This is a genomic window from Lactobacillus kalixensis DSM 16043, from assembly GCF_001434335.1.
In the GTDB taxonomy this organism is placed as follows: domain Bacteria; phylum Bacillota; class Bacilli; order Lactobacillales; family Lactobacillaceae; genus Lactobacillus; species Lactobacillus kalixensis.
Genome location: NZ_AZFM01000002.1, coordinates 1 through 110,602 on the forward strand (window position 1 = coordinate 1; position 110,602 = coordinate 110,602).

112 protein-coding genes, 2 tRNA genes and 1 other RNA gene are annotated in these 110,602 nt (G+C 35.5%); 21 read left to right on the forward strand and 94 right to left on the reverse strand.

The features are described 5' to 3' along the window. The first annotated feature begins 54 nt into the window (after window positions 1-54). Genes FC46_RS00750 through FC46_RS00760 form a run of 3 tightly spaced genes read left to right on the forward strand, consistent with a single transcriptional unit; the run spans window position 55 to window position 2,719 of the window. The gene (locus tag FC46_RS00750; protein ID WP_057797136.1) at window positions 55-786 is read left to right on the forward strand and encodes a GntR family transcriptional regulator; all 732 of its coding nucleotides are present in this window, start codon (window positions 55-57) and stop codon (window positions 784-786) included. Between the two features lie 9 nt (window positions 787-795). Next, window positions 796-2,283: a glycoside hydrolase family 1 protein gene (locus FC46_RS00755; protein ID WP_057797137.1), complete on the forward strand. Its 1,488-nt coding sequence runs from the start codon at window positions 796-798 to the stop codon at window positions 2,281-2,283. Window positions 2,284-2,341: 58 nt separating this feature from the next. Continuing rightward, window positions 2,342-2,719, forward strand: a complete 378-nt coding sequence (locus FC46_RS00760) for a DUF3284 domain-containing protein (protein WP_412362922.1) — start codon at window positions 2,342-2,344, stop codon at window positions 2,717-2,719. Between the two features lie 108 nt (window positions 2,720-2,827). Here FC46_RS00760 and FC46_RS00765 read toward each other — a convergent pair whose 3' ends face one another. After that, window positions 2,828-3,202 (reverse strand): PTS lactose/cellobiose transporter subunit IIA, encoded by a 375-nt coding sequence (locus tag FC46_RS00765; protein ID WP_057797138.1) that lies wholly within the window; start codon window positions 3,200-3,202, stop codon window positions 2,828-2,830. Between the two features lie 24 nt (window positions 3,203-3,226). Continuing rightward, window positions 3,227-3,562, reverse strand: a complete 336-nt coding sequence (locus FC46_RS00770) for a PTS sugar transporter subunit IIB (RefSeq protein WP_057797139.1) — start codon at window positions 3,560-3,562, stop codon at window positions 3,227-3,229. 201 nt (window positions 3,563-3,763) lie between these two features. Between FC46_RS00770 and FC46_RS00775 the strand changes: the two genes are divergently transcribed. Continuing rightward, complete coding sequence (locus FC46_RS00775; RefSeq protein ID WP_057797140.1) at window positions 3,764-4,699, forward strand: nucleoside hydrolase; 936 nt, start codon at window positions 3,764-3,766, stop codon at window positions 4,697-4,699. Between the two features lie 73 nt (window positions 4,700-4,772). Beyond that, window positions 4,773-4,919 (forward strand): SPJ_0845 family protein, encoded by a 147-nt coding sequence (locus tag FC46_RS10230; RefSeq protein WP_169787529.1) that lies wholly within the window; start codon window positions 4,773-4,775, stop codon window positions 4,917-4,919. A 39-nt stretch (window positions 4,920-4,958) separates the two neighbouring features. On the opposite strand, the gene FC46_RS00780 is transcribed toward FC46_RS10230, so the two are convergent. Next, window positions 4,959-6,581, reverse strand: a complete 1,623-nt coding sequence (locus FC46_RS00780) for an ABC-F family ATP-binding cassette domain-containing protein (protein WP_057797141.1) — start codon at window positions 6,579-6,581, stop codon at window positions 4,959-4,961. A gap of 374 nt (window positions 6,582-6,955) precedes the next feature. On the opposite strand from FC46_RS00780, the gene FC46_RS00785 reads away from it, so the two are divergent. After that, entirely contained in the window at window positions 6,956-8,566 is a 1,611-nt protein-coding gene (locus FC46_RS00785) for an Mbeg1-like protein (protein WP_057797142.1), read from the forward strand. 35 nt (window positions 8,567-8,601) lie between these two features. On the opposite strand, the gene yihA is transcribed toward FC46_RS00785, so the two are convergent. The 7 genes from yihA to rpsO all read right to left on the reverse strand — a co-directional run bounded on the left by yihA (window position 8,602) and on the right by rpsO (window position 16,526). After that, on the reverse strand, window positions 8,602-9,189 hold the full coding sequence (gene yihA, locus FC46_RS00790; protein WP_057797143.1) for a ribosome biogenesis GTP-binding protein YihA/YsxC: 588 nt from the start codon (window positions 9,187-9,189) through the stop codon (window positions 8,602-8,604). Next, the gene (clpX, locus tag FC46_RS00795; protein WP_057797144.1) at window positions 9,179-10,444 is read right to left on the reverse strand and encodes an ATP-dependent Clp protease ATP-binding subunit ClpX; all 1,266 of its coding nucleotides are present in this window, start codon (window positions 10,442-10,444) and stop codon (window positions 9,179-9,181) included. The genes yihA and clpX overlap by 11 nt, the downstream gene beginning before the upstream one ends. A 140-nt stretch (window positions 10,445-10,584) precedes the next feature. Beyond that, complete coding sequence (gene tig / locus FC46_RS00800) at window positions 10,585-11,904, reverse strand: trigger factor (RefSeq protein ID WP_057797145.1); 1,320 nt, start codon at window positions 11,902-11,904, stop codon at window positions 10,585-10,587. 147 nt (window positions 11,905-12,051) lie between these two features. Beyond that, window positions 12,052-13,242 (reverse strand): elongation factor Tu, encoded by a 1,191-nt coding sequence (gene tuf, locus FC46_RS00805; RefSeq protein ID WP_057797146.1) that lies wholly within the window; start codon window positions 13,240-13,242, stop codon window positions 12,052-12,054. A gap of 185 nt (window positions 13,243-13,427) precedes the next feature. After that, window positions 13,428-14,261: a tetratricopeptide repeat protein gene (locus FC46_RS00810; protein ID WP_057797147.1), complete on the reverse strand. Its 834-nt coding sequence runs from the start codon at window positions 14,259-14,261 to the stop codon at window positions 13,428-13,430. A 2-nt stretch (window positions 14,262-14,263) separates the two neighbouring features. Continuing rightward, window positions 14,264-16,093: a ribonuclease J gene (locus FC46_RS00815; protein WP_057797148.1), complete on the reverse strand. Its 1,830-nt coding sequence runs from the start codon at window positions 16,091-16,093 to the stop codon at window positions 14,264-14,266. Window positions 16,094-16,256: 163 nt separating this feature from the next. Beyond that, window positions 16,257-16,526 carry a 30S ribosomal protein S15 gene (rpsO, locus tag FC46_RS00820; protein WP_057797149.1) on the reverse strand — a complete coding sequence of 90 codons (270 nt, stop codon included), beginning with the start codon at window positions 16,524-16,526 and terminating at the stop codon, window positions 16,257-16,259. A 205-nt stretch (window positions 16,527-16,731) separates the two neighbouring features. Here rpsO and rpsT point away from each other — a divergent pair, with 205 nt between their 5' ends. Continuing rightward, window positions 16,732-16,983, forward strand: coding sequence for a 30S ribosomal protein S20 (gene rpsT, locus FC46_RS00825; protein WP_057797150.1), 252 nt, complete (start codon window positions 16,732-16,734; stop codon window positions 16,981-16,983). Between the two features lie 54 nt (window positions 16,984-17,037). Here rpsT and holA read toward each other — a convergent pair whose 3' ends face one another. The 9 genes from holA to typA all read right to left on the reverse strand — a co-directional run bounded on the left by holA (window position 17,038) and on the right by typA (window position 26,566). Next, complete coding sequence (gene holA / locus FC46_RS00830; RefSeq protein ID WP_057797151.1) at window positions 17,038-18,021, reverse strand: DNA polymerase III subunit delta; 984 nt, start codon at window positions 18,019-18,021, stop codon at window positions 17,038-17,040. Continuing rightward, entirely contained in the window at window positions 18,018-20,300 is a 2,283-nt protein-coding gene (locus FC46_RS00835) for a DNA internalization-related competence protein ComEC/Rec2 (protein WP_057797152.1), read from the reverse strand. The genes holA and FC46_RS00835 overlap by 4 nt, the downstream gene beginning before the upstream one ends. Beyond that, entirely contained in the window at window positions 20,269-20,952 is a 684-nt protein-coding gene (locus FC46_RS00840; RefSeq protein WP_057797153.1) for a ComEA family DNA-binding protein, read from the reverse strand. The genes FC46_RS00835 and FC46_RS00840 overlap by 32 nt, the downstream gene beginning before the upstream one ends. Window positions 20,953-21,029: 77 nt before the next feature. Further along, complete coding sequence (locus FC46_RS00845) at window positions 21,030-22,076, reverse strand: SepM family pheromone-processing serine protease (RefSeq protein ID WP_057797154.1); 1,047 nt, start codon at window positions 22,074-22,076, stop codon at window positions 21,030-21,032. Further along, window positions 22,069-22,560, reverse strand: coding sequence for a pantetheine-phosphate adenylyltransferase (gene coaD / locus FC46_RS00850; RefSeq protein WP_057797155.1), 492 nt, complete (start codon window positions 22,558-22,560; stop codon window positions 22,069-22,071). Before coaD ends, FC46_RS00845 begins: the two co-directional genes overlap by 8 nt. Window positions 22,561-22,563: 3 nt before the next feature. After that, a complete protein-coding gene (gene rsmD, locus FC46_RS00855; RefSeq protein ID WP_057797156.1) occupies window positions 22,564-23,112 on the reverse strand; it encodes a 16S rRNA (guanine(966)-N(2))-methyltransferase RsmD in 549 nt (182 codons plus the stop codon). After that, window positions 23,109-23,450 (reverse strand): DUF2129 domain-containing protein, encoded by a 342-nt coding sequence (locus FC46_RS00860; RefSeq protein ID WP_057797157.1) that lies wholly within the window; start codon window positions 23,448-23,450, stop codon window positions 23,109-23,111. Before FC46_RS00860 ends, rsmD begins: the two co-directional genes overlap by 4 nt. After that, window positions 23,447-24,631 carry an FtsW/RodA/SpoVE family cell cycle protein gene (locus FC46_RS00865; protein WP_057797158.1) on the reverse strand — a complete coding sequence of 395 codons (1,185 nt, stop codon included), beginning with the start codon at window positions 24,629-24,631 and terminating at the stop codon, window positions 23,447-23,449. Before FC46_RS00865 ends, FC46_RS00860 begins: the two co-directional genes overlap by 4 nt. Window positions 24,632-24,724: 93 nt before the next feature. Then, window positions 24,725-26,566 carry a translational GTPase TypA gene (gene typA, locus FC46_RS00870; protein WP_057797159.1) on the reverse strand — a complete coding sequence of 614 codons (1,842 nt, stop codon included), beginning with the start codon at window positions 26,564-26,566 and terminating at the stop codon, window positions 24,725-24,727. A gap of 260 nt (window positions 26,567-26,826) precedes the next feature. On the opposite strand from typA, the gene def reads away from it, so the two are divergent. The 4 genes from def (at window position 26,827) to FC46_RS00890 (ending at window position 30,671) form a co-directional block, all read left to right on the forward strand. Further along, the gene (gene def, locus FC46_RS00875; protein WP_057797160.1) at window positions 26,827-27,381 is read left to right on the forward strand and encodes a peptide deformylase; all 555 of its coding nucleotides are present in this window, start codon (window positions 26,827-26,829) and stop codon (window positions 27,379-27,381) included. A 384-nt stretch (window positions 27,382-27,765) separates the two neighbouring features. Continuing rightward, the gene (locus FC46_RS00880) at window positions 27,766-27,990 is read left to right on the forward strand and encodes a DNA-dependent RNA polymerase subunit epsilon (protein WP_057797161.1); all 225 of its coding nucleotides are present in this window, start codon (window positions 27,766-27,768) and stop codon (window positions 27,988-27,990) included. 2 nt (window positions 27,991-27,992) lie between these two features. Further along, window positions 27,993-29,672 (forward strand): ribonuclease J1, encoded by a 1,680-nt coding sequence (rnjA, locus tag FC46_RS00885; protein WP_057797162.1) that lies wholly within the window; start codon window positions 27,993-27,995, stop codon window positions 29,670-29,672. 48 nt (window positions 29,673-29,720) lie between these two features. Continuing rightward, entirely contained in the window at window positions 29,721-30,671 is a 951-nt protein-coding gene (locus tag FC46_RS00890; RefSeq protein ID WP_057797163.1) for a diacylglycerol/lipid kinase family protein, read from the forward strand. 42 nt (window positions 30,672-30,713) lie between these two features. Here FC46_RS00890 and FC46_RS00895 read toward each other — a convergent pair whose 3' ends face one another. The 28 genes from FC46_RS00895 to FC46_RS01030 form a co-directional block, all read right to left on the reverse strand. Then, on the reverse strand, window positions 30,714-31,097 hold the full coding sequence (locus FC46_RS00895) for a DUF1828 domain-containing protein (RefSeq protein ID WP_057797164.1): 384 nt from the start codon (window positions 31,095-31,097) through the stop codon (window positions 30,714-30,716). A gap of 406 nt (window positions 31,098-31,503) precedes the next feature. Beyond that, window positions 31,504-33,879: an SF1B family DNA helicase RecD2 gene (gene recD2, locus FC46_RS00900; RefSeq protein ID WP_057797165.1), complete on the reverse strand. Its 2,376-nt coding sequence runs from the start codon at window positions 33,877-33,879 to the stop codon at window positions 31,504-31,506. Next, window positions 33,872-34,519 carry a tetratricopeptide repeat protein gene (locus FC46_RS00905; RefSeq protein ID WP_057797166.1) on the reverse strand — a complete coding sequence of 216 codons (648 nt, stop codon included), beginning with the start codon at window positions 34,517-34,519 and terminating at the stop codon, window positions 33,872-33,874. Before FC46_RS00905 ends, recD2 begins: the two co-directional genes overlap by 8 nt. Then, entirely contained in the window at window positions 34,519-35,178 is a 660-nt protein-coding gene (locus FC46_RS00910; RefSeq protein WP_057797167.1) for a histidine phosphatase family protein, read from the reverse strand. Before FC46_RS00910 ends, FC46_RS00905 begins: the two co-directional genes overlap by 1 nt. A gap of 49 nt (window positions 35,179-35,227) precedes the next feature. Beyond that, window positions 35,228-36,043 (reverse strand): Cof-type HAD-IIB family hydrolase, encoded by an 816-nt coding sequence (locus FC46_RS00915; RefSeq protein WP_057797168.1) that lies wholly within the window; start codon window positions 36,041-36,043, stop codon window positions 35,228-35,230. A gap of 88 nt (window positions 36,044-36,131) precedes the next feature. Next, window positions 36,132-37,259: a tRNA 2-thiouridine(34) synthase MnmA gene (gene mnmA, locus FC46_RS00920; protein ID WP_057797169.1), complete on the reverse strand. Its 1,128-nt coding sequence runs from the start codon at window positions 37,257-37,259 to the stop codon at window positions 36,132-36,134. Window positions 37,260-37,263: 4 nt separating this feature from the next. Continuing rightward, the gene (locus FC46_RS00925; protein ID WP_057797170.1) at window positions 37,264-37,608 is read right to left on the reverse strand and encodes a DUF1831 domain-containing protein; all 345 of its coding nucleotides are present in this window, start codon (window positions 37,606-37,608) and stop codon (window positions 37,264-37,266) included. A 52-nt stretch (window positions 37,609-37,660) separates the two neighbouring features. Next, the gene (locus FC46_RS00930; RefSeq protein ID WP_057797171.1) at window positions 37,661-38,812 is read right to left on the reverse strand and encodes a cysteine desulfurase family protein; all 1,152 of its coding nucleotides are present in this window, start codon (window positions 38,810-38,812) and stop codon (window positions 37,661-37,663) included. A gap of 1 nt (window position 38,813) precedes the next feature. Continuing rightward, entirely contained in the window at window positions 38,814-39,509 is a 696-nt protein-coding gene (locus FC46_RS00935) for a 5'-methylthioadenosine/adenosylhomocysteine nucleosidase (protein WP_057797172.1), read from the reverse strand. A 23-nt stretch (window positions 39,510-39,532) separates the two neighbouring features. After that, on the reverse strand, window positions 39,533-39,838 hold the full coding sequence (locus tag FC46_RS00940) for a hypothetical protein (RefSeq protein WP_057797173.1): 306 nt from the start codon (window positions 39,836-39,838) through the stop codon (window positions 39,533-39,535). Then, the gene (locus tag FC46_RS00945) at window positions 39,831-40,406 is read right to left on the reverse strand and encodes an NUDIX hydrolase (protein WP_057797174.1); all 576 of its coding nucleotides are present in this window, start codon (window positions 40,404-40,406) and stop codon (window positions 39,831-39,833) included. The genes FC46_RS00940 and FC46_RS00945 overlap by 8 nt, the downstream gene beginning before the upstream one ends. After that, a complete protein-coding gene (locus FC46_RS00950; RefSeq protein ID WP_057797175.1) occupies window positions 40,407-40,631 on the reverse strand; it encodes a cold-shock protein in 225 nt (74 codons plus the stop codon). Next, a complete protein-coding gene (ileS, locus tag FC46_RS00955) occupies window positions 40,631-43,417 on the reverse strand; it encodes an isoleucine--tRNA ligase (protein ID WP_057797176.1) in 2,787 nt (928 codons plus the stop codon). Before ileS ends, FC46_RS00950 begins: the two co-directional genes overlap by 1 nt. 218 nt (window positions 43,418-43,635) lie before the next feature. Then, complete coding sequence (locus FC46_RS00960; protein WP_057797177.1) at window positions 43,636-44,469, reverse strand: DivIVA domain-containing protein; 834 nt, start codon at window positions 44,467-44,469, stop codon at window positions 43,636-43,638. After that, entirely contained in the window at window positions 44,445-45,245 is an 801-nt protein-coding gene (locus FC46_RS00965; RefSeq protein WP_057797178.1) for a YlmH family RNA-binding protein, read from the reverse strand. The genes FC46_RS00960 and FC46_RS00965 overlap by 25 nt, the downstream gene beginning before the upstream one ends. Before the next feature lie 2 nt (window positions 45,246-45,247). After that, entirely contained in the window at window positions 45,248-45,544 is a 297-nt protein-coding gene (locus FC46_RS00970) for a YggT family protein (RefSeq protein ID WP_057797179.1), read from the reverse strand. Further along, on the reverse strand, window positions 45,545-45,982 hold the full coding sequence (locus FC46_RS00975) for a cell division protein SepF (protein ID WP_057797180.1): 438 nt from the start codon (window positions 45,980-45,982) through the stop codon (window positions 45,545-45,547). A 14-nt stretch (window positions 45,983-45,996) separates the two neighbouring features. After that, window positions 45,997-47,346, reverse strand: a complete 1,350-nt coding sequence (gene ftsZ, locus FC46_RS00980) for a cell division protein FtsZ (protein ID WP_057797181.1) — start codon at window positions 47,344-47,346, stop codon at window positions 45,997-45,999. Window positions 47,347-47,361: 15 nt separating this feature from the next. Further along, window positions 47,362-48,714 (reverse strand): cell division protein FtsA, encoded by a 1,353-nt coding sequence (gene ftsA, locus FC46_RS00985; protein WP_057797182.1) that lies wholly within the window; start codon window positions 48,712-48,714, stop codon window positions 47,362-47,364. Window positions 48,715-48,776: 62 nt separating this feature from the next. Continuing rightward, entirely contained in the window at window positions 48,777-49,637 is an 861-nt protein-coding gene (locus FC46_RS00990) for a cell division protein FtsQ/DivIB (protein ID WP_057797183.1), read from the reverse strand. Window positions 49,638-49,653: 16 nt separating this feature from the next. Continuing rightward, window positions 49,654-50,760, reverse strand: a complete 1,107-nt coding sequence (gene murG / locus FC46_RS00995; RefSeq protein WP_057797184.1) for an undecaprenyldiphospho-muramoylpentapeptide beta-N-acetylglucosaminyltransferase — start codon at window positions 50,758-50,760, stop codon at window positions 49,654-49,656. A gap of 1 nt (window position 50,761) precedes the next feature. Further along, a complete protein-coding gene (murD, locus tag FC46_RS01000; protein ID WP_057797185.1) occupies window positions 50,762-52,141 on the reverse strand; it encodes a UDP-N-acetylmuramoyl-L-alanine--D-glutamate ligase in 1,380 nt (459 codons plus the stop codon). Between the two features lie 8 nt (window positions 52,142-52,149). After that, window positions 52,150-53,118, reverse strand: coding sequence for a phospho-N-acetylmuramoyl-pentapeptide-transferase (gene mraY / locus FC46_RS01005; protein ID WP_057797186.1), 969 nt, complete (start codon window positions 53,116-53,118; stop codon window positions 52,150-52,152). Window positions 53,119-53,122: 4 nt separating this feature from the next. Next, window positions 53,123-55,285, reverse strand: coding sequence for a penicillin-binding protein (locus FC46_RS01010; protein WP_057797187.1), 2,163 nt, complete (start codon window positions 55,283-55,285; stop codon window positions 53,123-53,125). Beyond that, window positions 55,285-55,647, reverse strand: coding sequence for a cell division protein FtsL (gene ftsL / locus FC46_RS01015; protein WP_057797188.1), 363 nt, complete (start codon window positions 55,645-55,647; stop codon window positions 55,285-55,287). The genes FC46_RS01010 and ftsL overlap by 1 nt, the downstream gene beginning before the upstream one ends. A gap of 13 nt (window positions 55,648-55,660) precedes the next feature. Beyond that, complete coding sequence (rsmH, locus tag FC46_RS01020; RefSeq protein ID WP_057797189.1) at window positions 55,661-56,608, reverse strand: 16S rRNA (cytosine(1402)-N(4))-methyltransferase RsmH; 948 nt, start codon at window positions 56,606-56,608, stop codon at window positions 55,661-55,663. A gap of 3 nt (window positions 56,609-56,611) precedes the next feature. After that, complete coding sequence (gene mraZ, locus FC46_RS01025) at window positions 56,612-57,043, reverse strand: division/cell wall cluster transcriptional repressor MraZ (RefSeq protein ID WP_057797190.1); 432 nt, start codon at window positions 57,041-57,043, stop codon at window positions 56,612-56,614. 176 nt (window positions 57,044-57,219) lie between these two features. Then, window positions 57,220-57,549: a DUF3397 family protein gene (locus tag FC46_RS01030; RefSeq protein WP_057797191.1), complete on the reverse strand. Its 330-nt coding sequence runs from the start codon at window positions 57,547-57,549 to the stop codon at window positions 57,220-57,222. A 93-nt stretch (window positions 57,550-57,642) separates the two neighbouring features. On the opposite strand from FC46_RS01030, the gene FC46_RS09985 reads away from it, so the two are divergent. Next, window positions 57,643-57,768, forward strand: coding sequence for a DUF4044 domain-containing protein (locus FC46_RS09985; RefSeq protein WP_083477996.1), 126 nt, complete (start codon window positions 57,643-57,645; stop codon window positions 57,766-57,768). A gap of 31 nt (window positions 57,769-57,799) precedes the next feature. On the opposite strand, the gene mreD is transcribed toward FC46_RS09985, so the two are convergent. The 12 genes from mreD to ezrA form a co-directional block, all read right to left on the reverse strand. Further along, complete coding sequence (mreD, locus tag FC46_RS01035; protein WP_057797192.1) at window positions 57,800-58,339, reverse strand: rod shape-determining protein MreD; 540 nt, start codon at window positions 58,337-58,339, stop codon at window positions 57,800-57,802. Beyond that, window positions 58,339-59,190 (reverse strand): rod shape-determining protein MreC, encoded by an 852-nt coding sequence (gene mreC / locus FC46_RS01040; RefSeq protein ID WP_057797193.1) that lies wholly within the window; start codon window positions 59,188-59,190, stop codon window positions 58,339-58,341. Before mreC ends, mreD begins: the two co-directional genes overlap by 1 nt. Window positions 59,191-59,235: 45 nt before the next feature. Further along, a complete protein-coding gene (locus FC46_RS01045; RefSeq protein ID WP_057797194.1) occupies window positions 59,236-60,240 on the reverse strand; it encodes a rod shape-determining protein in 1,005 nt (334 codons plus the stop codon). Between the two features lie 92 nt (window positions 60,241-60,332). Beyond that, entirely contained in the window at window positions 60,333-60,956 is a 624-nt protein-coding gene (locus FC46_RS01050; protein WP_057797195.1) for a JAB domain-containing protein, read from the reverse strand. A gap of 39 nt (window positions 60,957-60,995) precedes the next feature. After that, window positions 60,996-61,673: an HAD family hydrolase gene (locus FC46_RS01055; RefSeq protein ID WP_057797196.1), complete on the reverse strand. Its 678-nt coding sequence runs from the start codon at window positions 61,671-61,673 to the stop codon at window positions 60,996-60,998. A gap of 3 nt (window positions 61,674-61,676) precedes the next feature. Next, the gene (locus FC46_RS01060) at window positions 61,677-62,933 is read right to left on the reverse strand and encodes a bifunctional folylpolyglutamate synthase/dihydrofolate synthase (RefSeq protein WP_057797197.1); all 1,257 of its coding nucleotides are present in this window, start codon (window positions 62,931-62,933) and stop codon (window positions 61,677-61,679) included. Window position 62,934: 1 nt separating this feature from the next. After that, the gene (locus FC46_RS01065) at window positions 62,935-65,574 is read right to left on the reverse strand and encodes a valine--tRNA ligase (protein ID WP_057797198.1); all 2,640 of its coding nucleotides are present in this window, start codon (window positions 65,572-65,574) and stop codon (window positions 62,935-62,937) included. 302 nt (window positions 65,575-65,876) lie between these two features. Then, window positions 65,877-66,299, reverse strand: coding sequence for a GtrA family protein (locus FC46_RS01070; protein ID WP_057797199.1), 423 nt, complete (start codon window positions 66,297-66,299; stop codon window positions 65,877-65,879). 39 nt (window positions 66,300-66,338) lie between these two features. Continuing rightward, on the reverse strand, window positions 66,339-67,046 hold the full coding sequence (locus FC46_RS01075; protein WP_057797200.1) for a pseudouridine synthase: 708 nt from the start codon (window positions 67,044-67,046) through the stop codon (window positions 66,339-66,341). Window positions 67,047-67,135: 89 nt separating this feature from the next. Beyond that, window positions 67,136-68,353, reverse strand: a complete 1,218-nt coding sequence (gene thiI, locus FC46_RS01080) for a tRNA uracil 4-sulfurtransferase ThiI (RefSeq protein ID WP_057797242.1) — start codon at window positions 68,351-68,353, stop codon at window positions 67,136-67,138. A gap of 2 nt (window positions 68,354-68,355) precedes the next feature. Then, entirely contained in the window at window positions 68,356-69,516 is a 1,161-nt protein-coding gene (locus tag FC46_RS01085; RefSeq protein ID WP_057797201.1) for a cysteine desulfurase family protein, read from the reverse strand. Between the two features lie 84 nt (window positions 69,517-69,600). After that, a complete protein-coding gene (ezrA, locus tag FC46_RS01090; protein WP_057797202.1) occupies window positions 69,601-71,316 on the reverse strand; it encodes a septation ring formation regulator EzrA in 1,716 nt (571 codons plus the stop codon). A 284-nt stretch (window positions 71,317-71,600) separates the two neighbouring features. Here ezrA and rpsD point away from each other — a divergent pair, with 284 nt between their 5' ends. The 6 genes from rpsD to FC46_RS01120 all read left to right on the forward strand — a co-directional run bounded on the left by rpsD (window position 71,601) and on the right by FC46_RS01120 (window position 76,410). Continuing rightward, the gene (gene rpsD, locus FC46_RS01095) at window positions 71,601-72,212 is read left to right on the forward strand and encodes a 30S ribosomal protein S4 (RefSeq protein ID WP_057797203.1); all 612 of its coding nucleotides are present in this window, start codon (window positions 71,601-71,603) and stop codon (window positions 72,210-72,212) included. An 84-nt stretch (window positions 72,213-72,296) separates the two neighbouring features. Then, window positions 72,297-72,770, forward strand: coding sequence for a YueI family protein (locus FC46_RS01100; RefSeq protein WP_057797204.1), 474 nt, complete (start codon window positions 72,297-72,299; stop codon window positions 72,768-72,770). Further along, entirely contained in the window at window positions 72,770-74,074 is a 1,305-nt protein-coding gene (locus FC46_RS01105) for a replication-associated recombination protein A (protein WP_057797205.1), read from the forward strand. Before FC46_RS01100 ends, FC46_RS01105 begins: the two co-directional genes overlap by 1 nt. Window positions 74,075-74,395: 321 nt before the next feature. Beyond that, window positions 74,396-74,677, forward strand: coding sequence for a hypothetical protein (locus FC46_RS01110; protein ID WP_057797206.1), 282 nt, complete (start codon window positions 74,396-74,398; stop codon window positions 74,675-74,677). 47 nt (window positions 74,678-74,724) lie between these two features. After that, window positions 74,725-75,189: a universal stress protein gene (locus FC46_RS01115; RefSeq protein WP_057797207.1), complete on the forward strand. Its 465-nt coding sequence runs from the start codon at window positions 74,725-74,727 to the stop codon at window positions 75,187-75,189. A 234-nt stretch (window positions 75,190-75,423) separates the two neighbouring features. Then, window positions 75,424-76,410: a YeiH family protein gene (locus FC46_RS01120; RefSeq protein WP_236702284.1), complete on the forward strand. Its 987-nt coding sequence runs from the start codon at window positions 75,424-75,426 to the stop codon at window positions 76,408-76,410. Between the two features lie 75 nt (window positions 76,411-76,485). On the opposite strand, the gene FC46_RS01125 is transcribed toward FC46_RS01120, so the two are convergent. The 18 genes from FC46_RS01125 to FC46_RS01205 form a co-directional block, all read right to left on the reverse strand. Further along, window positions 76,486-77,679, reverse strand: a complete 1,194-nt coding sequence (locus FC46_RS01125) for an FtsW/RodA/SpoVE family cell cycle protein (RefSeq protein WP_057797209.1) — start codon at window positions 77,677-77,679, stop codon at window positions 76,486-76,488. 18 nt (window positions 77,680-77,697) lie between these two features. Next, window positions 77,698-77,925 (reverse strand): DUF2969 domain-containing protein, encoded by a 228-nt coding sequence (locus FC46_RS01130; RefSeq protein WP_057797210.1) that lies wholly within the window; start codon window positions 77,923-77,925, stop codon window positions 77,698-77,700. A gap of 12 nt (window positions 77,926-77,937) precedes the next feature. Then, a complete protein-coding gene (yidD, locus tag FC46_RS09990; RefSeq protein WP_083477998.1) occupies window positions 77,938-78,228 on the reverse strand; it encodes a membrane protein insertion efficiency factor YidD in 291 nt (96 codons plus the stop codon). A 14-nt stretch (window positions 78,229-78,242) separates the two neighbouring features. After that, entirely contained in the window at window positions 78,243-79,232 is a 990-nt protein-coding gene (gene mreB / locus FC46_RS01135; RefSeq protein ID WP_057797211.1) for a rod shape-determining protein, read from the reverse strand. 83 nt (window positions 79,233-79,315) lie between these two features. After that, window positions 79,316-79,546 carry a DUF1146 family protein gene (locus FC46_RS01140; RefSeq protein ID WP_057797212.1) on the reverse strand — a complete coding sequence of 77 codons (231 nt, stop codon included), beginning with the start codon at window positions 79,544-79,546 and terminating at the stop codon, window positions 79,316-79,318. Window positions 79,547-79,608: 62 nt separating this feature from the next. After that, window positions 79,609-80,046 carry a F0F1 ATP synthase subunit epsilon gene (locus tag FC46_RS01145; protein ID WP_057797213.1) on the reverse strand — a complete coding sequence of 146 codons (438 nt, stop codon included), beginning with the start codon at window positions 80,044-80,046 and terminating at the stop codon, window positions 79,609-79,611. An 11-nt stretch (window positions 80,047-80,057) separates the two neighbouring features. Next, window positions 80,058-81,497 (reverse strand): F0F1 ATP synthase subunit beta, encoded by a 1,440-nt coding sequence (gene atpD, locus FC46_RS01150; RefSeq protein WP_057797214.1) that lies wholly within the window; start codon window positions 81,495-81,497, stop codon window positions 80,058-80,060. A gap of 22 nt (window positions 81,498-81,519) precedes the next feature. Further along, window positions 81,520-82,485 carry a F0F1 ATP synthase subunit gamma gene (locus FC46_RS01155; RefSeq protein WP_057797215.1) on the reverse strand — a complete coding sequence of 322 codons (966 nt, stop codon included), beginning with the start codon at window positions 82,483-82,485 and terminating at the stop codon, window positions 81,520-81,522. A gap of 10 nt (window positions 82,486-82,495) precedes the next feature. Further along, window positions 82,496-84,007 (reverse strand): F0F1 ATP synthase subunit alpha, encoded by a 1,512-nt coding sequence (atpA, locus tag FC46_RS01160; protein ID WP_057797216.1) that lies wholly within the window; start codon window positions 84,005-84,007, stop codon window positions 82,496-82,498. Window positions 84,008-84,021: 14 nt separating this feature from the next. Continuing rightward, window positions 84,022-84,570 carry a F0F1 ATP synthase subunit delta gene (locus FC46_RS01165; RefSeq protein WP_057797217.1) on the reverse strand — a complete coding sequence of 183 codons (549 nt, stop codon included), beginning with the start codon at window positions 84,568-84,570 and terminating at the stop codon, window positions 84,022-84,024. Continuing rightward, window positions 84,570-85,079, reverse strand: coding sequence for a F0F1 ATP synthase subunit B (gene atpF, locus FC46_RS01170; RefSeq protein ID WP_057797218.1), 510 nt, complete (start codon window positions 85,077-85,079; stop codon window positions 84,570-84,572). The genes FC46_RS01165 and atpF overlap by 1 nt, the downstream gene beginning before the upstream one ends. A 45-nt stretch (window positions 85,080-85,124) precedes the next feature. Further along, a complete protein-coding gene (atpE, locus tag FC46_RS01175) occupies window positions 85,125-85,337 on the reverse strand; it encodes a F0F1 ATP synthase subunit C (protein WP_057797219.1) in 213 nt (70 codons plus the stop codon). Window positions 85,338-85,353: 16 nt separating this feature from the next. After that, window positions 85,354-86,067, reverse strand: coding sequence for a F0F1 ATP synthase subunit A (gene atpB / locus FC46_RS01180; protein ID WP_057797220.1), 714 nt, complete (start codon window positions 86,065-86,067; stop codon window positions 85,354-85,356). Between the two features lie 121 nt (window positions 86,068-86,188). Next, entirely contained in the window at window positions 86,189-86,818 is a 630-nt protein-coding gene (gene upp / locus FC46_RS01185) for a uracil phosphoribosyltransferase (RefSeq protein ID WP_057797221.1), read from the reverse strand. Between the two features lie 85 nt (window positions 86,819-86,903). Then, window positions 86,904-87,905, reverse strand: coding sequence for an L-threonylcarbamoyladenylate synthase (locus FC46_RS01190; RefSeq protein WP_057797222.1), 1,002 nt, complete (start codon window positions 87,903-87,905; stop codon window positions 86,904-86,906). Window positions 87,906-87,907: 2 nt separating this feature from the next. Further along, complete coding sequence (prmC, locus tag FC46_RS01195; protein ID WP_057797223.1) at window positions 87,908-88,750, reverse strand: peptide chain release factor N(5)-glutamine methyltransferase; 843 nt, start codon at window positions 88,748-88,750, stop codon at window positions 87,908-87,910. Then, on the reverse strand, window positions 88,743-89,831 hold the full coding sequence (gene prfA / locus FC46_RS01200; RefSeq protein ID WP_057797224.1) for a peptide chain release factor 1: 1,089 nt from the start codon (window positions 89,829-89,831) through the stop codon (window positions 88,743-88,745). The genes prmC and prfA overlap by 8 nt, the downstream gene beginning before the upstream one ends. Before the next feature lie 26 nt (window positions 89,832-89,857). Continuing rightward, entirely contained in the window at window positions 89,858-90,457 is a 600-nt protein-coding gene (locus tag FC46_RS01205) for a thymidine kinase (protein ID WP_057797225.1), read from the reverse strand. A gap of 143 nt (window positions 90,458-90,600) precedes the next feature. On the opposite strand from FC46_RS01205, the gene FC46_RS01210 reads away from it, so the two are divergent. Next, window positions 90,601-91,953 (forward strand): Mur ligase family protein, encoded by a 1,353-nt coding sequence (locus tag FC46_RS01210; RefSeq protein WP_057797226.1) that lies wholly within the window; start codon window positions 90,601-90,603, stop codon window positions 91,951-91,953. Between the two features lie 72 nt (window positions 91,954-92,025). Here FC46_RS01210 and FC46_RS01215 read toward each other — a convergent pair. Together FC46_RS01215 and FC46_RS01220 are read right to left on the reverse strand one after the other, a co-directional pair. Then, a tRNA-Gln gene (locus tag FC46_RS01215) sits at window positions 92,026-92,098 on the reverse strand. A gap of 5 nt (window positions 92,099-92,103) precedes the next feature. Beyond that, window positions 92,104-92,175, reverse strand: a tRNA-Glu gene (locus FC46_RS01220). 90 nt (window positions 92,176-92,265) lie between these two features. On the opposite strand from FC46_RS01220, the gene FC46_RS01225 reads away from it, so the two are divergent. Further along, window positions 92,266-93,276, forward strand: a complete 1,011-nt coding sequence (locus tag FC46_RS01225) for a serine hydrolase domain-containing protein (RefSeq protein ID WP_057797227.1) — start codon at window positions 92,266-92,268, stop codon at window positions 93,274-93,276. Window positions 93,277-93,349: 73 nt separating this feature from the next. Here FC46_RS01225 and FC46_RS01230 read toward each other — a convergent pair whose 3' ends face one another. From FC46_RS01230 to FC46_RS01240, 3 genes are all read right to left on the reverse strand, one after another. Then, window positions 93,350-94,702, reverse strand: coding sequence for a DHA2 family efflux MFS transporter permease subunit (locus tag FC46_RS01230; protein ID WP_057797243.1), 1,353 nt, complete (start codon window positions 94,700-94,702; stop codon window positions 93,350-93,352). A gap of 175 nt (window positions 94,703-94,877) precedes the next feature. Beyond that, a complete protein-coding gene (locus FC46_RS01235) occupies window positions 94,878-96,215 on the reverse strand; it encodes a glucose-6-phosphate isomerase (RefSeq protein ID WP_057797228.1) in 1,338 nt (445 codons plus the stop codon). Between the two features lie 89 nt (window positions 96,216-96,304). Further along, complete coding sequence (locus tag FC46_RS01240) at window positions 96,305-96,919, reverse strand: VanZ family protein (RefSeq protein ID WP_057797229.1); 615 nt, start codon at window positions 96,917-96,919, stop codon at window positions 96,305-96,307. A gap of 151 nt (window positions 96,920-97,070) precedes the next feature. On the opposite strand from FC46_RS01240, the gene FC46_RS01245 reads away from it, so the two are divergent. Beyond that, window positions 97,071-99,251, forward strand: a complete 2,181-nt coding sequence (locus FC46_RS01245) for an LTA synthase family protein (RefSeq protein ID WP_057797230.1) — start codon at window positions 97,071-97,073, stop codon at window positions 99,249-99,251. 22 nt (window positions 99,252-99,273) lie between these two features. Here the strand turns inward: FC46_RS01245 and FC46_RS01250 are convergent, their stop codons facing one another. The 12 genes from FC46_RS01250 to FC46_RS01300 all read right to left on the reverse strand — a co-directional run bounded on the left by FC46_RS01250 (window position 99,274) and on the right by FC46_RS01300 (window position 110,456). Further along, window positions 99,274-100,734, reverse strand: a complete 1,461-nt coding sequence (locus tag FC46_RS01250; RefSeq protein ID WP_057797231.1) for a sensor histidine kinase — start codon at window positions 100,732-100,734, stop codon at window positions 99,274-99,276. Beyond that, window positions 100,734-101,444, reverse strand: coding sequence for a response regulator transcription factor (locus FC46_RS01255; RefSeq protein WP_057797232.1), 711 nt, complete (start codon window positions 101,442-101,444; stop codon window positions 100,734-100,736). The genes FC46_RS01250 and FC46_RS01255 overlap by 1 nt, the downstream gene beginning before the upstream one ends. A 17-nt stretch (window positions 101,445-101,461) precedes the next feature. Further along, entirely contained in the window at window positions 101,462-101,854 is a 393-nt protein-coding gene (locus tag FC46_RS01260; protein ID WP_057797233.1) for an SdpI family protein, read from the reverse strand. 30 nt (window positions 101,855-101,884) lie between these two features. Next, window positions 101,885-102,850 (reverse strand): mannose-6-phosphate isomerase, class I, encoded by a 966-nt coding sequence (gene manA, locus FC46_RS01265; RefSeq protein WP_057797234.1) that lies wholly within the window; start codon window positions 102,848-102,850, stop codon window positions 101,885-101,887. 80 nt (window positions 102,851-102,930) lie between these two features. After that, window positions 102,931-104,097 (reverse strand): MalY/PatB family protein, encoded by a 1,167-nt coding sequence (locus FC46_RS01270; RefSeq protein WP_057797235.1) that lies wholly within the window; start codon window positions 104,095-104,097, stop codon window positions 102,931-102,933. A 3-nt stretch (window positions 104,098-104,100) separates the two neighbouring features. Then, a complete protein-coding gene (locus FC46_RS01275; RefSeq protein ID WP_057797236.1) occupies window positions 104,101-104,991 on the reverse strand; it encodes a DUF3737 family protein in 891 nt (296 codons plus the stop codon). A 127-nt stretch (window positions 104,992-105,118) separates the two neighbouring features. Then, window positions 105,119-106,015, reverse strand: coding sequence for an alpha/beta hydrolase (locus FC46_RS01280; RefSeq protein ID WP_057797237.1), 897 nt, complete (start codon window positions 106,013-106,015; stop codon window positions 105,119-105,121). Window positions 106,016-106,088: 73 nt separating this feature from the next. Beyond that, window positions 106,089-106,334 (reverse strand): hypothetical protein, encoded by a 246-nt coding sequence (locus FC46_RS01285; protein WP_057797238.1) that lies wholly within the window; start codon window positions 106,332-106,334, stop codon window positions 106,089-106,091. Between the two features lie 139 nt (window positions 106,335-106,473). After that, window positions 106,474-107,064 (reverse strand): hypothetical protein, encoded by a 591-nt coding sequence (locus FC46_RS01290; protein ID WP_057797239.1) that lies wholly within the window; start codon window positions 107,062-107,064, stop codon window positions 106,474-106,476. A gap of 741 nt (window positions 107,065-107,805) precedes the next feature. Beyond that, window positions 107,806-108,172, reverse strand: a transfer-messenger RNA (tmRNA) gene (gene ssrA, locus FC46_RS09995). 62 nt (window positions 108,173-108,234) lie between these two features. Further along, window positions 108,235-109,419: an acetate/propionate family kinase gene (locus FC46_RS01295; RefSeq protein ID WP_057797240.1), complete on the reverse strand. Its 1,185-nt coding sequence runs from the start codon at window positions 109,417-109,419 to the stop codon at window positions 108,235-108,237. 32 nt (window positions 109,420-109,451) lie between these two features. Next, window positions 109,452-110,456, reverse strand: a complete 1,005-nt coding sequence (locus FC46_RS01300; RefSeq protein WP_057797241.1) for a class I SAM-dependent methyltransferase — start codon at window positions 110,454-110,456, stop codon at window positions 109,452-109,454. Window positions 110,457-110,602: the final 146 nt, after the last annotated feature.

Here is a 110,602-nt window from a genome sequence, read left to right on the forward strand (position 1 = left end):
GAAAAAGCCAGGAAACATGCGAAAAGAGCATGAATCTTAGCTTTCAAGTTTCAGATAGAAAACAAAAAACAGGCTAAGTACTTAGACGTTGCGAATGTAATTACTCAAAGGATTAAAGACAAAACTTACATGGCGCGTACTCCTCTTCCAGACCAGGAAACTCTGGCTAAAGAATTAGGTGTTAGCCGCTTAACAGTAAAAAAGGCGCTGGACGGTTTAGAAAGACAAGGACTTGTATACAAGCAATCCGGTCTTGGGACTTTTGTTTCAGGTGATATTCCTATCAGAAGTGATATCGACTCTCCTGCCAATACTGTAACTGGTTTAAAAAACGAATACCATAACTCTAAAGTAAGTAGTAAGATCTTGCTCTTCAATGTTGAATTTCCAGATGAGCAAATCCAAAGATACTTAGATGTTAAGAAAATTGAGCCAATTTATAACATTATTCGTTTTCGCTATGTTGATGATAAACCACTTGTTATTGAGCATACCTTTATGCCGGTCAAGCTAGTTCCAGATCTAGACGAAACCGTGCTTAATGATTCAATATACGACTACATTCACCATAAATTACATTTAAAATTTGGTCATGCCTACAGAAAAATCCGTGCAACCAAATCGAATAATTATGATCAAGAATATTTGGACGCAAAAGTCGACGATCCAATGCTAGAAATTGAACAAATCGTTTGGCTTACAAATGGACAGCCGATCGAATATTCTACTAGCAGAAGTCGTTACGACCAACGCGACTATACTGTATTAGAGAACAATAGATTTTAGAGGTATATTATGACTTTAGATAATAGTTTTACTTGGGGCGGTGCTAGTGCTGCTAATCAATATGAAGGAGGTTATAACGAAGGAGGAAAAGGACTAAATGCGGTTGATGTTTTAACCAATGGTTCTGCAAATGAACCTCGTAAAGTTACCTGGGAAATGCCTAATGGTGAAACTGGTGCTACATCCCTCTCATGGGATCCAAACGTTGAATTTAAACTCCCTAAAGGTGCCGTTCCTAAAATTTTAGATGGCTATTACTACCCTAGCCATCAAGGAACAGACTTTTATCACCATTACAAAGAAGACATTAAGCTAATGGCAGAAATGGGGTTTGACGTTTTTCGTCTTTCTTTAAACTGGTCTCGAATTTTACCTAACGGTGACGATGAAGAACCAAATGAAGAAGGATTAGCCTTCTATGACAAAGTATTTGATGAGTGTGCAAAATACGGAATCAAACCCCTGGTCACCCTTTCACACTACGAAACTCCTCTATCATTAATCGTACGCTTCGGTGGCTGGAAAGATCGCTATCTAATTGATGCTTTCACTCATTATGCCGAAATCGTTATGAAGCACTACAAGGGAAAAGTTAACTACTGGCTTACCTTTAATGAGATTAATGCAATGGATATGGCTCCTTACATGGGTGGCGGATTGATTGACGGTAGTGAACAAAATCGCGCTCAAGGCGCTCACAATCAATTTGTAGCTAGTGCAAAAACTGTTAAGCTTGCCCATCAGATCGATCCTAAGAACCAAGTTGGAATGATGCTTGCATACAGTGCGATCTATCCATACACTTGTGATCCAAAAGATCAATTACTTGTAATGAAGGCTAAACAAGAGATGCTCTTTTATTCTGATGTACAAATGCTAGGCTATTATCCAACAAGTCGACTTAAGAAATATGAGCGCGATGGAATTAAATTGAATGATACCGTAGAAGATTATGAGTTACTCAAAAAATATCCTTGCGACTTTTTAAGTTTCTCTTGCTACACCTCAAATGTAGTTACAACTCATGCAAATGATGCTAAAGCTGCAGGAAACGTCAGCTCTGGTAATATTACTAATCCCTACCTCGAAGCCAACGCATGGGGCTGGGCAACAGATCCAGACGTCCTCAGAATTGGCTTAAACGAGTTATGGACAAGATACCATAAACCACTTTGGGTAGTTGAAAATGGCCTTGGTTGGTCAGACACTTTGACAAACGACCATAAGATTCATGATAATTACCGAATTAAATATTTGCGCTCCCAAATCAAATCAATGGAAGATGCTGTAACACTTGATGGGGTTGATTTAATGGGTTATACCATGTGGTCAGCAATCGATCTTGTTTCAAACGGTACCGGCGAAATGAAGAAGCGCTATGGCTTTGTTTATGTTGATCGTGATGACCGAGGAAATGGCAGCCTTAAGCGTTATCCAAAAGACTCATTCTACTGGTACAAGAAAGTAATTGCCTCTCACGGTCAAGATTTAGATTAAGGAAGAAAACGCATGATTACAATCCAAAAGGACTTTAATTTTTCATCAACCGATTTTTTTGGCCGATTTTTTTAATTATTTAGATCAACAATTAATTACAGCAATTAAACAAGCTCGTGGCAATGATTTACCCGTTAATCTGCAATCTGGTACTCGCTATGATCAAAATGGTATTAAAACCGAAATTACTCAATATAAGCGTGGTGAATTATATGAAGCCGACTTTCATAACGATCGCTTTCACATTGTAATTTCTTATCGAACCCAAGATATCGATAAGGGTGTTAAAATCATCTTCTCAGAAAATATTAAAAGCTATGATGAATCAAAGCACGGCTGGGTCAGCAACTTACTTTATAACCTACAATTAAAGTTCGGCGCCAAAAAAGAATTAAAGCGAATGGCTCAAGGTGTTAAAGCTAACATGGCTGCCTAATAATAAAAAGAAACTAGATTATAAATCGTTAATTGATGATTTGTGATCTAGTTTTTTTGGGTCAAAAAAATATCGAGCTTTTGATACTCGATATTTTTATATTAATTTTTATTCTTCGTCTTTCTTTAAACTGCCAGACTTGTATAACTTTTCATACAAATCTACCATTTCACCAGCTAAATCTCTAAAGGTAATTGCATTCATCAAGTGATCTTGTGAGTGAACTACTAATAAAGTTACCTTCATATGATCGCCTTGTGCTTCTTTTGTCAGCATATTTGTCTGAGAATTGTGAGCTTCAAGAAGTGAGTCATCTGCATCTTTAAGCTTTTTACGAGCTCCTTCAATATCACCCTTCTTAGCTAAACGGATTGCTTCAAAAGCCAAACTCTTAGCATTACCACCGTTAGCAATCAATCCCATTGCTGCCATTAAAGTTTGTTGATCTTTTTCTTCTTCAGTTAAATTCTTTTCTTCAGTCATGTCAAAATTCTTTTCTAATTGAGATTATCCATTGATTAAGGCTTCAGCTTGCTTAAGAACAGTTTCACCATCCATCATGCCGTATGCTTGCATGTCAATAACATCCAAAGGGATATCCTTGCCATCTTTGCCAGCGCCCTTTACTTTATTTTCAAAGTCACCTTTCATGTAAGCTACTTGAGGCCCCAACAATACACAATCAATAGTTTCGTTTTCAAGGTGTTGTGAAGCTTCAGATGCTGGGCAAGCAAAAATTTTAGCGTCAATTCCGTCAGCTTTTGCTGCTTCTTGCATCTTTGTAACCAATAATGAAGTACTCATACCAGCACTACAATTTAACATAATAGTTTGTTCAGCCATAAATAATTTCCTCCTAATTTATTATTCTTGGAAACTTATTATTTGTTTACATTACTAATTATAAAACGCTTACATGATTTTGTAAATAAAATCGTTATACTTTTGTTTACAAAAATATATATTTTTGAATTTATTTTAATTAAACAAATTCATTCCATAACTGGTAGAATAAAATTAATTATTTGATTGAAAGGAATAAAAATGAAAAAGATCTATTTTAACCATGATGGTAATATCGATGATTTAGTTTCCTACTTACTTTTGCTTCAAGCCCCTGATATTGAATTACTCGGGGTTAGTGCAATTGATGCAGACGGATATGTTGATCCAGCAGTTGAAGCTTGTCGCAAAATGACTGACCGTTTCAATTTAAGAAATGATGATATTGAAATTGCTAAATCAAATTCTAGAGCCGTTAACCAATTTCCTCACGAATGGCGTTTAGCAGCGTATTCTTTCAACTATTTGCCAATTCTTAACGAACCCGGCAAAATTATTACAAAGCAAGCTAACTTACCTGCTCATTTAGATATCATCGAAAAACTTAATGCAGCTGATGAACCGATTACGTTAGTAATGACTGGACCATTGACTGACTTAGCTCGCGCATTAGATACTGATCCAGCAATTGAAAAGAAGATCAAGAAACTTTACTGGATGGGCGGATCTTTAAATGGTCACGGCAATGTAATGCTTGTCAACGCTGATGGTACACAAGAATGGAATGCCTTTTGGGATCCATATGCAGTTAAACGCGTTTTTGATACCAATATTCCTATTCAAATGGTTGGACTTGAAAGTACTGAAGAATTACCAATTGACGATAAACTTCGTCAGCATTGGGCAAGTCTAAGAAAATATCCTGCAATTGATTTAGTTGGCCAAGCATACAGTCTTCTTGTTTCTGTACCTGAAGCTAAATTATACTTATGGGATGTTTTAACAGTTATTAGCTCACTCTTTCCTGAAGTGGTTGAAACTCGTGAAGCTAAAGCCAGCGTAATTACTGATGGCTTAGCAGCAGGACGTTTAGTTGAAGAAGAAAATGGTCGTCAAATAACTCTTGTAACTCGCGCACATAAGGATAAATTCTTCGAGCGCGTTGATCAGTTACTTAAAAGTGCAAAACTAAAGTAATTCTTAATAAACATAACCCTGGTATCTAACAGCAAAATTATTTATAATACTGATAAAAAGAAAGGATGATTTTATGGGCTTAACTTTTGATAATCCAAATAACTTAAACAAGATGCTTGATAAATTCGCTGTTGTTCCTGACCCTAAGAAGTCACCAATGAACAAGCGCAAGAAAGAAGAAAAAGATAGCATTAAAGAAAAAGAAAATAAAGATAAGTAACAAAAAAGTGAGTTGAAATCGATCAACTCACTTCTTTTTTTAATAAATTTTTTCAACTTGTTCTTGAATAGCTGGCGTATTTAAGAATTCATCATAAGTAGTATCAGCACGGCTAACAATACCCTTTGGTCCAACTTCGATAATGTGATTTGCAATTGTTTGCAAGAATTCATGATCGTGTGAAGTAAAGAGAATTGAGCCCAGATATGCTTTAAGTGCATCGTTTAATGAAGTAATTGATTCCAAATCCAAGTGATTAGTTGGATCATCCATCAATAAAACATTAGCTGGTTGTAACATCATTCTTGATAATTGACAACGAACCTTTTCTCCACCAGAAAGGACCTTAATCTTCTTTTCAATTTCATCTCCGCTAAACAACATTCTTCCCAAGAATCCACGCAAGAAAGTATTATCATCTTGATCTTTTTGCGCATATTGACGAAGCCAGTCAAGGATGGTCAGATCGTCATTGTTAAAGTTAGCATTAAGGTCACGTGCCATGTAATTAAAGGCAGTGGTTTGCCCCCAAGTTACAGTACCTGAATCCGGCTTAATTTTACCTGCTAGAATTTCCATTAATGCAGTTGTAGCCAGAGTATTTCTTGATAAAAAGCCTACCTTGTCACCTGGTCTCACAATGAAAGAAACATTGTCTAAAATCTTTTCACCATCAACTGAATATGAGACATTTTCCACCTTCAGCAAGTCATTTCCTAAATCACGGTGTAATTCAAATTTAACAAATGGATACTTTCTTGAAGATGGTCTAATATCATCTAAAGTAATCTTTTCAAGTTGTTTCTTACGTGAAGTTGCCTGACGCGATTTAGAGGCATTTGCTGAAAAACGAGCAACGAATTCTTGTAACTCTTTAATCTTTTCCTCTTTCTTAGCATTTTGGTTAGCGGCTAATTCACTGGCTAACTTACTTGATTCATACCAAAAGTCGTAATTCCCGACATAGAGTTGAATCTTACCAAAGTCAACGTCACACATTTGTGTACATACTTGGTTTAAGAAGTGTCTGTCGTGAGAAACAACAATAACGATATTTGGATAATCAGCCAAGAAGTTTTCAAGCCAATCTACAGTATGAACATCAAGACCGTTAGTAGGTTCGTCAAGTAAAAGAATGTCAGGATTACCAAACAATGCTTGAGCAAGTAAAACCTTAACTTTATCAGATTCAGGTAATTCACTCATCATGCTTTGATGCATAGATTCTGGAATTCCCATTGATTGAAGAAGCTTTGCTGCATCAGCTTCAGCATTCCAACCATCTAATTCTGCAAATTTACTTTCAAGCTCTGCAGCTTTAACCCCATCTTCATCATTAAAGTCAGGTTTTGCATAAAGTGCATCTTTTTCTTGCATTACTTGGTACAACTCTTTATGTCCTTGAATAACAGTCTGCATAACTGTAAAGTTTTCAAAAGCAAAGTGATCCTGATTTAAGCTGGACATTCTTTCATTTGAATCGATACTGATATTACCAGTAGTTGGTTCAATTTTGCCTTCAAGCAATTTAAGAAAAGTTGACTTACCTGCTCCATTAGCACCAATTACACCGTAACAATTGCCAGGAGTAAATTTTAAATTGACATCTTCATATAAAGTACGACCGGATAAGTTAAGACTTAAGTCGGTAACTGTAATCATTTAGTTCCTATGCCTCCTAAAAGAAATATATATTCAAGTAATTATATCAAGTTTTGACTAGAAAAAAAGAAAAATTCCTACATTTCGTAGGAATTTTTGCATGACTTAAAAGAAATTTTAACTAAAGTATACCTTAAATTATAATAGTTTGATATACTGATGAAGGGTCCTGAATGTTTTATAAAGTCCTTATTGTTAGACCCTTTTTCCCCAGGTAGTTGTATCCCCTTCTACCTGGGTTTTATTATATCACAAAAATAACATTTGTTATCCTAAAATATAAAAAATTTTTCAAAAATATGTCCTTTTTCTGAACTTCTTGCTGTTACTAAGTTAAAATTAAGTAAATATCTTTATTTTAGGAGACGTCAATCATGTATCCAGATAACAACATCTTTTCATACTTAAAATGGCGTGGTGATATTGACTTAGAAAAGGCTCCTTTTAATGAGATCGATGCTCTCGTTCTGGCAGTTTTTTCTTATTTAGACTTGCCAAACATTGTTTCTGACGATGGTAGAACGATCACGATCAAAGATGCAGCCAAGAAATATTTTGTACCCGATCGACCAAAACCAGATCATATTTATTATCAAAATTTATTAAAGTTAATGTCTACGGCAACTCGCTTTGAAAATGCAAAACTATCATACTATGAAAACACATTAACTGAGCATACACAATTCTGTGCAATCAAGATTCAACTTGAAAATGGCATGAACTTTATTTCCTTTAGAGGAACTGATGATTCATTAGTTGGATGGAAAGAAGATTTTGAAATTAGTTTTAAAACTACAATTGCTCAAAAAGAAGCTACAAGTTATCTTGAACGAATTATGAATAGTGACGACGAAGATTATACCCTACTTGGACATTCAAAAGGTGGTAATCTTGCTGAGTATGCAGCTCTTAATATTGAACCTAAATTACGTAAAAGAATCGCTGCAATTTATACTTTTGACTCTCCTGGTATAGCTAAAGAAGTTGGTGCTCAATTACCCGAGAAATTCTTAAAAGAGCGATTAAAGCGGTATGTACCCGAATTTAGTATCATAGGTCGCTTATTTGAGCCCAAAGGAATTACTCCTACAATTGTTTATTCCAATCGAAAAACGGTTAGTCAACATGATGCCTTCAGTTGGGAAGTTACTGGTTCGCATTTTAACATAGCAAATCATCGAAATGCACAATCCCGAATTTACAATCAGCTAATTAACGATTGGATTGGGGATGCAACCTTGGCAGAGCGAGAATCATTAACTAATGATTTATTTGATGCTCTAGCAGCAAGTGGTGCCACTAAAATTAATCAATTAGGTAAGCATGGCTTTGGCGGTTTTGGAGCTATTTTACTTTCATTAACCGGGTCATCTAGGCGAACTCGTTTTGTCTTTGGTAGTCTCTTTTCTGCATTTTGGCAATCAATTAAAAGTAGAAGAATCATCCAGGCATTATTTACAACCGACTCAACTGTTGGCTGGGTGATGCTTGTTCTGGGAATTATTACCTTAACGACCCCACAGTATTCTCTTAGGGCTTTCGGAGTTTTAGTTGCCCTAACTGGGATCGGATTTTCTACAATTCAAATTATCAATTCTGCCCTTTCCACATTAAATGATCGCCAAAAAAGATTTTTTATCATTAGTTGGTTAATTGTTTTCGCTCTTTCAGTTGCTCTTATTTCTAACAATAGGCTGTTAATCTTTCTGGCACATTACTTCTTAGGAACATTCTTAATAATTTATTCTTATATCCGTATTCGTCAGATTATTTTACATAGAATTAGCGGAATTTTTAGAAAAGTTATTGTTGGAATTGAATCAATTCTAGCGTTTGCCTTAGGAATTATTATTATTGTTAATCCGAAATATTTTACTAAACAATCAATTATCCTGGCTGGGATTATTCTTGTTATATATGGTTTCTTTAAACTTATTGGCGAAATATTCGGACAAAGAAAGAAATTTCCAAAATCTCATCGATAAAAAATGCATGACTCTTGTAGCCATGCATTTTTCTTTTATTCTAAATGATCTTCAATCCAATTTCTAACTTCTTCAACGTGAAATTTAGTCACAGAACTAAAAGTTAAAACAGTAATATTATCATGATCCAAATCTAAATGCTTCTTCAAGTTAGAATATACTTTATTAACTTGACTTTTCTTGATCTTGTCAATTTTAGTACATACAACCAAAATTGGCAAATCAAGATACTGTGCATAACTGTACATCGCAATATCATCTTGCGTTGGTTCATGACGACTATCAATTAAGATAATCAAACCCTTCAAATTAGCCCGTGTTTCTAAATAATCTTGAATCATTTCGCCAAATTCTTGGCGCTTCTTCTGAGAAACTTTAGCGTAACCATAACCTGGCACATCCACAAGATAGAAATCTTCGTTTACTCGATAGAAGTTCAACGTTTGCGTTTTACCGGGTTGAGAAGACGTTCTGGCGAGATTTTTTCGATTCAAGATCGTATTTATCAAGCTTGACTTTCCGACGTTTGAGCGGCCCGCTAAGGCTATTTCAGGGAAGTCATCTTTAGGATATTGATCTTCTCTAACTGCGCTAACAGCGTATTCACTATTTTTAATTATCATTTACTACTGCCTTTTGTTCGTCGTTGTTTTGCTTTTTAATAACACGAGGTTGATCGTGGCGAGTAATTACATCTTTGGTAACCTCAACCTTTTCGATATCTTCTTCACTTGGCGTGCGGTACATGATATCCATCAAAGAATTTTCAATGATTGTTCTTAACCCACGTGCACCCATATTTCGTTCAATTGCTTGATCAGCAATTGCCTTTAAAGCACCATCAGTAAAAGTTAATTGAACATCATCAAGAGACAAAAGCTTTTGATACTGCTTAACAAGGGCATTCTTTGGCTCAGTTAAAATTCTGATTAAGTCCTTACTGTCAAGCTTATCTAATGTTGAAATTACTGGGATACGACCAATAAATTCTGGAATCATACCAAATTTAACTAAATCACCAGTGGTCAAATAATGAGTCCAATCATCAGTGTTAATCTTGTTAACTTCATTTTCAGCGCCAAAACCAATTGTCTTCTTGCCTAATCGATTCTTAACAATTTGTTCGATCCCATCAAAGGCACCACCAACGATGAATAAAATATTTGAAGTATCCATCTTAATCATCTCTTGTTGAGGATGCTTTCTACCACCTTGAGGGGGAACTGAAGCAATTGTTCCTTCCAAGATCTTCAATAAAGCTTGTTGAACCCCTTCACCAGAAACATCTCTAGTAATTGAAACATTTTCTGCTTTCTTTGAAATCTTATCAATTTCGTCGATATAGATAATTCCGCGTTGGGCTCTCTCTAAATCGTAATCTGCATTTTGCAATAATTTAAGCAAAATATTTTCTACGTCTTCACCAACGTAACCAGCCTCAGTTAAGGTAGTTGCATCTGCAATTGCAAATGGTACATCCAAGATTCTAGCTAAGGTCTGAGCCAAATATGTCTTACCAGATCCTGTAGGCCCAATAAGGGCGATATTAGACTTTTGGAGCTGAGTTGATGAATCTAGATCCATTTGTCCAATTCTCTTGTAATGATTGTATACAGCTACAGAAAGTACTTTCTTGGCACGATCTTGTCCAATGACATAATCATCCAATTGTTTCTTAATTTCCATAGGCTTAGGTAATTCACGTGCTTTTTCAATTGAATCTGCACGTAACTCGTCATCTATTATCTTCTTTGATAAGTCAACACATTCATTACAGATATAGACACCGTTGCCAGCGATCATCTTCTTGACTTGATCTTGAGTTTTACCACAAAAAGAGCATTTAATCTCTTCTTGATCTGTAAATTGAGTTGCCATAAATCTTCCTCCTAATATCTACATTTTCAAGATTATCATAAAAATAAATATAATAAAGCAAAAATGCTTAGAGAAAATAAAAAGACGGCTGCTAAACAGTCGCCTAGTTATTATTAGGTAATTTCTAAACTACGTAATTATTAATCTTCAGACTTTTCGTCTTCCTTAAGCTTTGACTTAGCAACTTGTTTTGCGTTATCAGTTACTAAATCCATTGCCTTGCGAACAGTAATATCGTGACCTAACATGTCGTCGCTCAAAGTGTTGCGAACCATCTTTTCATCCATGTTGTATTCACTTGCAAGGTCCTTGATTTCCTTATCAATTTCTTCTTTAGTTGCTTCAAGGTCTTCTGCAGCAACAATTGCTTCAAGAACTAAGTTAATCTTAACTCTTTCAGCTGCATCCTTAGCAAATTGTGCACGCAATTGATCTTCAGTAGTGTTAGTTAACTTGTAGTAAGTTTGTGGATCAATACCTTGACGTTGCATGTTGCCTAAGTATTGTCTCAATTGAGTATCAACATCTTCTTGAATCATTGCATCAGGAATTTCATCGATTTCTGCATTCTTAACTGCAGTTTCAATAGCAGCTTGTTGGATAGCATCCTTAGCAGCTGATTCTTTTTGTTCCTTAAGATCCTTCTTGATCTTATCCTTCAATTCATCAAGAGTTTCTACTGAATCATCAACGTCCTTAGCAAACTCGTCATCTAATTCAGGAAGTTGCTTTGACTTAACTTCGTGAATCTTAGTAGCAAAGTGTGCTTCCTTACCAGCTAAGTCCTTTGCACCGTAATCTTCTGGGAAGGTTACAACAACGTCAACATCATCGCCAGCTTCATGACCGATTAATTGGTCTTCAAATCCAGGAATGAAAGTACCTGAACCTAATTCAAGTGAGTAGTTTTCAGCTGAACCACCATCGAATTCCTTACCATCAATAGTACCCTTGTAATCGATAGTAACAGTGTCACCCTTTTCAGCTTTACCCTTCTTAAGTACAAGTTCAGCATTTTGGTTACGACGCTTGTCAAGTTCTGCATCGATATCTTTTGCATAAACACGAGTATTTTGCTTAGGAACTTCAACACCCTTGTATTCGCCTAACTTAACTTCTGGTTGAACTGACACAGTAGCCTTCATAGTCCAGTCCTTGCCCTTATCCATTGATACGGGTTCAATTTGTGGTTGTCCAACAGCTTCAATCTTAGCTTCCTTAACTGCGGCAGCATATGCGTTTGGCAAAACAATATTTAAAGCATCTTCATATAATGCTTCTTCACCATAGTATTGATCAAAAATCATACGTGATACGTGACCTTTTCTAAAGCCAGGAACACGCAAATTCTTCTTAACTCTTCTAAATGCTTGGTCTAAACCTAACTTAATTTCATCCTTTGAAATATCAAAAGTAAGTTCGCCGGAAGTCTTACCGGTTTTTTCCCATTTTACAGACATTAATTAAATACCTCCAATGTCAAGTTTGAGTTTGCTACTTGCATACTAAGTTATCTTACCCTAAAAAAAGTTAAAACACAAATATTGAGTAAAAAAAAGATGTACTTCTTATGAAGAAGCACATCTTTTTAATTATATCGTTAGAAATTAGTCAAGAATTTCAGTAACTTGACCGGCACCAACGGTACGACCACCTTCACGGATAGTAAACTTAGTACCTTCTTCGATGGCAGCTGGCTTAATCAATTCAACAGTAAATTCAGTGTTGTCACCAGGCATAACCATTTCAGTACCTTCTGGCAATTCAATTTCACCAGTAATATCAGTAGTGTGGAAGTAGAATTGTGGACGATAATCTGAGAAGAATGGAGTGTGACGACCACCTTCATCCTTGTTCAAGATATAAACTTGGCCCTTAAACTTCTTGTGAGTTTGGATTGAACCAGGTGCAGCCAATACTTGACCACGAACGATTTCATCACGGTCAACACCACGAAGCAATACACCAACGTTGTCACCAGCTTCACCCAAGTCCAAAGTCTTGTGGAACATTTCCAAACCAGTAACAACTGACTTCTTAACGTCGTCTACTAAACCAACGATTTCAACTTCGTCGCCGACCTTAACAGTACCACGGTCGATACGACCTGAAGCAACAGTACCACGACCGGTAATAGTAAATACGTCTTCAACTGGCATCAAGAATGGCTTGTCAGTTTCACGTTCTGGAGTTGGGATGTATTCATCAACAACTTCCATTAACTTCAAGATTTGTTCTTGAGCTTCCTTGTCGCCTTGTAAAGCCTTCAAAGCTGAACCACGAACAACTGGAACATCGTCACCAGGGTAATCGTATTCAGTCAACAAGTCACGAACTTCCATTTCAACCAAGTCGATCAATTCTGGATCGTCAACTAAATCGCACTTGTTCAAGAAAACAACGATGTAGTTAACACCAACTTGACGAGCAAGCAAAATGTGTTCACGAGTTTGTGGCATAGGACCATCAGTTGCAGCAACAACCAAGATAGCACCATCCATTTGTGCAGCACCGGTAATCATGTTCTTGATGTAGTCGGCGTGGCCTGGAGCGTCCATGTGAGCGTAGTGACGATTTTCAGTTTCGTATTCTACGTGGGCGGTATTAATAGTAATACCACGTTCCTTTTCTTCTGGTGCAGCATCGATTTGGCTGTAATCTTCAGCCTTTGCCAAACCCTTTTCAGCCAATACAGTAGTAATAGCTGCAGTTAAAGTGGTTTTACCGTGGTCAACGTGACCGATAGTACCAATGTTAACGTGTGGCTTAGTTCTAACGTAATGTTCTTTTTCTGCCATTAAAATGACCCTCCTGTATATTTGCAAGAAGTCCGTTGAGATAAGTTAACGGATAATTCTCTGTCGAATATTGTACTACTTTCATTGGCAAATGCCTAGTAAAAAATGCTAAGCCATGCCTTTATGAAAATAACCTTAGCTAATTATACTAAATAGAGCAAAAAAGTAAACCTTTTTGCCTAAAATTATTTTGGTAAATTTTGATAAATTTTTTCTAGCAAACTTTGATGACTTCTACCATCTCTTGTTTTCAAAAAGGAAACAAAGTCACTAGTAAATCCATCTGTATTTTTGATATATGCAGATAATTTAGGATATAAACTACCTAAAACCAAATTTGCTTCGCCTATCATCATTGGCAATTGACTTGGATTATTTCTAAACTTATCAGCAATACCCGCAATAACTTCTTGATAAATCGGACTTTTTTCAAGAAGTTCAGTTTCTTTCGGAATGAATGTAGTTTGTTCCCCAATCACCCAAATTTTAATTTTTTCATCTATTCCGAGTCTGATCAAATCTTCACAGATAGCTAAACGAACTGCAAAATTTTGTGCAGGATCTAACAATAAGCTTTGAGCAAAATTTTTAAAGTTAATCAAATCCAATTTGAGCAAATTCTGATAATCAAATTGACTGATAGCAGGCTTCATCCTAAACATTTGCATTATTTCCTGCTGCTTATTTGTATCGACCGGAGTGACTTTAACAGGTAGCGTTTCTCCCAACAGATTTTCAAGTTGTAAAGCTTCTATCAAAAAATTGTTTTCAGCTAAAACATGACAATACTCTTTAAAAACTTTTTGCTCAGAAAAAAGATCAGGTTCACCTTTAATTAAGGCATAGGCCTGATCTCCTTGTTTGTTTTTTCGATAAAGTTTTGACAAATTAAGGACTATATCAGAGTTGTGCCCCATTTCCAAAGCTTCTTCTAAATTTTGGATTGCGCCTTGGTAATTTTTCTTCTCTTCATCTTCCTGAGCAAGTTTCATTAAATGCTTTTGACTTAATGATCCCATGCTTAATCTTTCTTTTCTTCTTTCTTACTTTTAACCTCTGTATTCTTCCTTGTTTTCTTATTTGTTTTTACAGAAGTCTTTGTGTCTTGCTTTACATGACCCGGCTTTTTATTACTCGTATCAGCTTTAGCTTCATTTTTCTTTTGCATTGCACGGTGACGATTTTGGTTAACTTCCATCACTACTGGTAAAACGACTGGACGTCGATTAGTTTGTTTATACAAGAATTTTTCCAAATCATTACGGATATCTTGTTTCAATTCAGTCCAATCAAATTTTTTATGTTCAAAGTTGGCATTAATTGCCTTCTTAATCACTTGAATCGAATCTCGCATTAATTGATGGTTAGCCTTGATATAAACAAATCCACGGCTAGTAACTTGCGGTTGAGCAATAATTTTTTTCTTCTTACGATCAATTGTCACAACAGCGATAAAAATACCGTCATCTGAAAGAATTTCACGGTCTCTTAAAACAATATTACCCACATCCCCAACGCCTGAACCATCAATCATGGTATCTTCGCCTGGAACTGGGTCAGTTAAATAAAAACGTTGTTTCTTAAAATCAAAGTTGTAGCAGTCACCATTTTGGGCAATAAAGACATTATCTTTATCCATTCCTGCCTTGATAGCCAAATCCTTAGCAATTTCCATTAAACGATATTCACCGATAACTGGGAATAAAAACTTAGGCTTTAAAGTATCAATCAAAATTTGTAAATCACGGCCAGTAGCGTGACCACTAGTATGTTGATTACGGCCCAATTGAATTACTCGGCCACCTGCACGATATACTAAGTCACTAGTTTCAGCAACCATTGTTTCTACTGAGTGTGAAGGTGTAGTAGCGATAAAGACCAAGTCACCATCATGAATTCTAATCATACTGTGGCGTTTAGTAGCCATCTTTTGTAATGAGTTTAATGGCTCACCCATGCGCCCAGTTTCCAAAATAACAGTTTTATCATCTGGTGTAGTCTTCAAGTCCTTGACTCTCATTAACAACCCATCTGGCACTTCCAAATAGCCTAATTTCATTGATGTACGAACAATTTTAGCTACATCTCGTCCAGTTAAAAGAACTCGTCTACCAGCGCTTTGAGCAGCATTTAAGACCTCTTGAACACGGTTTAGGTTAGAAGCCTTGGCAGCAACAATAATGCGCCCTTTTGCATTTCTAAAAACATTGGTTACATACTTACCAATATCTTGCTCTGAGGCACTTGGGAAAGATGCTTCAGCATTTGACGAATCAGCTAAAAGAGCTAAAACATTTTTGGTTTGAATTTCAGCTAAACGATCCATATCTGTGTGATAGTTTTTTGCAGCTGATGGATCAAATTTGAAGTCACCAGTATAAACTACTTCTCCTGCTGGTGTATGAACAACAATTCCTAATGAGTCAGGAATTGAGTGAGTAGTGTGGAAAAATGAGATGCTAGCATTTTTGAAATCAATTTCAGTTTCAGCATCAATAACGTGGAATAAATCATTTTTAATGGTTTTATTTTCACGCTTAACGTCAATTTTTGCTAATGCAATGGTTAATTCTGAACCAAAAACTGGGATATTGTTACTACGTAATATATATGGTAATGCACCAATTGAATCAGCGTGCCCATGAGTTAAGAAAATCCCAGCAACTCTATCTCCGTATTGAGCAAAAAATTCCATATCCGGAATAACTACATCAATCCCAAATAAAGAGCTATCTGGATATTTAAGTCCAGCATCTAAAACAAATATTTCATCATTAACTTGAACTGCGAACATGTCCTTTCCTTGTTCACGTGCGCCGCTCAAAATCATAATTTTAACTTGATCAGCCATTATTTTCCCTTTTCTATTTTCTAAAAATTAAGTTTTTAATTGTTTTATGGATCTTAAAGATCAAAACGTAATACAGTCTGAAATAATTTTAGCATAAAGAAAGTGATTATGACAAAAAACAAAAAAGCTAGTCCAAAATGGACCAGCTTTTCATAATGTAGGATTAACGACGCAAACCTAACTTCTTGATCAAAGCACGGTAACGTTCAATATCGTTATCTTGTAAGTAACGAAGCAAGTTACGACGGTGACCAATCTTCTTAAGCAAACCAACGTATGAGTGGTGGTCGTGCTTGTGGCTCTTCATGTGTTCAGTTAAGTTGTTGATGTCTTCAGTTAAAACAGCAACTTGTACTTCAACAGAACCAGTGTCGCCTTCATGGGTTGCGTATTCCTTAATAATTTGGTCTTTCTTTGCTTTTGAAATAGCCATAATTTCACCTTTCATCTAAATACATATAAATTGCCATTAACAACGTTAGCCGTCAGGTGTGTGCGGACAAACAGCGTTAATGGTTCACAACATTAATATAATACAAAGGATTTTTTTAAAAAGCAAGTAGAATTTGTCTTGCAAGAAGACTGATTCTTAAGTATAATCAATTAAGTAAAATCACGATCATATGGAGGTGAATTTCATGCCACAAATCAAATCAGCTATCAAGCGTGTTAAGACACAAAACGAAGCTAACAAGCGTAACTCTGCTCAAATGAACAAGTTAAGAACTGCTGTTAAGAAGTTCAAGGCTGCTGTTGCAGCTGGCGAAGAAGACGCCTCCAAGTTACGTTTAGAAGCAGAAAGTGCTTTGGATAAGGCCGTTGCAAAGGGTTTAATCCACAAGAACAAGGCTGCTCGTGACAAGAGCCGTTTAGCTAAGTTAGCTAAGTAATAAAGCAATAAAACAAAGAAGCGGAGACTACAAAAGTCTCCGCTTTTTTGTGCTTTACGAATTTAAAATGAACATTTTTAAGAAATTATCTTCCCTATATGTTCCATTTTTATACTTGTAATCCAACTCAATTGTTTGTTCAAGCATTTGTTTTAGTTTATTAACTGAAATTTTATTTTGCAGAGCTAATTTAACACGATATGGATGTACACCCAGTTCTTTTACAATCTGCGTTTCTGTCCTTCCCCTTTTTGCTAAAATTTTAACTACTAATAAAAGCTCAATTTGATTTTCAAAAACTGCTAAAAGTTGAATTGGATTTGAACCCTCTTTTAATTGATCATCAAGGCGCTGAATGGCTATTTTGTAATCACCAGTTAAAGCAGAATCTAAAATTGAAAAGACATTTTGGGCTAACGATAAATCAATATTTTGATCGACTGCTTTTTCAGTAATTTTTTTATCTTCCGCTATTACCTTCAACTTACTATAATTGCTTAAAATTGTATCAATAACTTGATCACTGCGTTCAATTAAAAGCTGCAAGGCAGATTGCGAAATGGTATAACCATCCGTTTTAATAATTGCTTTAGTTATTGCGGCTACCTCGTATGGTTTAATCTGCGGTTCAACTACATTGAAGCTAGCTAAAATCGTCTTAGTAAGTTTTTTTCTTCTATCAATTTTTTCATATGACGCTTCAATCACTATCACATCATCAATTTCTTGAATATGTGAAAAAATTTCCTGTAATTGATCTATTTGTTTTTTATATTTTTTGGGAACTTTAGCTGTTAAGAAAAAAGGATTCTTGACTGTAATGATTTTTTGACTGGAAAATAAACTCGATTCTGTCAAATTTGCTACAAGTTCATCTAATCCATCACTTTCACAATCTACAGTGATTCGATCTAATTCTTTGAATTTTTCATCTTCAACATATGACCGGATCAGATAATCATTCAAGAAATCATCCTGACCTAAAATCAGGGTATTGGGATTATTATTGGTATTTTTAAAAATAGGTAACAGATTCATTCTTTCTTCTCCGGTAAAAATCGACTAAAACTTGGCTCTTTAAAACCATAATACCAGCTAATCATACCACAGTCTTGAGTGGAAACCCACGGAATATTTAATTGCCTCAAGGTACTCAGAGTCTCTTGATGAGGGTGACCAAAACGATTATTTCTTCCAGCTGAAATGAAAACTTCTGATGGGCTTATTTTTTGAAGGAATTCCGGATTTGACGAAGTTTTACTGCCGTGGTGTCCCAATTTAAAGTAATCAACTTTCAAATTAAAATTATTTGCAATTTCTTTTTCGCCATCTTGTCCTAAGTCACCTGTAAACAGCCATCGTTTACCTGCAAGCACAAATGTTAATGAGAGTGAATCTTCATTTTTACCCTCCCCTTCTTTAAATGGATAAACCACTTGAAAATCAATCTGAAATTCTTTAACCTGCATCCCTGCAAGTAACTCAATTAGATCTGTTTGGTCCATATATTTTTCAATTCTCTTCTTAAAAGAAGGATTTTTAGATAATCCTTTTGCAGTATACAATTTTTTAATATGAACTTGTGACATTAACGGGCCAATATCACCAACATGATCAGCATCTTGGTGAGTAACAAATAAACCATCAATTTGATTTATTCCTAAAGATTTTAAAAATGGTATTGTAATCCGATTGACCTGAGGCGTAACTTTTTTACCGGAGAAATTCAATTTTCCACCAGTATCAATCATATATACCTTTCTTGGATACGGTGTCGTAATAAGAATACTATCTCCTTGACCCACATCAATAAAAGTTACTTGTCCCTGAAGCGGAAAATGAATCATACTAAATGAAATTAGATACATTGCGGCAGCACTGATAAAAAAGCCTTTCTTTTTATTTAAGTATCCTTTTTCATTCATAAAAGCCAAAAATATCGCTGAGATCAGTAGTAGTAATACGCATTGCCACCAGGAAATTTTACCGAAAGTTACCAACCCTAGTTTCGTTTCTGAAAGGTTAGCAATTATTTGCTCTGTAATTTCTAAAATGTTTTCTGAAACTTGACCAATCCCAGGTATATTTTTAAAAACCAAAATATTCAAAAAAGCAATTGGCATTACCACATAGTTAAAATATGGCACTATCAACATATTGAAAAAAATCGTAAAAACGTTGACCTGAAAAAAATAAAAGAGTAAGAGTGGCGTTAGTAATAAGTTAAGTGAAACAGATCGCCAAAAATTAGACCAATGACTTGTTATCTGCAACCCAAACACTAAAACGTAACTCAAAATCGCACCAATATTCATAAATAAACGTGGTACAAAGAAAATATGAATTAAGCATGTTAAACCCAACAAATCCGGACCGCTGATTTTCCATTTTTTTAGTAAAAACAATTGTCCTAATAGATACGTTAAACTTGCTCTGATAAAGCCAGGCTGTCCATTACTCAGAAAGATTCCTACAATCAGGATTAAACCGCAACACAAAAAAGTTTCTTCTTGGGTTAGTTTTATTCGAAAACAAATTGTACTAATTACTAAAGTATATATTCCAACATGTAAACCAGAAATACTTAATAAATGAATTACACCCAAATCTCGATAATTATTCAAAATCTCTTGATTATCTTTGGAGGGATTTTCAGCCAGAATTAATTCACTAGCAAAAAATCCGACTAATCGTGGCATTTTCTTAAAATACTGCTGCAATTGATAACGCCATCGATGTAGGTATGTAAAAATAGTTACCCTACTCTTAACAAATTGACAACTTTTTATCTTTATTCTTTGAAAAATCTTTTTACCAGCATAATACTTTTGATAATCAAATTCCCCGCAATTTGTAGCTGGGCTAATAGTTTCAATTTCACCAGTAATGTGACTAAGAATTACTGGATTACCATCAGCAAAATATTGATTTTGATCATCTTTAACGTTTCCTGCGATTGTCACTTTTCCTTGCTCTGTTTTACCTATCCCAGAAAGCCAACCATCTTCAATCTTAACTTCATCTGGATAGACTAAAATTTGCGTTTGATCAGTTAACTGAATGTCTGTTGTTTTCTGATCAAAATAGCTCAACATCCCAAAAGTTAAAATTAAAACAACTACAGCTAAATTGAACCAAGAATATTTTTTTATTATTAAAAATATGCAATATAAAAGAAAAACTATCGCAGTTAACTTCTGCAAATTATTTTTTGCTTGATACAGCAAAAAGGATTCACAAACTAATGCTAAAGATGTAATTAATAAGAGGCCGGGACTAACTAATTTAAATAGCCAATTGATCTTTGAGTGCTGCAAAGGTCTTTTCTCCAATACCAGAAACTTGCATTAAATCTTCAATTTTCTTAAATTGGCCATTTTGATCACGATATGCAATGATCTGTTCAGCCTTTTTCTCGCCAATTCCATTTAATTTTTGTAAATCTGCAGCCGAAGCGGTATTTATATTAACTTTATCTCCTGTTTGACTTGAAGAAGTTCCACTGGTTGAAGGTGTACTTTCACCATTTGACGTTACAGTCGTCGCATTTTCAACTTTTTCACCTTTATAAGGAATATGGATCTTGTCTTGATCCTTTAACATTACAGCCCGATTAATTGCTTTGACTTGTGCATTATCTTTTAACCCACCTGCAGCTTCAATTAATTCTTGCAATCTAGCACCATTTTTTAGAGTATAAACCCCACCATGCTTAACTGCTCCAGAAATGTCTACCGTAACCTCTTTAGATTCAGACTGAGTGGTGTTACTTGTCTGCATCGATGAAGACGTGCTCGATGAAAAAGAAGAGGAATTTTGACTAATATTGTTATTACCCAATTGATTCGCTTCTTTATTAGAATTGCTATTTTTCATAAAAAAGAAAATTGCAATCCCTGCAACAATTATTAATAGATACTTCTTTTTTTCGATCAAAAACATCTTAATTTTTTCAAAATCTAACTTCATAAATTATCCTCCTATATTTAAATACGCAAAAAAGCCCAGATTTTACTCTGGACTTTTGATTTTTTTGAAAAAATTTTTTAATAATGTTTTTGAAGATAACTTAAAGCATCTTCAAAGTTAGCAACTGGGACAATTTTCATCTTGCTGTGAATTCTTTTGGCAGTTCGTTTAGCCACTTCGTAGTTGGTTTCAGATTTTTTGACGCCAGAACGATCTGTTGGTGCGAAGAAAACTTCTGCCCCAGCTTTATTAGCAGCAACAACCTTCTTATCAACACCACCTATTATTCCAACTTTACCTGTTGGATCAATTGTCCCTGTTCCAGCTACCTTATGATTTTTAGTTAAGTTTTGCTTAGTAAAAATTTGATAACTTTCTAATGAAAACATCAGGCCAGCACTTGATCCACCAATATTTTCAGCATTAATTGATAATGCTGGTTTAGTCTGGACGTCAACGTGTTCTACTAATTGAATCCCAATTCCTTTACGATTAGAATTTGACAATTTGACAATTTTACCAGTAAAAGTCTTTTTAGCTTTATTGCGCATTACTAAGATTTTTACAGTTGAACCAGCTTTTTGACTATTTAGATAATTTTGCATCTGTCTAGTAGAATGGAAACGATGCCCATTTGTACCTAAAACTGTATCACCTATCTGAAGTTTATTTTTAAAGCTGGAATTCTTTTGAATATCCATGACATAAACACCCAGGTACTTTAATTTAGGTTTTAATCCAGCTTTTTTAGCTGCATAATAGATGGCATTTTGCTGAGACGTTTCCATATACCAATTCTGGAGTTCCTCATATTGACTGCTAGTTTGATTCCCTAGCAATTCCGAACTTGGTGTCCGTGAATCAAATGGTTGCGTATAACTCCATAAATATTGCAAAACATTAGCAGGTCTACTTGTTACGCTAACAGTAACCATATATAAATTATTTGATTTCTTACGCTTAGTTTCCATAAATTGCCCCACTTCAAAGGCCTGACCCGGGCTCTCAATAAAATAGTCCGTTGGCCATAGTGAGACTACGGAAACAACAATAATTATTGCAAAGGTAATTAACCAATTTCTTAACTTTTTATGAGTCTTTTTTTGAGATGAATGATTATCCATTACTCGACCTCATTTTCTCTTTTAACGCTTTAGCAGCTTTTTTAGGTAAAAATTCAGAAATATCACCATCAAAGCGAGCAACTTCTTTTACCATGCTTGAAGCAACAAAACTATTTTTAGGACTTGTAAATAATAGAACTGTGTTTAGTTTAGGATAGATTTTCTTATTTATACCCGCAATTTGCTGCTCATACAAAAAATCCTGTGTATTACGCACACCGCGGACAATTGTATCAACATTTAATTCCTGTGCTACATTAACCGCTAATTCTTCAGGTCTTTTGATCACTTGTACATTATCAATTCCTTGAATTGCATCTCTAACAAATTCTTCTCTTTGATCAGGCGAGAACAAATAATTCTTATTAGTATTAGTCATAATTACAACATAAACTTGATCAAAAATATTAGCAGCCTGTCTAATCACATCTAGATGACCATTTGTAATCGGATCAAAACTTCCTGGAAAAAATGATACAGACATTGATTATTCCTTTCGATAAATTCTAACAATAGTTTTACCTAAATGGTGTTCTTTTAATAGATCATAACCTGGAATTGCAGGTAAATCTGTTTCATCATCAGTCTCCGCAACAACAATTGCTTGATCATTTAATAAATCATCTACAAGCAAAGTTTTCATATCACTGAGCATCTTTTGCTTAGCATAAGGTGGATCCAAAAAAACTAAGTCAAACTTTTGTTTTTCTTCAGCTAGCATCTTTAACATTGCCTTAGCTGGTTTTTTATATACAGAAAAACGTTGATCTTCTTTAGTTAAAGCAACGTTCTTCTTAATTATTTGGACAGCCTCATAATTAATATCACTGAGTACTGCATGGTCGTAGCCCCTTGAAACTGCTTCAATTCCTAAAGCCCCACTACCTGCATAAAGATCTAGCACTTCACCTCCGTCAAAAAATTGACCAAGACTATTAAATAGTGATTCTTTAACTTTATCACTAGTTGGTCTTGTTTTACGGCTTTTCAATGTAAATAAATTCCGTTTAGCGTATTTTCCAGAAATAATCCTCAATTGTATAAATCCTCTTTTTCTTGTCTCTCTGCTAATTCAGCCTCAGCCTTTTGAGCTAGATCTTGAATTTGCTCTTCAATATACGCACTATCCAAATCAATTTTATCAGTAGCAGAGTCTTCTACCATTTTAACAAAATCTAAATTAGCAATCTCATCCTTAATTTTTTCTGCATCATTATTATCGATATAAATGACACAATACTTCATTTTTTTGGAAAAATAAACAATATCGCCATACTTTCTAAGACGATATTGGTTACTGATATTATCAAGATATACAATTATTCCGTCACGTTGTTGTAACCCAACACTCTTTAATTCTTCATTGATACTCATGCAACTGAATACTCCTTTTCTTCTCTAGCTTTTTCATTAGCAGAAATATTCAAAACCAATCCAATACATGCTGTTAAAACAATCAAAGATGACCCACCGTATGAAATAAATGGCAAAGTAACTCCTGTAATTGGTAAAAGACCAACAACTGCGCCGATATTAAATAATGCTTCTGTAAAGATAATAGTTGTTACACCAAAGCAAACTAAAGAATTGTATTGACTTTGTGCTTTAATCCCAACTTCCATAATATTCCATAAAAGCCAAAACATCAGGCCAAGAATAATCAGAATACCAATAAATCCTAATTCTTCAGCAGCAATTGACAAAATAAAGTCAGTATATGGTTCTGGTAAATACCCACGCTTTTGCATACTGTTTCCTAGTCCCACGCCGCCGATGCCGCCATTATGAATTGCGTAGAAAGAATTAACTAATTGTGCTCCACCTTTTCGCTCAAGTTCAAATGGATGAAGAACTGATAAGAAACGGCTATATTGATAGCTATTTCTTATAGAGCTAGGTGCAAAAGTAAGTAATATGAATATCCCTACAAGTAAAATCGCAAGCATTACAATTGTCCATTTAAATACTGTTCTTGCTGGGACACCAGATATCGAAAACATAACAAAAGCAATCATGAATAAAATTGCAGTTCCACCAAAATCTGGTTCAACAATAACTAGAGCCATCATAAAACCAGTTAAAATAGCCGGGTGTTTTAATTCGTTAATTATATTTCCTTTAACAATTTTTCCGTCGCGTTTATTAAGGACAAATGCCAAATAAATTACTAAAGCTAATTTAGCTACTTCAAGAGGCTGCAAATTAATAAACCCTAAATTAATCCAACCAACAGCACCGTTTACTGCAGCACTAGATCCATGTACTAACTTCATTCCAACTAACCACATTAGTAAAGCAATACTGATACCAAGAAACCAAACTACAAATTTTGGATTTTTAAACACTTCTAGTTTTAGAGCAAAAAATGGAACGCCGAATAAGGCAAATGCCACTATTGCATATATTGCCTGTCTTACCCCATAGGTACTTGGATTAAAACCATTTTGTAATAAAATAGTTGAACTTGATGAATAGACTAAAATGACACCAAAAATCACCAATAATAAATATGGGATAAAGATGTTCATATTTAAATAACGTATTTTTTGACGCACTTTGGCAGTCTCCTTTAGCTATTAGTATCTTTTTCATTATAAAACAAAAAAGCTATCACTTCTATTAGTGATAGCCTTTTTAAAGTTATTTAATTACTGACGATTACGTTTCTTGTCAGCCTTTTGACGCTCTGAAGTGTTCAAAATCTTCTTACGAAGACGGATGCTTTCTGGAGTTACTTCACAGTATTCATCATCATTCAAAAATTCGATTGCTTCTTCCAAAGTCATAGTCTTTGGCGTCTTAATAGCAGCTGCGTGGTCCTTACCAGAAGCACGGGTGTTGGTCAAATTCTTACCCTTAGTTACGTTAACTGCAATATCACGTTCACGTGAAGATTGACCTACAATCATACCTTCGTAAACTTCAACACCAGCACCGATAAACAATACACCACGTTGTTCAACTGATTGAAGTGAATAAGTAGTTGATTGACCTTGGTTAATTGATACCAAAGCACCATTACGACGTCCTGGTTCCCAGTTTTTAACAACTGGTTTATATGAATCGAATGTGTGGTTCAAAATACCGTAACCACCAGTTTGTGACATGAATTCGTTGTTGTAACCAATCAAACCACGTGATGGTACCAAGAATTCAATTCTAGTTTGTCCGTTACCAGTAGTTTCCATATTTTGCATTTCACCTTTTCTTTGTGAAAGTGAATCAATTACGGAACCTACGTATTCGTCTGGAGTATCAATTTGAACTGCTTCATATGGTTCACATCTTACCCCATCAATTTCACGGTAAATAACTTTAGGACGTGAAAGTTGTAATTCGAAGCCTTCACGACGTAATTCTTCAACCAAAATTGAAAGGTGAAGTTCACCACGACCTGAAACAGTCCAAGCATTAATCTGGTCAGTTGGTTCAACTTTTAATGAAACATCAGTACGAGTTTGACGGATCAAACGATCTTCAAGCTTCTTAGGAGTTACTAAATCACCTTCGCGACCGGCAAATGGAGAGTCATTAGCAACGAAGTCCATTTGAAGAGTAGGTGGATCGATCTTAAGAAGAGGTAATGCTTCTGGTTGTTCTGCAGAGGCAATAGTTTCACCAACGTAAATGTCGTTAATACCACTAATTGCAATAATATCGCCAGCTTCTGCTTCTTGAATTTCGTTACGCTTCAAACCGAAGAAACCAAATAATTTAGTAACACGGAAGTTTTGAGTTGAACCGTCACGCTTCATAACTGTAATATTGTCGCCAACCTTTACCTTACCACGGTAAATACGACCAACACCGATACGACCAACGTAGTCATCCCAATCAAGCATTGTGATTTGGAATTGTAATGGTTCATCTGAATTATCAAGTGGGGCTGGAATATTCTTAATAACAGTATCAAAAATTGGATCCATAGTGTGTTCTTGCTTTGCAGGATCTTCGTCGTATGAAGAAGTACCATTCAAAGCTGATGCATAAACAACTGGGAAGTCAAGTTGCTCATCACTAGCACCTAATTCAATAAAGAGTTCCAAAACTTCATCAAGAACTTCCTTAGGACGTGCACCTGGACGGTCAATCTTGTTTAAAACAACGATTGGCTTAACTCCAGCTTCCAATGCCTTCTTCAATACAAAGCGAGTTTGTGGCATTGGTCCTTCATAAGCATCAACAAGCAAAAGTGCACCATCAACCATGTGCATAATACGTTCTACTTCACCACCGAAGTCAGCGTGTCCAGGTGTATCCAAAATGTTGATAGTAGTGCCGTGATACTTAACAGCAGTATTCTTTGATAAAATAGTAATACCACGTTCACGTTCAATATCATTTGAATCCATTGCACGATCTTCCAGATTCATGTGTTCTGGCAAAGTATCGGATTGCTTGAGCAATTGGTTAACCAAAGTAGTTTTACCGTGGTCAACGTGGGCAATAATGGCGATATTTCTTAGATCGTCTCTTCTTTTTTCTGACAAAAGTATTCCTCCCCATCTTCAATAAAAAAACTGTGACTCCGTCACAGTTTCGGTAGCGCGCATTCACGCCTTATCGAAGTGCATTATCAATTTATTTTCTCTTATAGTTACGTTGATAAATTTTAACACCTAGTCCCCTACAGGTCAACGTTTATACGCAATTTATCTTTTACACCGCTTACATATTTAAATTTGAGCAAAATTTATATTTTTATGGTAAAAATATTATTGAATATTAATTTCTAAAAAGGAGCAAATCAATGATTTTAATGAAAAATATTACGCGTGATGGTAATCCTGTTTTGCGTAAAGTTGCTGAACCATTAACTTTTCCATTAAGTGATCACTACAAAAAGTTGGCAGATGATATGATGGAATACTTAATTAACTCTCAAGACCCTAAAATCGCTGAAAAGCACCAATTGCGTGCTGGTGTTGGTCTTGCTGCACCACAAGTTGGTGAAAGTGTCCAAATGGCAGCCCTACTTGTGCCAGATGATGAAGGTAACATTATCTTCAAAGACACTTTTGTTAATCCAGAAATTCTATCTGAATCAGTTAGACAAGTTTGTCTAAGTGAAGGTGAAGGCTGCTTAAGTGTTGATGAAGTTATCAATGGTTATGTACCCCGCCCAGATAAATTGACTATTCATTACTTCACTGTTGATGGCGAAGAAAAGACAATTCGCTTAAAGGACTATCCTGCTATTGTTGCTAGTCATGAAATTGACCACTTGAAGGGGCACCTCTTTTATGACCGTATCAACAAAGAAGATCCTTTCTACTTAGCAGATGATACAATCGTCATCTCCTAGGATTGTTATTTTTAAAAGCCTATATTGTTATTAAAAAGCGTAAATTGCAAAATTTGCGCTTTTTGTTTGTCATTTTTATTTCAGCGTAAAAATAGAAGCCGCCGGGTGACTGAGCCGGTGACTTTCAGCAATGGGAATTAAGAAGATTGAAGAGACTTCTTATTTTGAGCAAATGAGTTGTCATTTACTACGCCTTCATGTTAGCTCTTTTGTTATTTATAGTCAACCAAGCTCGTGATTTAATTTGCTTTTCAAATCAATAAGAACTTGTTTCTATACTTGGCTATCTAAATATGATAAAATTTTATTTAGCTGTAAAATATTTTACAAAAATATTTTCTTTTGAGAACGTTTTAAAATTAAGATTTAAGGAGATTATTTACTATGATCTACAAAGTTTTATATCAAAAAGACAAGATTGTTAACCCACGTAGAGAAACAACTCAAACTCTCTATATGGAAGCTGATAATCAAGTCGAAGCAAGAACATTGGTTGAGGACAATACCCCCTACAACATTGAACTCATTCAAGAATTAACTGGAAACTCTTTGAAATACGAACAAGAACACGCTGACTTTAAGTTGACGACGTTCGACAAGAAGAATTAAGAGTGCGAATTAAAAATAATGAAGTAGCCGTATATGCAATCGGGGGTTTGCATGAAATCGGTAAAAATATGTATTGTGTTCAGTATCAAGATGAAATTGTCATCATGGACTGTGGAATTAAGTTCCCCGAAGATGATTTATTAGGGATTAATTACGTCATTTCTGACTATTCGTACCTGGTAAAAAATCGTAAGAAAATCAAAGCACTGGTTGTTAGCCACGGCCACGAAGACCACATTGGTGGTATACCTTTCTTACTAGAAAAAATTCCAGAAATCCCTGTTTATGCAACTCCGTTTGCTCTTTCTTTAATCAGAGGCAAACTTGAGGAACACGGTATTTTAAATACAACTGAACTTCATGAAGAACACGAAGATACAGTTTTAAAATTCAAGAAGTTAAGCGTCACATTCTTTAGAACCACCCACTCAATTCCAGATACTCTTGGAATTGCTGTTCACACACCACTTGGCGCCGTTGTCTTTACTGGTGACTTCAAGTTCGACTTAACACCTGTAATGGGACAACCTGGTCCTGATTTTCAAAGAATGGCAAAACTGGGTGAAGAAGGCGTATTGGCCCTTCTCTCTGATTCAACCAACGCAGAAGTACCACAATTTACAAAATCTGAGCGTTTTGTTGCTAAATCACTTCACGATATTATTTCAGGTATCAAAGGTCGCATCATCTTCGCTACCTTTGCTTCTAACCTTTATCGTGTATCAACTGCTATTCAAGCAGCTATTGATACAGGTCGCAAAGTCGCAATCTTCGGTCGAAGTATGGAAAATGGAGTTCAAAACGGAATTGATCTAGGATACTTAAATCTTCCTGAAGGTTTAATCGTTGACGCTGATGAAATCAACCATACTCCACCTGATAAGGCCATGATTTTATGTACTGGTTCTCAAGGTGAACCATTAGCAGCTCTTTCTAGAATTGCCAACGGTACTCACCGTCAAATCAGCTTACAACCTGGCGATACTGTAATCTTCTCCTCTAACCCAATTCCTGGTAATACACTGAGCGTTAACCATTTAATTAATAAATTAATGGAAGGTGGAGCAACTGTAATCCACGGAAGAGTTAATGACGTTCACACTTCCGGTCACGGTGGACAAGAAGAATTAAAAATGATGGTTCGCTTGGCTAAGCCAAAGTACATGATTCCAGTTCACGGTGAATACAGAATGCAAGTTATTCACACAGAACTAGCTCAAGAAGCAGGTGTTCCAGCAGATCACACCTTTGTTTTATCAAATGGCGAAGTTGTCTGCTTTAGTCCCGAAGGTGCTAGAATTGCTGGTCACATTCCTGCTGGTGACGTCTATGTTGATACTTCTGGCAGTGCTGATGTTGGCAACGTTGTGGTTCGTGATCGTCAAATTTTATCTGAAGAAGGTTTAGTAGTTGCAGTTGCTACTGTCGATTATAAACATAAGCGCGTTTTAGCTGGTCCTGATATTTTAAGTAGAGGCTTTGTCTACATGCGTGAATCTACTGAGTTAATTAGCCAAGCCCAAAAGCACGTTTATCACGTTCTCAGAAACGAAATGGCTAAGGCTGAAAAACCAAAAGACGCTGACATAAGAAAAGCAATTATTGAAAATCTTTCAGATTTTTTATACTCAAAAACTGAAAGACGCCCAATGATTTTGCCAATGATCATTGAAAAGAAATAAAAAAACCCGAAAGGGTTTTTCTTTTTGAATATTTATTAAATTAGGTATATGCATAAAAAAATTAAACTCCATCTGTTAGTCAATCTTGTAGCTGGAAATAATCATGGAAAAATAACATATGCAAAATTTGCGAAGCTTTTAAAAGATTCACAAATTAGTTTTCGGGCACAAATAAGCCAATATCCTGGTGAAATAATCAAACTTGCAAAAAAATATGCTAATAATAACCATTCTGAAGACGAAATTTTAGTTATTATTGGTGGTGATGGCTCATTTAACCAAGCATTAAATGGAGTCAAAAAATCACTTCATCCAAATACCCCACTTGCATATTTACCAGCTGGTTCTGGGAATGATTTTGCACGAGCTGCTAAATTAACAACTGATCCTCAAAAATTTCTTAACAGGTTATTGAATAATCGCAAAATAGAAAAAGTTGACTGTGGTAGTTATAGTAGCCAAAAAGAGAATGTTATTAAGCATTATTTTGTAAATAATTATGGTATTGGATTCGATGCTAATGTTGTACACCAAAGCAATAACCAAAAAATGAAAAAGATTTTGAACAAAATTCATTTGGGCAATTTAATTTATGGATTAAATGTGATCAATGTTTTACAAAAGCAAGATACTTTTACTGCTACTGTTACCGGTGCAGACGGTATTGCTCACATTTTCCACGATGCCTACTTAGTAACAACAACTAACCATCCTTACTTTGGTGGTGGTGTTCCTATCTTACCTAAGGCCAATCTGCATAGTCATGTTTTAGATACTGTAATTGTTGAAAAGCCGAGCCTTCGCAAATTTGTTTTTCTCTTTGCCAAAATGCTGAAAGATGGCTCTCATGTTACTGATTCACATTTTCATTACATTGAAGGTAAAGAAATAAGAGTTAATGTTAAAAAGCCAGAATACACTCAAATTGATGGTGAAGATACTGATAAAATGGCTCATTCCATTCAATTCATGATTGATAATTTCTATCTCATTAGATAAAAAACACGCCAAGCCCTATTTAATAAAGGTTTGGCGTGTTTTTTAGCCTAAATATGATATAGCAACTTGAAGTTGTGCTAATCTAATTGTAGCTTGAGCGAGATTTTCTTCATCTGTGGTAACAGAAATACTGCAAGTTTCATCATCAAAATCAAATCCTGCACCTAAAGCAATTTCTTCGCCAGTTTCATATAATTCTGGATTAGTCTCGCCCGGATCTAATTTAAAGAGAAGTCGCCCATCATCACTTACCTCGTAATAATCACCAACCTTGGTAATAAAGCAATAAACTGTATCACCATATGAGTCAATTTGAGTAGTTGCAACTTCATAAGTATCTTCTGCAACCTTAATTACACCAGTATTCTGACTCACCCAATTACCAATATCTTCTTTTAGCTTTTCTGCTTTCAATTCTTTATTCATAGCTTTCTTCTTCTCGTCAAAATTTATGCATTAAATCAAACAAACCTTAAGCCAGGAGCTTAAGGTATGACAAATAGACTTGACTCTAACAAGAGTATTTTACCTTATTTTTCAGTAAAAAAGAAACTACATTCCAAATTTTTTTCTTAAACAAAACATTAACATTTATCAATAAAGTCTTCATACTTTTCAGCTATTCTATTAGACAAGAAGACAGAAAGGATGATGTTAATGTTACATATACTACTAATTAGTCTTCCGTTCGTAGTACTAGGCTTAACAGCCATGAGCACAACCATGATTAAAAAGCCAGTACCCGTACCAGTAAAGAAAAACAAAAACTAATAATATTATTCTCACATTTCATTTCGACAAAAAGAGCTGACCCATATCGGAGTCAGCTCTTTTATTGTTTTGTCAGACTTATACCTTCCATCCCAATCATAGGATCAATTACCCCTGAATATATTTTTTCTTTAGTGAGAAGATAATCTTCTTCATCATCTTCTTGAATTTCATTATTTTCTTCAGAGATTAAACTACTAATTTCTTTTTTTGTCTGAGTTTTTTCAGGCTCAATAATACCTAAAATTTTCTTGAGTTTTGCAGTTAATCCAGTTTTACGATCATTACCTGGAGTATTAAAAGCCATAATATAAGCTTTAGGTTCACCAACAAGAACTAAATTTTTTTCTGCACGAGTAATTGCGGTATAAAGTAAATTTCGCTTCAACATCATAAAATTCTGCATAGTCAAATTTAAAATGACTAATGGAAATTCTGATCCTTGTGACTTATGAATGGTGATCGCATATGCTCGTGTTAAATCATAGAGTTCTTTTTTGCTAAATTCGATTTCGCGACCATCAAAATCTGCAATTAAACATTTAGAAGAATCTTCCTCGTCGATTCCAATAACCTTTCCAATTTGACCATTATAGATGTCTTTTTCAGGATTGTTTTGTAATTGCAAAACACGATCATCGATTCGAAAGACTTCATCATGTGCTTCAATCTTCTTAGCTCTTTCTTTTGATGGATTCATAATCTCTTGCAGAATATCATTTAGATTATTAATACCGCCTGGTCCCTTATACATCGCAGCTAGAACTTGAATCTGATCTTTATCAAATCCCCTTTTAAGTGCTAATTCGATTATTTGCCTTACTGCTTCTCCAATTTGTTGAGGATGACACGGAATGAAGGAATAATTCTTAGTTTTCTTAAACAGAGCATCTTGATTCTTACCTTCATTGATATCATGAGCCAAACTAATAATCGTTGAATCATCGCCTTGCCGGTGAATTTGTTTCAGAATCGTAGTTGGAAAAGCTCCTGATTTAATTAAATCGCTGAAGACATTCCCTGCACCCACTGAAGGTAGCTGGTCACGGTCTCCTACAAAAACAATATGACGAGTTTGATCGATACTACTAATTAATTGCTTGAACAAGAACATATCAACCATCGACATCTCATCGATAATTAAAATCTCACCATTTAATTTATTAAGCTCCTCATTATCACTATCACCAATTCCGATGCCTAATAATCTATGGATAGTTTTAGCAGCAATTCCTGTAATTTCTCCCATTCTTTTAGCCGCTCTACCAGTCGGCGCTGCTAAAAGAAATGGTGGATCTTCACTAAATAAAGCAGAAGATGGGATATCAGCTAATTTTCTCAAAGCCATTAAAATACCATTGATAATCGTAGTTTTTCCTGTACCAGGACCACCAGTTAGAATCGAAATTGGATTATTTAACGCATTTTTGATCGCTGTTTTTTGAGTAGCGTCATATTTAATTTCAAGCTCTTTTTCAACATCTTTAATTGCATCTTCTACATCTTCGTCAGAATACGTTTCACTTTTTTGAGTCTTTTTACGATTAACTAGGTTCAACATATCTTGTGCAATGTCATTCTCGCATTTAAAAATATTAGCTAAATATGCATTTTCATTATCAACAACGAGTTTATTTTTCACTTGAAGATCATTAATAACTTCCGCAATTGGATCAAATTGATTTGTTTCAAGAAGTTTACTTGTTTCAGTTAATAATTCTGCTAAGTCAACGTAAGTGTCACCGCGACCATTCAAAGCATCAAGCAAGACTTCATAAATAGCACCTTGAATACGTTTTGGATCTTGTCCGGTAATACCTAATTCCTTGCCAATAGTATCAGCACTCTTAAATCCGTATCCAGATACTTCATCAATTGAAGCATACGGATTTTCTTGAATTTTTTCTAAAGATTCACCATGATAAAGTTGATAAATTTGTGTTGCAATATTCTTTTTTATCCCATATTGCGCAAGCTTTAAAACAATCTCTGAAAAGGAATCCATAGTATTAATTCCTCTAAGCAGACTATCTTTTTGTTTTTGAGTTAAAGGTAAGGCAGCAATTCTTGCTGGGTTATTCTTTAACTCATCTAAGGCATTTAAACCAACTTCATCAACGATTTTCTTAGCTGCTTGCTTCCCAATCCCAGGGAATTTATTTGAAGACAAATATTTGGTTAAACTACCTTCTTCATGGGGCATAACTTGCTTGTAGCTGTCTGCTCTGAACTGCAAACCAAACTTGTTATGCATTACTAAGCGCCCGCTAAATTGGTAAGTAGTTTCTAGTTGAATATTACCGAAATTTCCAGTAACTACAATATGATCATCTGAATATTCATCTAGTTTACCGATAATTTCAACATCCATTATCTTAAAAAGATCTTCATTATTTTCAAAAATGATATTGTTGATCTTTCCTTTAAACTCAACCATTATTTTTTTCCTTACCACTAATTAGGCCTAATAAATTACCATATTGTTGCTTAGCTTTTGAATAATATTTAGCATCCAAAGATTTACTTTTATCAAAATATTTTTCAGCTTGATCGCGATCATTTTCAAAACTAGCTACCCCAAGCAAGAAATAAACCTTCGCAGTTTTTTCTTCTTCAGCAATACTTAAATAGTTTTTCTGTGCTTCTTCAAAATTACCCATACTTAGCCAAATATCACCGATCAATTCTAAGGTCTTGGCATCACGGTTTTTGATGGTTAGAGCAAATGCTAAAGCCTTTTGATTCTGACCAATTTTTTGATATACAAGAGCCTTTTGGTACAAGGTCAAGTCATCATTAGGAATTTGATCAAGAAGCCCTAACGCCTTTTCATATTCTCCCTGCATGTAGTAACAAATTGCTAAGTTATAATAAAGCTCTTGCGGCTTTTTGACTAAATGCATTGCTTCTTCAAGTAATTTTTGTGCTTGATCAGCACTTCCCTGCTCCAGCAAATATGTTGAAAGTTGCAGATAGTTATCAACGTTTTGCAGGTGAGCATCAATTTTTTTAACTAATAAATGAATGGCGCGGTCTACATTGCCCGCGTCGTATAATTTGTTTATTTCTTTATCCATTAAAGTGAATCCGTCTTAGATAATTTTCTTCCTAAAAAATCAGTTTCATTCCAAACAACTGGTTTAAAAGATTTTCCGCCATCTTTTGTTTCCAAAATGGTTAAGCTAGTATTACTCAGCCCACCGCGCTTACGCACATCTTTTAGTGGGTATCCTAGTAATCCACCCATAATTGCCGATAAAGCTGCACCATGACTAATTGCTAATACTTTATCATCATCTTGTGGAAACCGCTTAGCCATTTCACTAGCAAAGTCTCTACCTCTTGCAATGACACTTTCATAAGTTTCGCCATTAAGCTCGCGAGGATCATATTTATCTGGATGATTCCAAAAGTTGTCAATTTGAGTAGGATATTTCTTAGCGGCATCATCAAATTTCATACCTTCCATATCACCCAAATTAAACTCACGTAGGCGTTCATCAATCACTACGGGTAATTGAGCATTCATTGCATTATCGATTCCCTGAGCAGTATTAAAGGCTCTTTGAAGAGGGCTTGAAAAAATGCCTCTAAATTGAATTCCTTTTAAATGAAGCCCCAATTTTTTAATATCTTGCAAACTTTCTGGAAGTAATGGTGAATCTCCATGTCCCCCTTGAAAGCGACTAGCTAAATTCCATTCAGTTTTTCCATGACGAACAAAGTATATTTGCATAATTTTTATCTCCTTACGGACTATTGTAGCAAAAAAAGCCGCATTTGCTTTATTTTAAAACAAAATGTTCAATTGCTTCAGCAACACCGCCTTGATTATTATCAGCTTCTGTAATATAGTCGCATTCTTGTTTCATCTTCGGGTTAGTGTTGTTCATCCCTATTCCCAAACCAGCTGCTTGAATCATTGAAAGATCATTAAAATTGTCGCCTAAAGCTATTGTCTCATCCATTGAGACACCTAATTTTTGGGCAAGTTTTTTTAATCCACTCCCTTTATTAATACCTTTTTTGTTAAATTCCATATAGCGATTAGATGAATATGATACATCTAAATCATCAGTAATTGATCCCAATTCTTCGGCGATTTGATGTAAGTATTCACTATCAGTGCTGCCATAGATTACTTTAGGAATTTTCTGTCCTTTTAAGAATTCTAAATTTTTTTGATCATCAATTATTTTAAAATTATAGCGCAGACGAATATAATTTAATTCATCTTCATCGACATGATAGACATAAAGAACATCTGGTGAGTAGACATGAATACAAACATCATATTTTTGTCCCAATTCAAATAATTTTTCAGCTGTTTCCCAGGTTAATCCTTCAAAATTAAGAACAGTATTATCTTTATTCTCTGTTAAACATGCCCCATTAAAAGAAATAACATATTCTGCGGCCATATCTTTTAAGTTTAGCTCTTCCAAAATGTCTTGTGTTGAGCGATAACCACGACCGGTTGCTGGCACAAATTTTACTCCTTGCTCGATAGCTTTTTGTATCGCCTCTTTATTACGCTGACAAATAATAGCATTGTCATTAAGTAGAGTTTCATCGAGATCACACGCAATAATTTTATACATATTGTAATTACCTTTCAAAACTTATGTTCTTATTTATTTTATCATTTTTACGTAAAAAAAAGCAGGAATTTCTTCCCGCTTTGAAATTTTATACTAATTGTAATTGCTTTTCATGCATGAATGCTGCATCGATAAAGCCGCCGCCTAAGCATTCCTCACCGTTGTAAAGAACAAGTGCTTGACCTGGAGTAATTGCACGTGCAGGTTCATCGAAAATGACATCAGCAGTATTGTCAGCAGCATTATACTTCACAGTCACACCTAAGTCGCATTGACGGTAACGAAACTTCGCAGTACAATGCATTTCAAAGTCATGATCTGGCTTACCAGTAAAGAATGACATGTCACTTGCCTTAAGTTCATCAGCATATAGACGCTTGCTATCGTAGCCTTGTTCAACGATTAATTCATTCTTTTCAAGGTTCTTACCAACTACAAACCATGGATCAGTTGATTCCTTAGTTGAACCTAAACCTAAGCCAGATCTTTGGCCAATAGTGTAGTACATTAAGCCAGCATGTTCACCGACAACCTTACCATTTGGAGTAACCATCTTACCTGACTTAGCTGGCAAGAACTCACTCAAGAACTTTCTAAAGTTTCTTTCACCAATAAAACAAATTCCAGTAGAATCCTTTTTCTTGGCTGTTGCTAAACCGTTTTCGATAGCAATTTCACGAACTTGTGGCTTAGTTAAATCTGCAAGTGGGAAAATTACCTTCTTAATTTGATCTTGGCTTAATTGACTTAAGAAGTAAGTCTGATCCTTATTACCATCCTTAGGACGAACCATGTGGACAAGACCATTTTCATCCTTAACTGTCTTAGCGTAATGCCCCATAGCAATATAATCAGCATCCAAATCCATTGCAAAATCTAAGAAAGACTTGAATTTAATTTCACTGTTACACATAACATCAGGGTTAGGTGTTCTACCCTTCTTGTATTCATCTAAGAAATATTCAAAAACACGATGCCAGTATTCTTTTTCAAAATTGACTGAATAGTATGGAATACCGATTTTATCAGCAACTTTTTTTACATCTTCATAGTCTTCAGTTGCTGTACATACACCAGAGTCATCTGTATCATCCCAATTTTTCATGAAGACACCGATAACATCATAGCCTTGTTGTTTGAGAAGTAATGCGGAAACTGATGAATCAACTCCACCACTCATACCAACAACTACGCGTTTCTTCTTATTCTCTACCATGAAATCAATCCTTTTTCACTTCAACAAGAATGTTGCGCTCTTCGAGGTCTTTTAAAATGTAATCTAAAAGTTCTACAGTAGGCGTTAATTGCTTGTTTTTAAAAATATTAACCTTCTGCAAACCAGAACGATCAGTAACAACCATTGTTAAATGAGATAAATCCTTGTTAATGGTCATCTTCAACTTAGTTGGAGCATTATATGGTGAATCATTGTACAAAGGATGCTCATAATTATAATTTCCTTTGTTTGTTTTGACAAAGCCTGCATCAATCAATGCATAAAGCTTAATATCAGGATTCAAAGTAAATTTTCTTTGATCGCCATTGATCATAACTGTATTTGCCATAGTTTTTCCTCACTTATTAATAATAAGTTACTTTCTTTTTAAAAGCAACCCTTTATTTTGATTGTCGTTTATTTGCGATTTTTACCAATTCTTCTGCAAATTTTTCTACTTCTTCTTCAGTATTATACCGTCCAAAAGAAATACGGATTGACTCTAGAATACGTGGTGAATCTGCACCAAAGCAGGCAATCAAAACATGAGATGGCTCAAGAGAACCCGCAGTACATGCTGAACCACCTGAAACTGCAAAGCCTGCTAAATCTAAGTTAGTTTGTAAAACAGTAGTAGAAACACCCTTAATGTGCAAATTTAAAACGTGGTGTGACATATTTTCACCAACGCCACCATTAACGTCATACTCAACATCATTATCATCTAACTTATTCAAGATGATTTCCTGGAAATGATGATATTTATCTTGAATATTTTGATGACCAATCTCTTCAATTTCTTTAACGGCTTCACTAAAGCCAGCAATGCCTGGAACATTTTCAGTACCAGCACGACGCTTAACTTCTTGTTCTCCACCTAGAACCAAATTAGGAATAGAAATATCGTTCTTCTCATACAAAAAGCCTAAGAACTTTGGTCCATTAATCTTATGGGCAGAAACAGACATGAAATCGATATGCATTTTCTTAACATCAATATCAATCGTTCCCATCCCTTGCACATCATCAACGTGGAAATAAGCGTTAGTATCCTTTACCAAATCACCAATTTCTTGAAGCGGCATAATAGTCCCAACCTCATTATTAACTGCCATAATTGATACCAAAATTGTATCAGGCGTTAATTCTTGTTTAAGTTGATCTAAAGAAATATGACCAGTTTCATCGACATCAAGATATACGATTTCGTAACCTTCTTTTTCAAGACGTTTCATTGGGTTAAGAACTGATGGATGTTCAATTGGCGTGGTAATAATCTTCTTTCCGATATTTTGACGGCCATATGCTGTACCAAAAATAGCAGTGTTATTACTCTCTGAACCACCAGAAGTAAAAATAATTTCACCATCATTCGCACCGATTGAACTTGCGATGATATGACGAGCTCGGTCAATTGTATTACGAGCTTTTCGACCAAGTTCATAAGTAGATGATGCATTACCAAAATCATTCTTCATTTCGTCGGTAATGACATCGATTACTTTTGAAGACATGGGCGTGGTGGCCGCATTATCTAAATAAATTTCCTTCACTTTAATTCATCTTTTCTATATAATCACAAATTAACTTTGCTGCCTTGGCACCAACTTTTTCAGCAAATTTATCGAAGCTTTCATTTGCGTCTTTATCACCATTATCAGAAATAGCACGCATTGCAATCAAAGGCTTATTGAAGTGTTTTGCAACTTGTGCAAAAGCAGCACCTTCCATTTCAACGCCTAAAGCATCTGAAAAGTTCTTTTTGATCTCATCTTTTTGCTCAGCTGAACCAATAAATGAATCACCAGTTACAACCAAACCTTCTTTGTAATCAATATTTTGCTTCTTCAAGAATTCACCAAATTTTGCACGTTCGGGTGAATTAAGTTCAAATCTTGCAGGTTCTTGTGGAATCTGCCCTTCAACATAATCACCAGCCAAAGTATTGTGAGCATCATGATAAGCAAATTCACTTGGAAAGACTAAATCCTCACAATGAACATCCTTATTCATTGAACCAGCTGTACCAGTCATAAAAATCTCATCAATATCAACATTACTCAACAAACTTGATAAATTCATCGCAGCTTGAACTTTACCAATTCCAGACAGACCAAGGTATATATCATTACCATTAACAGAAAAATGTTCGAATACAGTTGATCCGAACATTTCCTTTTGACCTGAGTGAAAGTACTTACGGTAAAAAGCTGCTTCAATTTCCATTGGAACAATAATTGCTATCTTCATACTTTTCCTCATTCATTATTATTTTATAGATGAAATAATGCTAACAAAACTAATATAATCAGAACAAACACTATTAGGATAGCACTATTCAGCCTTTTTTTCAGTCTTAAAGACTTTTCTTCTTTAGTTAAGCGATTTGGGTCTTCATAGTAGTGCTGTTCTCCATTACCTTCAAGAGGTCGTCTAATTTGTTCTTCGGTATTTGGAGTATTAACATCTACAGTTTCAGTTTCATTTTGATTATCAAAAGCAGGATGAAACTTTCTAAACAACTTCTTTGCTTTTTGTTTTGACTGCTTTTTGCGATAATCTGATCTTTTCTCAGTCATTGTTACTCTCTTCGTCTTGCTTATTTCTTAAGAGCATGTTTTCCCAAAAAGTAATAGCATAGACAGTTTTAGCATCAACAATTTTGCCTTCTGAAAGAAGCTTCTTCAATTCATCAAGACTGTACCATTCTGATGATAAAAACTCATCACTATCGAGTGGACGCTTATCTTGTAATTTAGTTAAAGTATCACAATAAAAAATGTGAAGTTTTTCATCAGTAAAACCAACTGAAGAGTAAAATTCCGTTACTTTTTCCCAATAATCTGCACGATAGCCACCTTCTTCATTAAGCTCACGCTTAATCGCATCTAATGGGCTAGCGTCAGTAAAATCGATCAACCCTGCTGGGATTTCTAACGTTACTTGTTTGATTGCTTCACGCCATTGCTTAACCAGAAGCATCTCCTGTTTATCATTAATTGCAATTACTGCAGCTGCAGGTTGATGCTTCACGATTTCCCGAGTCGAAGTTTCACCATTGGGAAGTTTAATTGTTCTAACTGATAGGTCTACAATTCTGCCTTTAAAAATCGGCTGTGAAGAAATTTCGGTTTCTTGTAAATCCATTTAATCTTCCTTATCACTTGGTTCGTCTAAATAGACGTTAACACATTGAAGGCCATTTTTACCCTGAGCAAGCTGATATCTAACCCTTTGCCCAACTTCCAATCTCTTATAACCTTCTTCTTTAATTGCTGTATAAAAGACAAAATATGACTTATGATTTTGATCATCTTTAATAAAGCCAAAACTCTTGCCTTCATCAAACTGCTTGACTACTCCTAAGCGCATTAATCTTCTAAACCTTCTTGAACTGCTTCTGGATAATTATCTTCTACTATTTTAGCACAACGACCACACAACATTGGCAATTTAGGATCAACACCAATATCGGTTCTGATCATACGACAACGTGGACAAACGTCACCTTCAGCATGTTCAACAACTACTGAAGCATTAGCAAATTTTTCAGCATTAGCAGGTGCGTCTTCACTACTAATAGTTAATTTAGAAACAATTAAAATTTCTCTGAAGTCAGCATCAAGTTCATCTAATACAGCCTGAGTTTCTTTATCTGGATAAATAGTTAGAGCTGCTTCAAATGACTTACCAATTAACTTACTGTTACGGGCATCTTCCAAGGCTTTTAAAACATCGTCTCTTAATCTCATGAATTTTGCCCAATTTTCAAGTAATTCATCGCGGTTTGCAAAGTTTTCAACTTCTGGCATATTTGCAAGTTGGATGTAGTCCTCTTCTTCCTTGAGGAAGCCCCAGATTTCTTCCATGGTATGTGGCAATATTGGTGTTAAAATTTTAGCAATTTTAACAGCTGCATCATAAATAACTGTTTGCATTGAGCGACGAACGTGGCTGTCTTCTGCTTCAATATAAAGAACATCCTTAGCAAAATCTAGGTAGAAGGCTGATAAATCATTTGAAATAAAGTTGAATACCTTCTTGTAAACTGTGTTGAAATCAAACTTATCGTAAGCAGCTAAACATTCCTTAACTAAATCGTTAAGCTTAACTTCCATGTATTGATCTACTGAACGTAAATCTTCATAAGCAACTCTATTTTCCTTAGGATCAAAGTCACTAGTATTAGCAAGCATGTACCGGAAAGTGTTTCTGATCTTTCTGTAACTTTCAGCAGCTTGGTTTAAGATATCATATGAAACAGCTACATCAGATGTAGTATCTGCTTGCGCAACCCATAAACGGATAATTTCAGCACCCATCTTTTTGATTACGTCATTAGGTGAAATTACATTACCAAGTGACTTAGACATCTTGTGACCCTTGTCATCAAGAACGAACCCTTGTGAAAGAACTTGCTTGTAAGGTGCTTGACCAGTTACAGCAACTGAAGTAATCAAACTTGAGTTAAACCAACCACGGTATTGGTCACTACCTTCAAGATAAAGATCTGCTGGGAAGTGTAAGCCATCACGCTTTTCCATTACGCCTGACCATGAAGAACCTGAGTCAAACCAAACATCAAGGATATCAGTTTCCTTAGTAAACTTACCATTTGGTGAGTGTTCTGAAGTGAATCCTTCTGGTAATAATTCTTCAGCAGTATGGGTGTACCAAGCATTCGAACCTTCTTTTTCAAAGATATCAGCAACGTGGTTAATAGTTTCTGGAGTAACAATTGGAGTACCATCTTCTGCATAGAAAATTGGAAGTGGAACACCCCAAGCACGTTGACGTGAAATTACCCAGTCACCACGGTCTTTAATCATGTTGTAAAGACGTGTCTTACCCCATGAAGGAATAAAGTCTGACTTTTCAATTTGATCAAGAATTTGGTCTCTGAACTTATCAATTGATGCAAACCATTGAGTAGTTGCACGGTAAATAACTGGCTTCTTAGTACGCCAATCATGTGGGTATGAGTGAGTGAAGAAACTCAATTTAAGAAGTGCACCAGATTTTTCAAGCTTTTCTGCAACGATCTTGTTAGCATCATCATAGAAGACACCTACTAAATCTGGGTCTGGAACATCTTTAGTGAAGCGACCTTGTGCATCCATTGGACTGAAAACAGGAATGCCGTACTTTTGACCTACACGGTAGTCATCTTCACCAAAACCAGTTGCGTTGTGAACTAAACCAGTACCATCATCATCAGTAACATATGAATCGTTCATAACTAAGCCAGTTACATCGTAAAGTGGGTGCTTGTAAGTCATGCGATCAAATTCTGTACCAGCCATGTGCTTTAAGACCTTGTAGTCTTTCCAGCCTAAATCTTCTGCAACTGCTGGTAAACGATCGGTACCGATAACGTACTTCTTACCATTAACTTCAACTACTGAATAATCAAACTTAGGGTTAACAGTAATACCGACGTTACTTGGGATAGTCCAAGGAGTGGTTGTCCAAATTATAAGTGAAACATCTGAATCAAGTTTACCCTTACCATCCTTAATTGGAAAAGCAACGTAAATTCTTGGTGATTTAATATCATGATATTCAACTTCAGCTTCTGCTAAAGTAGATTCACTTGACCATGACCAGTAAACTGGCTTTAAGCCTTTGTAAATATAACCCTTTTTGAACATTTCACCAAAGACGCGAATTTCTTGAGCTTCAAAATCGTGTTGCAAAGTAATGTAAGGGTGATCCCAATCAGCCATTACACCAAGACGCTTGAAATCAGCCATTTGCTTTTTAACTTGTGATTCAGCAAATTCACGACACATTTCACGGTATTTTGCACGATCCATTGTCTTGCGATCTACACCTTTTTTAGCTAATTGTTGTTCAACTGGTAAACCGTGAGTATCCCAACCAGGTACATAAGGTGCATAGTAACCATCCATGTTCTTGAAGCGAACGATAATATCTTTAGAGATCTTGTTTAAAGCGTGACCCATGTGAATATTACCATTAGCAAATGGAGGGCCATCGTGAAGATCAAAACGAGGCTTGCCTTCGTTTAACTTTAATCTTTGTTCATATAATTTGTTTTCTTCCCATTGTTTTTGCCATTCGCCTTCACGAACTGGAAGATTTCCACGCATTTTAAATTTAGTTTTACCTAAATTAAGTGTATCTTTAATTCTCATAGATTATCCTTTCTAAAAAAGAAAACCCCGTCCCAAATTAGGACGAGGTTAATCGTGGTACCACCTAAATTGAGCAATTACTTGCTCCACTCAACTTTGCGTAACGTGCAAAAAACGTGTAGACCACTTAGGCAGCTGATCAATCATCAGGCTCTTATGCTAATCTTCCACCAACATTAGCTCGCTGAATTGCCGTTTGATTTTACTGCCAGTCTCTTTTAATTATGCTTTTTGTAATCGTCCGGAAAGACAATTGTCGCATTAGAACCTACTTCTGAAGTTGGTTCTGGGCTTGGACTAAAAGTTGCCGTATTCGAACTATCTCCTGTCAAAGGTTGTGCATCTTGATCAGGCTCTTGAGAAGATTCTACGGCATCAAGGTCGTCTTTGTCAACATCATCTGGTTCACCGATAACATTTTCTTCATCTTCATCGTCATCATCACCATAATCAGCAAGTAAGTCGACCTCGTCACCATTGTCAATTGGTTCTGAACCATCTTCTGGATAATATCTTGGTGTATCAAAATATTTATCTAATGCATGCTGCCATTCTTCATCATCTAAATTATCAATTTGCTTTTGAAGCATATCTTGAATGTGAAGGCGGAATTGTCCAATTTCTTCCTTCAAACGATCATAGTCTTTTGACAAAGTTTCTTGTTGTTGTCTTTGGAACTTAGTGTCAGTTTCTGCCTGAACTTTTGCATTAGCAATTAATTGGTCTGCTTCATTTTGAGCATTGTCCTTGATTTCTTTTGCTGATTTTCTTGCAGAAACCAAAACTTCGTTAACTTCAGTTTCTCTTTGCTTGTATTTGGCAACTTCATTTTGTAAATCTGTAATAACTTGATCTTTTTTCTTTAATTCATCTTGAAGAGAAAAGACCTTATTTTTAAGATCTACATTTCCATCTAATACATCACCATAGTCTTCAACAATTTGATCCAAAAAACTATCAACTTCATAACGATCATAACCGTTACGACCTCGACGTTTGAATTCCTTGTTGTGAATCTCCATTGGGGTTATCTTTTCTTCTTTGTCTGCCAAAGTTTCAGCACCACCTTAAATTTTCCTTTTCTTGTAGACGAAATGTTTATTATTTGTAACCTACCAAAATGCCTCAAACTCAAAACATTGTTTTCTTTAACCATTATATTAGAATTTTTCACATCGTGCCAATTTAATTTGACATTCCCCGCTTCAATTTCTTTTTTTAAATTAGTTCGACTTTCTTTACTGATGCCCGCTAAAATTGCATCTAATCTCAGTGACGCAATAATCGCTTCTCTTTGGACTGAATCATCTTCTGGAGAAATTACCTGTTTAAAATCGATTGGTTCAATCTTTACACTCGTTCGACCAATTCGATCAATTTGACCAGTAAAGAAATCAACTAAATCAGCTTTGACAAAAAACTGCCAAATCCCATCTCCATTTGTAATAATATCACCAAACGTATCAGTTTCTACCCCGGAATTAGCTAAGGTTCCTAGAATTGAACTATGTGTTAATTTAGTAAACTTTTCTGGATATTGAATTTGAACAGGAATCACTTGAAAATTGTCTAATCTTAAATTTTCCCATTCTTGACTTAAATATACTCTTCTTTTTTCCGCACCTTGATAACCACCAAAATCTTGAATAAATGCATCATTACCCGCAATTATCTTTAAAATATCACGTTGACCGGGGTCTAAAAAGTCTGTTAAAAATGCCTCTTGCTTAAAAATTAAACTATTAAAAAGACCAACCAGTCGATCGACTGTTGGTCTTTCATCTTGTCCAAAGTGCGGATAAAAACTACTTGCTTGTCTTTTTTCCATTTTTATCCTACTAATCTAAACAAAATATTAGCTAACCATGGTAATGCATAATCCTGAATAAAGTACAGTAAAAATATTCCAATAATTGGAGAAATATCAATTCCCGTACTATAAGCTAATTTTTGCAGTGGACCCACTCTAAATAATCTTAAATATGGATCAACAATTTTACTAATTAATCTTCCGATAAAAGAGTTGGCTAAAAATGGAACCCAACTTAAAATCGCATTGATTACGATAAGCAAACAATACAACCAAATTATCCATGATAAGCCAACAATGATATAAGAAACTATCATCTAACTAAAATTATCTTTCTTATCAACTAAATCACTAATTTTACCATCAGTAACAAACTTAGGTGGAGTAGCAAGATAAATCTTACTACCAATACGTTGAATTTGACCACCTAAAGCAAAGACAGTACCTGCAATAAAATCAACGATTCTATTAGCAGACTTATCATCGATTCTACTAAAATTGATAACAACAGCCTTGTTATTAATTAAGTTTCGTGCTACATCTTTAGCATCAGAATAAACTCGAGGTTCGTATAAGACAATTTGACTCTTGGATGCACTCATACCTGATTTAATTGATACAACGTTGTCACGATTTACTGAATTAAGTGGCACTTGTTCATCAGTATTATTTTCTTGCTCGCTTGTATATTCTTCCTCTTCCAAAGAATCTTCGTCCCCTGAAATTCCGAGGAATTTTCCAAAATCAAAAGCCATTTAGAGCCTCCTAACTAGTTTTCACCACGGTGCTTGAAGAATGGAATATCATTATTATCATCGTCATCTTGAACGCTAGTTTCAATTTGTGAAATGCTATTTTGATCTTCATTGCTAAAACTATCAAAATTATCAGCATTATTTTCACTTAAATCTGGTGAAACTGTTCTTCTGTGATCTTGGGTTGAATCATTCAATCCCCAAACACTCGTTGGATCAACCATACTATCCTTCGGTGTTGGATTCTGAGTATTTCTATTTGGTTCAACATGTTGTTGATTTTCTGAATCCGGATGAACTGTTTGACCAATTTGACTACCATTATTATTTTCTTTTGATTCAGCCTTAGGTTGAGCCTTAATTTGGTGGCTTCTACCAGGAAGTTGCTTTGAAGCTGCTTCTTCAGCAGCTGAATCGATACCAGTTGCGATAACAGTAACCACAACTTCATCACCCAAATTAGGGTTAATTGAAGTACCGAAAATAATGTTGACGTCATCACCAGCAGCCTTAGAAACAATTTCCGAAGCATCTTGTGCTTCAAATAAAGTCAAATCTGGACCACCAGTGATGTTAAGTAGAACTTGTTTGGCACCATCAATAGAAACTTCAAGTAGTGGTGATGAAATAGCCAATTTAGTAGCTTCAACAGTTCTGTTTTCACCACTAGCACGACCAATCCCCATCAAAGCAGCACCTTGGTTTTCCATAACAGTCTTAACATCAGCAAAATCCAAGTTTACGTAGTCAGTTGAAGTAATCAAATCTGAAATACCTTGAACACCTTGCTTTAAAACGTTGTCAGCTTCCTTGAAAGCATCCATCATTGGGGTTTTCTTGTCAACCATTTCAAGAAGGCGATTATTAGCAATAATAACTAAGGTGTCAACGTATTGCTTTAATTGAGTAATGCCTTCTGCAGCGTTTCTTGAACGCTTAGGACCTTCAAAACTAAATGGGCGAGTGACAACCCCAACTGTTAAAGCACCAGTTTCACGGGCAATTTTAGCTACAACAGGAGCAGCACCTGTACCGGTACCACCACCCATACCTGCAGTGATGAAGATCATATCTGCACCCTTAAGTGCATCTTCAATTGTTTGTTCACTTTCTTCAGCGGCCTTTTGACCTACTTCTGGATGTGAACCTGCACCTAAACCACGAGTCAATTTAGGTCCTAATTGAATTTTTTCTTCAGCTTTATTACTATTCAAAGCTTGCACATCAGTGTTGGCTGCAATAAATGATACGCCTTGTACACCGTCATCGATCATTCGATTAACGGCATTACCACCAGCACCACCAACACCGATTACCTTAATGACTGCATTCTTATTGTCATCTGAATCGAATGTAAAGTCCATCTAATTAAACCACCTTTAGTCAAAGAATTTCTTAAAGAAGTCTTTCAAACTTCCTGTTTTGCTTTCTTTTTTATTTTCTACTTTGCTAGACTCTGATTTTCTAGCCACGTTACTATTATTATATGCTTCTTCAGTCCGAGTTTCATTAGAACTTTCAGTTCTTTTCAAATTTTTGTTATTTTCTGAACTAGTAGGTTCAACTTTTCCTGAAAAACTATTTCCATAAATTGAATTAGTAACAAGAAAATCTATATCAGACATGCGATAAACATAATTTGCAATTCCATATGCCGCAGCGTAACTTGGATTCCGCATCCCCATTTGATCTGGTTGATAAATGCGGGCTTTAATGTTCAAAGTATTAGCAACGATTCCATCAATACCTTGGAGTAAGCTAGTTCCACCAGTAATTATAATTCCTCCGGGAACTTTTAATGAGTTTGTTCTAGCCAATCCTTTACCAATTCGATTAAGAATCTGCATGATACGGGCATTAATGATCTCACTTAAGTATACTTCATCAATCATTTGTTGACCTTCTGAGCCAACACTATTTATAGCAAACTTATCATTTTTGGAGGCTAATTTAGGATCAGCAAAGCCGTAATCTAGCTTTAATTGTTCAGCATCCTTCTTTGAAACGCTTAAAACCACTGAAATATCATTACTAATGTCAGTACCACCTTCTGCATCAACATTAGCATACTGAATTTGTCCATCACGAATAACTGTTGCTGTCGTTGTACCGCCGCCAAGGTCTAAAATAATTGAACCAAAAGTTCTTTCACCTTCATCAAGTGCAACACTAGCAATAGCAAGTGGTGTTGGAACAAAGAAACTATTCTTATAGCCTGCTCGTTCAATTGCACGATTAATATTATGAAGTTCACTACTTGGTGCTGTTAAAAGAACGCCTCTAACAGCTAAACTGTGAGCAATCATATTGCGTGGATCATCCACTGTATTTTTACCATCAATTGAAAAACCACTTGGTAAAAATGCGATTGGATCTCGATCATCTTTGACAGCAGACTTAATTGCTGCTTGAACTACACGTTTAACCTCTGCATTACCAATTTCCTTGCCGTTATCAGCAATGCTTACAATCCCAGCAGCATTTTCAAGTTGTAATAACCCTACTGGAATACCGGTAATTACTTGATAAATATTTGAATTGGTCTTTTCGGCCACTTCTTGTAAGGCATGACTAATTGAAGCAGCTGTTTGCTCAATATCTACAATGCTTCCATGGCGCATACCTCTACTTGAAGTGGTAACTGCGCCAATAACCTTACCTTCATCGGCCACGACCGCCTTTATGCTGGTGGTACCTATGTCCAAACCCACCAAAATGTTTGTATTATCCAAAATTAAGCCCCCATTAATATTTGCCCTGAAGAAATTTTAACATAAATTTTCACTTAAGACAGCTAAGATATGCCATATGCTTTCTTTTCTGAAGCGGTTAACGGTCTGCTAAAAGCACCCACTTCTAAATCTATAAGACTATTTTTGCCAGCTTTAGCTCTAATTTCGTTATAGTACTTGATTTTTTCTTTAAAAGTTGAAAGATTTCCGACAACTAAATTGCCATCTTTCATGACTAATATGATTTGTGACTTTCTCTTAGTACTACCACTTAAAACTTTTACCTGATCTCTAAAATCAGCTGGAAGACTATCAAATAGCTTTAAATCATCTTTAAACGAGGTTTCCTGGTTATAGCCTATAAAAAGAGGTTTTGATTGATCAATTTCCGACCAACGTAGTTTTCGTCTTCCAATGTTTCCATCCGACAAAATCTTACGATAAACCTTGCCTTCTCTAACATAAGCAATAGTTGAATGCTCGTGAACATTCAAAACTACCCGATTTAAATGAGAAATATCGACACTAACATTTTTTACCTCTGGATATTTCTTTGCTAATTCATTGCTGATAGTTTTTTGATGAAATTTATAATCAAGTACCCGATCGCTGGCTTTAATTCCTGAATTTTTCACCACAATTTCTGCAGGAATATCAGTTGCTCCTTTAACTTGTACGCTACTAACATTTGCCAAAGGCGAAATATAATAGCCAAGCCCAATAATTGCTAAAAGCGAAACTCCAATAATGGAGCCTGCACCTTTAAGAAGTGATTTTCTTCGTTCAAGATGGAGCATAGATAGCGAGGCAGAAACCTTCTTTTTAGCTTCCTTCTTACGAGTCTTATTTTGATTAATTTGGTGATTCAAATATGGAGAAAGTTCTTTACGAGGATCAATTTTGGTCACTTTTTTCTTTGGCAACTGCCTCACCTACTTCCTATTTAGCTATTTCTTGCATCACTTTAATCACTTGATCTGACGCATCAGGTACGCCCAAAGACTTAGAAGCTGCAGACATTTGTTTAGCATACTTTTCATCCAACAAAATATGATCAATGGATGATACAAAATTATTAGGGTTCAAATCATTTTCTGGCAAAACTAATGCTGCACCAGCCTTTTCCAAATCTAATGCATTCTTCATTTGGTGATTATGAGTTACATTAGGACTAGGAATCAAGATTACAGGTACACCTAATGCAGTAAACTCTGCGATACTTGTTGCACCAGATCTTGAAACAACACAAGTCATTTCAGGTAGAAGTGCTGGCATATCTTCAATATATGGAAGTACTTTAACATTGTCACCAATTTTAGCATTTTCGAGCTTCTTTTCGACAGCATCATAGTAGTAAGTACCTGTAGCCCAAATAATTTGATATGGTTTCTTTTTAAATTCCATAATGGACTTAAGCATAATTCGATTAATTGCTAATGCACCGCGAGAGCCACCAAATACTAAAACAGTTGGCATGTCCGGATTTAAATTCCACTTTTCTTTTAAGTCAATCTTTTTATTATTTAAACCTAAAACTTGTTGTGAACGTGGGTTACCAGTTTTAACTAATTTTTTCTTTTCAGAAAATTGTTTTGCAGCGTCATCAAAAGTATAGCAAATTTTATCAACATAGTGACCCAAAAACTTGTTAGCTAAGCCTACCACAGAGTTAGATTCGTGAATCATTGTTGGAATATGCATTTTAGCTGCTTCATAAACCATTGCTCCAGATACATAACCACCAGTACCTAAAACAACATCTGGCTTAAAATCGGCTAAGATTTGTTTAGCCCTCTTAGTTGCTTTAAAGAATAACTCAATTGTTTCAAAATTCTTTAAAGGGTGCTTTCTATTAAAGCCTTGAATCTCAATAGTTTTAAAATTAACTCCAGCTGCTGGAACAATTTTTGATTCTAAGCCCTTTTCTGTACCAACAAATAAAATTTCATCATCTGTACAAATCTTACGTTCCTTAAGACGCTCGATAATTGCCATAATTGGATAAATGTGGCCACCTGTACCGCCACCAGTGAAAATAACTCTCATTTTACTTAGTCTTAATTTCCTTTACAAAGTTTACAAAATAGTCGCCACGTTCTTCAAAAGTTCTAAATTGATCCCATGACGCACATGCTGGTGAAAATAGTAAAACATCGCCTGGATCAGTTAATTCATAAGCTTTTGGAACAGCTTCTTGCAAGGTGTTTTCAATAACAATATCCTTGATTCCGGCTTTTCTTGCAGCATCAGCTAATAAATATTTTGTTTCACCATATAATACAATTGCCTTAACATGCTTCTTAAATAATGGTACCAGAACATCAAAGGTAAAACCACGATCAAGTCCACCAGCAATTAAAACCTCTGGTTGTTTGAACGATGGGATGGCAACTGAAGCAGCTTCAATATTAGTTGATTTAGAATCGTTGTAAACTTTACGATCGTCTAAAGTCATCACATATTGCAAACGATGCTTTGCACCAGCAAAGGTGCTTAAAACAGCTTGAATGTCATCATTTTCAGCACCCATTATTTTTGAAATCGCAATTGCAACTAAGCAATTTTGTTGATTATGAATACCTGGCAACTTAATGTCATCGATCTTCATAATCTTTTCGCCCTTGTGTTCAAGATATTCATCACCAATATAGTAATCAGCACTTGAATCTTTTTCAGAAAAAGTTTGAATTTTTGCTTTTGTTAAACTTTCTTCTTTTTTCAAGATATCTTTTTGATCAAAGTTCGCAATAAAGTAATCTTGATCATTTTGGAATCTAGTTACATTTAACTTCGCATTAACATAGTTTTCGAAAGTTTTGTGGTAATCAATGTGAACATTGTGATAAATATCAACAATCGCAGCAACTTTAGGATCAATATCAGTTACGCCTAGTAATTGAAAACTCGAAATTTCGACAACTAAAATATCATCTTTAGTAGCTTTAGTAACTACTTCTGAAATTGGCACACCAATGTTACCTACTGCATAAGCATGGTGACCAGACTTTTGTAAATGGTGATCTAGAATTCTTTGTGTAAGCATTACTGTAGTAGTCTTACCATTTGAACCAGTCACACAAACATATGGAGCTTCACTGACACTTAAAGCAATTTCAGGTTCGGTAATAATTGGAATTTCTAACTCTTCTGCTTTTTTGACCATCGGATTTTCATAAGGAATCCCAGGATTTTTAACAAAATAATCAAAATGCTCTTGCTCAAGAAGTTCAACGGGGTGATGACCACCAATTACGCGTACACCTTGTTTCTTTAGTTCTTGAGCTCTCTCATTTTTATCCAGATCAGCTTTATCATTTAAAGTTAATTTAGCACCTAACTGCAAAAGCAATTCACTTACTGCAAAACCACTTTTACCTAAACCTAAAACTAAAATATTTTTATCTTTATAAGTATCAATTTGCTTCATTTTTTATTTTATCCCCAAATACATAAATACAAGATACTTCCAATTAATCCAACAATCCAAAAGACAATATCAACTTTCCATTCACTCCACCCTAACATTTCGAAGTGGTGATGAATTGGTGTCATTTTAAAGATTCTCTTACCCGTTGTTTGGAATGAAATAACCTGTAAGATGACACTAGTAGTCTCACAAACAAAAACAATCCCAATCAATAATAATGACCAAGGTCTATTTAAGAAGATACTTACTGCTGCAAGCCCCCCACCTAAGGCAAGTGAGCCCGCATCACCCATGAAGATCTTAGCTGGTTTGTGATTGAAAATGAAGAAGGAAATCAATCCACCAATAATACTCATACAAAATACTAAAATAGCAAGATTATTTTGTTTATAAGCAATGTAAGCATATGTACCATAGGCGACAATTGACAAGCCAGTTGCTAAACCATCAAGTCCATCCGATAAGTTGACTGCGTTTGAAAAGCCTACTAACCAAAAGATAATAAAGATAGTAAATAAAACAACGCTAGTGACAACACCTAAAAATGGAATATATAAAGCAAATTTAAAGTTATCACTATTTGCAATTAAAACAATTACAATCGCAATTATAATTTGCAAAGCAAGCTTCTGCCATGCTCTCAATCCTAAGTTACGTTTATAAAACAGCTTGATACCGTCATCTAAAAATCCAATAACTCCGTATCCTAAAAGGGAAATTACCAAAATCCAGACGGTTTTATTAATATTACCTTGCCAAGCTAAAACCCAAATAGTTGAGATGGCTGCTGCTAGAACAAAGATTGTTCCACCCATAGTAGGTGTACCAGATTTCTTTTGGTGCCATTTTGGACCCTCATCTCTAATTTCTTGACCTTCGTGATGGCTTCTCATAAAAATAATCAGCCAAGGTAGAAAAATTGCAGTTAGTGCTAATGAACTAACTAATGCAATAATGCTAATCAGCATGTTGTTCATTTTTTTACTCCTTTAATTGTATTGTTATCTTTTTACCCGCTTTAATTATTGTACCCTTCTTAACACTTTGTGTCTTAACGGTACCAGAACCTTTAATATTTAATTTAACTCCCGTTAAGCTGCTAAATTGGCGTAAATCTTCTAAGGACCAGCCCCTCATATCTGGACACGCGATTTTACCTGAAGTTAAAACATAGATTTTTGACCCTTGTGATAACTTCTGACCTTTACTTACTCCTTGAGCAAGAACATTCTTTCCTTCACCAAGCTTTACTAACTTTAATCCAAGATTAGTTGCTTTATTAGAAGCAGCTTGATAAGTTGAATTTTTAAAATTAGGTACTGAAATTATTGTACTTGGTTGATTTTCGCTCTTAGACATAGTTACAACTCTGCGCATCACTGGCTTAAAAATTGAAGCTAAAATCTTTTCAGCAGGTGCACTCATTTGTCGAGGTTGTTTCATAGTTAAGTAAACACAATAACGTGGATTCTTGGTTGGTGTTACACCGACTACTGAGAAGATATAGTTGCTATCACCTGTTAAATATCCACCACCTTTAGGTTTTGCAATTTGAGCGGTACCAGTTTTAACACCTAAAGGAATACCTGACATCTTATAAGAGTAGCCAGTCCCAATTTGCTTATTTAGAACCCGCTTCATATTTTCAATCAAAACCTTGCGCGTATTTACGTCATAAACAGGCTTACCAACTTTTTCAACTTTATAATTTTTGATCGTTTTTCCAGAATCGTCAGTTTGCTTCTCAACAAATTGTGGCTTAACCATCTGACCGTTGTTACCTAAGCTGCTAAAAGCTTGCATCATTTGCATTACGTTAACATTAACGCCTTGACCAAAACTCGTTACCGCTTGATCAGTCACATTATTAAATGCAAGTAAGCCTGGTTGTTCACCTGGGAGAGTAACACCTGTCTTTTCGCCAATTCTAAAACGCTTCAAATATTTTCGCCAAGTCTTTGCACCCATAGTTTGTTCAATTTTAATGAAACCAACATTACTTGATCTCGGGAAAGCTTGAGACAGTGGAATACTGCCCCAACCAGACTTGTTCCAATCATAGATAGTCGCCCCACCAACTGAAACGGAACCAGAATTGTAGTACTGGTTAGGATGATAATTGCCACTATTTTGTGCTGCAGCTAAAGTTAAAATTTTGAAAACTGAACCTGGTTCGTATGTATCTTGAACCAAAATGTTTCTAAACGACTTAGTTAAGCCCTTTTTAGTTTGAGGGTTAAAAGTTGGTCGTTGAGAAGCAGCTAAAATTTTACCAGTTTTCATATCTTCAACAACTGCCGTCATGCTAACTGGATTATAAGTCTTCTGAACAAAACTCAATCGTTCTTCAAGTAAACTTTGCAACTGTGAATCTAGTGTCAAATAAAGATTGTTACCATTTTGGGCATCTTTAAAGATTTGTGGTGAATTTGGTGATTGGTTTTCTTGGGCATCAACTGAAGAAATTCGATAACCATCTTTTCCAGTTAATGTCTTATTAAACCATGCTTCAAGTCCCATCGTTCCGACTAGATTCTGTGAACCAGTCTTTTTACTGTACAATGGTTGCGCTAAACCAACAACATGTGAGGCAAAAGTTCCATTAGGATAAAACCTAGATGGAGTTTCCATAAACTTAATCCCTGGCAATTTCATTGCTTGAATCTTTTCTTTTTGTGCTTCGGTTAATCCGCTACCACCAGCTCCAAACTGTACTTGGAAAGCTTTAGTTTTTGGGGTTAAATACTGCAAAATCTTCTTTTCTGACATCGGCAAAACTGTAGCTAATTTGCGTGCCGTCTCTTTTTTGTTAACAACATATTCAGGTTTATTCTTGTAATTGATTGATGATTTATCAAGAATAGCGTAAATAGTGTAAAGATGTGAATCTTCTGCAATAACCAAACCATTTCTGTCATAAATCGTTCCGCGGTTAGCTTTTATTACTTCATTACGGTGATAAAGCTGTTTAACCCTTGCGGATAAATTTTGACCACTAACGGTTTTAGAAATACCTATATATAAAAATCTGCCTATAAATACAAGAAAAACCAAAGCCACGGCTAGTTGGATACATCTCCCCACCGTGAAGCGGTAGCCGTGAGCTTTGGATTTTTGTAATTTTAAATTACTTTTATTCTTCATTAGCGAACTGTCCTAATGTTTTTGTCATTTAACGTCAAACCATTTGCACGAGCAATTTTATTCAAACGTGAATTTGATGTTAGTTCGCCAATTCTTTGACGTAGTTTTGTAATATTGTTTTCTTTGTTAGAAATTTTTTGTTCTACATTTGAAAGCTCATGTTGTGTTGAAGTCGCAGTATTGCTAGAAGAAACTAGAAAGGTCATCATAATAACTGTGACAACTGAACCTACTATAACCAAAGTTCTTTCTAGCCTAGTCCAACGTACTTTACGCGAATCAGGTACAGCTCGCTTTCTTTTGACAGACTCGGATTGTCTGTCAGGTTCATATGCTATTTTTCTTGCAGAACTATCAGCCATAATCATTTCCTCTTCATATTTTCTCTGCAACTCGTAACTTTGCACTGTGTGAGCGGTTGTTACTTTCTAATTCAACAGTTGAAGCAGTAATTGGTTTCCGATTTACTAACCGTAAAGTTGGTTTTAAATCATCAGGAATAACCGGAATACCTCTTGGCACTTCAACTTCTGAGTACTTTTTAAAAATCCTTTTGACGATTTTGTCTTCATCAGACTGAAAAGTAATTACACTAATTCTACCTTTCGGTTTTAAAAGTGCGATCGCTTCTTCGAGCGAAGTTTGTAAAACTTCAAGCTCATGATTAACAGCCACTCTTAGAGCTTGGAAGCTCTTTTTTGCTGGATGACCACCAGTCCTTCGTGCATATGCAGGAATCGCCGCTTTAATTACATCAACCAAATCGAAGGTTGTTTCAATTGGTTTTTCTCTGCGTCTTTCGATGATCTCACGAGCAATCTGGCGAGAAAATTTCTCATCCCCATATTTGTATAATATGTTAGCTAGCTCCTTTTGGCTTGAGTTATTAACTAATTGGTAAGCATCAAGTTCTTGACTTTGATCCATTCTCATATCGAGTCGAGCATTATAGCGATATGAAAAGCCACGATCTGCTTGATCGAATTGAGGCGAAGATACACCTAAGTCGTAATATATTCCATCAATACCATCCGAATAGCCCAGCTTAACTAGGTCCTCTTTCAGATGGCTAAAGTTGTCATGTACAAGTTTTAACTTAGGATCACTATCTTCCGCCAATAAATCAGCGAAGTTTAACTTCGCCGCATTTATTGCATATTCATCTTGATCAAATCCTATCAGCGTACCTGAATTAATTTTACTCAATAGGTACTTAGCATGTCCGCCGCCACCAAAAGTAGCATCTACATAAAGGCCACCGTCTTTTGGTTTCAAATTATCTATAGTTTCGTGTAAGAGTACACTGGTGTGTTTGAATTCCATAATTTATAGTCCAATGTCATCCAAATTTTCAGCGATATCATCATAGTTTTGGTTAGCTCCTTCACAGAAGTCGTCCCAATGTTTCTGAGACCAAATTTCAATTCGGTTAGAAACGCCTACAATGACACATTCTTTTTCAAGCTGAGCGTGATCTTTCAGTGTCTTGGTCAGATTGACACGTCCCTGCTTGTCAAAATCACTTTCCATCGCACCAGAGTAAAACAGACGCATAAAATTACGTACATTCCTCTTAGTCAACGGAAGGTTCGCTAATTTGGCTTCAATTTCGTGCCATGTATCAATTGTATAGCCGAAAATGCAGCCTTCCATTCCTCTGGTAAATACCATCTTTTCACCAATTTGACTGCGTAACTTCGCCGGTATAATTAAGCGACCTTTGCTGTCCAAATTGTGATGATATTCACCCATGAACATGGTCTAGCCCTCCTTCCAAGAATAATTTACCACACTTCACCACTTCTCACCACACTCTTGCCAAAAAAAAGCAGATTTTTTAATATTTTTTAGAATTATTTACTTATCAAAAAATAAAAAAAGCCCTAGAAGTGTGATACTTCTAGGATTTAAACTGATTATTTAACAGTGGGGCCTTACATCACTAAAATAGCAAGTGACCCAATAAACCAAAATACTGAGCACAGTGATAAATATCCCCATAATTCATAGACGGTCTTCAATAATGAAATATTTTTTTCTTTAACTGAAATCCGAATTGTTAACAGAACCACCAAAATAAAAAAGGTAAAAAAACCATATGGCAAAAAAGATGGCCAACCTTTTTGATTAGTAATCATGTTGCAAGCTGGCAGAAAAAAGAAAGGCAAAAAGTCGGAGCCGCGGAATTGTGCCTTCGGAAAAACTCGATCTACAACAAGTGCCACAAGTATTCCGATTACTGGTAATAATATTATTAAAAACATCGTTTTCCTCCATTCCTTTTATTCTAACCTTTTCTTTCATTGAAAAAAACTATTAAGAAGCATAAAATATTTTTTTAATAGGAGGTCTCAGATATGGCAAGAAGAAAAAAGAAAAAGTCTGTCTTTCAAATCATCACAATCGTCATGGCGTTATTAATGGCTATCATTACTTTAGTAGCTATTGTAGCCCAAGTCGTTGGTTCTTTCGTAGAATTTTAAAAAAGTGTAGGAAGATTTTCCTACACTTTTTTTATTGTCTATAAGCATCTAAATCAACTAAAAATGGATATCTTTGTGCTAAATTACCCCATATCCAATAAGTTAAGATAAAGAACACAATTGACCAACCTAAGTTAAATAGAAGGCTGATAAGCATTACTCTTGAAGAAATATTAATAATACCGACTAAATTCAAAATTCCCCAACTATAAACATCTAAAATTGTAAGCCCAATTAAGACCACAATCAATCTTGCCCAAAAAATTTCAGGTAAAAATCTAGCAATCTTTTGGCATACCCAAATACTAAGTGGGAAAAAAACAGTGTAAATACCAATAATTCCTAATGTTGAAATATCAGCTACCACTCCTGCTCCTAATGCAAGCCAAATTTCTTTAGAATTAGTGTCGTCAAATAGGCCAATTAGCATAATTCCAATCGGCAATAACCAATTACTTGCACCATACTCTTGATAATTCATAAATTGATGCAAATAAAGAGCTAAGCTCCCATCTAAAACTAAAGCAACATATAACGCAATAGCCAATACCCATTCTCGAAAAATGCGCATTAATTGGCCACCTTTCTGCTTACAACTGTTACAACGGATGGATCATTAATTTCCCCAGCTGGATTAATTTGAATCAAGTTTGAAAGTCCAAACGAATCTCTAGTAGTAGCTGCAACAGTACCGATCAGCAATCCCTTAGGAGAGTTACCACCCATACCACTAGTATAAACTTTGGTACCCTTCTTGAGCTTTTGACTATCCACTACTTGTGTAAATGCCAACTTGTTGTTCGATGTAACAGTGATAATACCATGAACATTCTTCCCATTACTTGCTTTAGCTTGAACTGCAAAACGATTTGCTGAACGATCACTAGTAGTAATTAATTCAACCTTTGAAGAAGCAGCACTGACTTCATTAATTCGGCCAATAACCCCTCCTCCACATACAACTGCTTGGTTCTTTTTAATACCGCTAGAAGAGCCTTTATCAATTACCAATAAGTCTGACCAAGTATCTGATGAACGTGAAATTACTGAGGCATTAATTAAGTTATAACCAGTTAAAGTATCTTTTAACTTAAGTGCATCCCTTAATTGTTTGTTTTCAGCTTCTAACGCTTGATTTCTCGCCTTGGTCTGTCCTAAATCAGTAACTTGACGCTTTAAATAGTCATTTTCTTGTTCAGTATTAAGAATGTCGTTAACATGATTTAGTCCACCTGAAATAAGGCCAACTGGAACATCTACTATTCTAGAACCAATGGCTACAACGTCATTTCCAAAACTTTGAATAAATAATGGACTATTTCTTCTATTACGCAAGCTAACACTACCAGCTAAAACAATAAAAACTAGAGCGATAGCAACAAATGTAGTTAATAATTTTTTGTTTTGTAGAAACTTCTTCATACAGAAACGATCCTATAGAAAAACCGGCTTTAGCCGGCTTTTTAATTATTTACGACTTCTACGCATTACTTCAATATTTTTAAGTGATTCACCAGTACCAATAGCTACACAGTCAAGTGGATCTTGTGCAATAAATACTGGCACCTTAGTTGCTTCAGAAATTACTTCTGGCAAGTTCTTAAGAAGAGCGCCACCACCAGTTAAAACGATACCGTGATCAATAACATCAGCAGCAATTTCAGGTGAAGTTTGTTCCAAAGTTTCCTTGATAGCAACAATAATATCTTGAACAACATCTTGAATTGCTTCCGCAACATCAACTGCTTCAATATCAACTGACTTAGGCAAACCAGTTACCAAATCACGACCACGAATGTTCATTGCTTCGATTTCCTTAGCCTTTTCAACAGAAGCTGAACCAATTTGAATCTTAATGTCTTCAGCTGTTCTTTCACCAATTAACAAGTTAAATTTGGAGTGAACGTAATTAATAATTGCGTTATTAAACTTGTCACCAGCTTGTCTAATTGAAGTTGAAGAAACAATACCACCAAGAGAAATAGTAGCAACATCAGTAGTACCACCACCGATATCAACAACCATTGATCCAGTTGGATCCATAACTGGAAGACCAGCACCAATAGCTGCTGCAAATGGTTCTTCAATTACGAATGCTTCACGAGCACCTGCTACACGAGCAGCATCAATGACAGCTCTCTTTTCAACTTCAGTAACACCTGATGGAACACAAATCATAACTGAAGGCTTTGAATTACCAACAGTCTTTTCCATAAAGTATTTAAGCATTGCAGCGGTAGTATCATAATCAGCAATTACCCCATCCTTCATTGGACGAATTGCACTGATAGTACCTGGAGTTCTACCAATCATTTCCTTGGCTTCTGATCCAACAGCAATAACTTCACCAGTTTGTGTATTTTTTGCTACAACAGAAGGCTCTCTTAAAACAATTCCTTTACCTTCCATGTAAACAAGTGTATTGGCGGTACCTAAATCGATACCAATATTTTTCGATCCTAATCCAAACACGAAAATCTCTCCTTAATAGTTGCAGTCTAAATCTTGAATCATTATAGCATAAACTAAAGATAATTCAGATTTTCAATCGAATTTTAAAGAATTTAAAAGATTTCTTCTTCCTTCATACTCAAATATTTGCCCTTCCCAACAATAAAATGATCTAAAAAATTAATTTTCATCATTTTGGCATTTTCTTGTAAATTTTTGGTTATCTGAAAATCACTTTCTGAAGGCCATAATCTACCAGATGGATGATTATGAACAGCAATCATAGCTGAACAATTAAATAATACACCCCATCTAAAAACGTCACGAGGATGAACGAATGAGCGATCTAAAGTTCCTTGAGAAATCCTTTTTTCTGCAACAATATGATTGCCATTATCAATGTACAAAACCCAGAATTCTTCCTGTTTATGTCCGACTAATTTATTTGAGAGATACTGTCCTACTTCTCTACTTGAAGTGAGAATTTCCTCTCTTTTCGGTTCAGTTAAGCGCAAGCGATCTAGCATCTCTTCGAGTGCAACTGCTAAATCACCATTACATTCTGGACCTGAAATATAATTAATCAAATCTGTAAAAGAAGAAATCTTAAGATCATTGATTCTAGCTTCAATATCTTTCAAATTACAATAGCCTTTTCCTTCGAGTTGACTAAAAACTCTACCTAGCAGTTCTGTGTCCGTATTAATCATGTAATGATTAGATTGAGAAAATATCATTTTCTAAAACCCCCTCATTACTAAATACGCAAAATAGCCCTAAATTTTCTCTAGAAATTCAAAAAAATTCTTACAAATCATTGTGGCATTATTTTTATCTTGCTCAGTTGGCGGTAATAAATCAGGAATCATTACTACTTTTAAACCAGCATTTGCACCAGCAGCAACACCTGTTGAAGAATCTTCAAAAACGAGAATATTTTCTTTAGGTATATTCATTTTTTTGGCAGCAGCTAGATAAATATCAGGTGCAGGCTTAGGCTTGATATGGCCTTTTTGAACATCCAAATAACTCAGATGAAAGTCAAAATAATTACGAATTCCAGTTGCCCAAATCGCGTGTTCAAGCACATCTTCATAGTTACTTGAAGCAATCGCCATATGTAAGCCCAAGGCTTGAAACTTATCAAGTGCCTCTTGCACACCAGGTTGTAATTTCAATTTACCCTCATCAGTCCACTGCCAAACTAAATCATCAGTTCTTTTAATGAACTTATCGCGATCAGATTCTGTTTTAAAATACTTATGATAAAAATCTTGCATTTCTTTGACAGTTGCACCGGCTAGCTTAAGGTAACTATCCTTAGGTGTGCCAAGATTTTCTTCTTCAGAAGCTTGAATATTAGCATCCCAGTACAATTTTTCTGAGTTAATTAATAACCCATCCATATCAAAAATAATGCCCTGAATATCATTATTTATCCCTTTAACACGCATTAATTAAGCCTCCATATTTAATACAGCGCTAACTAGATAAAACGATCCAGTTACTAAAAGAAGGTCATTCTCATTTAAACTGTTTTTTGCTTTTTTAAACGCAGCCTGATAATCCGAGAAATATTGATATTTTTCTTGGACGTCTTTTGGAAAATCAGCTTTTTTAGCAGCCCGTGGATACGGAATCGTCGTCAACATTACTTCATCGTTCTTATCAAATAATGAAAAGACTTGTTCTAAATCCTTATCCTTCATCATTGTGATCAAAACTTTAATTTTTCCAGTCGAATGATGTTGATGTATAAACTCAAGCAAATTAGACATCGCTTGAATATTATGCGCCCCATCTAAAATAATTGTTGGCCTTCTTTGTACAACTTGATAACGTCCCGGAATTTGTGTTCCATTAATTGTTTGTTCAATTTCTTGATCAGTCAACTTAACTTTTAGTAAAAGCACTGCGGTTGTCGCAATTCCAATATCGATTGCTTCCACATTTGGTCTGGCAGAAAAAACAAGTTTCCTTTTTCCAAAAGCATAATTAATTCTACCATTATCATCTTGCTTAATCATAAAATCATGATTCAACAAATAAACTGGTGAATTTTCTTTTTTAGCTTTTCCCTCAAGTACTGGCAAAACCTCTGTCGGAACATTTCCTAAAACAACGGGTCGATCTGTTTTAATCACACCACTTTTTTCTTTAGCAATATCAAGTAGCGTTGGTCCGATAATCTGTTCATGATCAAGACCAATAGTCGTTATGATACTAAGCTCTGGCTTAATAACATTAGTCTTATCATGCGTTCCACCAATTCCTACTTCAATAACTGCATAGTCGCATTTTTCTTCATGAAAATAAAGAAAAGCCATAACAACTTCATATTCAAAAGTAACTAATGAAAATTCTGGTTCATTTTGACGAATTTTATCAAGCGCTACTTCAACTTGATTAGCAATCTTTACTAACGCCGCATCAGGAATATCTTGACCATTAATTTGAATTCGTTCATTAAATTTGCGAATAAATGGTGACACAAAAAGGCCAGTTTTTAGACCAGCCTTTTTGAGCAAGTTGCTCAGATAATATGACGTGGAGCCTTTACCATTAGTACCTGTTACATGAATTGTTTTAACTTTGTCTTGCGGATTATCTAAAATCGCTAAGACTTTTTGGATATAAGTTAAATCACTTTTTTCATGAAGAACTGGTAGAGAATAAAGATATTTAATCAATTCCTGGGCATTTAAAAATTTCAATTTACTTGCTTTCTTTTAATTCTTCAATTCTTTCACGAACACCAGCTAATTGACTTTCGTAATCAGCCTTCTTGTCCTTTTCTTTGTTGATGACTGCTTCTGGAGCGTGAGCAACGAAACCTTGGTTAGATAACTTCTTTTCGCTGCGAGCAACTTCATCTTCAAGGCGCTTTTCTTCCTTTTCCATCTTAGCGAGTTCTTCATCAACATTCACTAATTCGGTTAATGGAACAAAAATTTGTGCACCTGGGATAACAGCTGTCTTAGCAAGCTTAGGAGCTTCAACATCAGCACCAACAGTTAATTCCTTAGGGTGTAAGAAGTTTTCAACATAATCTGCATTGTTGTCCAAAACAGTCTTATTCTTTTCATCATCAATTTGAATCATGATATCAATTTGTGATGACATTGGTGCATTAACTTCCATACGAATGTTTCTAACTGCCTTAATAACTTCGATTAAGAATGCCATTTGATCGTCAGCTTCATTGTTTTCGAATTCTTTGTGAGTTTCAGGGTACTTTGCAACCATGATACTCTTACCTTCGTGAGGCATTGATAACCATAACTTTTCAGTTACAAATGGCATAATTGGGTGAAGCAAACGCAAGATTTGGTCAAGAATCCAAATTAAGTTTTCTTGCTTTCTTGCCTTTAATTCTTCATCATCACCATTTAATGCAACCTTAGAAATTTCGATGTACCAATCACAGAAGTCATTCCAAATGAAGTTGTAAAGCTCACGCCCAGCTTCACCAAATTGGTATTCGTCAAATAAACGAGTTACTTCGCTAACAGTGTGGTTTAATCTGTCAAAGATCCAGCTATCTGCTAAATCAAACTTAGAAGCATCCGGCATGTGTGCAGGCTTAGCATCTTCTGGTAAGTTCATGATTACGAAACGACTTGCATTCCAGATCTTGTTAATGAAGTTCCATGCAGCTGACAACTTCTTAGGATCGTAACGAGTATCTTGACCAGGAGCAGTACCATTTAACAAGAACCAACGAAGTGCATCAGCACCGTATTCATCAACAACATCCATTGGATCAACACCGTTACCCAATGACTTACTCATCTTACGACCTTGAGGGTCACGAATTAAACCGTGCAATACAACATCATTAAATGGACGTTTTCCAGTAAAGTGCAAACTTTGGAAAATCATTCTTGATACCCAGAAGAAGATGATGTCGTAACCTGTAACTAAAGCATTGGTTGGGAAGTAACGCTTGAAGTCTTCTGAGTCTTCATCTGGCCAACCAAGAGTTGAGAATGGCCAAAGAGCACTAGAGAACCAAGTATCAAGAACATCAGGATCCTGTTCCCAGTTTTCAATATCCTTAGGAGCTTCAAGACCTACATAAGTTTCACCAGTCTTCTTATTGTACCAAGCTGGAATACGGTGACCCCACCATAATTGACGAGAAATTACCCAGTCATGAACATTGCTCATCCATTGCTCAAGTGTATGTTCAAATCTTTCTGGAACAAAGTTAACCTTGTCATCAGTCTTTTGGTTTTCAAGAACTCTTTCTGCAAGTGGCTTCATCTTAACGAACCATTGCTTAGAAAGTCTTGGTTCTACTTGAACGCCTGAACGTTCTGAGTGACCTACTGAGTGAACGATTGGTTCAACCTTAATTAAGTAGCCTTCTTCTTTAAGATCCTTAACTAAAGCTTCACGACATTCAAAACGATCCATACCAGCATATTTGCCAGCTTCTTCGTTCATAGTTCCATTATCATTCATAACGTTGATACGCTCTAAGTTATGACGGTTACCTACTTGGAAGTCGTTAGGGTCATGAGCTGGTGTAATCTTAACAAGACCAGTACCAAATTCAGGATCAACGTGTTGATCTTCGATAATTGGAATATGACGACCAACAATTGGCAATACTAATTCCTTACCAACAATATCCTTGTATCTTGGGTCCCCTGGTGCAACAGCAACAGCAGTATCACCAAACATAGTTTCAGGACGAGTAGTAGCAATTTCTACAAATCCTGAACCATCTGCAAATGGATATTTAATGTGGTAAAAGGCACCCTTGTCATCCTTGTGAATAACTTCGATATCACTAAGGGCAGTTTCCAATTTTGGATCCCAGTTGATAATGTATTCACCACGGTAAATTAAGCCTTCGTTGTAAAGTTGTACGAAAACCTTTTTTACAGCCTTTGAAAGACCCTTATCGAGAGTAAATCTTTCACGTGAGTAATCCAATGAAAGACCAATCTTTGCCCATTGACTCTTGATAATTGATGCGTATTCATCTTTCCAGTCCCAAACTTGCTTAACAAAAGCTTCACGACCCATTTCGTGACGGTCCTTACCTTGCTTACGAAGCTTTGCTTCAACCTTAGCTTGAGTAGCAATTCCGGCGTGATCCATACCAGGAAGGTAAAGAGTGTCGTAACCTTGCATTCTCTTGAAACGAATCAAAGTATCTTGGATTGCAGTGTTCCATGCGTGACCCAAGTGCAACTTACCAGTAACATTTGGTGGTGGGATAACAATTGAATATGGGTGAGCTTTCTTGTCACCTGAAGGCTTGAATAAATCTTCATCAAGCCATTCTTGATATCTACCTTTTTCAACCTCATTAGGGTTGTATTTAGGTGCTAAATCTGTCATTAATTTTTCCTCCAATAAAAAAGTCCTAGACAATATTGTCTAGGACGATTTACTAACCGCGGTACCACCTATGGTTAAGCACAAAATGCTTCTCTCAATAAGCGATAACGGCGCTGAAGTGTCCGGATTAACCTACTTAGGTTCAGTTAATCAGCTAATCAAGCTACAAATCAGCTTCTGGCCTCTCAGCTTTAACGGCTTTTCTCTGTAAACGAAGTCAATTACTCTTGATTATTGCTTTGGTTATGATTATAGCATGAGTCCAGCAATTATTGAAGTGAGTATTTGTTTTCAATAATTATTTAACTAAATGATGAACTATCATTTTTTTTAAAAGTAATCACCTTGTTAATCACAAATTGAATCAACGTAGCGATAAAAGTTGCTACAACTTTTACAATCAAATGCGGAAATCCTAATTTTGTCGCAAAAACAAACAGAGAAACTGTTGTAAAAACAGTTGTAATCTGACCTACCAAGAAATAAGAAATAAATCTCAATAATAATCGATCATATACTTTAAAATTAGCATACGAATTCCAGATGAAATTATTTATAATGCCGCAAGTTGAAGAGATCATGTTTGCAATTTCAGCATTTACTTTAAAAGTAGTAAGTAGAATGTAAATCCCAAAATCGACCACCAGTCCTAAAATGCCAATTAAAATATATTTGATTAACTGTTTAAAATTTTGAGATTGCATTATCTTTTCTAAATTTTTCATATACTTTAACTACTACCTAAAAAGGTTGATATTTCTTACCTAAATCTTCTCAACTTGATCTAAACTTAATTCAACGTAATCCCCACGCTTCAAATCTTCAGGAAGCGTCAACTTTCCCATCGACAAGCGATCAAGCGTAGTTACCTTCATCCCCACTGCGCCAAACATCCGCTTAATTTGATGATACTTCCCTTCGCTAATTTCAATTTCAATCTCAGAAGTATCATCTTCTTTATCTTGTTTTAAAATCTTCAACTTAGCCGGCTTTAATTTTGTTCCATCACCTAATGTCATACCAGATGCAAAAATTTTAACTGTCTCTTCATCAGCTACACCAGCAATTTCTGCACGATATATTTTAGCCACATGTTTACCAGGAGCTAGTAAATTATGATTCAACTGTCCATCATTTGTTATAAGAAGAAGACCAGTCGTATCCTTATCAAGCCGTCCAACCGGAGCTAACCCTTGATATTGATCTTGCGGCTTTAATAACGAAATTACCGTCCCCTGACTGCGATCTTCAGTTGCCGATAGTACTCCTTTAGGTTTATTAAGTAAAAAATAGTGATACTTCTGATAAGAAACAACTTGATTATTAACAGTCACTTCATCGCTATCTTTCACTTGCTCTTTTGGCGTTTTTACAAGCTGATCATTGACCTTAACAATACCCTTTTTAATTAATTTGTGCACTTCTGAGCGCGAGCCAACGTTCATATTTGCCAAGTATTTATCAATCCGCATATTATCACCTCATATTATAAAAATTATATCAAAATCTCTTTTCAAACAAAAAAGAACTCAAATCATCAAAATTTGAGTTCTAATCGTTCTTACAATAAGTCCATATCTTCTTGAACTTGATCTTCTAAGAATTCTTGATTTGGATAAATAGGCGTAATTTCAATACCTGCCATTGCTCTTTCAATTAAACCTTCAACATCTAAGCGTGCTTCATATTCACGTGCCTTATCAAGTTTTGGCTTAGTCTTAGGACGTGGTGGAGCAAAAATTGTACAACAATCTTCAAATGGTTGAATTGAAAGATCAAAAGTACCGATATCTTCAGCAAGTTTAATAATTTCAGTCTTATCCATTGTTGCAACGGGACGAATTACTGGAGTAGTCGTAACGTCATTAATTGCTACCATTGATTGCAAAGTTTGTGAAGCAACTTGACCAACTGATTCACCGTTAAAGATAGCAAGACCGCCACGCTGAGCACGGATACGATCAGCTAATTGCAACATAAAGCGGCGTTGAATAGTCATCAAGTAGCCTTCTGGCAATTTTTCCTTAATAGTTTCTTGAATTTCAGCAAATGGAACTGCAATAAAGTTAATCTTTCCGCAGTAATTTGCCAAAATACTGGTTAATTGCTTAGCTTTAGCCAATGCCTTATCAGTAGTATATGGAGGACTGAAGAAGTGAACCATTTCAATGTCAACCCCACGCTTCATTGCAAGGTATGAAGCAACTGGTGAATCAATTCCGCCTGAAAGCATCATAATCGCTTTACCAGCAGTACCTACAGGCATCCCACCTACACCATGAATCAGTTGGTTTGAAAGATATACTGCATCTTGACGAACTTCGATTCTCAAGACAATATCTGGATGCTTCATTTCAGCTTTCAAGTTGTCAATATGATCAAACAAATAGTCACCAACCATAATATTAAGTTGGTTAGTATCATATTCAAACTTGTGGTCACTTCTACGAGTGTTAACCTTAAAAGTCATCCCCTCTTTAAAAGTTTCCTTCATTAATTCTAAAGAAGTCTTCTCGATATCTTCTAAAGTTTTAGGAATCTTAACTGCAGGTGAGTATGTTTGAATACCAAATACTTTCTTTAATCTCTTATCAATTTCTTCAAATGGTGCACCATTAAGAACAATATGCATCCGATCATGACGTGGATGAATTTCAATTTCAGGGAAATCATTCAAAACTTTAGTAACATTACCTGCCAAGCGACCGATAAAGTCTTTTCTATTCTTTCCCTTAGTTGACAGTTCACCATAACGCACCATAACTTCTGTGTATTTAATCATTAATCTTCTCCTAAGTGATTAATTTGCGCAAAGTGCTGATAAATTTCATCGAAAACTTTGATGAATTGATCTGCTTCTTCTAAAGTGTTGCTTTCATCAAAACTAAGTCTAATTGCACTAGTAGCAATTTTATCATCAATTCGCATTGCAACCAAGGTGCTAGCTTCATCTGCAGTTTTTGAAGCACAAGCAGAAGTGGTTGAAACGTAAATATCTTGATCTTCAAGTGTGTGAACTAAAGTTTCACCACGAATTCCTTCTAACGAAAAACACAACACATGTGGAGCAAAGCCACTATTTGCTGGTGAAAAGATATCAATCCCAGGTTTATCTTTCAAGTAATTGATGATCTTTTCTTTAATTGCTTCTTCTCTAGCTGCGCCTTCTTTTTCGTTTTCAAGCAAAAGACGCATTGCCTTAGCCATTCCTGCAATTGCTGCAAGATTTTCAGTTCCTGAGCGTAATCCCTTTTCTTGCCCACCACCATCATTAAGCGGAGCTAAGACTTTACCCTCTTTTTTGTACAAAACGCCAATGCCTCTTGGACCATGAAACTTATGAGATGACAAACTAGTTAAATCAACTCTTGGTGTAAATACTTTGTCCCAGATGTTCTTACCAAGTGCTTGAACATTATCCACGTGGAATTGGATTGTAGGATAGTTTTCAAGTAAATCACTAATTTCTTCAATTGGTTGAATAGTCCCAATTTCATTGTTAACACCCATAATTGAAACTAAAGTTGTGTCTGAATCGATCGCATTACGCAAGTCGTTAACATTAACACGACCTTCTTTATCAACCGGCAAGCGCGTTACTCGGTAGCCCAAGTTTTCCAAACTAGTAAAGGCATTTGCAACAGAAGCATGTTCAACACTTGAAGTAATAATGTGTTTACCAAATTCTCTTTTTTGAATTGCAGTACCTTTAATAGCAGTATTGTTTGACTCAGTCCCACCAGATGTGAAAAAGATCTCATGTTGCTTAACTCCCATTAAATTTGCAATTTGCTTTCTTGAGGCTTCAAGCATTTGATGCGCACGATCACCCAACTTATGCAAACTTGATGGATTACCCCAAATTTCAGTAGCAACCTTATCATAAGTTGTTAAGACACTCGGATCAATTCTAGTTGTGGCACTATTATCAAAATAAATCACGAATAATTCCCTCCAAAAAAACGGTCAAATTTTTGACCGTTTTAAATACTTACTAATTGTAACTTATATAATTGTTAGCTTCAATTATTTGTTATTCTTTTCTGAATAATATGCATTTTCAAGACGTTGATATGAGCCAGGCTCAACCTTTTCAATTGCAGTTGCGATTGTATCAAGTGCTTCCTTATAATTGTAATCTCTTTGATACAATTCTGCAGTCTTTTGTTGTGCACGCTGAATTACTTCTTTATCTGCATATTTGTTTGAGTACTGCATTGTTAATTCAACCAAGTTAGCAGAATTAATAATTTCATCTGCCTCACGCTTAAGGCGTTCAACATCATCTGAAATTTGGATTAGCTCACTTGAAATCTTCTCCATATTAATTCGAACTTGATCAAGTTCTTGAGAAACTCGACCAATTTCATTAATTACTAAAGTGTACATTTGGATGAAGCTTTCAGGATTGCCTGGAAGTTTTCTTCTTTGCAATCGACGGTATACTAATGAAACTTCTTGTTTAAATTGCTTAATAGAATCATTAGCAACATTTTCTGAATCATACAAACCGTCGACATCCTCTGCCATTGACTTTTGTTCTTCATCAATTTGACGAAGACGATCAAGCATTGCAAGCCATGAATCCTGAATTTGTGAATAAACGCCCTTACCATCAGCAATATTCTGTGTATCAACAGTATATTGCCGGTTCATATCATTGATTTCACGCTCAAGACGCCGACTTTCATCAAGTTCGCCATGAGTTAATTCATAGCTTTCATCAATGTGACGCAGCTTTTCAACCAACTTTTTAGAAACAACTTGTTGGTGAGATATTATGGTAAGCATCTTATTCTGATTTTTTTCAACAAATGGACGAGCTTTATATTCTTTAGCTAAGACATCATAGAGAGCATCAATTTGTTTAGAAATCTTCTTATTCTTTTCGGCTAATTCTTCAACCTTTAACTCGGTTAATAAATCACGTGAAGTATCGATTTCTTTACGGATTTCTTTGATCTGATCTAATACATCAACCGAATCAATGTAGTATTTTTCAGATACCATTTTTTTATAAGTATCTGATAATTCACTCAATTGATCTTGGAAAACTGTTTCCAACTCATTATGAGCTTCTTTGATCTTAGGAAGCTCATCTTTTAGATCGTTCAAATCAATTTTAATCTTAGAGAGAACCCGTTTAGCTTCAACATGATCACCCTGTGAAGACAAATTCTTTGCTTCATCAAAATCACTTTCCATCGCCGTCAGTTCATTTTCAATCTGATCTAATGCTGGCCCAAAATCAAAAGAGTCGGCTAAAATTGCCTTCCTAGTTGTACGGTATGATTTGATTAATGCATCATATTGTAGTTGATTTTCTCTGTTAGATTTTAGCAGTTCATTAAAAACATCATTCGTATTTTTGGCATCTTCAAAAGTAGGCACCATGATTTCTTGAGCCTTTTTAATATTCTTTCTCGCCTTAAAAATACGGTAAGATGCATTTTGATCGGCTGCTTCTTCAATTAAATGTTGAACCTCAGGGATCTTTTGAGTTGAAGCTTCTTGATAACTTTTTCGCCAGGTGTTAAGTGTAGTTAAACTTTCACCGGCTAAATCCATTTTATCTAAGCGCTCAATCGCTCGCTCTAAATGCATTTCTTCAATCTTATTCATTGCATCATCGATCACTTCAATTTCGTGTAATTGTCTTCTATTGACAATGATCATAAATGCAATAATAAGGATAATTAAGATAATAATTGCAATAACAATTAAAGTTTGAACTGATGACATAGTTTATCCTCCAAAACTACCATAATTATACCAAACCATAGAAAAAAACGGGACAAAAGCATATCTCTTTTCTTGATTTCTTTTAAGAAGGCTTATATAATAGTCATCGTGTAAAATATTTGCAGCTATAAGTGACAAGAACGTCAACATCTTGATACGCTATCTGAGTGAACTAGTAACCCACGCTGCAACGGGCGAAAATGAAAATCAAGATGCACGAATGTTGAACTTATTTGTAATATTTTACTCCAAAATAATTATTAGATTTTATTGGAGGATTTTTTATGTCAAGATATACAGGTCCAAGTTGGAAGCGTTCAAGAAGATTGGGTATTTCTCTTTCAGGTACTGGTAAGGAAATTGCTCGTCGTAACTATGCTCCAGGTCAACACGGTCCTAACGCACGCGGTCGTTTGTCAGAATACGGTGAACAATTGCACGAAAAGCAAAAGTTACGTTGGATGTACGGCTTAAACGAACGTCAATTTAGAACTATGTTTAAGCGCGCTGGTAAGATCCGTGAAGGTCAACACGGTACTAACTTCATGATCTTGCTTGAACGTCGTTTGGACAACGTTGTTTACCGTCTTGGTTTAGCTACTACTAGAGAACAAGCAAGACAATTGGTAAACCACGGTCACATCACTGTTGATGGTAAACGCGTTGACATTCCTTCATACGAAGTAGATGTTAACCAAGTTATTGGTTTGAAGGAAAAGTCAAAGAACTTGCAACAAGTTAAGGATGCCCTTGATGCTGTAACTGCACGTCCATCATACGTTACCTTTGATGATAACAAGATGGAAGGTAGCCTTGTTCGTTTACCAGAACGTGACGAAATGGATCCTAACGTTAACGAAGCTCTTGTTGTTGAATGGTACAACAAGTTACTTTAATTTTTACGTTACCTTCAAAGAGAGAACCTTTCCTTTTCGGGAAAGGTTTTTTTCTTGCTATAATTTACTCACGAGGTAATAAATATGACTGAAGATTTAAGCAAACGAGTTGAACAGGCAGCTCAAGGAGTTACTCCTCAAACTAAACCTGACGAAAGAAGACGTTTTTTAGGTTCTTTAAGAGAACGAGTTTTAGTCAGAATGACTAACTCGGAAGTTCAAAATCCTAATTTAACTAAATTATTTTTGCAACACATTGACGACTACAAGAACTATACAATTTTAATTAATGGTAATGTATCAGATAACAATTTTTTAGATAAAGTTGAAGGACTATGTAGTAAAAAAGGAATTGAATTTACCATAGTAAACAATGAAACTGCCAAAACTGGTCTAGACGATAGTGCGGTTTTAGTTGTTTCAAAAACTGCGATTAACAAACCGAGAGTTGAAATTGGACAAGTTTATCCACCTGAAATGCCAAAAACTGAGCTTCCCTCTTCTGAACATAAAAAAACAAGTTTTTGGCAACGTCTATTCCATGGAGCAAACAAATAATGAAGCCATTAGCATATCGAATGCGACCTAAAAATCTTGATCAAGTTGTGGGACAACAGCATCTAATTGGTCCTGGTAAGATTATTCGACGAATGGTTGAAGCAAAACTACTCTCCTCAATGATCTTATATGGTCCACCTGGAATTGGAAAGACAAGTATCGCCAGCGCAATTGCCGGATCAACTAAATATGCTTTTAGAATGCTTAATGCTGCTACTGATAGTAAAAAACAGCTTCAGCAAGTAGCTGAAGAAGGCAAAATGAGTGGGACTGTCATTTTACTTTTAGATGAAATTCACAGACTAGACAAGACTAAACAAGATTTTTTACTGCCGCTCCTTGAAAGTGGACAAATTATTTTGATTGGGGCTACTACTGAGAATCCATATATCTCTATCTCCCCCGCCATTCGTTCAAGATGTCAGATTTTTGAACTCCATCCACTATCTGAAGAAGATGCTGAAATGGCGATCGATCGAGCTTTAACTGATGAAGAAAATGGTCTGGGAAAATACCACGTTTCTTTAGAGCAAGACGCAAAGAAACTTTTGATTGAAAAAGGAAACGGTGACCTTCGCTCCACTTTAAACGGCCTCGAATTGGCAGTTTTATCAACTAAACAAGAATTAATTGATCAAGGTAAAGATGCAGCTTCATTTACAATTACTCAAGAAGAAATGGCTAATTCAATTCAAATGAAAAGCCAAAATTTCGATGCTGATGGCGATGGCCACTATGATTTAGTTTCTGCGTTTCAAAAATCTATTCGTGGCTCCGATGTCGATGCTGCGCTTCACTATTTAGCAAGATTAGTCGAATCTGGTGATTTGATTTCAATTTGTAGAAGATTAAGTGTAATTGCCTATGAAGATATTAGTTTAGCCAATCCCGCTGCTTGTCAACATGCCTTTAATGCTATTCAAGCTGCTCAGCAGTTAGGCTTTCCAGAAGCTAGAATTCCTTTGGCAAACGCAGTGATTGAATTAGCGCTCTCACCTAAAAGTAATAGCGCAATTATGGCAATTGATTCAGCATTAGATGATGTTAGAAATAAGAAAATTGGTAGTATTCCAAATGATTTAAAGGATGCTCACTACAAAGGTGCAGCTAAATTGGGGCACGGTAACCACTATATCTACCCACATGACTTTCAAGGTGATTGGGTTGCTCAACAATACTTACCCGATAATCTTCAAGGGGTCCAATATTTCACTCCCAAAGGTAATTCTAAGATTGAAAAAGCACTCAAAAACCAATACGAGATTTTGCGCAAATTGCAAACTGATGGACTAAAAGGTCACTAATACCAAGCATTTCAAATTCTTGACAAGAAATATAGATTTGCGTATTATAATAAGTGATCTGAGTTGATCGACAAGCTTAAATGTATAAAGTTGACCGATCAAACTATAAGACGTGGTGGCTGGTAAGTAACTACCGAATCGGAATACTGATCTACTTCAGGATCCATATTCGCTGCGATACTGGCTGAATTTTTGAACATTGCGGGTTCAACAAGCGTCATTATGCTATGTTCAGTCAACTCAGATTTCTTTAGAAATTAATAGAGACGGTCTAATGGACCGTCTTTTTTATTTTAATCTAGCTAAATTGGAGTTTTTTAAATGATTGTAACTATCGCAATGCTCATATATATTTTGCTACTGTTATTAACCGCTTGGTATATGTGGCACAGAAGAAATGGAACTTTTATTATCTTCGATATTGGCGGCAATCCAGAACTTGCTACCATTCTCAAATGGACTGCTATTGCCCTCTTATGTGAAAGTGTTTTAGGAGCAGTACTTCTTTTCTTAGGAAATAAGTATTTGAATTTGATTACTATTTCTCTATCATGTATTACCCTTTTAATTTTTAGCTTATTGTTTAATCAAAAGAATTTATAACATCAGTAAAAATTTGGTAAAATATAAGCAGGAAGAGGTGCTTATAAATGCTTACACAATATCAAAACATTCAAGTTTCAGTTGACGGATCTAAAGAAGCTGACTTAGCATTTAGCAAAGCAGTTGCAATTGCTAAAAGAAATGGCGCTAAGTTAGAGATATTACACGTAGTCGATACTCGTTCTTTCCAAAATGTTTCAAGTTTTGATTCAGCAATGGTTGAACAAGTATCTGAAGATGCTAAAAAGCGCATGGAAGAGTACTATCAACGCGCTCAAAAAGCTGGTATCAAAGATGTTCACTACTCAATTGAATTTGGTTCTCCAAAGACAATTATCGCTCACGAATTTCCAAAGCAACACAACATTGACTTAATTGTTGTAGGTGCTACTGGTCTAAATGCAGTTGAAAGATTATTAATTGGTAGTGTTACCGAATATGTAACAAGAACTGCAAATTGTGATATCTTAGTTTGCCGCACTAAAGAAGTTGAAGATGCTTTGTCTGATTAATCAATTTAATAATTATTATTTACCCACTTCAGTGATTCTGAAGTGGTTTTTTATATATTTCTTTAACTTTCTATAGTTTTTGTTAAGTGTTTTAATATAGTATTTGATCCTTATCACATTGTGATATTATTAACAATGTCAATAACAGAGTACAAGTTTCAAGTAGAAAAAATTTTTTTGGAGGGTCAAAACTTGACTATTGTTAAAACTAAGTCATTCTGGTTGGCTGCTGTAATGACTTTAATTTGTTCTATTACTGGGATTTTCTTAGCTAAGCTTCCCTACTTTAATATTATTGGAGCTTTAGTTCTTGCGCTTTTACTTGGAATTGGAATGCAGCTCACTCCTTCACAAATTCAGGCTGAAGCTAAAAGTGGGATGGGTCTTATTTCAAATAAATTCTTACGATTTGGGATCATTCTACTCGGTTTTCGTCTCAATCTTGAACAATTAGCCGCTGCAGGTGTTAAAACGATTCTAGTCGCAGCTGTCGCTGTTTCAAGCACATTATTGTTAACATATTGGTTAAGCCGTAAATTTGGCGCAGAAGATGAATTAGCCGTATTAACTGCATGTGGCTCTAGTATCTGTGGCGCTGCTGCTGTAATGGGAGTTTCTCCTCAATTAGAGTCCGAGGATGAAGAACGTAAGCGCGAAAATGAAGTACTTGCAGTTGCCGTAGTTTGTGTAATGGGTACCGTCTTTACTTTATTAGAAATTGCATTAAAACCTGTCTTAGGCCTCAGTGATTCACAATTCGGTATTGTTGCTGGCGGATCGTTACACGAAATTGCTCACGCTGTTGCTGCCGGTGGTGCCTTTGGTGACATTAGTTTGGACAGTGCTTTAATCATGAAGCTTTCTCGAGTAATATTACTTGCTCCAGTAGCTCTAATTATCGGTTACTTGTATCAAAAAAGATTGATTAAAGAAAGTGTTGCAGAACATACTAGCAAGCCTAAAAAGTTACCAATTCCTTGGTTCCTAGGTGGTTTTATCTTAACAAGTGTTTTGGGAACTTTTTTACCACTCTCACCCATCTTCTTAGACAGCTTAGTTCAAGCAGCTTATGTTTTTTTAGGAATGGCGATGGCTGCTTTGGGTATATCAGTTAACTTCAAAGTTATTTTTAAACGTGGTGGAGCAGTCTTTGGTGCTGCAGCAATCAGCTCAACATTCTTATTAATTCTAATGATTATCATGAGTAAATTATTCTTTTAAATAAGATAATGAGCTAGAATTATTACTTAATTTTAGGTAGAAAAAAAGTCTGGAAAATTTCCAGACTTTTTTATTTTAGAAGTCACCAGCAGTACTAAACATATAGTCCTTATTATGGAACTTCATTGATAATATCATGCCTATTCCAATCATATTTCCAATCAGTGCTGAACCACCTTGAGAAATAAATGGTAATGGAATACCAGTCAATGGTAAAAGGTCAATACTCATACCAATATTTTCAAAAACGTGGAAAAGAATCATCATAATAACACCTGTAGAAATGTAAGAATAAAACGCATTCCCAGTGTCAAAAGTAATTTTGACCATTTGAATGATCAAATACAAATAAATTAAGATAACTGCAACACTTCCGACAAATCCAAAAGTTTCACCGATAACCGAGTAAACCATGTCAGAGCCACGAACAGGCACATAAACACTAATCTTACCGAAACCATTACCAAAAATCTGTCCAGATCCAATCGCTTGCATACTTTGCCACAACTGATATGCACTATCAGAAGTTCCACTTGAAGGATATAACCAAGAGTTAATTCGATCAAACTGATATGCCTTGAAAAAATGACTTAATAATTGTCGCCCTTCTGAAGTAGTAACCAGTAAGATAACTACAGTACCTAGAATTGCAACTATCGCAAACATCGGTATAATAATCTTCCAAGAAATTCCTGAAACAAGTACAACACCACCTACGATAGCGAAGAAAACTAGCATAGTACCGAAGTCGTTTTGTAATTTCAAAAGAATTGCAATTGGAGCAAGCCAAGCAATAATCTTGCCCAGAAGTAACCAATCGTTTCTGATCGTGTGATCATACTTTTGATTATGATCATGTACCACTCTTGCCAACATTAAAATAAATGCCGGCTTCATAATTTCAGAAGGCTGGAAAGTTAACGGTCCTAATTTAAACCAACTTTTTGCTCCTGTACTAGCAGCTGTATTTCTATCATATAAAAATAAAACTGCAATCAGTAAGAAAATTCCTAAACCATAGACATAAGGTGCAATTCTAAATAATTGATCTGCATCAAATTGCATTACAAAAATTACAATACCAATTGAAATTAAATACCAAACTAATTGCATAACAGTCGCTCTTACAGGCGATCCCATACTATTAGTATCATTCGTTGCTGCAACATAAATTGAATATAATCCAATAATTGCTAACAATGCCACTGGTATAATAATATTCCATGCAATTCGATCAAAAATACTTGTCTTATTTTCTACTTTGACCATTAATTAATCACAACTCGCTTATTTTTCGTGTAAAGCGAAGTAAGAAAGCAAATCATTAATGCTGCTTTCTAAACTCTTAGCGAACAAAATGTTACTAGTTTTAGTTGTAGTAGCACGATAGCGTCCTTCAACTTTTTCAATCAAACCGATTGATTTCTTATTAGGAATAATTACTTCCCAAGTTGGTACGCTCTTGCCTTTGAGTTCATTTACTTCGATATCAATATTTTCGATTTTTTTTGACATTTTTTCTCCTACTTATTTATCCGGATGAAATTTTTTTGCGATAATCGGATCCTCATATTTCTCAGGGTGCGGATTTCTAAAGATCGTAAAATTATCTGGAACTGGATCTACTCCTCCACGAATAAATGGATTACACCTAATTATTCGACTTATCCCCATGATCAATCCTAGGACCGGACCATGCTTTTTTAATGCATCGATCATATAGTTAGAGCAAGTTGGATAATAACGACAACTTGGCGGAAACAATGGTGAAATGCATATTTGATATATTCGAACAAAAAAGATTAAAATTTTTCGCACCGTAATTCATACCCTTAGTGACGTTGATGCTTTTCAATATTCTTAAGTAAAGTACCAGTTCCTAAAGCAACTGCTTCTAGTGGGTGATCAGCTGTTAAAACAGGGACTTGCAAATGGTAAGAAATTAATTTATCTATATTCTTGAGTAAAGCCCCACCACCTGTAAGCATAATTCCGCGATCAATAATATCTGCAGAAAGTTCAGGAGGAGTGGTTTCAAGAACTTCCTTAGTAGCTGCAACAATTGACATCAGACCATCTTGTAGAGCTTCTTGAATTTCAACAGCATTCACCGTAGTTTGCTTAGGTAAACCATCAACAACATCTCGACCACGAACTGTGATTGTTTCATCTTTATCAGGTTCAAAAGCACTACCAATTTGAATTTTAATATCTTCAGCAGTTCTTGAACCAATCAATAAATTATGTTTATTCTTAATGTATGAAACAACAGCTTGATTCATACGATCACCTGCAAACCGAAGTGATTGTGATGTAACTATTTCACCCATTGAAAGGACTGCGATATCAGTAGTACCACCACCAATATCAATAACCATATTGCCTTGAGGCTTGAAAATATCAAGACCTGCACCAACAGCAGCTACCTTTGGCTCAAAATCAAGATATACCTTGCCACCACCTGATTTTTCAGCTGCTTGAATAATTGCCTTTTGTTCAATTGATGTAACACCAGTAGGTGCACAAATTAAAATATTTGGCTTTGACATGAAGCCTTTTACATTTAATTTTTCAATAAAGTAGGACAACATCTTTTCTGTAACATCAAAGTCTGCAATTACACCATTTTTCAAAGGTCTAATGACTCTAATATTACCAGGTGTTCTACCTACCATCTTGTATGCTTCCGTCCCAACTGCTACGACCTTGTTAGTTGAAGTATTAACAGCTACGACTGAAGGTTCATTTAAAACGATTCCTTTTCCTGAGACATTAATTAATACATTTGCTGTCCCTAAGTCAATTCCAATATCTCTTGCCACAATAAGCCCTCCATAATTATTCAAACTACATTTTACCATAAATAAGCAGGTCTTGCCCTAAGAGACAATGTTTTTAGTATTCCTTAAAAGAAATTACTTAATTGAATCGAAGTATCAATGAAATTGATGACAAAACTAGCTACTAAATACCCTAAAGCAATCGCCATAAAAATCAAGAGGACTTGTGCTTCAAAAGTTCTCCCTTTTCGCAAAAATTTTTCGACATTTAAGGCTTTAACCGCTTGAAAAGATAGTCCGATACTAATCAAATAGATAATGATACTAATAACTGCATGTACGCCTAATTGAAACATTTTTTCCTTTCTTCGCAAAAAGCGAACGCATCCACATGCGTTCGCTTTTTACTTTGCTTTTATTACTTTATAGTGTTGTAAACATTAATTCGGTTCACAGCACGTCTTAAAGCAACTTGAGCTCTTTCAAGTGATTGTTGATCTTTCTTTTGACGAGCTTCTTTAATATTCTTTTCAGCACGCTCTTTTGCTGCTTCAGCACGGGAAACATCAATATTGCGGGCTCTTTCAGCACTGTCAGCAATAATAGTTGCGACATTGTTTGAAAACTCGATGTAACCACCATTCACCGCAATATGATCAACTTCGTTTGACATCTCACGACTTCGTTTAACCTTTACATCAGCAATTGCTAATGGAGTTAAAATCGGTGCGTGATTATACATAATTTCCCGTCGACCATCAACAGCACGCATATCAATAATGCTACTACGGTGTGAATATACTAATCCATCTGGAGTTACAACATTTACTTTAAAAAGTTTTTCTGGATCTGCCATCGGACATCACCTTACTTTTCTAGTAATGCTTTTGCTTCTGGATCACTTGGAGTAACTCCCATCTCTTGTGCCTTCTTCAAGACATCTTCAATAGGACCTACGCCACGGAAAGCGTCTTCTGGAAGATCGTCAAAGTGACCATCCAAAATAAGCTTAAAGCCTTTAATCGTTTCCTTAATTGGAACGTATGAACCAGGTACACCAGTAAACGTTTCAGCAACGAAGAAGTTTTGTGATAAGAAAAATTGAACTTTACGTGCACGTGCAACAATCAATTTTTCTTCATCAGAAAGTTCATCCATACCCAAAACTGAAATAATATCTTGCAATTCGTGGTAACGTTGTAAAACGTGTTGAACTCTAGTTGCTACTTCGTAGTGTTCTTGACCAACAACTTCTGGGTCTAATGCACTTGAAGTAGATTCAAGTGGATCAACTGCTGGATAAATACCTTGTTCAACTAAGCTACGTTCCAAGTTAGTAGTAGCATCCAAGTGAGCAAAAGTAGTAGCTGGAGCTGGGTCTGTATAATCATCGGCAGGAACATAAACGGCTTGAATTGAAGTGATTGAACCCTTCTTAGTTGAAGTAATTCTTTCTTGCAATTGTCCCATTTCTGTTGCCAAAGTTGGTTGATAACCTACGGCACTTGGCATACGACCAAGCAATGCGGAAACTTCTGAACCAGCCTGAGTAAATCTGAAGATGTTGTCAATAAAGAGCAAAACGTCTTGACCTTCAACATCTCTGAAATATTCAGCTAAGGTAAGTCCAGTTAAAGCAACACGCATTCTGGCACCAGGTGGCTCATTCATCTGACCAAACACCATGGCAGTTTTACTTAAAACGCCTGAAGCCTTCATTTCGAAGTAAAGGTCATTACCTTCACGAGTTCTTTCACCAACACCAGTAAATACGGAAATACCACCATGTTCTTGGGCAATGTTGTGAATCAATTCTTGAATAATAGTAGTCTTACCAACACCGGCACCACCAAACAAACCAACTTTACCACCACGCACGTATGGTTCAAGCAAGTCGATAACCTTGATACCAGTTTCAAGAATTTCACGGCTAGTAGTTAATTCATCGTATTTTGGAGCTTCCTTGTGGATACCTTCACGAGGGTGATCCTTAGGAAATTCTGGACCATTATCAATAGGTTGGCCTAAAACGTTAAATACACGACCTAATGTGTCATCACCAACTGGAACTGAAATTGGACCACCGGTATCTTCAACTTTCATACCACGTTGAAGACCGTCGGTAGATTCCATTGAGATGGTTCTTAAGACACCGTCACCAAGCTCAAGTGTAACTTCAAGAACGATTGATTCGTCTTCTGATTTGATTACACGAAGAGCATTATTAATATCAGGTAGGTCTTTATCAAGTGGGAATTTAACGTCAACAACTGGTCCAATTACTTGAACGATTTCACCTTCACTCAAAACATCTACCTCCTTTTCTCAATTATTCTAAGGCATTCGCACCACTAATAATTTCAGTAATTTCAGTGGTGATTTGTGCCTGTCTTGCACGGTTTAACTTTGTAGTTAAATTCGATACCAAATCATTCGCATTATCTGTTGCACTCTGCATCGCAGTCATCGAACTGGCATGCTCTGCAGTCTTTGCATCCAAAATTGCACCGTAAATAGTTGAACGGGCATATTGTGGAAGCAAACTTCTTAAAACAGTGTTAATGTCTGGCTTAATTTCATATTCTAATCTTTGATGTGCTTCTGCTTCTTTAACACCAATATCTAAATCTACAATTGGAAGCATTTTTTCAACTCTAAATGCAGAAGACAAGGAGTTAACATGGTGAGTATAACAAACATAAAGTTCATCGAAGACACCATTTAAATACATTTTAATTGCAGTTGAAACAATAGGTAAAACTTCTTGGAAAGTAGGTACATCAGATATACCTGCATTTTCATAAACAACATTTAAGTTATTTTTCTTGAAGAATTGTGCACCAACTGAACCAACAGCTAAGATTTTTACATCTTTGTTTTCCGCTTTAGAATCTTCAAACAAACTCATCATATTCTTGATGACTTGACTATTGTATGAACCAACCAAACCACGGTCTCCTGTTATTACCAAGTAACCAGTTGATTTGATTTCTTTTCTATGTTGGATCATGTCACTAGTAATGCCTAGATCAAAAACATTTTCATAATCGATCATGTCAATGCTAGTTCCACCACCAATAGTTGCGTTTTCGTCACGAAGATGATCTACAACCCCGGAACTGATTAAGCGAGACAAAGTTTCTCTAATTTTATCATTATAGATAGTGTAGCCTTTATCACGTTTTTCAGTTTGAGATAATTTGGAAGCAGAAACCATTCTCATAGCTTCAGTAATCTTCCCAGTTTGCTTGACAGAAGCAATCTTTTTCTTCAACTCAAGTAAAGATGCAGGCATAATCTACCTCCTAATTCTTACTTGGTGAAAAACTATCGTTAAATTCCTCAATTGCAGCTTGCAATTTCTTTTCGTCTGGTAATTCACCAGTTTTACGAATATGTTCTAACAAGTCTGCATGACTACTATCAAAGTTGTCGTAGATTTCTTGTTCATAACGAGCAATATCTTCAACAGGAATTGAATCAAGATAGCCGTGAACCAATGCATAAAGAATCAACACTTGTTTTTCAACAGGAATCGGATCATGAAGTGGCTGTTTCAAAACTTCAACAGTTCTACGACCACGGTTCAATTTAGCTTGAGTGGCTTGATCCAAATCACTACCAAATTGTGCGAAACTTTCAAGTTCACGATATGCAGCAAGGTCTGTACGTAAAGTACCAGCTACTTTCTTCATAGCTTTGATCTGCGCACTACCACCAACACGAGAAACTGAGTTACCAGCGTCAATAGCTGGACGAGTTCCGGCAAAGAATAAATCACTTTGCAAGAAAATCTGACCATCGGTAATAGAAATTACGTTGGTTGGAATATATGCTGAAATATCCCCTGCTTCAGTCTGAATAAATGGTAAAGCGGTCATAGATCCACCGCCCAGTTTGTCACTTAACTTAGCACTTCTTTCAAGCAAACGTGAGTGTAAGTAGAAGACATCACCTGGGTAAGCTTCACGACCAGGTGGACGACGAAGAAGTAAGGAAAGTTCACGGTAAGCAACGGCTTGCTTGGATAGATCATCAAAGACGATCAATACATCTTGGCCATTGTACATAAATTCCTCACCCATCGCAGTACCAGCATATGGTGCAATATAAAGCATTGGAGCTGGTTCACTTGGACCTGCTTCGACGACAATGGTGTAATCCATTGCTCCGAATTTCTTTAAAGTTTCAACTTGAGTTCTAACGGTTGACTCTTTTTGACCAATAGAAACGTAAATACAAATTACGTTTTTACCCTTTTGGTTCAAAATGGTGTCAATTGCCAAACTAGTTTTACCAGTTTTACGGTCACCGATAATCAATTCACGCTGACCACGACCTATTGGTACCAAAGCGTCGATTGCCTTAATACCGGTTTGAAGTGGCTGGTCAACAGATTGACGGTCCATAACGCCGGGAGCCTGAGCTTCAATAGGACGGGTTTTATCAGTCTTAATTTCGCCCAAACCATCAACTGGTTGTCCCAAAGGGTTAACAACTCTACCAATTAGGGCATCACCAACAGGAACTTGCATGATTCGACCGGTTCTTTTAACTCGGTCACCTTCACGGATGTTATCAAAACTACCCAAAATAATGATACCTACATCAGTAGATTCAAGGTTTTGAGCGATACCGTAAGAACCATTTCCAAATTCCAACAACTCATTAGCTAAAACATTGTTCAGTCCGTGAGCTCTGGCGATACCATCACCAACGTAAGTTACAACACCGACTTCGTCGATATCGAGCTTATCATCATAATTTTCAAGTTGCTTCTTGATTAAAGAGCTAATTTCTTCCGCTTTAATGCTCAATGGTTTCACCTCTTTTAATCTTCATCAACTAATTGCGCACGGATCTTTTTAAGTCGGTTTTTCACCGAACCATCGATCACGAGATCTTGGACTTCCAAGATCACGCCGCCTAAAATACTTGGATCAACTTGATTCTCAAGACGCACTTCGTTTAAGTCATATTTTTTCGCAAAACTTTCACTTAAACGCTTAAGCTGATCATCATCTAGTTTAACTGCAGTAGTTGCAACTCCGGATGCGATCGACTTTTTTTGGTCATAAAGATGATCATAATAATCAATTATATCTACTAAATACTCAAATCTATTGTATTCGAGCAATAAATTTAAGAAAGACTGAACTTCTTTTGAAAAAACTTTTGAAATTTCAGCCAAAGCAGCTTCTTTTTCTTTAGTATTCATAATTGGATCACTCAGCATATTAAGAATTGAAGGGGTTGTCTTAACAGCCTTTTTTAATTCGTTCAATTCTTCTGCAACTGAATCAATCACATTCATGTCCTGCGCATAGTCGAATAATGCAGTGCCGTAGCGTGCAGCTAATTCTTCTCTACTTAAAGCCATTAATCATTCAGCCCCTTAATAAATTGGTCGACTAAATCTTTTTGGTCTTCAGCAGACAAGTTCTTTGCAATTACCTTTTCAGCAATCGCTACAGAAATATCTGCAACTTGTCCACGAGCATCATTAATTGCATCTGCCTTTGCCTTTTTGGCTTCAGCGTCAGCTTTCTTTCTAATCGATGCTGCTTCGTCGTTAGCATCTGCAACTATTTGACTGCTTGTCTTTTGCGCATTTGCTTTTGCGTCGGAGAGAATTTGAGTTGCCTCTTGTCTTGAATTCTTCAATGCAGCTTCACGTTCATTGGCTAAAATTTCAGCCTTTTTACGATTGCTTTCTGCAGAATCCAAATCATCGATTATTTTTTGCCGCCTTTTTTCCATCATTTCGGAAACTGGTCCCCAAGCATAATGCTTAATTAAAAGCATTAAGATGGTAAAGACAATCAAATACCAAATGGTATTACCTAAATAGATATGACTTGAGGCTGCAAATAATGTTTGAAATGTCATTTACTGCCCTTCTCTCTTCGTTAACCTAATCTTTCAAATTGAAAATTAAAGGAAGAGGATAAGGAATGCAATAACGATAGACAGAATTGGAACAGCTTCGATCAAACCAACCCCGATAAACATTGTTGCTCGTAAATTACCGGCACTTTCAGGTTGACGAGCCATACATTCGATAGTCTTTGAAATAACCTTACCGTTACCGTAGGAAGCAGCGAGGGCTGCTAAACCAGCTGCAATTGATGCTGCTAAATATTTCATAAAAAACCTCCAAAAATTATTCTGTTGTAACTTTCTTACCAATGTAAACCATAGATAAAGTTACAAATACATATGCCTGGATAGAGCCAATGAAGACAGAGAAACCTTGCCAGACCATGGCTAATGGAGCTACTAAAACTAATGTAAAGATGCCGCCGCTATGTGCTAAACGATCACCTAACAAAGTTAATAGAACTTCACCAGCATAAATATTCCCATATAAACGCAATGCCAATGTTAAGAAATTAGTAAACTCTTCAATAAGATTAATTGGTAAGAGAAAACCAACTGGGGCTGTATAATTCTTTAAATAGCCACCTACACCAAACTTTTGCACTCCGAATGTGAATGATAGAAGCAAGGTCATCATTGCAAATGCCATTGTTGCTACAGGATCGGCGGTTGGTGATTTTACAAACATGAAATCGCCGATTTTAACTTCAAGGAACATACCTAATTGGTTCATACACCAAATGAATAGGAATAAGACAAACGCATAAAGTGATAAGTGCTTTTGCGCATCTTCATCTTCAACGTTATCTCTTACAATTCCGTTGGTGAAATCAAGCAAATATTCAAGCAAATTCTGTTTCTTGTTTGGTTTCATTTCGACCTTGCGAGAAAGCCAAATACATAGAAACAAAACAGCTGCTGCCATCAAGGTTGAGCCAATCATACCTTCAAGGTCAAAGTTTAATCCCATGAAATTGAATACATATGATCTCTCCATTACTTCGTGACCTCCCTTCTCGTGCTGAAGTAAAACTCGAACACGTCTACAATCTTAACACCAAAAAATAATTTTGTGAAAATTGTAAGCGGATTTTTCAAGAAAAAAGTGTAAATGAATTTTACTTAGTACCGAAGATACGGTCACCAGCATCCCCTAAACCAGGGAAGATATAGCCGTTATCAAGTAATTTTTCATCTTCTGCTGCGGCATAAATATCTACATCTGGGTTAACTTCTTGAACTGCCTTAACACCTTCTGGTGCAGCAACCAAAACGGCTAACTTAATTTCCTTTACACCGCGCTTCTTCAAAGCTGCAATGGCATCGTTAGCAGAACCACCTGTTGCGAGCATTGGGTCAACAACCAAGCATTCACGTTCTGCAACGTCCTTTGGCATTTTGCAGAAGTATTCATGTGGTTGAAGAGTTTCTTCATCACGATACATACCGATAACACCAACTTTTGCTGATGGTACCATTTCAAGTACACCGTTAAGCATACCCATACCTGCACGCAAAATTGGAACGATTGTTAATTTCTTACCGGCGATTTCCTTTTGAACACTTTTACCCATTGGAGTTTCGATTTCGACATCTTCCAAAGGTAAATCTCTAGTGATTTCATAGGTCATCAAACCACCGATTTCACCAACAATACGGCGGAATTCATTAGAACCCGTATCCTTGCGGCGAATAATTGTTAATTTGTGTTGAATCAATGGGTGATCCAAAACTACAAATTTTCCCATAGTGCTACTGCCTCCTAAAATTAATTAAAGTAACATCATTATTATTTTATCAAAAAAGCAAAAGGTTTAAACCTTTTGCTCGTTTTTATTTATTAAAATGATGTCCGCCTGCTGCTTTATTTAACCTATTCATGTAAGCGAGGCTTTCTTCTCCTTGATCAAAACCTTGAACAAAGATTTGATTAATGCCGGTTTTATCGTCAAAATAGCGCAATCCGCCAAACAAATTATGATCAGCATCGATTAAATTTTCACCCAAATTAAATTTATTCTTTTCAGGTAAATTAATTTTTGCAAGTTCATCTTTAAGCGCCATTACCCCCATTGAATCATTGAAATTAATTTTTGCAAAATCTTCTGGATGATCAACTACAACAACGGGGGCACTTGGTGCATAGTGCCGGTATTTCATCCCTGGTGCCTTAGGAATTGAACTATCAGAAACTTTACCAGTGTTAATCAAAACTTTTTCACCTAAAACTTCGCTTAATTCTTCTGGTGTAATTTCACCAGGACGCAAAACGATCGGTTGATCAACAGACAAATCGATAATTGTAGATTCAAGACCTACTCTAGTTTCTCCGCCATCAATAATACCGGAAATTTTACCCTTTAAATCATGATAAACATGTTCAGCCGTAGTAGGACTTGGCTTAGTTGAAGTATTAGCAGAAGGGCCAACAATTGGGTAGCCAAGTTTCTTAATTAAATCGTGAGTTAATTTGTCATCTGGACATCTAAAAGCAACTGTATCTAAGCCCCCAGTAACTGCTTCTGGTAAAGTGCCTGGCTTGACATATAACAAAATTGTTAAAGGACCTGGCCAGAAGTGTTTAATTAACTTTTCTGCTCTTTCAGGTACTTCTTTGGCGTATTTACGCATCATATTTTCATCTGAAACAGTCACAATTAAAGGATTATCACTTGGACGCCCTTTTGCGGCATAAACACCCTTAACAGATTTTTCCTTAGTTGCAATTGCACCCAATCCATAAACAGTTTCAGTTGGAAAAGCAACTAATTCTCCTTTAGCTAACAAAGAAACAGCTTCATCTAATTGATCTTTTTTAAAAATCTTAGTTTCCATTGCTATTTTTGCCACCTTCCATGAACCATTCTTGGCTTACCTGCCATATCTCTTTTAAATTCAATTTCAAAATCTGGCAATTCTTTATTAAATAATTCACGTAACTCATTTTCTTCACTAAAGCCGAATTCCATGAAAAATTCACCGTGACTATTTAAATGATCACGGATTTGTTTGGCAAATTTTCGGTAAAAAGCGAGTCCATCTTCACCGCCAAATAAAGCTGTTTCAGGTTCATTTTGTAGAACGCTTTTGTCCATATCTTTTTTCTCAGACGGCTTAATATAAGGTGGATTAGAAATAATCTTGTCAAATTTAGCTAAGCCTAATAAAACATTAGCTTTCCGAACGCGAGCATCAACTTCATAAGTTAGCAAATTTTCTTCCGCAATCCTCAATGCGGTATCACTAACATCTGAAATAGTCAGATTTAAATCTTTAATTTGCTTTTTTTCAGCTTCTTTTGCTAAAGCAACCATGATGCAGCCAGAGCCTGTACCAAGATCTAGAACTTGATCTCCGTCTTTTAAGTTATCTAAAGCCCATTCAACCAATTCTTCAGTTTCAAAGCGTGGAATTAAGACGCCGCGCTGAACCATAATTTTGTAACCCAAAAACCAAGCATACCCCAAAATATATTGTGGTGATACTCCTTTAGCTATTTTTTTAATATCTTTTTGAGCTTGTTTAACTTGTTCATCGGTCAAAATTAAATCTTGCTTTAATTCAAATTGACTAGGCGTTAATTCCAAGCGCTCTGCTAATAAATAGTCAATATCTTCAGGACGAGCATCTTTCGCAGTTTCGCCAGCTTTAATTCTAATTTCTTTTAAAGTTTTAGGCATTTTGATCTGCCAACTCCTCTAGTTGCTTAGTTTGATTATAAAGAATCAATGCATCAATTATTTCGTCAAGCTCACCATTCATAACACGGTCAAGCTTGTTAAGAGTTAAACCAATACGGTGGTCAGTAACTCTGTTTTGTGGGTAATTATACGTTCTAATTCTTTCTGAACGATCTCCCGTACCAACGGCATTCTTTCTTTCAGCATCATATTGATCACGATTTTGGCTTTCATAATAATCATAAACACGTGATTTCAAAATTCTCATTGCTTTTTCACGGTTTTGCTGTTGACTACGTTGATCCTGCATTGCAACTACAATGCCAGTTGGTAAGTGAGTCATACGAACGGCACTAGAGGTCTTGTTAATGTGCTGACCACCAGCACCAGATGAACGGTAAACGTCAACACGAATATCCTTTGGATCAAGATCAATATCTACTTGTTCGTATTCTGGCATTACTGCAACAGTAGCAGTTGAAGTGTGGACACGACCTTGAGATTCAGTTACTGGAATTCTTTGAACACGGTGGGCACCGTTTTCGTACTTCAATTTTGAATAAACTTTTTCTCCAGTGATCATAATAGCAACACGCTTGTAGCCACCAACTTCAGTAGCTTCAGAATCGATCATTTCTACTTGCCAACCTTGTCTTTCTGCGTATTTTTCGTACATTCTAAGAAGGTCACCGGCAAATAGTGAAGCTTCATCCCCACCTGCAGCACCACGGATTTCCATGATAATGTCTTTATCATCATTAGGGTCTTTTGGAAGCATCAAAATTTTGATTTCTTCTTCAAGCTTAGGAATTTCGGCTTCTAATTCATTATTTTCTTCTTTAGCCATTTCAATCAAATCAGAATCGGTTTCATTAGAAATAATTTCTTGATTGTCTTGAATTTCTTTTTTATTTTCCTTGTACTTCTTGTATTTTTGCACTACTTCACGCAAATCTGCTTCTTCTTTTGAGATTTCCATGTAACGCTTAGTGTCATTAATAACTTCTGGATCGGCCATCATTTCTTGAAGCTCTTCATAGTGAGCAACAAGGCCTTCCAATTGCGCCATAACATTATCCATAAATCAATTGACTCCTTTTTTCTAAATTATCTCTGTTGATTAGGGTGAAAATAATGGAAACGACAAACTGGATAGTAACTCTCATCTCCACCAATTTGAACTTGTTCACCTTCGTAAACGGGTTTTCCATCGCAAACACGCAAATTCATTGTTGCCTTATGACCACAATAATGACAGATTGTTTTCATTTCTTCAATCTTATCAGCATAAATCAATAAATTCTCACTACCTTCAAACAAATGATTTTGAAAATCATTCTTCAGTCCAAAGGTCATGACTGGAATATCTAATTCATCAACAATTCGCGCACATTCTAACACATGATGTTTTTTCAAAAACTGTGCTTCATCAATTAAAACACACGCAATCTTCCCATCACCTTTTTCCAAATCTTTTTGACTATTTTCTTTAACATAATCAAATAGATTCATTTCATCGGTTACTGGAACTGCATCACGATGTAAACCAATTCTTGAAGCAACAGTCCCGATGCCACTACGATCATCAAGACTACTAGTCATTAAAGCAATTTTACGTCCTTGTGCGTCATAATTGTGTGCAACTTTAAGAATTTCGATTGATTTTCCACTGCTCATTGCACCATATCTAAAAAATAACTGTGCCATTGCGACTCCCCTTTAATAAAATATCCGTTTAATAGTATAGATGAAAAATGATTTTTATGCATTTAAACCGGCGTAAAAATCTCGTTTTAAATCTCGCTATATGCTATAGTAAAAAATAGTTTTGTATGTAGTGAGGGATTGAAATGAATTTAAAATCAGGAATGGCTAAATTTGCTGGAAAATCTTCTTATTGGTTTTTACACAATGTTTTAAAAGGTGGAACCAGTTTTCCTGGTAAATTAGCAATGAAAATTGATCCAAAGGTACTTAATTCTTTAGCCAAAGGCTATGAGACAATTATTGTAACAGGTACTAATGGTAAAACAATGACAACTGCATTAATTGTAGAAGCATTGAAGAAAAAATACGGGGATATTTTAACAAACCCTTCTGGATCTAATATGCAACAAGGGATCGTCACTGCCTTTTTAGCACATAAACACAAAAAAGTAGAACGTAAGATTGCTGTTTTGGAAGTTGATGAAGCTAATGTAAAAATGGTTACTGAATTGCTTCACCCTTCTGCATTTGTTTTAACTAATATTTTTCGTGATCAGATGGATCGTTATGGTGAAATTTATACCACTTATGAAAAAATCGTCAACGGGATTAAGTTAGAACCAAAGGCTAAAATTATTGCTAACGGTGATGCCAGCATTTTCTCGTCTGTTGACTTGCCTAATCCAAAAACTTATTTTGGTTTTAAACTTCCAGATGATCTTGAAAAAAACGACTTTAAAGCTCCAGTAAATACTGATGGCGTGCTTTGTCCTAAATGTGATCATATTCTTCATTACCACGAACGCGTCTACGCTAACTTAGGAGACTTCTTCTGCCCTAATTGTGGCTATCACCGTCCAGAATTAACTTATACGGTTAATAAAATAATTGAACAGACTCCAAATAATTTGAAGTTCCAGATGGGTGATAAAGATTACGCAATTAATATCGGCGGTACTTACAATATTTACAATGCCCTGGCAGCTTATTCTGTCGCTCGTGAATTTGGTTTAAGTGATGAAGAAGTTGCTCAAGCTTTCGCTGAAAATAAGCGGATTTTTGGCCGACAAGAAATGATCCATTATGGTGACAAAGAAATTGATTTGATTTTGGTCAAAAATCCTGTCGGTTTGGATGAAGTTTTGCATATGCTTAATACTGAAAAAGATGACTACTCTTTAGTCACCCTCTTAAATGCTAACCATGCTGACGGAATTGATACATCCTGGATTTGGGACGCTGATTACGAAGGTCTTAATAAATCAAAGATTAAGAAAGTAATCGTAGGCGGTCAGCGTTGGCACGATATGGGATTTAGACTTGAGATTGCTGGTTTTGAACCAGGTTCACTATTAACTAATCCTGATGATGACAGCTTAATTGAAGAAATTAAGAAATTACCGACTAAGAAGGTTTATATTTTATCAACTTATACTGCAATGCTTGCCCTTCGCAAGACCATGGCAGAAAAGAAGATCATTAAAGCTGGTATGTAAAAATTATTAATAGCAATAAAAAAGACGCGCTTTATCAAAAATTGATTAGCGCGTCTTTTAATTAACCTAAAATTGGGATATTGGGGCTCGAACCCAAACATCCAGGAACCAGAATCCTGTGCCTTACCAATTTGGCTATATCCCACTAAATCACCCGTACGAGAATTGAACTCGTAACTCCACCTTGAGAGGGTGGCGTCTTAACCATTTGACCAACGGGCAAATTCAACAATGATAATTATGCTTGTTTAAACTAGCGTTGTCAAGTTCTTTTATCTATAATAGTGATTAGTTTTAATGAGGATGATGAACATGATAGATTATTTTGAGACGCAACATTTGATTGAATCTATGGTTTCAGAGCGCGTGGTTCCAGGCATTAATTATGCCTTTTTAAAAAAAGATCAGGTATTTTCTTCAACCGTGGGTTTTGCCAGTATATATCCAGAAGTTTCTCAACTTAGCCCGTTTGCACAATATGATTTAGCTAGTTTAACTAAAGTATTAGCTACTGAAAACGTTTTGCTAAAATTATATGATCAAGGAAAAATCAACTTTACAGAACCACTACATCAGTTTATTCCCGAATTTAAAGATGAGCGCATTCGACTCTACCACCTCCTAACTCATACAAGTGGGATTCGCGGCTGGATTGATCATCGCGATGAATTAAATCATGATGAACTACTTGATGCAATTATTCACCTACCAGTTACCAACGAATTTGAACACAAAATGCGTTATGCTGATACAAATTTTATTTTACTTGGACAAGTTGTTAAAAAAATATTTCATGAATCAGTTCAAGAAATTGCAGTTAAAGAAGTCTTTGATCCAATGGACTTAACTGAAACCACTTTTCATCCCGAAATAGATAATTGTATTCCAACGGCTTTAGTCGACGGCAAGGTCTTAAAAGGCATACCTCATGATCCTAAAGCAAGACAACTTGGGAGTGATTGCGGTTCTGCCGGTCTTTTTTCAACCATGGAAGATCTGATCAAATTTAGTCGTGGTTATCTAGGACTTGATAAAACAATCTTGCCTTTTAGTCAAAGCACTGTGACTCTGCTCTTTGACAATAAAAATCCTTCCGGTGTTAAACCGCGCTCTTGGGGTTGGGATTTGCGGTTTGATCCCAAAATGCATTATCCAATCATCCTACATACTGGCTTTACTGGAACATTAATCATTTTGGATCGACTAAAACAAACTGGACTTATTCTATTAACCAATCGCATCCATCCAACTGGACACAATCAAATTTTTCTTACTATGCGTGAAAAAATCATCCAAAGTTTTGTTAAAGAAAACGCAAAATAACAAACAAAAAAAAGACGACTGTTACTCTCTTCAGTCGTCTTTTATTTCTCACATTTCATCCATTCAACTTATATTATAAGCTATTTTTACGATTTACGTCTACTTTTTCTAAACTAAACATTCGCCAGTAACTATACAAAATAACGATACCTAAAGCAAAGGTAAAGCAGAATGCCGCTTGGCTACCCTCTGCAGTTAAAAATGAATATGAGTATCCACCTTTATTTTGCCAAATAGCCATGATTGAAGCTAAAATCGTTGTTCCCATTGATCCTGCTAATTGCTGGCTAGTTTGACAAACAGCCGTTGCATCAGCATGTAAACTACCTGTTTGAATTTTAAGTGCTTCAGCCAAGGTGTTACTAAAAGCCATACGGTGTCCTAACATAAGAAGACCATAAAATACCATAATCATCATTGTAGTCAAATTCAATCCGTAAATTGCCAATAATAAGCTGCCAAGAGCCATTAAAATGCCGCCTAAATACAAAGGTAATTTTGCTCCCTTGGAATCATAAAGACGACCAAAAAATGGATTTAATAAACCAGCAATTATACTACCTGGAAGAAGTAAGAAACCAGCCACCAAAGATGTTTGATGACCTACAATTTGAGCATAGTTTGGCAATACAAAACTTGTACCGATATTAATAAATTGTAATAAAAAGTATGATACAGCGCCAAAAATAAAAGCTTTTTGTTTAAAAACAGCTAAATCTAACAACTTTTTATCTGATCTTTTTGACAAAAAGACAAATAAAACAAACAAGACAATCGCTGCAATCAAGAGCACCCATAAAAGAAGGTCTCCGATTCCATTACTGATTTGGTTAACGCCTACGGTTAAACAAACAAACGCTCCTGAAAGAGTCAAAAAGCTCAAATAATCAAAACCATTATGCTTTTGTTCATGATATTGGCCAATAACAAAAATTCCACAAACAAACACGAGCAAAGCGAGCAAGGATACGATGATAAATATCCACCGCCAGTTCATATAGTAGTTAATTAAACCACCAAACGCTGGGCCTATGGTCGGTGCCATCGCTACTACTAAGCCAGCAATTCCCATATAAAAGCCCCACTTTTTTCTCGGCATAATTTCTACAACCAAATTAAACATTAATGGTGTGCTCAAGCCCGCTCCTAAAGCTGAAATTAATCGACCAATTAGTAAAATTGGAAAATTAGGAGCGAATGCACTGATCATGCTGCCAACAATAAAGCCAAGACAAGCCCAAATAAATAACTGTTTTGCAGTGAAACGCTCGTTTAAATATGACGAACAAATCATGATGATCGCGATCATTAATAAATAACCAGTTGTAGTCCACTGCACAACATTTAAGCTAACTCTAAATTGCGTCATCATTGTTGGAAAAGTGACATTTAAACTTGTTTCTGTCAAAATCCCCACAAATGACATAAAAGCAGCTGCTAAAACAGCTAAAATATTTTTAGTAGTGTTCTCTTCTTTCAAAAAAATCTCCCCTCAAATTTCGCAAAATAAAAGAGTAGAAGTTCAATTAACTCCTACCCTTTCTTTAATCAGCTAGCTGATTATATTAAAACGTATACTATCAAATATACTGAGTATGATATTAAAGACGCTTAGTTAAGTCGTCATGTAAATCTTCGTAGCCAGGCTTGTTAAGAAGACCAAACATGTTACGCTTGTAAGCTTCAACACCTGGTTGGTTGAATGGATTAATACCGTTAAGGTAACCTGAAATACCAATTGCTAATTCGAAGAAGTAAATCATGTAACCTAAAGTGTGAGCAGTTTGATCTGGAATGTTAACAGTCATAACTGGAACACCACCATCAGTGTGGGCAAGAACAACACCTTCATAAGCACGGTCGTTTACGTAGTTTAAGCTCTTACCTTCCAAGAAGTTAAGTTGGTCCAAGTTCTTTTCATCACCAGGAATCTTAACATCATGACGTGGGTTTTCTACACGAATAACAGTTTCGAATAAATTACGAAGACCTTCTTGAATGTATTGACCAAGTGAGTGTAAATCAGTAGTAAAGTTAGCGCTTGATGGCCAGATACCCTTTTGATCCTTACCTTCTGATTCACCCATCAATTGCTTGCACCATTCACTAAACATTCTAAGGCTAGGTTCGTAGTTTTCAACAATTTCAGTAGTGTAACCCTTACGGTAAAGAATGTTACGAAGTGCAGCGTATTGGTAAGGTGATTCCTTGCTCAAATCAGTATCAGTGTAATCTGCACGAGCGTCAGCAGCACCCTTCATCAATTCGTCGATATCTGCACCTGAAGCAGCAATTGGAAGTAAACCAACAGCTGAAAGAACACTATAACGACCACCAACATCATCAGGAACTACGAATTCTTCGTAACCTTCTGCGTCAGCTTCAGTCTTCAAAGCACCCTTTTGACGGTCAGTAGTTGCATAAATTCTCTTAGCAGCTTCTTCTTTACCGTACTTGTTAATCAACTTTTCCTTGAAGATTCTAAATGCAACTGATGGTTCTGTAGTAGTACCAGACTTAGAAATAACGTTGATACTAAAGTCCTTGTCACCTAACCATTCGATCAAATCGTAAAGGTATGAACCTGAAAGTGAGTTACCACAGAAAACAACGATTGGGTTGTCGCTTTCTTCCTTGCCGTAGAAGTTGCTGTTCAAGAATTCGATTGCAGCTTGAGCACCAAGGTATGAGCCACCGATACCAATACAAATCAAAACTTCTGAATCACTTTGAATCTTCTTAGCAGCCTTCTTGATACGAGCAAATTCATCTTTGTCGTAATCAACTGGTAAATCAATCCAACCACGGAAATCTGCGCCGGCACCAGTACCTTCACGCAATTCTTGGTCAGCAGCATTAACCATAGCTTGCATTTCACTTAATTCATTTTCGTGAACAAAAGGTGTTAGTTTACTACTATCAAATTTAATTAAACTCATAAATCTGCTTCCTAACTAGATATAAAATATTTATTTCACAAAACTATTTTAGCAATGTTAGTAAATTTATGCTAGTCTCACACAAGATTTTAAAAATTATTTTTCATCCGTTTAAAGGCTTTAAATAATAGATATCCTGCAGTTACTCCGCAAGTGTTAAAAAAGACATCATCGATGTCTGAAACACCGGTTTCAAGAAAGAACTGCAATGTTTCAATTATGACTGAGAAAAGCATCCCGACTCCCACTACTCTTAGAAAAGTTTGCTTTTTCGAAAAAACCAATGGTAATAAAAAGCCAATCGGCAAAAAGCAAAGAATATTGCCAAAACAATTGTAAATAAAATCAACTTTACTAGGTGCATATATTAATTTCCAAGTTTCTTTTAAAAACGACAAGTTGATCTCATTTAGTGGTCGGTTAAAGTGCCAATTTATTTGCCAAGGAAAGTACGAATCCCTAAAGGTTGTGAACATTAACACGAGCAAAATATAGAAAACTAAAACCCACACTCCTGCTTCTGATTTAATCGTTCTCCTTCTTCTAACACAAAGAAGCCAGGTTAAACGAATTATTGCAAAAATCAAAAAGTAAAAAAGTGTTTTGTCTAGAGCAAGTAACGTTAATTTAATAAGCGCAAAATGATTTATTCTTGTGGCATAAATTTTTGCCAAAATATTATATAGCGGTCCCAAAAAAAGCATATATCCGATTTTCCTTAATAAATGATCTTGTCTATAAAGATTATACTCAATTTTGTAATAGACAAATCTTAAGAAAAATCAAACTCTTACGAAAATATTGTCTAAATGCTGCAGAACCTTTAAAATTAAACTATCTAAAGGAGAAAAAATTTTGAAAAAATTTTCAATTTCAATTAAAGAATTTATCCAAACACGAACCGGCTTTTTAGTATTGCTGGTTCTTCTATTTTGGCTTAAGTATCTATTTGCAGCCTATTTTGATTTTAATTTAGGTCTTAGCGATCCATATCAGCATATTATTATGTGGACTAGTCCATTAGGTGTATCAGTATTATTAATCAGTATTGGTTTCTATTTCCCAAGACCACTTGTTTCATATATAGTGATGCTGTTTATGGATTTTTTAAATACTGTTTTACTTTTTGCCAATATTCTATACTACCGACAATTTTCAGATTTTTTAACAGTAAAAACAATCGCCAACACAAGTAAAGTTGCGCCAGGGCTCGGCAAAAGCGCGGTAGCATTGCTTCATCCAACTGATATCTTGATCTGGATTGACTTGGTTGTAGTTATTGCTTTACTTTGTTTTAAAAAAATTAAGATCGATCAAAAATCATATGGTTTATCAACACCTTTTGCGATTACTTCTGTTGGAGCATTTTTACTTGGGTTAAACATGTTTATGGCTGAATCTTCAAGACCGCGTTTACTCCGAAACACCTTCGACAGATCTTATGTTGTTAAATATCTTGGTCTTGGAACCTATACCGCATATGATGGGATAAAGAGTGCTCAAACCGTCCAGGTAACACGCAATGCCAATTCAGCTGATTTAAACAAAATTATTAATTTTACGAAGAATAATCACGTTGCTGCAAATAAAGAAATGTTTGGTAAAGAACGCGGTAAAAACGTTATTGTTATCCATCTGGAAAGCTTTCAGCAGTTTTTGATTAATCTTAAAATTAATGGTAAAGAAGTTACCCCATTTTTGAATTCTCTATACCGTAGCAAAAATACAATTAGTTTTAGTAATTTCTACCACCAAGTTGGTTTAGGTCGAACTAGTGATGCTGAAAACATGCTAGAAACTGGTACTTACGGCATCTCTGATGGTTCTCTCTTTACTTCATTAGGTTCAGAAAACACTTTCCAAGCCGCTCCCCAAATTTTGCGGCAAAAAGGTTATACATCAGCTGTCTTTCATGGTAATGTTGGCACGTTTTGGAATCGAAACGATGTATATAAAAACTTTGGTTACAATTATTTCTTTGATCAAAATTACTTCAGCAATGCCTCTTCTGACAGTATTGGTTATGGGTTAAAAGATAAATTGCTCTTTTCAGAAAGTATTAAGTATCTAGAACAGATGCAGCAACCTTTCTATGCAAAATATATTACTGTTACAAATCATATCCCATTTTCAATGGATCAAGAAGATCTAGATCCTAATTTCAAAACCACCAAGACAAGTGACACCACCATTAATAATTACTTCCAGACTGCTCACTATTTGGATCAAGCAATTCGGGAATTTTTCAATTATTTAAAACGATCTGGCTTATACAAAAATACCATGGTACTCATTTATGGTGACCACTACGGTTTAAGTAACTCAGAATATCAAACTTTAGCACCAATTATTGGTGAAAGTGCAGATACTTGGAACGCTTTTAATAATGTTCAGATGCAGCGTGTACCATTTATGATTCATGCAGCAAATTTAAACGGCTACAAAGATGACGATGTCTCTGGAGAAATTGATGTTTTACCTACCCTTTTGAATTTGTTAGGGATCGACAATAAGAATTACCTACAATTTGGTCAGAACCTGCTGTCACCAAATTATCAAAAATGGATTGTCTTTAGAAACGGAACCATTGTGAGCCAACGTTACGTTATTATTGGTAATAAAGGCGTTAAAGGAACAGTATATGATCGAAAGAGTGGTAAACAAATTCTCCATTTTACTGATCAAGAAAAGAAGGAAATAACTGAATTAGCAAAAAAGGCAAGAGAGTCACTCAAATATTCAGATCTTCTAAATAGTCATAATTTGCTTCGATATTACACACCAGCAGGCTTTGTACCTACAGATCCATCACAATATGACTATTTAAATAATTTCCAGCAAATGCTTAAAGTTAGAAAGTATTTAGGAAAGCGTTCAACTTCACTCTATAGTCAGAATCACGGTACAACAACCAAAATGTATTCAACTGATGCGCCAGAGTTACGTAATCGTCGTCAGGAAATTCTGAAGGTTCCTAAAAAAGTCCAAGATGGTACTCTAACTAATCAAAAAGATAAAAATACTAATGGAAAATAAAGAACAGCTAGTTTTTTCAAAACTAGCTGTTTTCTTTTGTTATAAATTGCTCATAGCCTTGATCGTAAATAGTCACAATGAAAGTTGAACCCTTATCAGGTTCTGATTCAACTGTAATTTTGCCGCCATGTTGCTTGATCAATGAAGAGACTATTGATAAGCCAAGGCCTGATTCTCCAGTCCCCAGACGAGCACGAGAAGGATCTGCCTTAAAAAACCTTTCAAAGATATATTTTGTTTGCTCAGGACTCATCCCGATTCCATTATCTTTTACTTTTAATTCAGTAGCGTGTTCAAATCTTTTACCACTAATTTCAATCTTCCCATCATGAGTAAATTGGATCGCATTTTGAACTAAATTTACCATAATTTGCGTAAATCGATCGCGATCTGCATAAATCGGTAATTCTTTAGGAACAGTCAAAATTAATTCATCATTGGCATTTTGGGCATTATGGGTCAACTGAGCCCTCAAATCTTCCAAAACCGGAGTTGCATTGAATTCTGCCTTATATAACATAATTTGATTATTGCGGATCTTTTCATAATCAAGATTCTCATTAACTAACCGAATTAAACGTTTAGTTTCATGTTGCATCAAGTCGATCGACTTAGGCTTGGATTCTTCCGGAATAGCATCATATTTCAAGCCTTCCAAAATCCCGTTAATTGTTGTTAGTGGGGTCCTCATTTCATGAGCTGCATCAGCCATGAATTGATCTCGACGTTCTTCTTGAGCTTTAACTTCTTCATTTGATTGCTTAAGCTTACGCACCATTCGGTTAAAATTACCTGCAAGTTGGTCAATTTCATTGTTGCCCTTAGATGGAATTTGCACATCAAAATCACCTTCAGCAACTTTCTTTGTAGCATTTGAAAGTTTTTTAATTTTATTAGTTGAATAATATGCCAAGATCCAGCTTAGGATCAGACCGACAATCAAAGTAACAATAAAGGCATTAATCAAATTATGTCTTGCAGTAACCAAGGGTCTTTCAACATTTCTGACAGTTGAACCAATCCAAATTACACCAAGTAGCTTCTTATTGCTATCACGCCATGGAACTAACACTCCTGTATAAGCGAGCTTAGTCAGCCCCATTTCAGAACTTTGTTGATTGTTACGGATATGAATTTCACTACCCTTTCGCATCATACTAAAAACGCGATTAGATAAACGTGTTTGTTCACCTGTCACTGGGTAAACCTGCTGATTTTTTGAATTGTAAATTCGGAAATTTACATGATCTCCTCTTAGCACAAACTGTAACTGACTCAAGAAATTATCATCAAGTGCCGCATCAGTACTATTCTTCTCACTAGTTACAATTTGTCCGATTGTTCGCGCGTAACTGTTCATTCTTTCGAAATTTTGTTCATAAACAGAATTCTTCATATAATCCAGTTCAGCGTAACCGATAATTGCAACAGAAGTCAAAATGACACACAGAAAGCCAAGCATATGTTGATAAATTAACTTCATTATTTAGTAACCTGTGAATCATCAAATTTATAGCCAACACCCCAGACAGTTTGAATGACTTGAGGACCTTCTTTTTCAAGTTTTTGACGCAACTTCTTAATATGAGCATCAACGGTTCTTTCCTCACCGTAATATTCATATCCCCAAACCAACTCAAGAAGTTGTTCACGTGAAAAAACTTGCTTAGGTTTTTGTGCCATTGTAAATAATAAATCAAACTCTTTGGGAGTTAATGTAGTAACTGGATGATCATCAAACAGGACTTCTCTTCTAGCCTTTGAAATCTTAAGATGGTCCGTTTTAATATCAAAATCACCTTTAGTAACATTGCTATCTGAATTATTTGAATTATCCATCATCACTCTGCGATGCAGCGCTTTAATTCTCGCAATCAACGCAATTGGACTAAAAGGCTTAGTTACGTAGTCATCTGCACCGATTCCTAAACCCAAGATTTGATCTGATTCACTACCTCTAGCAGTCAACATAATAATTGGAACAGTTGGCGAAATTTCGCGAACTTCTTTAGCAACCTGGATTCCATCTTTTTTCGGAAGATTCAAATCTAATGTTATCAAATCATACTTTCCCGAATTTTCTTTAAACATTTCGACTGCTTCAACACCATCAATTGCGACATCTTGTTGCCAGCCTTCTTTTTTAAAAAACATTCCCATCATCTGAGCAACAGAGTTGTCATCTTCAACCATTAATATTTTCAATTTCTTTACCTATCCTTAAATCCCTTAGTTTTTTCATGTTTAACTTTGTCTGGATCAACATAATCATGCGGTAGTTCATTCCTATCAATTAAGAACTGCTTCAAACTCTTTTCTGTCCATACAATAGGAAAAATTATAAAAAGGTAGAAAGTTAACAACCACAACAAAAAAAAGCGATCCCAATTTAGCCAGCGGATTATTAATCCTAAAATCACTTGAATTGCGCCAAACGTCAACAAATAAAAACTCGCCTTTTTTTGAGCAAACTTAAAACTATCTTTGTTGACTGACGCCAAATATGATAAATATCCATAAAGAAGGTTAGGTTTTTTGGCTGGTGAAATCAACCAAATTAATCCAACTACCATCATTACAGAACCACAAGCTATATAGATCACTTTTTTCGCATCCTTATAAGAAAATTATGTCTATTCTTCTCCTGGAGCAGACATTACAATTCTCATTTTACCAGTGAATGTGAAATTCTTCATCTCATTTGGAACAATAAAGTTTGTTCCCATCTTTAATTCGTATTCTTTTCCATCAGCTTCTAGCTTTCCTTCGCCTTTTATTACTGAAACAAGCAAATATGGATGACCATTAAGTCCAGTCTTCCAAGTTCCATCAAGGTCTATTTGCCACAAATAAAAGTGTGGTGATACTGGTGGTTCAACTAAAGTCTTGATCTCTGCATCTTGATCTTTTTCAGTATGAACATCGAGTTTAGGATCAACATGAGGAACGGTTGTTACATCAATTGACTTTTGAGTATGAAGCTCACGCTTTTTCCCACTCTTTTGATCAACACGATCATAGTCATAAAGACGATAAGTAACATCACTAGATTGCTGGGTTTCAATTACAAGGCAGCCCTTAGTTAAAGCATGAATGGTCCCTGCTGGAACATAGAAAAAGTCTCCTGCTTTTACTGGCACTTTTCTCAGCAGTTTATCCCATTCACCCTTATGAATCATCTCTGCTAGTTCTTCACGGCTTTTTGCATGATGACCATAAATAATATATGCGTCTGGATCAGCCTGCAATACATACCAACTTTCTGTTTTACCCGAATCGTTTTCTACTTTACGTGCATAGTCGTCATCCGGGTGAACTTGAACTGATAAATTATCGTTTGCATCCAAAAATTTAACAAGTAATGGAAACTCTTTAGTCTTTGGATTACCAAATAATTCTGGATGCTCTAAGTAAACTTCTCTTAAAGATTTACCTTTAAGTGGCCCTTCAGTAACAGTTGAAGCATCAGCCTTGTAGCCTGAAATAATCCATGCTTCACCAACTTTTCCATCGGGAATATCATAGTTAAAAATATCTTTTAATTTTCTTCCACCCCAAATCTTTGGTCTAAAGTATGGGGTTAAAAACAATGGTTCCATAAAATCACCTCACATAAAGTATATACTTTTATCACCTTTCAATGAAACCCTTTTCTTTTATTTTTATAAAAAATTTGGTTTTACTTTTTAAAACTATTTATTCCCTCTGCAAGACGATTCATTCCGTCCTTAATCATCGACATTGGACTTGCTAAATTAATACGAATAAACTTCCGACCATTACCGCCATAAACTTCACCTTGTGTGACAATCAAACCAGTTTTTTCATGAAGATATTTAACTAAAGTGCCAGAATCGTCAGTAATTTTAGAAACATCAATCCAAATCAAGTAAGTTGCTGGCCCAGAAACAACCTTTAAATCTGAAATATTTCTTTTAATAAATTTTTCCACATAAGTGAAATTTCCCTCGAGTTGCTTAATTAAAGCATGAAGCCACTCTTGACCATATTTATATGCTGCAATAGTCGCCGGAATTGCTAATAAGTTTGGTTCAGCAATTTCATCGCTATTAAGTCCGCGGCTTACCATATTGCGCAAATTTTCATTTGGGACAACTACAGTTGCAGCGTGCAAAGCAGCAACGTTAAAACTTTTACTTGGAGAAACTAGAGAAATAATTTGATCTCTTGCTGCGCCTTCAACACTAAAGGCTGGTACATAGTGATAACCATCTCTGACTAGATCTCCGTGAATTTCATCTGAAAGTAAAACAACATGATATTTCAAACATAAGTCAGCTAATCGTTGAACTTCCTCCTTCGTCCAAACCATCCCGGTTGGATTATGCGGATTGCAAAAGATCATAAGCGTGGTTAATGGTCTTGCCAGCTTTTCTTCAAGGTCCTGCCAGTCAACATGATAACTTTGTCCATCATATACAAGATCGCTTGATAAGACATGACGACCATTATTTAAAATTGAATTATAAAAAATATTGTACACTGGCGCTTGAATCAAAACATTGTCACCAATATGCGAAATACGACGCACAATTGATGAAATGGCTGGAACTACTCCCGTTGTAAAAATCATCCAATCGGTTTTAAGATCAGTATTATGCTCGATTTGATACCAATCTTTTACGGCATTGAAATAATCATCTTTTGGAAATTCATAACCAAACGCACCAAGTTCAATTTTTTTCTTCATTGCCTTGATAATTGCTGGAGCAGTTTTAAAATCCATGTCGGCAATTGTCATCGGTAATTCACCAGGTTTAACATCCCAGCGATCTGAATCAGTATTTCTTCGATTGGGAATTGTTTCAAAATCAAATTTTTCCATTTTTTAATCCTTTGATTCTTGATTTAAATCAGATTTATTAATTTTTTCAATAATTTTCGGACAAACAATCCGAGTCTGAGCAGTATCAATCTTGCTATTATCCATAATCAGGCGTCCAATTGCTGGAGCTTTTAGTTGACCAGAAATCGGATTCTTAACGCTATCAATCTTACTATTTAATTCAACATCCATATGAGAAACATACTCAAAAGCCAAGTCGGTATGAATTAAATCGCTATTCTTAATTTCAAGATAATCGATATAATTTAACCCTTGTTCACTTTCAATTTTACAATTAATAAATTTAATATTCTTTGAATTCCAAGCTAGATATTCACCATCAATTGTCGAATCATACACAGTTACATTTTTACAATTCCAAAATGCATCCTTAGAAATAAAAGTTGAATTATGCACTTCAATATTTTCAGCACCATCAAAGACATAATTACCGATCACGCTAACATTATCTAAATAGATATTCTTACTATCTTTACCAAAATAATCCCCATTAATTTGTGAATTAGTAATTCTAATATCATCGCAATTCCACATTGTTTCTTTTGCATCTGAAAAATGAACATTATCTAACTTAACATGACTTGCTCGTCTAAATAATTTTGGCGCTTGTAAAGCTGAATTTTTAATAGAAATATTCTTGGTATACCAAATTCCACTACGAGACATTGTTTCAAAAGTGGTATTTTCCACTTCAACGCCATCATCATACCAAAGCGGATATTTCCATTTGAAAATTGAGTCTTTTAGCTTGATATTCTTAGCTTCTTTTAATGGTGATTCACCTTGACCGAAAGTTATTCCTTCTAATTCGGCATCTTTTATACCATACAATATTCTTTCGCCTTCAAAATAATGATTTTTAATTCTATTCATATTATCCTCTTATGATTAAATAAACGAAGTCATAATTTTTAATTCAAAATCATTATATGAACTTTATTTATTACTGAAAATTCACTTTTTAGTATGCTAGTATAAATATTATTTATGCTACTACGATTTAATTTTTTATATGCTTTTTGAAAAACTCAGCTTCTTCATCATTTGCTTCACTTGCTAATTTATCTTTTTGATTAATCAAGAAAACATGGCGCTCTGGCTGCTTTTCATTACCCCATGATTTTTGAATCACTTCTACACCCTTTGCTCTCAAATAACCATCTAAACGAACTGCACAGTCGTGAATAAAGTCTTCGTTAGAAGTTGTGATAAAAGTTGGCAAGAAATCTTTAGTAATATATTTTTCAACATTAATTTGATCTTGAACTTTTGGATCATTGAGTATCTCAGGTTTAAAGTATGCAAGCATCGGCCCTATATGCCAGCCATCATCTGCAATGAAAGTCGCTGGGCTATTTAAAGCAACCGCTCTAAATTTAAGATCAGTTAAGCTGTAACCAAATTTCTTTCGATATTCTGGATTAGTTAAAATTGTCGTATATTGTTCCGCCATTTGACCTCCTGCTGAATCACCAACTAAGAAGACATTGTTTTTATCTAAGTTATATTCATCAGCATGGTCTGCTACCCAATGAATGTATTCATCTACTTGATCAAGTTCTTCAGGGAAAGTTGAATCTGGTCCCAAGATATAATTAGGATTTACAAATGCGAATCCTCTCTTAGCCATTCCTAAGCCATAATATTGGTAAGTTTCTTTAGTACCATAAACCCAACCGCCACCGTGAATATTGATTATAATAGGAATTTTACCTTTAACGTTTTTTGGTAAATATAAATCTAGAGAATTCCATTTGGGATCTTTACCGTATTGAAGATCATCAATTCTTTTTACTTCAGGAATATCATGTGGTAACCCTTCATCACGTTTATCATCACTTTTCTTGCAGCCTTTTCTCATTTGTTCAACAGCATTTAAAATTTGTGGATCAAGCATACATAGCCTCCTTTTAGTAAAATAAAACGCACACTTATCTATTTTTAATTATAGATAAATACGCGTTTATATACTAATTTTTAGATTTATAGACCACAGAAACCAATTTAATTAATTTAGATTCTGTCATATTTATAATTATTCCTGTTGACAAACCTATTTGAATTGAGTTAATCAGTCCTTGCGTAGCTAACATTGTTGCGAATGGTAGTACACCTTGCAGAGTTGCCAATAAAAAAATGTATATTATATACTTTTTTCGAAAACTAAATAACAACTTCCATACAGCTATAATTTCATTCTCTTTTCCCTCATTCATAATGTCGCCCACTTCTTATGGAAATGATTAAACAAATTTTCATTGTTTTTCAGTGTTAAAAGTATTTTCTGCTTATCTAGTACATCTATATTATTGTGGTTAAGTAATTGATAAATACTATTTAATTCATTAAAACTTATTATTGCAATTTGCGATTTTTTAAATTTAGAGAAAGATATAAGCAATCCGGATTAAAATTAAATGGACTAATTCTAACTATTTTTGTATACACCACTTCTACATTTTTAATTTGCTCATAATTAATCCTTCTTTGCTTTTTCTTCTTAATTTTTAAGATCTGCAACAATTTTTTAAAATCATTTTGATTGTATGAAACCAAAATAATTTGATCATGATTCATTGACCAAAAATAGTTACTATAACAAGCTGGTAGTGTTACAACCAAGCCTAAAATAAGGGTTATAATAAAAAGCCACCAGGGTTGATATCCAAATCCTGTAAATAACAAACTAATTATTACAATAGCTAAAACACTTAATACTATTTGACTTATTTTAGCATCTTTACCTTTTTCTATTTGAGTATTTGTTTTCGTTTCTTTTTCTTGATGAATATCAAAATACTTATCAAGCCTATATTGTTTCGAATCTGATAAATATAATTCACCATTTTTAATCAACTGAAAATCTTTTCTTGAAATTCCTGTTGCAATCTGCAGATGTTGATCAAATTCTAAATTCTTTAATTTATCAATATATGAGGGCTGCATATTAATTCCTCCCTGTACTATGTAAATAAGTAATAATTTTATTGTCATACTTAACTTTCAAACTGCCATCTTTGAAATAGCGGTAACCGCTTACATATATTATACGTTTAAATTTTGGAATTGTTTCTCTATATTCAATATTACAATGTTAAAACTATAAATAAGAAAGTTAGAATTAATTAAAGCGGCTTTACAGATCAGATTAAAATACAAGATAAATAAAGTGATCATCTTGCTTAAAAACTATTAAGGATTATGCAAGTTTTATAATATATAGTTGAACTTAATTAAACTGAAATTTGGAAGCCAAATATATCGTATTATTCTATGCTGTATTTAGCTTATTTTGCTTTTAAAAAAACAGGAATTTCTAATTTTAAGCGCAAATCTATTATTGGATTTACTATAATTTCCTCTTGCTCAATATCTGGCAGCAGCTTGTTTGCTTCTTGTTGACGTTTAAATCGATTTCATAAAAATAACAGAATGATATTCGCTATAGTTTTCAATAATATTTTTATATCATATATCTATTATCTGTCGGCATGAATTCAACAATTTTTAGAATACACACACCACCGTAGATATAAATACGCACTCAACTGAAGAAGGGCGATAAAAAGTCCGACAGCAAATAAATAAGCTCTTTTGATTTTTTAAAATGATCTTTTCTATCATTTTTCTATCAAAAGAACTTATAAACTCTCTCACGTCCCTATTTTAAGGGAATTTTCTTATTTTGTGTGGAGATGAGGGGATTTGAACCCCTGTCCAAACGTAGCTCATCACTAACCTCTACGATCATAGTTATATTATTTGAGCTTCACTAGACCAAAGCGCCATATAACAGGGCTAAGCTGACCTAGCTAACCTGCTCAGACTCTTCTTAACTATTCAGGTGAGGTAGTTAAACGTAACTCGCTAATGTTGATACCAATAAACCGCCACGAGTAAGCTGTTTAGAGGCAACACATGCGCCTAATTAGGCAGCTAATGCGTAAGAATTACTGTTTTTTGCAGTTAAATTTAAAGTGACGTTTTTACGTAGACGTGACCTACGAATCGCAGTCAGTGCAAGTCTACGCTTGTCGAATCCCAAAACATCCCCATAAAACAGAACATAACTATTATACAAATTAATAACTATGTTCTCAACTATAATGCTTTAAATTAATCTAACTTAGCTAATCTAACAACATCACGTTCAATTTCTAATTCTTCATTAGTTGGTACAATCATTACTCTAATCTTAGAGTCGGGCTTAGTAATGGTCTTTTCGCCATTTGTTTCATTAGCTTCAAAATCGGGATCAACACCCATGAATTCCAAAGCTTTCATAACATCGCGACGTACTCGCTTATCATGTTCTCCAATACCTGCGGTAAAGACAATTACGTCTACTCCACCCATATCAGCATAATATGCACCAATGCAGCGAACAACACGATTGACGAACATTTCCCGCGCAAGAATTGCACGCTTATCTTTACTATGCTTTAAATCACGCATATCTGGAGAAATTCCTGATACACCGAGTAAGCCTGACTTGTTATTCAAAATGTCGATCATTTGATCCATTGTCATGTTTTCCTTCTTCATGACATAGTTCAAGAGAGAAGGATCAACATCACCTGAGCGAGTAGCCATCATAATCCCTGCAAGTGGGCTAAATCCCATTGAGGTATCAAATGACTTACCATCCTTGATAGCTGTAATTGAAGCACCTGATCCTAAGTGGCAAGAAATCAATTTAATATCCTTAGGATCTTTATGCAAAAGTTCACTAGTCCGGTTAAGAATATATCTTGCTGAAGTACCATGTGCACCGTATTTACGAGCCTTGTACTTTTCATAATATTCATAAGGGATTGGGTAAAGATAGCGGACAGGATCTAAACTTTGGTGGAAAGAAGTATCAAAAACACCAATTTGAGGAACATCCGGTAATACTCCCATAAATGCTTTAATACCATCAGCTTCCGCACCGTTATGAAGTGGCGCATAATCAACTAAATCATAGATTTTTTGTAATTTTTCTTCATCAATAATTGTTGATTCTGGGAAATCTTCCCCACCTGCCACAATTCTATGACCAACACCAGCAATTTCACTTAAATCCTCGACAACATTATATTTTTGTAAGTTTTTAAGTAATAATTTAACAGCTGTTTCTTGATCTGGAATATCAACTTCATCAACATGCTTACTGCCATCTGCTAATTTAAGTTCAAAAGTTGAGCCATCGATACCAACACGATCAGCCATACCACTTGCAACTACCTTTTCGTCAGGAAGTGAAAATAGTTTGTACTTAAATGAAGAACTGCCGGAGTTAATTGCTAATACTTTCTTCATAAGATAATCCTCCAATATTCAATATTCACAAACTAATGATTAGGTTTAGTATACCACTCGTTTAGCTTAATATTAAAGTCTACAAGTGAATCTTCTCGCTTCAAACTGCCTAACTTTGTGAGCAAAACGTCCCGGCTGACAGCGTTTTCACCGTGGTTTTGGAATACTAAAATACTTTTTTGATTAAATTTATTTTTGAACATATCATCTGGCAAATCAATAATAGCATCCAAGTAGACCTTTTTGCTAAGCCATGGCATAAATTGATCACGATCTTGTCCAGAAATCATAATTCTTGGCACTAACAAGAAAGCAAATCCACCTGGTTTCAGATTTCTAACAATTTGTTCAACAAACAAAAAGTGTGCATATGAGTGCCCTTTTTCAGCTCTTAAGTCAAAGCTCTTAGCATTGTTATCTAATGGATAATAACCAATTGGTAAATCACTAATAATCGCATCAGCAGGTTTACTCATCCATGGCATGATTGCATCTTGGCAGAAAAGTTCAATATCCAGTCCATTTAGATGAGCTGCGATATCAGCATAGTCAAGAATTGTTTCATCATTATCGATTCCAACCAAATTGTAATTATTTTTTGAGTGATTTTCAGCAATTAATTGATTAATTACTGAGTAAAGCAAGCTTCCAGTTCCAATTGCAGGATCAACTACTTCAAGTTGTTTATCCTTTGGCAAAAGCTTTTGCATCATCAAAGCCATCACTGTTGCCAACACAGGTGGAGTCGGCATTTGATTGGCGTTACGGTTATCTTCATTTAAAGCCTTGAGTGTCAAATAGTTAAAAACAAGAACTTTGGTCTTACGTGGCAACTTTTCATAATTCAAAGCTTGATACAACTGGCTCAATTTTTGAACAGTTTTTTCATCTGGTGCACCATTTTCAACTTTGATCTTGCCGTTCTCAAGATTATCAAAAGTTTCTGTCAAAGCTTCCCCGAAAGAAACATTTAAATCATCTTGTAATACAGTAATGCATTGCAAAAATTGGTTAAAGATTTTTTCGAAATTTTCCATATTCACCCTTCTTTTCGTTACTTTATTATTTTAATAAAAACAAGTAACAGGGTGCAAGTAAAGTCATTTATCCTTCTTTAAATATTCTATTACTGAAACTTGAAAGCTAAGATTCATGCTCTTTTCGCATGTTTCCTGGCTTTTTC

What these genes read in the sequence shown, in the direction of transcription:
- FC46_RS00755 (WP_057797137.1), top strand. Translation starts at nt 796, where the DNA reads ATGACTTTAGATAATAGTTTTACTTGGGGCGGTGCTAGTGCTGCTAAT.
- FC46_RS00765 (WP_057797138.1), bottom strand. Translation starts at nt 3,202, where the DNA reads ATGACTGAAGAAAAGAATTTAACTGAAGAAGAAAAAGATCAACAAACT.
- FC46_RS00770 (WP_057797139.1), bottom strand. Translation starts at nt 3,562, where the DNA reads ATGGCTGAACAAACTATTATGTTAAATTGTAGTGCTGGTATGAGTACT.
- FC46_RS00775 (WP_057797140.1), top strand. Translation starts at nt 3,764, where the DNA reads ATGAAAAAGATCTATTTTAACCATGATGGTAATATCGATGATTTAGTT.
- FC46_RS10230 (WP_169787529.1), top strand. Translation starts at nt 4,773, where the DNA reads ATGGGCTTAACTTTTGATAATCCAAATAACTTAAACAAGATGCTTGAT.
- FC46_RS00780 (WP_057797141.1), bottom strand. Translation starts at nt 6,581, where the DNA reads ATGATTACAGTTACCGACTTAAGTCTTAACTTATCCGGTCGTACTTTA.
- FC46_RS00785 (WP_057797142.1), top strand. Translation starts at nt 6,956, where the DNA reads ATGTATCCAGATAACAACATCTTTTCATACTTAAAATGGCGTGGTGAT.
- yihA (WP_057797143.1), bottom strand. Translation starts at nt 9,189, where the DNA reads ATGATAATTAAAAATAGTGAATACGCTGTTAGCGCAGTTAGAGAAGAT.
- clpX (WP_057797144.1), bottom strand. Translation starts at nt 10,444, where the DNA reads ATGGCAACTCAATTTACAGATCAAGAAGAGATTAAATGCTCTTTTTGT.
- tig (WP_057797145.1), bottom strand. Translation starts at nt 11,904, where the DNA reads ATGTCTGTAAAATGGGAAAAAACCGGTAAGACTTCCGGCGAACTTACT.
- tuf (WP_057797146.1), bottom strand. Translation starts at nt 13,242, where the DNA reads ATGGCAGAAAAAGAACATTACGTTAGAACTAAGCCACACGTTAACATT.
- FC46_RS00810 (WP_057797147.1), bottom strand. Translation starts at nt 14,261, where the DNA reads ATGGGATCATTAAGTCAAAAGCATTTAATGAAACTTGCTCAGGAAGAT.
- FC46_RS00815 (WP_057797148.1), bottom strand. Translation starts at nt 16,093, where the DNA reads ATGGCTGATCAAGTTAAAATTATGATTTTGAGCGGCGCACGTGAACAA.
- rpsO (WP_057797149.1), bottom strand. Translation starts at nt 16,526, where the DNA reads ATGGCTATTTCAAAAGCAAAGAAAGACCAAATTATTAAGGAATACGCA.
- rpsT (WP_057797150.1), top strand. Translation starts at nt 16,732, where the DNA reads ATGCCACAAATCAAATCAGCTATCAAGCGTGTTAAGACACAAAACGAA.
- holA (WP_057797151.1), bottom strand. Translation starts at nt 18,021, where the DNA reads ATGAATCTGTTACCTATTTTTAAAAATACCAATAATAATCCCAATACC.
- FC46_RS00840 (WP_057797153.1), bottom strand. Translation starts at nt 20,952, where the DNA reads ATGAAGTTAGATTTTGAAAAAATTAAGATGTTTTTGATCGAAAAAAAG.
- FC46_RS00845 (WP_057797154.1), bottom strand. Translation starts at nt 22,076, where the DNA reads ATGGATAATCATTCATCTCAAAAAAAGACTCATAAAAAGTTAAGAAAT.
- coaD (WP_057797155.1), bottom strand. Translation starts at nt 22,560, where the DNA reads ATGTCTGTATCATTTTTTCCAGGAAGTTTTGATCCGATTACAAATGGT.
- FC46_RS00860 (WP_057797157.1), bottom strand. Translation starts at nt 23,450, where the DNA reads ATGAGTATCAATGAAGAATTAAAGAGTGTTGGGTTACAACAACGTGAC.
- def (WP_057797160.1), top strand. Translation starts at nt 26,827, where the DNA reads ATGATTTTAATGAAAAATATTACGCGTGATGGTAATCCTGTTTTGCGT.
- FC46_RS00880 (WP_057797161.1), top strand. Translation starts at nt 27,766, where the DNA reads ATGATCTACAAAGTTTTATATCAAAAAGACAAGATTGTTAACCCACGT.
- FC46_RS00890 (WP_057797163.1), top strand. Translation starts at nt 29,721, where the DNA reads ATGCATAAAAAAATTAAACTCCATCTGTTAGTCAATCTTGTAGCTGGA.
- FC46_RS00895 (WP_057797164.1), bottom strand. Translation starts at nt 31,097, where the DNA reads ATGAATAAAGAATTGAAAGCAGAAAAGCTAAAAGAAGATATTGGTAAT.
- recD2 (WP_057797165.1), bottom strand. Translation starts at nt 33,879, where the DNA reads ATGGTTGAGTTTAAAGGAAAGATCAACAATATCATTTTTGAAAATAAT.
- FC46_RS00905 (WP_057797166.1), bottom strand. Translation starts at nt 34,519, where the DNA reads ATGGATAAAGAAATAAACAAATTATACGACGCGGGCAATGTAGACCGC.
- FC46_RS00910 (WP_057797167.1), bottom strand. Translation starts at nt 35,178, where the DNA reads ATGCAAATATACTTTGTTCGTCATGGAAAAACTGAATGGAATTTAGCT.
- FC46_RS00915 (WP_057797168.1), bottom strand. Translation starts at nt 36,043, where the DNA reads ATGTATAAAATTATTGCGTGTGATCTCGATGAAACTCTACTTAATGAC.
- mnmA (WP_057797169.1), bottom strand. Translation starts at nt 37,259, where the DNA reads ATGGTAGAGAATAAGAAGAAACGCGTAGTTGTTGGTATGAGTGGTGGA.
- FC46_RS00925 (WP_057797170.1), bottom strand. Translation starts at nt 37,608, where the DNA reads ATGGCAAATACAGTTATGATCAATGGCGATCAAAGAAAATTTACTTTG.
- FC46_RS00935 (WP_057797172.1), bottom strand. Translation starts at nt 39,509, where the DNA reads ATGAAGATAGCAATTATTGTTCCAATGGAAATTGAAGCAGCTTTTTAC.
- FC46_RS00940 (WP_057797173.1), bottom strand. Translation starts at nt 39,838, where the DNA reads ATGACTGAGAAAAGATCAGATTATCGCAAAAAGCAGTCAAAACAAAAA.
- FC46_RS00945 (WP_057797174.1), bottom strand. Translation starts at nt 40,406, where the DNA reads ATGGATTTACAAGAAACCGAAATTTCTTCACAGCCGATTTTTAAAGGC.
- FC46_RS00950 (WP_057797175.1), bottom strand. Translation starts at nt 40,631, where the DNA reads ATGCGCTTAGGAGTAGTCAAGCAGTTTGATGAAGGCAAGAGTTTTGGC.
- ileS (WP_057797176.1), bottom strand. Translation starts at nt 43,417, where the DNA reads ATGAGAATTAAAGATACACTTAATTTAGGTAAAACTAAATTTAAAATG.
- FC46_RS00965 (WP_057797178.1), bottom strand. Translation starts at nt 45,245, where the DNA reads ATGGAAAAAAGACAAGCAAGTAGTTTTTATCCGCACTTTGGACAAGAT.
- FC46_RS00970 (WP_057797179.1), bottom strand. Translation starts at nt 45,544, where the DNA reads ATGATAGTTTCTTATATCATTGTTGGCTTATCATGGATAATTTGGTTG.
- FC46_RS00975 (WP_057797180.1), bottom strand. Translation starts at nt 45,982, where the DNA reads ATGGCTTTTGATTTTGGAAAATTCCTCGGAATTTCAGGGGACGAAGAT.
- ftsZ (WP_057797181.1), bottom strand. Translation starts at nt 47,346, where the DNA reads ATGGACTTTACATTCGATTCAGATGACAATAAGAATGCAGTCATTAAG.
- murG (WP_057797184.1), bottom strand. Translation starts at nt 50,760, where the DNA reads ATGAGAGTTATTTTCACTGGTGGCGGTACAGGTGGCCACATTTATCCA.
- murD (WP_057797185.1), bottom strand. Translation starts at nt 52,141, where the DNA reads ATGAAGCAAATTGATACTTATAAAGATAAAAATATTTTAGTTTTAGGT.
- mraY (WP_057797186.1), bottom strand. Translation starts at nt 53,118, where the DNA reads ATGAACAACATGCTGATTAGCATTATTGCATTAGTTAGTTCATTAGCA.
- FC46_RS01010 (WP_057797187.1), bottom strand. Translation starts at nt 55,285, where the DNA reads ATGAAGAATAAAAGTAATTTAAAATTACAAAAATCCAAAGCTCACGGC.
- ftsL (WP_057797188.1), bottom strand. Translation starts at nt 55,647, where the DNA reads ATGGCTGATAGTTCTGCAAGAAAAATAGCATATGAACCTGACAGACAA.
- rsmH (WP_057797189.1), bottom strand. Translation starts at nt 56,608, where the DNA reads ATGGAATTCAAACACACCAGTGTACTCTTACACGAAACTATAGATAAT.
- mraZ (WP_057797190.1), bottom strand. Translation starts at nt 57,043, where the DNA reads ATGTTCATGGGTGAATATCATCACAATTTGGACAGCAAAGGTCGCTTA.
- FC46_RS01030 (WP_057797191.1), bottom strand. Translation starts at nt 57,549, where the DNA reads ATGTTTTTAATAATATTATTACCAGTAATCGGAATACTTGTGGCACTT.
- FC46_RS09985 (WP_083477996.1), top strand. Translation starts at nt 57,643, where the DNA reads ATGGCAAGAAGAAAAAAGAAAAAGTCTGTCTTTCAAATCATCACAATC.
- mreD (WP_057797192.1), bottom strand. Translation starts at nt 58,339, where the DNA reads ATGCGCATTTTTCGAGAATGGGTATTGGCTATTGCGTTATATGTTGCT.
- mreC (WP_057797193.1), bottom strand. Translation starts at nt 59,190, where the DNA reads ATGAAGAAGTTTCTACAAAACAAAAAATTATTAACTACATTTGTTGCT.
- FC46_RS01050 (WP_057797195.1), bottom strand. Translation starts at nt 60,956, where the DNA reads ATGATATTTTCTCAATCTAATCATTACATGATTAATACGGACACAGAA.
- FC46_RS01055 (WP_057797196.1), bottom strand. Translation starts at nt 61,673, where the DNA reads ATGCGTGTTAAAGGGATAAATAATGATATTCAGGGCATTATTTTTGAT.
- FC46_RS01065 (WP_057797198.1), bottom strand. Translation starts at nt 65,574, where the DNA reads ATGACAGATTTAGCACCTAAATACAACCCTAATGAGGTTGAAAAAGGT.
- FC46_RS01070 (WP_057797199.1), bottom strand. Translation starts at nt 66,299, where the DNA reads ATGAAAAATTTAGAAAAGATAATGCAATCTCAAAATTTTAAACAGTTA.
- FC46_RS01075 (WP_057797200.1), bottom strand. Translation starts at nt 67,046, where the DNA reads ATGCGGATTGATAAATACTTGGCAAATATGAACGTTGGCTCGCGCTCA.
- ezrA (WP_057797202.1), bottom strand. Translation starts at nt 71,316, where the DNA reads ATGTCATCAGTTCAAACTTTAATTGTTATTGCAATTATTATCTTAATT.
- rpsD (WP_057797203.1), top strand. Translation starts at nt 71,601, where the DNA reads ATGTCAAGATATACAGGTCCAAGTTGGAAGCGTTCAAGAAGATTGGGT.
- FC46_RS01100 (WP_057797204.1), top strand. Translation starts at nt 72,297, where the DNA reads ATGACTGAAGATTTAAGCAAACGAGTTGAACAGGCAGCTCAAGGAGTT.
- FC46_RS01105 (WP_057797205.1), top strand. Translation starts at nt 72,770, where the DNA reads ATGAAGCCATTAGCATATCGAATGCGACCTAAAAATCTTGATCAAGTT.
- FC46_RS01110 (WP_057797206.1), top strand. Translation starts at nt 74,396, where the DNA reads ATGATTGTAACTATCGCAATGCTCATATATATTTTGCTACTGTTATTA.
- FC46_RS01115 (WP_057797207.1), top strand. Translation starts at nt 74,725, where the DNA reads ATGCTTACACAATATCAAAACATTCAAGTTTCAGTTGACGGATCTAAA.
- FC46_RS01120 (WP_236702284.1), top strand. Translation starts at nt 75,424, where the DNA reads ATGACTTTAATTTGTTCTATTACTGGGATTTTCTTAGCTAAGCTTCCC.
- FC46_RS01125 (WP_057797209.1), bottom strand. Translation starts at nt 77,679, where the DNA reads ATGGTCAAAGTAGAAAATAAGACAAGTATTTTTGATCGAATTGCATGG.
- FC46_RS01130 (WP_057797210.1), bottom strand. Translation starts at nt 77,925, where the DNA reads ATGTCAAAAAAAATCGAAAATATTGATATCGAAGTAAATGAACTCAAA.
- FC46_RS01140 (WP_057797212.1), bottom strand. Translation starts at nt 79,546, where the DNA reads ATGTTTCAATTAGGCGTACATGCAGTTATTAGTATCATTATCTATTTG.
- FC46_RS01145 (WP_057797213.1), bottom strand. Translation starts at nt 80,046, where the DNA reads ATGGCAGATCCAGAAAAACTTTTTAAAGTAAATGTTGTAACTCCAGAT.
- FC46_RS01155 (WP_057797215.1), bottom strand. Translation starts at nt 82,485, where the DNA reads ATGCCTGCATCTTTACTTGAGTTGAAGAAAAAGATTGCTTCTGTCAAG.
- FC46_RS01165 (WP_057797217.1), bottom strand. Translation starts at nt 84,570, where the DNA reads ATGGCTTTAAGTAGAGAAGAATTAGCTGCACGCTACGGCACTGCATTA.
- atpF (WP_057797218.1), bottom strand. Translation starts at nt 85,079, where the DNA reads ATGACATTTCAAACATTATTTGCAGCCTCAAGTCATATCTATTTAGGT.
- atpE (WP_057797219.1), bottom strand. Translation starts at nt 85,337, where the DNA reads ATGAAATATTTAGCAGCATCAATTGCAGCTGGTTTAGCAGCCCTCGCT.
- atpB (WP_057797220.1), bottom strand. Translation starts at nt 86,067, where the DNA reads ATGGAGAGATCATATGTATTCAATTTCATGGGATTAAACTTTGACCTT.
- upp (WP_057797221.1), bottom strand. Translation starts at nt 86,818, where the DNA reads ATGGGAAAATTTGTAGTTTTGGATCACCCATTGATTCAACACAAATTA.
- FC46_RS01190 (WP_057797222.1), bottom strand. Translation starts at nt 87,905, where the DNA reads ATGGAAACTAAGATTTTTAAAAAAGATCAATTAGATGAAGCTGTTTCT.
- prmC (WP_057797223.1), bottom strand. Translation starts at nt 88,750, where the DNA reads ATGCCTAAAACTTTAAAAGAAATTAGAATTAAAGCTGGCGAAACTGCG.
- prfA (WP_057797224.1), bottom strand. Translation starts at nt 89,831, where the DNA reads ATGGATAATGTTATGGCGCAATTGGAAGGCCTTGTTGCTCACTATGAA.
- FC46_RS01205 (WP_057797225.1), bottom strand. Translation starts at nt 90,457, where the DNA reads ATGGCACAGTTATTTTTTAGATATGGTGCAATGAGCAGTGGAAAATCA.
- FC46_RS01210 (WP_057797226.1), top strand. Translation starts at nt 90,601, where the DNA reads ATGAATTTAAAATCAGGAATGGCTAAATTTGCTGGAAAATCTTCTTAT.
- FC46_RS01225 (WP_057797227.1), top strand. Translation starts at nt 92,266, where the DNA reads ATGATAGATTATTTTGAGACGCAACATTTGATTGAATCTATGGTTTCA.
- FC46_RS01230 (WP_057797243.1), bottom strand. Translation starts at nt 94,702, where the DNA reads ATGTCATTTGTGGGGATTTTGACAGAAACAAGTTTAAATGTCACTTTT.
- FC46_RS01235 (WP_057797228.1), bottom strand. Translation starts at nt 96,215, where the DNA reads ATGAGTTTAATTAAATTTGATAGTAGTAAACTAACACCTTTTGTTCAC.
- FC46_RS01240 (WP_057797229.1), bottom strand. Translation starts at nt 96,919, where the DNA reads ATGCTTTTTTTGGGACCGCTATATAATATTTTGGCAAAAATTTATGCC.
- FC46_RS01250 (WP_057797231.1), bottom strand. Translation starts at nt 100,734, where the DNA reads ATGAAGTTAATTTATCAACATATGCTTGGCTTTCTGTGTGTCATTTTG.
- FC46_RS01255 (WP_057797232.1), bottom strand. Translation starts at nt 101,444, where the DNA reads ATGGTTGAAGATGACAACTCTGTTGCTCAGATGATGGGAATGTTTTTT.
- manA (WP_057797234.1), bottom strand. Translation starts at nt 102,850, where the DNA reads ATGGAACCATTGTTTTTAACCCCATACTTTAGACCAAAGATTTGGGGT.
- FC46_RS01270 (WP_057797235.1), bottom strand. Translation starts at nt 104,097, where the DNA reads ATGGAAAAATTTGATTTTGAAACAATTCCCAATCGAAGAAATACTGAT.
- FC46_RS01275 (WP_057797236.1), bottom strand. Translation starts at nt 104,991, where the DNA reads ATGAATAGAATTAAAAATCATTATTTTGAAGGCGAAAGAATATTGTAT.
- FC46_RS01280 (WP_057797237.1), bottom strand. Translation starts at nt 106,015, where the DNA reads ATGCTTGATCCACAAATTTTAAATGCTGTTGAACAAATGAGAAAAGGC.
- FC46_RS01285 (WP_057797238.1), bottom strand. Translation starts at nt 106,334, where the DNA reads ATGAATGAGGGAAAAGAGAATGAAATTATAGCTGTATGGAAGTTGTTA.
- FC46_RS01290 (WP_057797239.1), bottom strand. Translation starts at nt 107,064, where the DNA reads ATGCAGCCCTCATATATTGATAAATTAAAGAATTTAGAATTTGATCAA.
- FC46_RS01295 (WP_057797240.1), bottom strand. Translation starts at nt 109,419, where the DNA reads ATGAAGAAAGTATTAGCAATTAACTCCGGCAGTTCTTCATTTAAGTAC.
- FC46_RS01300 (WP_057797241.1), bottom strand. Translation starts at nt 110,456, where the DNA reads ATGGAAAATTTCGAAAAAATCTTTAACCAATTTTTGCAATGCATTACT.